106 protein-coding genes, 2 pseudogenes and 1 riboswitch (1 of these 109 running past the window's edge) are annotated in these 115,343 nt (G+C 37.2%); of the genes and pseudogenes, 49 read left to right on the top strand and 59 right to left on the bottom strand.

Annotation, left to right across the window (positions count from 1 at the left end; all coding sequences use genetic code 11):
* Positions 1 to 100 precede the first annotated feature (100 nt).
* From Q0947_RS10190 to Q0947_RS10200, 3 genes are all read right to left on the bottom strand, one after another.
* The gene (locus Q0947_RS10190) at positions 101 to 433 is read right to left on the bottom strand and encodes a hypothetical protein (protein ID WP_299396761.1); all 333 of its coding nucleotides are present in this window, start codon (positions 431 to 433) and stop codon (positions 101 to 103) included.
* 240 nt (positions 434 to 673) lie between these two features.
* Positions 674 to 970, bottom strand: coding sequence for a transcriptional regulator (locus tag Q0947_RS10195; RefSeq protein ID WP_246924551.1), 297 nt, complete (start codon positions 968 to 970; stop codon positions 674 to 676).
* A 3-nt stretch (positions 971 to 973) separates the two neighbouring features.
* Positions 974 to 1,585 (bottom strand): hypothetical protein, encoded by a 612-nt coding sequence (locus tag Q0947_RS10200; protein ID WP_299396765.1) that lies wholly within the window; start codon positions 1,583 to 1,585, stop codon positions 974 to 976.
* A 984-nt stretch (positions 1,586 to 2,569) separates the two neighbouring features.
* Here Q0947_RS10200 and Q0947_RS10205 point away from each other — a divergent pair.
* The gene (locus tag Q0947_RS10205) at positions 2,570 to 3,337 is read left to right on the top strand and encodes a transposase (RefSeq protein WP_299396768.1); all 768 of its coding nucleotides are present in this window, start codon (positions 2,570 to 2,572) and stop codon (positions 3,335 to 3,337) included.
* Here the strand turns inward: Q0947_RS10205 and Q0947_RS10210 are convergent.
* Positions 3,303 to 4,400, bottom strand: coding sequence for an acyltransferase (locus Q0947_RS10210; protein WP_246924558.1), 1,098 nt, complete (start codon positions 4,398 to 4,400; stop codon positions 3,303 to 3,305). The two genes, Q0947_RS10205 and Q0947_RS10210, sit on opposite strands and share 35 nt — an antisense overlap.
* A gap of 210 nt (positions 4,401 to 4,610) precedes the next feature.
* On the opposite strand from Q0947_RS10210, the gene Q0947_RS10215 reads away from it, so the two are divergent.
* The gene (locus Q0947_RS10215; RefSeq protein ID WP_299396772.1) at positions 4,611 to 5,252 is read left to right on the top strand and encodes a hypothetical protein; all 642 of its coding nucleotides are present in this window, start codon (positions 4,611 to 4,613) and stop codon (positions 5,250 to 5,252) included.
* Positions 5,253 to 5,470: 218 nt separating this feature from the next.
* Here Q0947_RS10215 and Q0947_RS10220 read toward each other — a convergent pair.
* The 5 genes and pseudogenes from Q0947_RS10220 to ssb form a co-directional block, all read right to left on the bottom strand.
* A pseudogene (locus tag Q0947_RS10220) lies at positions 5,471 to 6,848 on the bottom strand (type IV secretory system conjugative DNA transfer family protein).
* A 9-nt stretch (positions 6,849 to 6,857) separates the two neighbouring features.
* Positions 6,858 to 7,889: a MobB family relaxase gene (mobB, locus tag Q0947_RS10225; protein ID WP_299396774.1), complete on the bottom strand. Its 1,032-nt coding sequence runs from the start codon at positions 7,887 to 7,889 to the stop codon at positions 6,858 to 6,860.
* Between the two features lie 11 nt (positions 7,890 to 7,900).
* Complete coding sequence (locus tag Q0947_RS10230; RefSeq protein ID WP_246924569.1) at positions 7,901 to 8,302, bottom strand: BfmA/BtgA family mobilization protein; 402 nt, start codon at positions 8,300 to 8,302, stop codon at positions 7,901 to 7,903.
* A gap of 713 nt (positions 8,303 to 9,015) precedes the next feature.
* The gene (locus Q0947_RS10235) at positions 9,016 to 9,465 is read right to left on the bottom strand and encodes a RadC family protein (RefSeq protein ID WP_246924571.1); all 450 of its coding nucleotides are present in this window, start codon (positions 9,463 to 9,465) and stop codon (positions 9,016 to 9,018) included.
* A gap of 76 nt (positions 9,466 to 9,541) precedes the next feature.
* Positions 9,542 to 9,886: a single-stranded DNA-binding protein gene (ssb, locus tag Q0947_RS10240; RefSeq protein WP_246924615.1), complete on the bottom strand. Its 345-nt coding sequence runs from the start codon at positions 9,884 to 9,886 to the stop codon at positions 9,542 to 9,544.
* A gap of 1,493 nt (positions 9,887 to 11,379) precedes the next feature.
* On the opposite strand from ssb, the gene Q0947_RS10245 reads away from it, so the two are divergent.
* Both Q0947_RS10245 and Q0947_RS10250 read left to right on the top strand, forming a co-directional pair.
* Complete coding sequence (locus Q0947_RS10245) at positions 11,380 to 12,654, top strand: ribonucleotide-diphosphate reductase subunit beta (RefSeq protein WP_246924574.1); 1,275 nt, start codon at positions 11,380 to 11,382, stop codon at positions 12,652 to 12,654.
* Positions 12,655 to 14,445 carry a ribonucleoside-diphosphate reductase subunit alpha gene (locus Q0947_RS10250; protein ID WP_246924576.1) on the top strand — a complete coding sequence of 597 codons (1,791 nt, stop codon included), beginning with the start codon at positions 12,655 to 12,657 and terminating at the stop codon, positions 14,443 to 14,445.
* Positions 14,446 to 14,578: 133 nt separating this feature from the next.
* Here the strand turns inward: Q0947_RS10250 and Q0947_RS10255 are convergent, their stop codons facing one another.
* The 8 genes and pseudogenes from Q0947_RS10255 to thiS all read right to left on the bottom strand — a co-directional run bounded on the left by Q0947_RS10255 (position 14,579) and on the right by thiS (position 21,794).
* Entirely contained in the window at positions 14,579 to 15,646 is a 1,068-nt protein-coding gene (locus tag Q0947_RS10255) for a ThiF family adenylyltransferase (RefSeq protein ID WP_246924617.1), read from the bottom strand.
* Between the two features lies 1 nt (position 15,647).
* Positions 15,648 to 16,769, bottom strand: coding sequence for a 2-iminoacetate synthase ThiH (gene thiH, locus Q0947_RS10260; RefSeq protein ID WP_299396784.1), 1,122 nt, complete (start codon positions 16,767 to 16,769; stop codon positions 15,648 to 15,650).
* Positions 16,762 to 17,535 (bottom strand): thiazole synthase, encoded by a 774-nt coding sequence (locus tag Q0947_RS10265; protein WP_262920777.1) that lies wholly within the window; start codon positions 17,533 to 17,535, stop codon positions 16,762 to 16,764. The genes thiH and Q0947_RS10265 overlap by 8 nt, the downstream gene beginning before the upstream one ends.
* Positions 17,532 to 18,185 (bottom strand): thiamine phosphate synthase, encoded by a 654-nt coding sequence (gene thiE / locus Q0947_RS10270; RefSeq protein WP_299396789.1) that lies wholly within the window; start codon positions 18,183 to 18,185, stop codon positions 17,532 to 17,534. Before thiE ends, Q0947_RS10265 begins: the two co-directional genes overlap by 4 nt.
* Positions 18,182 to 18,949 carry a hydroxymethylpyrimidine/phosphomethylpyrimidine kinase gene (locus Q0947_RS10275; RefSeq protein ID WP_299396792.1) on the bottom strand — a complete coding sequence of 256 codons (768 nt, stop codon included), beginning with the start codon at positions 18,947 to 18,949 and terminating at the stop codon, positions 18,182 to 18,184. Before Q0947_RS10275 ends, thiE begins: the two co-directional genes overlap by 4 nt.
* Entirely contained in the window at positions 18,943 to 19,527 is a 585-nt protein-coding gene (locus Q0947_RS10280; RefSeq protein ID WP_299396794.1) for a thiamine phosphate synthase, read from the bottom strand. The genes Q0947_RS10275 and Q0947_RS10280 overlap by 7 nt, the downstream gene beginning before the upstream one ends.
* Positions 19,528 to 19,687: 160 nt before the next feature.
* Positions 19,688 to 21,546: pseudogene (gene thiC, locus Q0947_RS10285) on the bottom strand (phosphomethylpyrimidine synthase ThiC).
* Between the two features lie 44 nt (positions 21,547 to 21,590).
* Positions 21,591 to 21,794: a sulfur carrier protein ThiS gene (gene thiS / locus Q0947_RS10290; protein WP_299396797.1), complete on the bottom strand. Its 204-nt coding sequence runs from the start codon at positions 21,792 to 21,794 to the stop codon at positions 21,591 to 21,593.
* Positions 21,795 to 21,913: 119 nt separating this feature from the next.
* Positions 21,914 to 22,010: riboswitch (TPP riboswitch) on the bottom strand.
* Between the two features lie 268 nt (positions 22,011 to 22,278).
* Between thiS and Q0947_RS10295 the strand changes: the two genes are divergently transcribed.
* The 6 genes from Q0947_RS10295 (at position 22,279) to Q0947_RS10320 (ending at position 30,552) form a co-directional block, all read left to right on the top strand.
* Positions 22,279 to 22,824, top strand: a complete 546-nt coding sequence (locus Q0947_RS10295; protein ID WP_299396800.1) for a sigma-70 family RNA polymerase sigma factor — start codon at positions 22,279 to 22,281, stop codon at positions 22,822 to 22,824.
* A gap of 276 nt (positions 22,825 to 23,100) precedes the next feature.
* On the top strand, positions 23,101 to 23,241 hold the full coding sequence (locus Q0947_RS10300; protein WP_299396802.1) for a hypothetical protein: 141 nt from the start codon (positions 23,101 to 23,103) through the stop codon (positions 23,239 to 23,241).
* Between the two features lie 33 nt (positions 23,242 to 23,274).
* A complete protein-coding gene (locus tag Q0947_RS10305) occupies positions 23,275 to 26,547 on the top strand; it encodes a SusC/RagA family TonB-linked outer membrane protein (RefSeq protein ID WP_299396805.1) in 3,273 nt (1,090 codons plus the stop codon).
* 10 nt (positions 26,548 to 26,557) lie between these two features.
* Complete coding sequence (locus Q0947_RS10310; protein ID WP_299396808.1) at positions 26,558 to 27,991, top strand: SusD/RagB family nutrient-binding outer membrane lipoprotein; 1,434 nt, start codon at positions 26,558 to 26,560, stop codon at positions 27,989 to 27,991.
* 15 nt (positions 27,992 to 28,006) lie between these two features.
* Entirely contained in the window at positions 28,007 to 29,581 is a 1,575-nt protein-coding gene (locus Q0947_RS10315; protein ID WP_299396810.1) for a calcineurin-like phosphoesterase family protein, read from the top strand.
* Between the two features lie 68 nt (positions 29,582 to 29,649).
* Positions 29,650 to 30,552 carry a glycerophosphodiester phosphodiesterase family protein gene (locus tag Q0947_RS10320; RefSeq protein WP_299396812.1) on the top strand — a complete coding sequence of 301 codons (903 nt, stop codon included), beginning with the start codon at positions 29,650 to 29,652 and terminating at the stop codon, positions 30,550 to 30,552.
* A 562-nt stretch (positions 30,553 to 31,114) separates the two neighbouring features.
* Here the strand turns inward: Q0947_RS10320 and Q0947_RS10325 are convergent.
* The 4 genes from Q0947_RS10325 to Q0947_RS10340 all read right to left on the bottom strand — a co-directional run bounded on the left by Q0947_RS10325 (position 31,115) and on the right by Q0947_RS10340 (position 34,799).
* Positions 31,115 to 32,101: a type II toxin-antitoxin system HipA family toxin gene (locus tag Q0947_RS10325; protein WP_246924581.1), complete on the bottom strand. Its 987-nt coding sequence runs from the start codon at positions 32,099 to 32,101 to the stop codon at positions 31,115 to 31,117.
* Complete coding sequence (locus tag Q0947_RS10330) at positions 32,101 to 32,427, bottom strand: HipA N-terminal domain-containing protein (RefSeq protein ID WP_246924583.1); 327 nt, start codon at positions 32,425 to 32,427, stop codon at positions 32,101 to 32,103. Before Q0947_RS10330 ends, Q0947_RS10325 begins: the two co-directional genes overlap by 1 nt.
* A complete protein-coding gene (locus Q0947_RS10335) occupies positions 32,424 to 32,642 on the bottom strand; it encodes a helix-turn-helix domain-containing protein (RefSeq protein WP_246924586.1) in 219 nt (72 codons plus the stop codon). The genes Q0947_RS10330 and Q0947_RS10335 overlap by 4 nt, the downstream gene beginning before the upstream one ends.
* Positions 32,643 to 33,335: 693 nt before the next feature.
* On the bottom strand, positions 33,336 to 34,799 hold the full coding sequence (locus Q0947_RS10340; protein WP_299396818.1) for an aldehyde dehydrogenase family protein: 1,464 nt from the start codon (positions 34,797 to 34,799) through the stop codon (positions 33,336 to 33,338).
* A gap of 399 nt (positions 34,800 to 35,198) precedes the next feature.
* On the opposite strand from Q0947_RS10340, the gene Q0947_RS10345 reads away from it, so the two are divergent.
* On the top strand, positions 35,199 to 37,856 hold the full coding sequence (locus tag Q0947_RS10345; RefSeq protein ID WP_299396821.1) for an AAA family ATPase: 2,658 nt from the start codon (positions 35,199 to 35,201) through the stop codon (positions 37,854 to 37,856).
* Between the two features lie 260 nt (positions 37,857 to 38,116).
* Here Q0947_RS10345 and Q0947_RS10350 read toward each other — a convergent pair whose 3' ends face one another.
* Together Q0947_RS10350 and Q0947_RS10355 are read right to left on the bottom strand one after the other, a co-directional pair.
* Positions 38,117 to 38,530 carry a lipocalin family protein gene (locus Q0947_RS10350; RefSeq protein WP_299396823.1) on the bottom strand — a complete coding sequence of 138 codons (414 nt, stop codon included), beginning with the start codon at positions 38,528 to 38,530 and terminating at the stop codon, positions 38,117 to 38,119.
* Between the two features lie 170 nt (positions 38,531 to 38,700).
* Positions 38,701 to 39,471, bottom strand: coding sequence for an META domain-containing protein (locus tag Q0947_RS10355; protein ID WP_299396826.1), 771 nt, complete (start codon positions 39,469 to 39,471; stop codon positions 38,701 to 38,703).
* A 1,155-nt stretch (positions 39,472 to 40,626) separates the two neighbouring features.
* Between Q0947_RS10355 and Q0947_RS10360 the strand changes: the two genes are divergently transcribed.
* Entirely contained in the window at positions 40,627 to 41,253 is a 627-nt protein-coding gene (locus tag Q0947_RS10360; RefSeq protein ID WP_299396829.1) for a DUF4403 family protein, read from the top strand.
* Between the two features lie 94 nt (positions 41,254 to 41,347).
* Here Q0947_RS10360 and Q0947_RS10365 read toward each other — a convergent pair whose 3' ends face one another.
* The 11 genes from Q0947_RS10365 to Q0947_RS10415 form a co-directional block, all read right to left on the bottom strand.
* Positions 41,348 to 43,546 carry an alpha-N-acetylglucosaminidase gene (locus tag Q0947_RS10365; RefSeq protein WP_299396831.1) on the bottom strand — a complete coding sequence of 733 codons (2,199 nt, stop codon included), beginning with the start codon at positions 43,544 to 43,546 and terminating at the stop codon, positions 41,348 to 41,350.
* 26 nt (positions 43,547 to 43,572) lie between these two features.
* Positions 43,573 to 45,924, bottom strand: a complete 2,352-nt coding sequence (locus tag Q0947_RS10370) for a glycoside hydrolase family 95 protein (RefSeq protein ID WP_299396834.1) — start codon at positions 45,922 to 45,924, stop codon at positions 43,573 to 43,575.
* Positions 45,925 to 46,384: 460 nt separating this feature from the next.
* Positions 46,385 to 47,533, bottom strand: coding sequence for an alpha-hydroxy acid oxidase (locus tag Q0947_RS10375; RefSeq protein WP_299396836.1), 1,149 nt, complete (start codon positions 47,531 to 47,533; stop codon positions 46,385 to 46,387).
* Between the two features lie 6 nt (positions 47,534 to 47,539).
* Positions 47,540 to 47,881, bottom strand: a complete 342-nt coding sequence (locus tag Q0947_RS10380) for an L-rhamnose mutarotase (protein WP_299396838.1) — start codon at positions 47,879 to 47,881, stop codon at positions 47,540 to 47,542.
* Positions 47,868 to 49,196, bottom strand: a complete 1,329-nt coding sequence (gene fucP / locus Q0947_RS10385) for an L-fucose:H+ symporter permease (protein WP_299396841.1) — start codon at positions 49,194 to 49,196, stop codon at positions 47,868 to 47,870. Before fucP ends, Q0947_RS10380 begins: the two co-directional genes overlap by 14 nt.
* Positions 49,197 to 49,198: 2 nt before the next feature.
* Positions 49,199 to 49,978, bottom strand: coding sequence for an SDR family oxidoreductase (locus tag Q0947_RS10390; protein ID WP_299396843.1), 780 nt, complete (start codon positions 49,976 to 49,978; stop codon positions 49,199 to 49,201).
* Positions 49,979 to 49,982: 4 nt separating this feature from the next.
* Positions 49,983 to 50,813: an amidohydrolase family protein gene (locus Q0947_RS10395; RefSeq protein WP_299396846.1), complete on the bottom strand. Its 831-nt coding sequence runs from the start codon at positions 50,811 to 50,813 to the stop codon at positions 49,983 to 49,985.
* 89 nt (positions 50,814 to 50,902) lie between these two features.
* Entirely contained in the window at positions 50,903 to 51,754 is an 852-nt protein-coding gene (locus Q0947_RS10400; protein WP_133757567.1) for a fumarylacetoacetate hydrolase family protein, read from the bottom strand.
* A gap of 68 nt (positions 51,755 to 51,822) precedes the next feature.
* Positions 51,823 to 52,599 (bottom strand): SDR family oxidoreductase, encoded by a 777-nt coding sequence (locus tag Q0947_RS10405; protein WP_299396850.1) that lies wholly within the window; start codon positions 52,597 to 52,599, stop codon positions 51,823 to 51,825.
* A gap of 2 nt (positions 52,600 to 52,601) precedes the next feature.
* Positions 52,602 to 53,921 (bottom strand): L-fuconate dehydratase, encoded by a 1,320-nt coding sequence (locus tag Q0947_RS10410; RefSeq protein WP_299396853.1) that lies wholly within the window; start codon positions 53,919 to 53,921, stop codon positions 52,602 to 52,604.
* Between the two features lie 148 nt (positions 53,922 to 54,069).
* Positions 54,070 to 54,948 carry an AraC family transcriptional regulator gene (locus Q0947_RS10415; protein WP_299396856.1) on the bottom strand — a complete coding sequence of 293 codons (879 nt, stop codon included), beginning with the start codon at positions 54,946 to 54,948 and terminating at the stop codon, positions 54,070 to 54,072.
* A gap of 172 nt (positions 54,949 to 55,120) precedes the next feature.
* Between Q0947_RS10415 and Q0947_RS10420 the strand changes: the two genes are divergently transcribed.
* From Q0947_RS10420 to Q0947_RS10430, 3 genes are all read left to right on the top strand, one after another.
* Positions 55,121 to 56,689, top strand: a complete 1,569-nt coding sequence (locus tag Q0947_RS10420; RefSeq protein WP_299396859.1) for a serine hydrolase — start codon at positions 55,121 to 55,123, stop codon at positions 56,687 to 56,689.
* Positions 56,690 to 56,813: 124 nt separating this feature from the next.
* Entirely contained in the window at positions 56,814 to 58,145 is a 1,332-nt protein-coding gene (locus tag Q0947_RS10425; protein ID WP_299396862.1) for a D-serine ammonia-lyase, read from the top strand.
* Between the two features lie 262 nt (positions 58,146 to 58,407).
* The gene (locus tag Q0947_RS10430; RefSeq protein WP_299396864.1) at positions 58,408 to 59,289 is read left to right on the top strand and encodes an endonuclease/exonuclease/phosphatase family protein; all 882 of its coding nucleotides are present in this window, start codon (positions 58,408 to 58,410) and stop codon (positions 59,287 to 59,289) included.
* Positions 59,290 to 59,443: 154 nt separating this feature from the next.
* On the opposite strand, the gene Q0947_RS10435 is transcribed toward Q0947_RS10430, so the two are convergent.
* From Q0947_RS10435 to Q0947_RS10465, 7 genes are all read right to left on the bottom strand, one after another.
* Complete coding sequence (locus Q0947_RS10435; protein WP_299396867.1) at positions 59,444 to 59,776, bottom strand: hypothetical protein; 333 nt, start codon at positions 59,774 to 59,776, stop codon at positions 59,444 to 59,446.
* Positions 59,777 to 59,833: 57 nt separating this feature from the next.
* Positions 59,834 to 60,397 (bottom strand): LacI family DNA-binding transcriptional regulator, encoded by a 564-nt coding sequence (locus Q0947_RS10440; RefSeq protein WP_299396869.1) that lies wholly within the window; start codon positions 60,395 to 60,397, stop codon positions 59,834 to 59,836.
* A gap of 18 nt (positions 60,398 to 60,415) precedes the next feature.
* Positions 60,416 to 62,344 (bottom strand): glucosamine-6-phosphate deaminase, encoded by a 1,929-nt coding sequence (gene nagB / locus Q0947_RS10445; protein ID WP_299396872.1) that lies wholly within the window; start codon positions 62,342 to 62,344, stop codon positions 60,416 to 60,418.
* A gap of 10 nt (positions 62,345 to 62,354) precedes the next feature.
* Complete coding sequence (locus Q0947_RS10450; RefSeq protein WP_299396875.1) at positions 62,355 to 63,353, bottom strand: Gfo/Idh/MocA family oxidoreductase; 999 nt, start codon at positions 63,351 to 63,353, stop codon at positions 62,355 to 62,357.
* A 35-nt stretch (positions 63,354 to 63,388) separates the two neighbouring features.
* Positions 63,389 to 64,699 carry a sugar MFS transporter gene (locus Q0947_RS10455; protein WP_299396878.1) on the bottom strand — a complete coding sequence of 437 codons (1,311 nt, stop codon included), beginning with the start codon at positions 64,697 to 64,699 and terminating at the stop codon, positions 63,389 to 63,391.
* A gap of 97 nt (positions 64,700 to 64,796) precedes the next feature.
* Entirely contained in the window at positions 64,797 to 65,861 is a 1,065-nt protein-coding gene (locus Q0947_RS10460; protein ID WP_299396881.1) for an aminoglycoside phosphotransferase family protein, read from the bottom strand.
* Between the two features lies 1 nt (position 65,862).
* A complete protein-coding gene (locus tag Q0947_RS10465; RefSeq protein WP_299396884.1) occupies positions 65,863 to 66,774 on the bottom strand; it encodes a sugar phosphate nucleotidyltransferase in 912 nt (303 codons plus the stop codon).
* A 193-nt stretch (positions 66,775 to 66,967) separates the two neighbouring features.
* Between Q0947_RS10465 and Q0947_RS10470 the strand changes: the two genes are divergently transcribed.
* Complete coding sequence (locus Q0947_RS10470; protein WP_299396887.1) at positions 66,968 to 68,005, top strand: substrate-binding domain-containing protein; 1,038 nt, start codon at positions 66,968 to 66,970, stop codon at positions 68,003 to 68,005.
* On the opposite strand, the gene Q0947_RS10475 is transcribed toward Q0947_RS10470, so the two are convergent.
* Together Q0947_RS10475 and Q0947_RS10480 are read right to left on the bottom strand one after the other, a co-directional pair.
* Positions 68,002 to 68,646, bottom strand: a complete 645-nt coding sequence (locus tag Q0947_RS10475; protein WP_299396890.1) for a sugar-binding protein — start codon at positions 68,644 to 68,646, stop codon at positions 68,002 to 68,004. The genes Q0947_RS10470 and Q0947_RS10475 overlap by 4 nt on opposite strands.
* Before the next feature lie 298 nt (positions 68,647 to 68,944).
* Entirely contained in the window at positions 68,945 to 69,844 is a 900-nt protein-coding gene (locus tag Q0947_RS10480) for a DUF3298 domain-containing protein (protein ID WP_299396892.1), read from the bottom strand.
* Between the two features lie 246 nt (positions 69,845 to 70,090).
* On the opposite strand from Q0947_RS10480, the gene Q0947_RS10485 reads away from it, so the two are divergent.
* The 10 genes from Q0947_RS10485 to Q0947_RS10530 all read left to right on the top strand — a co-directional run bounded on the left by Q0947_RS10485 (position 70,091) and on the right by Q0947_RS10530 (position 79,592).
* Positions 70,091 to 71,335 carry a PAS domain S-box protein gene (locus Q0947_RS10485; RefSeq protein ID WP_299396895.1) on the top strand — a complete coding sequence of 415 codons (1,245 nt, stop codon included), beginning with the start codon at positions 70,091 to 70,093 and terminating at the stop codon, positions 71,333 to 71,335.
* Positions 71,335 to 72,378, top strand: a complete 1,044-nt coding sequence (locus Q0947_RS10490; protein WP_299396897.1) for a response regulator — start codon at positions 71,335 to 71,337, stop codon at positions 72,376 to 72,378. Before Q0947_RS10485 ends, Q0947_RS10490 begins: the two co-directional genes overlap by 1 nt.
* A gap of 82 nt (positions 72,379 to 72,460) precedes the next feature.
* On the top strand, positions 72,461 to 73,300 hold the full coding sequence (locus Q0947_RS10495) for a universal stress protein (protein ID WP_299396900.1): 840 nt from the start codon (positions 72,461 to 72,463) through the stop codon (positions 73,298 to 73,300).
* A gap of 102 nt (positions 73,301 to 73,402) precedes the next feature.
* A complete protein-coding gene (locus Q0947_RS10500; RefSeq protein WP_299396902.1) occupies positions 73,403 to 74,248 on the top strand; it encodes a universal stress protein in 846 nt (281 codons plus the stop codon).
* A 19-nt stretch (positions 74,249 to 74,267) separates the two neighbouring features.
* The gene (locus Q0947_RS10505) at positions 74,268 to 75,131 is read left to right on the top strand and encodes a universal stress protein (RefSeq protein ID WP_299396905.1); all 864 of its coding nucleotides are present in this window, start codon (positions 74,268 to 74,270) and stop codon (positions 75,129 to 75,131) included.
* Positions 75,128 to 75,964, top strand: coding sequence for a universal stress protein (locus tag Q0947_RS10510; protein ID WP_299396908.1), 837 nt, complete (start codon positions 75,128 to 75,130; stop codon positions 75,962 to 75,964). Before Q0947_RS10505 ends, Q0947_RS10510 begins: the two co-directional genes overlap by 4 nt.
* 58 nt (positions 75,965 to 76,022) lie before the next feature.
* Positions 76,023 to 76,877 (top strand): universal stress protein, encoded by an 855-nt coding sequence (locus Q0947_RS10515; RefSeq protein ID WP_299396910.1) that lies wholly within the window; start codon positions 76,023 to 76,025, stop codon positions 76,875 to 76,877.
* A gap of 75 nt (positions 76,878 to 76,952) precedes the next feature.
* Positions 76,953 to 77,789 (top strand): ATP cone domain-containing protein, encoded by an 837-nt coding sequence (locus Q0947_RS10520; protein ID WP_299396912.1) that lies wholly within the window; start codon positions 76,953 to 76,955, stop codon positions 77,787 to 77,789.
* Between the two features lie 4 nt (positions 77,790 to 77,793).
* The gene (locus Q0947_RS10525) at positions 77,794 to 79,167 is read left to right on the top strand and encodes an MBL fold metallo-hydrolase (RefSeq protein WP_299396914.1); all 1,374 of its coding nucleotides are present in this window, start codon (positions 77,794 to 77,796) and stop codon (positions 79,165 to 79,167) included.
* Between the two features lie 11 nt (positions 79,168 to 79,178).
* Positions 79,179 to 79,592, top strand: a complete 414-nt coding sequence (locus Q0947_RS10530; protein ID WP_299396917.1) for a hypothetical protein — start codon at positions 79,179 to 79,181, stop codon at positions 79,590 to 79,592.
* A gap of 59 nt (positions 79,593 to 79,651) precedes the next feature.
* On the opposite strand, the gene Q0947_RS10535 is transcribed toward Q0947_RS10530, so the two are convergent.
* The 6 genes from Q0947_RS10535 to Q0947_RS10560 all read right to left on the bottom strand — a co-directional run bounded on the left by Q0947_RS10535 (position 79,652) and on the right by Q0947_RS10560 (position 83,722).
* The gene (locus tag Q0947_RS10535) at positions 79,652 to 80,485 is read right to left on the bottom strand and encodes a universal stress protein (RefSeq protein WP_299396920.1); all 834 of its coding nucleotides are present in this window, start codon (positions 80,483 to 80,485) and stop codon (positions 79,652 to 79,654) included.
* Positions 80,486 to 80,678: 193 nt separating this feature from the next.
* Entirely contained in the window at positions 80,679 to 81,344 is a 666-nt protein-coding gene (locus Q0947_RS10540) for a hypothetical protein (protein WP_299396923.1), read from the bottom strand.
* Positions 81,345 to 81,633: 289 nt separating this feature from the next.
* Positions 81,634 to 82,032 (bottom strand): rhodanese-like domain-containing protein, encoded by a 399-nt coding sequence (locus Q0947_RS10545; protein WP_299396926.1) that lies wholly within the window; start codon positions 82,030 to 82,032, stop codon positions 81,634 to 81,636.
* Positions 82,033 to 82,074: 42 nt separating this feature from the next.
* Positions 82,075 to 82,386 (bottom strand): rhodanese-like domain-containing protein, encoded by a 312-nt coding sequence (locus Q0947_RS10550; protein ID WP_299396928.1) that lies wholly within the window; start codon positions 82,384 to 82,386, stop codon positions 82,075 to 82,077.
* A 129-nt stretch (positions 82,387 to 82,515) separates the two neighbouring features.
* Positions 82,516 to 83,121, bottom strand: coding sequence for a thioredoxin family protein (locus Q0947_RS10555; RefSeq protein ID WP_299396931.1), 606 nt, complete (start codon positions 83,119 to 83,121; stop codon positions 82,516 to 82,518).
* 73 nt (positions 83,122 to 83,194) lie between these two features.
* Positions 83,195 to 83,722: a TlpA disulfide reductase family protein gene (locus Q0947_RS10560; protein ID WP_299396934.1), complete on the bottom strand. Its 528-nt coding sequence runs from the start codon at positions 83,720 to 83,722 to the stop codon at positions 83,195 to 83,197.
* 113 nt (positions 83,723 to 83,835) lie between these two features.
* Between Q0947_RS10560 and Q0947_RS10565 the strand changes: the two genes are divergently transcribed.
* The 17 genes from Q0947_RS10565 (at position 83,836) to Q0947_RS10645 (ending at position 98,230) form a co-directional block, all read left to right on the top strand.
* Positions 83,836 to 84,291: a MarR family transcriptional regulator gene (locus tag Q0947_RS10565; RefSeq protein ID WP_299396936.1), complete on the top strand. Its 456-nt coding sequence runs from the start codon at positions 83,836 to 83,838 to the stop codon at positions 84,289 to 84,291.
* 16 nt (positions 84,292 to 84,307) lie between these two features.
* The gene (locus tag Q0947_RS10570) at positions 84,308 to 84,940 is read left to right on the top strand and encodes an NAD(P)H-dependent oxidoreductase (protein WP_299396939.1); all 633 of its coding nucleotides are present in this window, start codon (positions 84,308 to 84,310) and stop codon (positions 84,938 to 84,940) included.
* A 32-nt stretch (positions 84,941 to 84,972) separates the two neighbouring features.
* On the top strand, positions 84,973 to 85,527 hold the full coding sequence (locus Q0947_RS10575; RefSeq protein ID WP_299396942.1) for a YceI family protein: 555 nt from the start codon (positions 84,973 to 84,975) through the stop codon (positions 85,525 to 85,527).
* Between the two features lie 273 nt (positions 85,528 to 85,800).
* Positions 85,801 to 87,204, top strand: coding sequence for an anthranilate synthase component I family protein (locus Q0947_RS10580; RefSeq protein ID WP_299396944.1), 1,404 nt, complete (start codon positions 85,801 to 85,803; stop codon positions 87,202 to 87,204).
* 2 nt (positions 87,205 to 87,206) lie between these two features.
* Positions 87,207 to 87,773: an aminodeoxychorismate/anthranilate synthase component II gene (locus tag Q0947_RS10585; protein ID WP_299396947.1), complete on the top strand. Its 567-nt coding sequence runs from the start codon at positions 87,207 to 87,209 to the stop codon at positions 87,771 to 87,773.
* 202 nt (positions 87,774 to 87,975) lie between these two features.
* Complete coding sequence (gene trpD / locus Q0947_RS10590; RefSeq protein WP_299396950.1) at positions 87,976 to 88,971, top strand: anthranilate phosphoribosyltransferase; 996 nt, start codon at positions 87,976 to 87,978, stop codon at positions 88,969 to 88,971.
* 150 nt (positions 88,972 to 89,121) lie between these two features.
* Positions 89,122 to 89,907 carry an indole-3-glycerol phosphate synthase TrpC gene (trpC, locus tag Q0947_RS10595; RefSeq protein ID WP_299396953.1) on the top strand — a complete coding sequence of 262 codons (786 nt, stop codon included), beginning with the start codon at positions 89,122 to 89,124 and terminating at the stop codon, positions 89,905 to 89,907.
* Position 89,908: 1 nt separating this feature from the next.
* Positions 89,909 to 90,574, top strand: coding sequence for a phosphoribosylanthranilate isomerase (locus tag Q0947_RS10600; protein ID WP_299396955.1), 666 nt, complete (start codon positions 89,909 to 89,911; stop codon positions 90,572 to 90,574).
* Positions 90,575 to 90,695: 121 nt separating this feature from the next.
* Entirely contained in the window at positions 90,696 to 91,877 is a 1,182-nt protein-coding gene (trpB, locus tag Q0947_RS10605; RefSeq protein WP_299396957.1) for a tryptophan synthase subunit beta, read from the top strand.
* A gap of 42 nt (positions 91,878 to 91,919) precedes the next feature.
* Entirely contained in the window at positions 91,920 to 92,210 is a 291-nt protein-coding gene (locus Q0947_RS10610) for a GIY-YIG nuclease family protein (RefSeq protein WP_299396960.1), read from the top strand.
* Between the two features lie 67 nt (positions 92,211 to 92,277).
* Positions 92,278 to 93,045 (top strand): tryptophan synthase subunit alpha, encoded by a 768-nt coding sequence (gene trpA / locus Q0947_RS10615; RefSeq protein WP_299396963.1) that lies wholly within the window; start codon positions 92,278 to 92,280, stop codon positions 93,043 to 93,045.
* 238 nt (positions 93,046 to 93,283) lie between these two features.
* Complete coding sequence (locus Q0947_RS10620; protein WP_299396966.1) at positions 93,284 to 93,766, top strand: hypothetical protein; 483 nt, start codon at positions 93,284 to 93,286, stop codon at positions 93,764 to 93,766.
* Between the two features lie 4 nt (positions 93,767 to 93,770).
* On the top strand, positions 93,771 to 94,223 hold the full coding sequence (locus Q0947_RS10625) for a tRNA (cytidine(34)-2'-O)-methyltransferase (protein ID WP_299396969.1): 453 nt from the start codon (positions 93,771 to 93,773) through the stop codon (positions 94,221 to 94,223).
* A gap of 76 nt (positions 94,224 to 94,299) precedes the next feature.
* Positions 94,300 to 95,820, top strand: coding sequence for a carbon-nitrogen hydrolase family protein (locus tag Q0947_RS10630; protein ID WP_299396971.1), 1,521 nt, complete (start codon positions 94,300 to 94,302; stop codon positions 95,818 to 95,820).
* 2 nt (positions 95,821 to 95,822) lie between these two features.
* Positions 95,823 to 96,482 (top strand): hypothetical protein, encoded by a 660-nt coding sequence (locus Q0947_RS10635; RefSeq protein WP_299396973.1) that lies wholly within the window; start codon positions 95,823 to 95,825, stop codon positions 96,480 to 96,482.
* 414 nt (positions 96,483 to 96,896) lie between these two features.
* Positions 96,897 to 97,736, top strand: coding sequence for an alpha/beta hydrolase-fold protein (locus Q0947_RS10640; RefSeq protein ID WP_299396976.1), 840 nt, complete (start codon positions 96,897 to 96,899; stop codon positions 97,734 to 97,736).
* Positions 97,737 to 97,819: 83 nt separating this feature from the next.
* Positions 97,820 to 98,230: a DUF805 domain-containing protein gene (locus Q0947_RS10645; protein WP_299396979.1), complete on the top strand. Its 411-nt coding sequence runs from the start codon at positions 97,820 to 97,822 to the stop codon at positions 98,228 to 98,230.
* Here the strand turns inward: Q0947_RS10645 and Q0947_RS10650 are convergent.
* The 4 genes from Q0947_RS10650 to Q0947_RS10665 form a co-directional block, all read right to left on the bottom strand.
* Entirely contained in the window at positions 98,227 to 98,448 is a 222-nt protein-coding gene (locus Q0947_RS10650) for a VF530 family protein (protein WP_299396981.1), read from the bottom strand. The genes Q0947_RS10645 and Q0947_RS10650 overlap by 4 nt on opposite strands.
* A gap of 269 nt (positions 98,449 to 98,717) precedes the next feature.
* Positions 98,718 to 98,939, bottom strand: a complete 222-nt coding sequence (locus Q0947_RS10655) for a DUF6500 family protein (protein WP_299396984.1) — start codon at positions 98,937 to 98,939, stop codon at positions 98,718 to 98,720.
* Between the two features lie 406 nt (positions 98,940 to 99,345).
* Positions 99,346 to 100,617 carry a DEAD/DEAH box helicase gene (locus Q0947_RS10660; protein ID WP_299396986.1) on the bottom strand — a complete coding sequence of 424 codons (1,272 nt, stop codon included), beginning with the start codon at positions 100,615 to 100,617 and terminating at the stop codon, positions 99,346 to 99,348.
* A 280-nt stretch (positions 100,618 to 100,897) separates the two neighbouring features.
* Complete coding sequence (locus Q0947_RS10665; RefSeq protein ID WP_299396989.1) at positions 100,898 to 101,647, bottom strand: DeoR/GlpR family DNA-binding transcription regulator; 750 nt, start codon at positions 101,645 to 101,647, stop codon at positions 100,898 to 100,900.
* A 208-nt stretch (positions 101,648 to 101,855) separates the two neighbouring features.
* Here Q0947_RS10665 and Q0947_RS10670 point away from each other — a divergent pair, with 208 nt between their 5' ends.
* From Q0947_RS10670 to ggt, 3 genes are all read left to right on the top strand, one after another.
* Positions 101,856 to 104,912, top strand: coding sequence for a SusC/RagA family TonB-linked outer membrane protein (locus tag Q0947_RS10670; protein ID WP_299396992.1), 3,057 nt, complete (start codon positions 101,856 to 101,858; stop codon positions 104,910 to 104,912).
* A gap of 12 nt (positions 104,913 to 104,924) precedes the next feature.
* Positions 104,925 to 106,421 (top strand): SusD/RagB family nutrient-binding outer membrane lipoprotein, encoded by a 1,497-nt coding sequence (locus Q0947_RS10675; protein WP_299396995.1) that lies wholly within the window; start codon positions 104,925 to 104,927, stop codon positions 106,419 to 106,421.
* A gap of 355 nt (positions 106,422 to 106,776) precedes the next feature.
* The gene (ggt, locus tag Q0947_RS10680) at positions 106,777 to 108,468 is read left to right on the top strand and encodes a gamma-glutamyltransferase (RefSeq protein ID WP_299396997.1); all 1,692 of its coding nucleotides are present in this window, start codon (positions 106,777 to 106,779) and stop codon (positions 108,466 to 108,468) included.
* 225 nt (positions 108,469 to 108,693) lie between these two features.
* On the opposite strand, the gene Q0947_RS10685 is transcribed toward ggt, so the two are convergent.
* From Q0947_RS10685 to Q0947_RS10695, 3 genes are all read right to left on the bottom strand, one after another.
* A complete protein-coding gene (locus tag Q0947_RS10685) occupies positions 108,694 to 109,485 on the bottom strand; it encodes a tryptophan-rich sensory protein (RefSeq protein WP_299397000.1) in 792 nt (263 codons plus the stop codon).
* 110 nt (positions 109,486 to 109,595) lie between these two features.
* A complete protein-coding gene (locus Q0947_RS10690; RefSeq protein WP_299397002.1) occupies positions 109,596 to 110,288 on the bottom strand; it encodes a uracil-DNA glycosylase family protein in 693 nt (230 codons plus the stop codon).
* Between the two features lies 1 nt (position 110,289).
* A complete protein-coding gene (locus tag Q0947_RS10695) occupies positions 110,290 to 111,012 on the bottom strand; it encodes a hypothetical protein (RefSeq protein WP_299397005.1) in 723 nt (240 codons plus the stop codon).
* Between the two features lie 99 nt (positions 111,013 to 111,111).
* Between Q0947_RS10695 and Q0947_RS10700 the strand changes: the two genes are divergently transcribed.
* Positions 111,112 to 111,243, top strand: a complete 132-nt coding sequence (locus Q0947_RS10700) for a 30S ribosomal protein THX (RefSeq protein WP_299397007.1) — start codon at positions 111,112 to 111,114, stop codon at positions 111,241 to 111,243.
* Positions 111,244 to 111,333: 90 nt separating this feature from the next.
* Here Q0947_RS10700 and yaaA read toward each other — a convergent pair whose 3' ends face one another.
* The 3 genes from yaaA to Q0947_RS10715 all read right to left on the bottom strand — a co-directional run bounded on the left by yaaA (position 111,334) and on the right by Q0947_RS10715 (position 113,852).
* The gene (gene yaaA, locus Q0947_RS10705; RefSeq protein WP_299397010.1) at positions 111,334 to 112,092 is read right to left on the bottom strand and encodes a peroxide stress protein YaaA; all 759 of its coding nucleotides are present in this window, start codon (positions 112,090 to 112,092) and stop codon (positions 111,334 to 111,336) included.
* A gap of 183 nt (positions 112,093 to 112,275) precedes the next feature.
* Positions 112,276 to 113,328, bottom strand: a complete 1,053-nt coding sequence (locus Q0947_RS10710) for an RluA family pseudouridine synthase (protein ID WP_299397013.1) — start codon at positions 113,326 to 113,328, stop codon at positions 112,276 to 112,278.
* Positions 113,328 to 113,852 (bottom strand): PASTA domain-containing protein, encoded by a 525-nt coding sequence (locus tag Q0947_RS10715; protein WP_366915501.1) that lies wholly within the window; start codon positions 113,850 to 113,852, stop codon positions 113,328 to 113,330. The genes Q0947_RS10710 and Q0947_RS10715 overlap by 1 nt, the downstream gene beginning before the upstream one ends.
* 252 nt (positions 113,853 to 114,104) lie before the next feature.
* On the opposite strand from Q0947_RS10715, the gene Q0947_RS10720 reads away from it, so the two are divergent.
* Both Q0947_RS10720 and coaD read left to right on the top strand, forming a co-directional pair.
* On the top strand, positions 114,105 to 115,091 hold the full coding sequence (locus Q0947_RS10720; RefSeq protein ID WP_299397018.1) for a D-alanine--D-alanine ligase: 987 nt from the start codon (positions 114,105 to 114,107) through the stop codon (positions 115,089 to 115,091).
* A gap of 95 nt (positions 115,092 to 115,186) precedes the next feature.
* Positions 115,187 to 115,343, top strand: the start of a protein-coding gene (coaD, locus tag Q0947_RS10725) for a pantetheine-phosphate adenylyltransferase (protein ID WP_299397021.1). Its footprint extends 305 nt past the window's final position; the window shows 157 of its 462 coding nt (coding positions 1-157); the start codon lies at positions 115,187 to 115,189; its stop codon lies beyond the right edge, outside the window.

Consider the following 115,343-nt stretch of genomic DNA (forward strand, 5'->3'; position numbering starts at 1 on the left):
TAAGGCGGCAAATCAACCGGATTCGTCAACACAGTATTCAGCTCTGGCCTATCGGCGAGCCGAATACTTAGTTATTGTAAGTAGTTATTTAGTTTATAAATTAACTTCCTGAGAAACCTGGAATATTGAAAATACCTACCGCTAGGTCTATCCAAATTAATGCAAACGTCAATAAAATCACAATACAAATTAAAAGTCTTAATTTTTGTGTTTTGACTTTTCGTAGAACGAACTCGCATAAAAATGCTGTGCCGAATAAAAGAAACCCACAGATTACAAAGTCGTTTAATTTCCAATTAAAACCTTTTCCGTCAACACCTGTACCGATAGTTAGTTGTAATACAGCAAATATTAATAAAATAATACCTGCACCAAATAACAAACTCAATAGTCTTTTATATGATTTTTTTTCTAAAGATTGAATTGTTTTCATTTTTTTATGTTATTTATTTGATTGAGTGGACGTTGTTTTAAATATGTTTTTTTTTCCGTTTAACTTTACGTGAAAATAAATTGAGGTTGTTAGACCTATTAATACTAGTGTTATAGGAAGAAGTCCGAGTTCACCTTCAATAGTAATCATATAAGTTATCAAAGTTATTCCAATGAGTGTGATAAGAATAGTAATTGTTCGGTAAAGAACTAGATTTTTACTGGGTAGATTTTCCATATTTTATAGTTGTTTTATTAATTGTTCAATTGCTTGTAAGTGCTTTATAAAAGCTTTCCTACCTAATTCTGTTGCAGAATATGATGTATTAGCTTTTCGTTCCAAGAATTTTTTTTCATAAATGATATAGTTGCTTTTCTCCAGCGATTTTAAATGGCTTGCTAAATTCCCATCAGTTACAGAGAGCAATTCTTTCAAAGTATTGAAATCTACGAAGTCATTCACAACCAGTGCTGACATAACTCCCAATCGAATTCTGTTTTCAAATGCTTTGTCGAAATCGTTAAGAACGTTTTTCACAATCTAATTTTTCTTATGTATAATTAAGCCATAAATAATTTGAATAATCCCAAAGCCAAAAGTCCAAAATAATAAGCTATAACTGATGAACTGGAATGCTAATAGTCCAAGTAAAATCTGAATTATTCCCAAATATCTTATTTCACGGAATGTATATTTACCCCCATTTATAAGTGAAAGGCCATAGAAAATTAAAGTTAAGGAAGGTAAAAAACCTATAAAACCTTTGTCCAGTAGCATTAGGCATAAAATCCCACCTGTTATCAATGGTATTAATAAATTGAATAGAAAGCGTTTCGTCAAACCATTCCAAATTATTTGTTTTTGTATTTTCGACTTCCTCTTCGTAAAGAATATTGCACTACCAACGGAAAGTATAATTGTTCCTATTGCGATGGCTAACAAATAGATTTCTCTTTCATAACTCAGGGATACTGCATGGTAAACTAAATAATCTTGATCATTGAATACGGTTCTAAAGGCTAACCACATTCCCACCAAAGCAATGATACCTGTCGAAACACCTGAAAGTCCACTTAAAGAAATGAACTGAGTAGTTCGAGACATTATCTCTTTTATCTCCTTTAAGTCGTCTAGATATTTATTTTTTTTCATTATTAAAAGTACTTTGAAATACAAAGTAATATATAATAATCAGTACCACAAAATATTTTTTCGAAAAAGTTTAGATTTTTTTATAGGGAACGTCCTCTATAATTACGCACAACGTGTTTGTGTCGAGTAGGAAAAGGGAATTTCAACCTTCCTCTCTCACACCCGCCTGCCGGACGGGCAGGGAACCGTACGTGATAGTCTCCCATCATACGGCTCTTCTAAAGTGATATACAAAAATAGCTCATCCTCTTTCAAGTTGGCAGTATGTCTATCAAATTAGCTCACCCCTTTGCTCCATTTCCATTACAGAAACTTCATCACTACTACGGATGAGTCCGCCCCTATGCCAAGCATCGCTATTCTGCCTCTAGTTTGTGCTATTGTGCATTTCACTTTGCATCTTGGCACAGGTTCCCGAGTTCCGTAAATAAGCCCAAATAATGGTCATGCCTCCTAAATGACGCCTGCCGCCCAGCCAATAAACAGGTGACCGCTGGACTTATAATGTTTGTCATACTTCAAATACTTTTGAAAGAGGGTTGCACTTTCTCGACACTTCATCAGAGGTTCATTTGCATTCATCTCCATTATTCATACCTGGCCAGCTCTTGGCGTAGCCTTTTCCATAACGCTCAATACCTTGGCTCTTTACCAAAGCACCTTATGGTGGTTTACTCCTATTATTCCTTTTTTCAAAATGGTAGTCGTGATATTGCTTCGCTTAGTTGGTGCTCTCCCCTGTAGGACAACACCGGTGGGTCGGTTCCACCATCTTATAAACAGTTGCGTAACGAATTTCAGCCGTTCGTTACTCTCGGCACACGTATGAGTCGTGGCGTGGGACGTCACGGACAATTGCAAACAGATACTTGCCATTGGAAAATCCGCAGGAATTCCCAAGTAGGCGAGGACAAGCCATTGCTTATAGCATCCATGAAAAAGCAGCGCGTCTCGTATCTTTATATTTCACTAAAACAATAAGATATGAAAACAGAACCCACTGCCCAACCAAAGTTATACATTGGCATCGACATTCACAAACGAAGCTGGAAAGTTCACTGTGCCACCGATCTTTTCATGGGCAAGTCTTTTTCCATGCCCCCCGAACCACAGATCCTTTACGATTATGTGCAGAAGAACTTTGTAGATCACGAGGTTTCCACGGCTTATGAAGCGGGATGTTGCGGTTTTTCCGCGCACCGCAGTTTCATTCATTTTGGATGGTTATCCGTCGTGGCCAACCCTGCGGACATACACCGCAGTGGCAAGGAGAAATACTCAAAGACCGACCGTATCGATGCCCAGCTCATCGCCAGGGAACTTAAAGATGGAAGGCTCAACGCCGTGACCGTTCCCGATGTCGAAAGGGAGGAACTGCGAAGTCTCTTTAGAAGCCGCAACGACTTGGTCAAGGATATCCGCCGCAATAAAAGTAGGATAAAGATGCAGCTCCTATATTTTGGCATCACGATTCCCGAAGTGTTCAATACGGACAAATGGAGCCATAGGTTCAGGAACTGGGTGGATGCAGTGACCTTTGCGCATCCCACGGCCAAATCGGCACTTGAAGGGAGGATGCGCACGTTCAGGTTCTTGGACAGGGAAAAAAGAGAGGTGTCCAACGAACTGCGTGCCTATTGCCGAAAACATTATAAAAATGACTATGATCTGTTGCGCAGTGTTCCGGGTATTGGTGGGGTTGTTGCCTGTGGCATTTTTAATCGACTTGTTCTGGCCTCATTTTATTGGTAAAATAGCGTCGTACCGGAAAGTCTAAAAACACAGACACTAAGTAGGCCAAGCCTATGAGTAAAATTACGCCTATAGGAATTACCCAACTTAATTCAGTCATACTTGGTTCTTCTACTACAACATAGCCCGCAAATACCCACATAAATGGATAATGGGTCATGTAAAGTGGATAGGAAATATCTCCGGAAAATTTATTTATTTTAGCATATTTGTGGTTTAAAGTTGCTCCAGCCCCTAAGGCTACAATTAATGGAAAGTAGAAAACAACAATAATAGGATCTACTATCCCATTCCATTGGTCATTATGCGGCGCCAAAAATGCAAGTAAGAGTAAAACACTCAGGCTTAACAGACCTAATTTGTTTTTGATAATCCAATTACATCGCAAGATTACCATTCCCATCAAAAAAGAAAAAGAAATACGCGCCAAACCCTCAAAGAAGGTACCACCACTCCAACCGCCGAGTAAATTGCCTGTGTTCCAACCTAAAACAAAAAGACCAACCGCAGCCACTAACACGAGTATTTTCAATACTGTTTTTGTAGCCTTATATAACAAAATCGCATACAGGAAGTTAGCGACATATTCCCAAAAGAGTGACCAGCTTGGAGCGTTTAAATTAAACAGATTAAAATAACGTTCAGATACTACAGGATAAGGAATTAAAAACATGGAAGTAATAAAAAGTAGGGCCGTTTCTCCAAAACCATAAACAGCATATAAATCGGCATAAGGATCAAACAAAAAAGTTAGCAAACCTAAAATTGAACCTATGACCACCAAAGGCTGCAGCCGAATTAGTCTTATTTTAATGAAGGTTTTTAGCCCCATGCCCGCTATGCGATTATCATAGGCATACGCCACAACAAACCCAGATAAACAAAAGAAGAAATCGACGGCCAAGTAGCCGTGTGAAATAAAATTAGCGCTAAAATCGTGAATGATGATTTCTATAAAGTGAAAAATGACCACCACAATAGCAGCCAAACCTCTTAAGCCATCAAGGATATCAAAATGAGGTTTACTTTTTAATAAGTTGGTTGAAATAGTAGGTTCTTGCATTTGCTTATATTATGATTAAGACCGTCGAAAATACAGCTTTACTTATTTATTTAAAAGGATTACTATTTTGCATTAATTCATTGGTTGCATCAAAGGTATTATTAAACCTATTTTAGAGGCGTCCTTTTGTTCAGAAATATAAAAAATTGACTTCCTCAATCCCTCTCATTTTTCGTAGTTTGCAGGCTTAATTTTTTTCAAAGCCATAAAATGGAAGTCCATAGCGTAAAAGCAGTACATTCTAAGAGTATTCGTTACACATTTTATTTTATCGGTCTGATATGTTTCGGACTTGGAGTAGCTTTTTCTGTCAAGGTTAAGTATTTGGGATTACATCCCTGGGATGTTTTGAATGTAGCGCTATTTGATCATTTTGGTTTAAGTATTGGCACGTGGAGTATTATAGTGGGTTTTGTTCTCATTGGCATCTCGTTGTTGGTCAGTAAGAAATATGTCAATATTGGGACATTTTTAAACGCTTTACTAATAGGCCCCATTATGGATTTATTTCTTTGGTCAGGTATATTACCCGATGCCAGTAATACTTGGACAGACTACCTTTTGCTACTTGTGGGGATTTCGCTGACAGGATTAGGAGGTGGCTTATACGTGTCTGGAGGTGTAGGTGCTGGACCACGAGACGGATTCATGCTTTCCATGTCAGAACGCTTTAGATTATCGGTAGTAAAAGCAAGAATCATGGTTGAACTCATTGTGTTGGCTATTGGATTTCTACTTGGCGGTCCGGTTTTTTGGGTGACTTTTATTTATACCTTACTATTGAGTCCAATTTTTCAATTCTCATTAAAGTTCTTCACGCGTCTGCGTTCAAGATTAGAGGGAAGCTATTAATATTTCTGTTATCGCATATATTATATGTAAAACTAATACTTCCATTAAATTTCTTCAAGATACATAAGGGCTGGAATGGTTCAATATATCTTTTTATTGGTCACTTCACATGCACCCGATAACATGTAGGCTATATTAAATAGGAGGACACTATCTTTTATAAATCAATCGTTTAAAATAACCTTCTAAATTACCTATATGTCCCTCCAGAGTAAAATTTAGACAGTTGTATTAATATTAAATAGAGACCTTACCTCTTTATAAATCCGCTCAAAATTGTCCTGCAAATCTGTTTCAGAAAATTCATCTTCAGGTTTTGGCAATTCTCGCGGAATCCTGTTTAATTTAAACTGAACCCTTTTATCCCTTCCGTCAGCGTAGGTAACATACTCGCCTTATCGCCATACATCATATCGTTCTGGATCTTGTCCTGCATCACATAAATGGTAGCAATGTCATAACTGCGCAACGTTGCAGGAATTCGGTGCATGTTCAATAGCCGAAGGGTGGGAGCCTCTTCCATTAATAGAAAAGATGGTTTGGAATTTCGCACACTCATTTGTTTTGTAATAGTATGGATAATAGTTGCAATTACTGGCGAATAGGAAGTTCAAATTTCGGGTTGTTCACTATGGAAATCACCGTAGGATTATCTGGATTATTTATATCGAGTGGCACGTCATCAGCAGACAATGCCATAAAAATACGTTGGGTGCTAATCCGTTTTAGAGCATTGGCCAAAGTGCTTTTTACACCTGCAGTCTGCCGTTCAGAATCTTTCCCACTGATAAAAGCATCTGCCATAGCTCTAGAAGTCGTATTGGTTTTCAAAAACTGGATAAGGCTTTCCGTATCCAGGTACTGATAGACAGCGATTAAGTGCGGTAGCGTACAAAATTCGGGGTAGGTTGTTTTTAGTTTCCAGATCAGGCCACCAACAAGACCTTCTGCAGCATCGTTAAAAAACTTTGTCGTTCCCGACGTTCCCGACTCCCTTTGCTCCAAAAGGTTTTCGATTAATACCCTTGACACCTCATTTACGCTTTCTTCGTTCTCCAAATAGCGTGGCGCTATAGGATTTACCCTATGGATGATTTTATCAAAGGAAATAACCTTAAACGGGATATCAGAATTCTTAAAAAGTGGATATGCCATTTCGGTCAATTCAAAATCTTTGTAATCGTGAATAATTCCGCAAAAACCTTCTTTTTGGAAGTGTTTCAGAAATCCGTACACGACACTTTCAGTCTTACCACTTCCCGCAGAACCTATTATAGAGGCACCTCGCTTGATGTTGTCCAATTTAAAATTTCCATTGGTGGTGGGAAAATTGACTTCATATTTGGTATTTCTATTTTCTGGGGTGTCCGTTTTATGTAAGAAAACATACATTACTAGATTAATTAAGATGAGAGGACAGAACAAATAGAGTACTATGTCCACTAAAGGCAATTGACCATTTAGAAAATACACAAGACTCGCAATTACTATTAAATTGACGACAAAGGCATTTTTAACTATTCGAAATATGCCATAGAAAATACTACTGGACAAACCAATAATTAAAAATACTATAAAGAGATGGTCTAAAAACATAACTAAATATTAGATTCCGATGGAACTCGATTTTATGGCTACTTCTGCCCCACGTCGTAGCCTATTAAAAATTTTCATTGCCAATTGTGCCTGGGTTACCGGGATTGTTGGCATTATTGGAATACCCGCTTTACCCATTATTTTAAAAGCCAATGCCTTCTCGTTGGTGGGCAGTTTCATCAAGGAAGCAAAATAGATTTTCGGATTCCTTACAAAATCCTTTCGTGCATTATAGGTTTCTGCAAAGTTTCTTTTGTATTCAAATGTTTTATCAAACCGTTTCTCTGCACTCTCAAAAAACTTATCCCTATCAAAGCCTCGTTTCACGTTCTTACCGTGCATTTCAACTTCTGAAGCTTTGTGCTTGCTTCCTGGTGAAAGGCTGATGGAATTATAAGCATCCTTGCGGCTTACTATGATATGTATGTGGCTTTGATTTCCAGCCTTTGGCATTCCCTGAACAATTCGTTGACCATCTTGTTGGTGTGGTGCTTGCTTTTCTAATTTTGAAACTTCTCTTTTCATAGTGTTGATATTCCCTTCCGCTCTGCCATCTTGCACATTTCGGATTTCAGTTTTAAGCTGAAGTATTTTTTTAGCAAAAGGCTGGTTTTCTTTAATCTGTATGTCAGTTCCTTTAAAGGTTCGTTGATGTTCTATTTTTGCATAGTATTTTATGTCATCGACGGTTATAGGTCTTCCATTGATTTCACGATTGAAGGATGCCACATAATCCTTCATTATCTCACGAGTGTACTTTTTCAAATCTTCACTACATTTCTGCAACCTGTTCAATTCGTACTTTGACGGACTGACTGTAATCGAATAGAATTTCGGTTCTGTTTTTTTGAGTTTTGCAGTGTTTCCATCAATATCCTTTACCACTTCTTCAGCGGAAATCCCATCGCCATATTGATTGAAAAAGTGTTCCATGCTTTCCGCTCCCAGCTCTTGGTTTTCTTTCTCCAGATAGCCTACGAAATCTCTTGAACTCTGTGAGTAGTTGGCGCTTAATTTTTGGGCTGTGATGGTAATATACATGATCCGAAAATTTAAAGATGATTGTGACGATCTTGCTTGTTCTGACCTTCTGCCTCCTCCATAGGCCCACCCTCCATAAAGTTTTCTTCCCTTAATTTTTTTTCGAGTATCAAGGGTTTTCTTTGTGGTTCTTCGGTCTGAAAAAGAGATTCCATCATTGCAACTGTCGGCTTTGTTTGGGTCTTTTCAATATCTCTCATTATGGCGATAACGGCATTGATCCGTTTTAAAAGTTTAGATTCGATGGTACGTCCAGTGGGACCAAAGTTTTCCTTTGGGGAAATTTCGTTATACAGGAAAAAATCGAGTATCGCGGACATTGCCTCAGTATGCGATTTGAAGTGAGTGCGTGAGAATGTTTGAAAACGCTTGGCAGTTTCCTTTTTAAATCTAATTCCAATAAATGAGTCCATATTTCGCCAATTTGTCGCAAAAACTTCCCTAAAACTGGCTGTTCAGAGCCCAATTGTCGCAAATTGCTGATTGTCAGAAATTTAATTTAGTTTTAAAGACTTGATTTTCAGTCAATTAAAAACGAAAAGGAATCCGTAACATCGCGCAGCGTGTTACCCTCTTGCTATTCCTTTTCGTTCGCCATAGGCGAACAAAAATTTCATACAATCTGGCTAATTCCGATAGTAATCGTGCACCAATTGCCATGTCAAGGAAATGAATTTCCGATGTTATTTTTTGATGTATAAGATTATCGGCGAAAGTGAAAAATGGATAACCCTACGTAAATTTGAATGCTGAATCTCAGCTAAATAAAGATAGCATTTTTTTCATGAAATGGAATTGTTCAAACAAAAAAAACACCTCCATAAGATTAGAAAGTGCTTAAAAATTAGATTTGACAATTCTGATCTCGTCTAAGTCTATCTGATCTTGCGGAAGTCGAACTGATCTCACCTAAATGGATCTGATCTTGCTTAAGCCTCTAAGAAAAGAAATTTCAAAATTTCACTTCGGGGCTGACCATTTAAAAAAAGTTACAAATGGAATTTAGGTATTTGCGAATACCATCATCGATTTTTTTTGATCCATGGCATTATTTCTAATCCCTTTAAAGCTGGTTTAGGGACACTAATTCGAAGTCCATAAAATTTTGAAAACTGTAAGCTAAAATTTAAAGCATTCCGTTATCTGCAAAACTAAAATAGTCACCATCAGGGGTCAGTATCAAGTGGTCTAAAACATTAATATCCAACAACTCCCCTGCCTTTTTAATTTTCTGGGTCAGCCTTTTATCCGCTTCACTGGGTTTTAGGGTTCCGCTTGGATGGTTGTGCAGTAAAATAACGGCTGTAGTTAGGCTCTTAAGGATAACGGCAAACAGGATGCGGACATCCACCAAAGTTCCCGTGATACCTCCGTTGGAAACTTCATAGATCCCTTTTACCTTATTGGCATTATTGAGCAGCATTATTTTGAAGGTCTCCTGCAATCCAATTTTGTCCATGTTCCAGTTGCTGAAGGCTATCTCTGCAGCACTTTGGGAACAGGTTACTTTGGGGAGCAAATTGGACTTTGTGCTTCCGCTGTAACTTATCGCTATGTCATTAACTTTGCTTTTCATTATCGATGTGTTAAATGGGTTAATAGTTAAAAGAGGGCGCTACTTTGAAAAGGAACGCCCTCTTGAATTTTAGTCATTAATTATCGCTTTTGTTTCCCAGCAATAGAATTTCACTGGCTTCCACTTCTGTTACGTAGCGTTGGTTTCCATCATTGTTGGTATAGGTACGGGTTCTCAATTTTCCCATTATGGCAATTTCCTTTCCCTTACCTACATAGTTTTCGATAATCTCGGCAGTCTTTCCCCAAGCAACGACGGTGTGCCATTCCGTGGCCTGTACTTTTTCCCCATCATTGTTTTTGTAGTGTTCATTGGTGGCGATTGAAAGCCGGGCTACTTTTTTCCCGTTTTCAAGGTTCGTGATCTGTGGTTCCTGGCCCACGTTTCCGATTAATTGTACATGATTTTTTAAAGTATTCATAATTAAAGATTTAAAGGCCTGTCCAACGGCAGGCAGGTTAATAAAAATGCTGTCTGGGCCGATCGAGAACGATTCTCGTTCTACTTTAAGCCAATTTGATGTCATATGTTTTTTTTGAAATGATTTACTTATTATATCCTGAGCGTTACCTTTTTTTGTTTTTTTGTTTTTCTTGTTGCCGCTTCCCTTTTGATGTTTTTGTAAGATTTCATAAGTTTAATTTTAGATTTACTTCCCATAGTGCCCTGGCTGTCCCTATTTTTTTGTTGCTGATACATTTTCAACATTTGGAATTGTAGAGGACTTATAAAAAAGAGCGAGGAACGAGCCTGGTTTATGCAGTCCGGTCAATTTCCGAATGTTGGTATTTTGCAGGCAAAAAAAGGTTTGGGCAGTGAGGGTGCGGGAGTATGTCTAAAGACATTTGTGAAGTACAATAATTTTGGAAATGGCACCAAATGATAAAATTAAATTCCGAACTGGCGGACTCCATTCACAATTTCGGATTGGGAATGAAGCATCCCGTTCCGGCGCAGCGGAACGGGTTAGCGGAATGGAAAGCAGGAATTGCGGATGGTGTCCAAGACTTTTTCAGTGAAGCGCTTTTCCCGAAATGTAGTTTTTCCTGACCGTCCGGCAGGCCGGCGCGTAATACAGGGAAATGTGCTGAACGAATTATAAAGATGGGTTCATGTTGTTTAGCCGGGTTTAAGCGGACTGAACTTCAAAGATGGAGATTGGAATAGAGTCTGGCCGCTTACGGATATTTTTCGGTAAGCGGACAAGTGAAATGGAAGTCGGAAACTTTGGAGTTGGGTCCAAGATTTTAAGGGAAGCTCATTTCTTGGAATGGAGCTTTTGCGAAATGCAGGGGAATGTGCTGAGCATATTATTAAGACGGACTTTTGTCGTTCAGTCGGGTTTAAGCGGATTTGACTTCAAAGTTGCAGCTCGCAATGGCGTATGACTGTTTCAAGATTTTCATCGGTAATGAGCGGGCAAGTAGAATGGAAATTGTAAACTTTGGAGTTGGGACCAAGACTTTTCTAGGAAGCGCTTTGCCTATAATGGGATTTTTCGAGGAGTGCTGGGAATGTGCTGAGAAGTTTTAGAAATAAAACTATCATAAGTACCCCCTCTTCTATTCCCTTTAATATTATACATATTCTTATAAATATAATGACAGGGAAATTCAAGTATTTGGCAATGAAATATCTCAAAATTGTATTGAATGTCATATCCGCATTACACATATAATTGCTGAATTAGATGGTAAAACACTCTGCAGCAGAGAGAATTTCCAATGAATCAATACGGTCTAAATTAATAAAAGTTGATCTTTATTTATGAACTTGAATCTCCTCAACACCTTCCAGATTTATCTCAATTGTTAATAACCATATGACAAAAATTTATAGTCCTAATCAAAAGACATGGATATTATTTACAACTTTACATTTCAAATCAATTCATAATTATTACTCCCTATTCCAATGGAAATCATCAGCGTTTTAAAAAGAGATTTTAGCACAAAACCCTTTCATTTACACAAGATTACAGATGCAATTTTAAAAGCCATGAGTGCTGCAAAACATGGTGTTTTTGAAGATGCAGAACGAATTTCTGAGAACGTCCACAAAGCACTTTTAGAGAGAAAACAATTGGACGGCAATTATATTCCTACCGTAGAAGAAGTTCAGGATTTTGTAGAAACTAAATTAATGGAAAGTGGTTTTTTTGACGTGGCCAAAGGCTACATCCTTTACCGAAACCAGCAAACCCAAAAACGCAAACTGAACATCTTTGAGAAACGTATCAATTTAAAGCCTTACGAATATCCAGCACTATACGAGTATGTTCCTGCAATTCGACATTCCTACTGGATCCATACCGAATTCAATTTTACGAGTGATATACAGGATTTCAAAACCCGTCTTTCAGAAGTTGAGCGCAGCGCCATTAAAAATACCATGCTTGCTATCTCACAAATTGAAGTTGCGGTAAAGGGATTTTGGGGAGATATCTATCACAGAATGCCAAAACCAGAGATTGGTTCTGTGGGTGCAACATTTGCCGAAAGTGAAGTTCGCCATCATGATGCCTATTCGCACTTACTTGAAATATTAGGCCTTAATGAAGAATTTAAGGAACTCAAGAAAAAGCCGGCTATTATGATGCGGGTCCAATATTTAGAAACTGCTCTTAAAAATGCCAAAAGTGAAGACAATAAAGAATATGCAGAATCCATTTTGTTATTTTCCCTTTTTATAGAACACGTTTCGCTATTCTCCCAATTTCTGATTATTATGGCTTTCAATAAGCATAAAAATATGCTTAAAGGCATTTCAAATGTTGTAGAGGCTACATCCAAGGAAGAGCAAATCCACGGTGATTTTGGTATTGATATTATCAAAATCATCAAACAAGAAAACCCAGAATGGTTTGATGAAAGTTACAATGGCATGATCCAAGAAGTATGTCGGGAAGCCTTTGTATCTGAAAGTAGGATTGTAGATTGGATTTTTGAGGAAGGAGAACTTGACTTTTTACCTAAAAATGTGGTCAATGAATTTATTAAAAACCGCTTCAACAATTCTCTTGAAAGTATAGGAATTGAAAAAATATTTGAGATAGACGAAACCCTATTGGCACAAACCGAATGGTTTGACGATGAAATTATTGGCACCAAGCACGGCGACTTCTTCGTGAAACGCTCTATCAATTACAGTAAAAGAACCCAAAGTATAACCAGTGATGACCTATTTTAAATGAACGAACAAAATCCAACTCTCGACACACAGACTTCAAAAACAAATTCAGAAACTGATAACCTTGTAAACGCTCGTAAAGAAGCACTCCATCAAACAGGAGAAAAAAAACAACGAGGCTTTGAATGGCTTAATGAACACAGCCGTAACTTTTTGGCATCAGGCTATCTATCACCAGGCGTAGCTGCAGAAGAGCGCATTCGTGAAATAGCTGACAGAGCCGAACAAATATTGGGAATCCCAGGGTATTCAGACAAGTTTTATGGGTATATGTCTGAAGGTTATTACTCATTGGCATCACCAGTTTGGTCTAATTTTGGAAAGAAAAGAGGTCTTCCCATCAGTTGTTTTGGATCGCATATTGCCGATGATATGGGTAATATTTTATACACCCAGTCTGAAGTGGGTATGATGTCTAAACTCGGGGGTGGAACTTCAGGATATTTTGGAAAGATTCGCCATCGTGGTGCAGAAGTAAAAAACAACGGGCAGGCTTCTGGTGCGGTCCATATCATGCAGCTGTTTGAATCTATGGTTGACGTGGTGAGCCAAGGCTCGGTAAGACGTGGTCGTTTTTCGCCATATTTACCGGTTGAACATCCAGATATTATGGAATTTTTGGAAATTGGAACTGAAGGAAATCCTATTCAGGAATTGACTCACGGCGTTACCGTGACCAACCAATGGATGGAGGAGATGATAGAAGGTGATGAAAAGAAACGCTCTATTTGGGCAAAAGTGCTTCAGCGAAGAGGAGAAATGGGCTACCCTTATATCTTCTTTAAGGACAATGCAAATAATTCAGCAGCTGATGTGTATAAAGACAAAAATCTGCCTATTTACGCCAGTAACCTTTGTACTGAAATCATGTTGCCTTCTAATGACGACTGGTCTTTTGTATGTGTCCTTTCTTCAGTGAATTTATTGCATTATGACAAATGGAAAGATACCGACGCGGTGGAAACTATGGTCTATTTCTTAGATGCTGTTATTACAGAATTTATTGATAAACTTGAAGCATATCGCGATTCTGAAAGCAGAGAAGACAGACAAACCTTTCTGTTTATGGAACGTGCCTATAACTTTGCAAAGGACAATCGTGCTTTAGGACTTGGCGTTTTAGGATGGCACTCGCTTTTACAATCTAAGATGCTACCTTTAAACAGTCAAAAAGCATATGACTTGAACAGTGAGATCTTTAAAGTGATTCAAGAAAAATCATATAAAGCCTCAGAAGAGTTGGCAGAGAAATTTGGAGAACCAGAAGTTCTTAAGGGTTACGGACGCCGTAATGCAACGTTAAATGCAATCGCGCCAACCACGTCATCGGCGTTTATTTTGGGCCAAGTCTCACAAGGCATTGAACCTATATGGTCTAATGTGTATGTAAAGGATATTGCCAAGATAAAAACAACAATCAAAAATTCATATTTAGAGGAATTATTGGAAGAAAAAGGCCAGAACACTGCTGATGTGTGGCGAGACATCCGTAACAACGATGGCTCAGTACAACATCTTGATTTCTTGTCAGAAAATGAAAAAGAGGTGTTTAAAACCTATTCAGAAATTGATCAATTAGATCTCATATACCAAGCGGCCAACCGTCAAAATCATATTGATCAAGGACAGTCGGTTAACATTATTGTGCATCCAGAAATGCCTATTAAAGAGATTAATAAAATTCACGTTACCGCTTGGAAACTCGGACTGAAGTCTCTTTATTATCAACATAGTATGAATGCTGCTCAAAAATTTGCTCAGAAAAAAGACTGTACAAGCTGTGAAGCATAGTTGTTGTTGTGAAATAGGAAAATAATAAGTTACCAAATATATTAAAGAACAGGTCAACATAACTTGCACCTGTTCTTTTTATTGTATGACCTTTTAATTTGCCGCAATTGAACCGATGTCATGTATGGTATAGTTATAAACTTCGACTTTTTAATCCGCCCTGTAAATTTACAAGTGCTAGGTCAAATCTCTTTTCTTTTAGTATTCGAATCGCTAGTTTACTGCGGATTCCAGACTGACAGCATACCAACAACTTCCTATTATCAGGAATTTCATGGCATCTTTCGGATAGTTCATCCAAAGGAATATGAATGCTATCAATAAAATTTGCATCTCGCTCCGTTTGGGTTCTCACATCGAGTAGATTAAAACTTGTCGGGTGTTCTTCATATTCCTGATAACTAATTTCTTTGATATCGTTAGGAATGCCACAAAATGCTTGGTAATCATCTTCCAAAGTTGTGATGTTACTCGATATATTCTTTTCAACAAAAAACAACGTTTGCTTTAAGGACAGCGCATCAAAAGTCAAGAGTTGCCCTGACAATATATTTCCTAGCCCCAAGATTATTTTTAGAACTTCATTGGCCTGTAAACTCCCGATAATTCCAGGTAATACACCTAGCACTCCGATTTCTGAGCAATTTGGAACTTCGTTAATTTTTGGTGGTGTTGGATATAAGCAGCGATAGGTTGGGCCATTTTTAAAGTTAAAAACGGATACTTGCCCCTCAAATTTATGGATAGATCCGAAGACTACTGGTTTGCCCAGCAAAACAGCGGCATCATTAATTAGGTAGCGCGTTGGAAAGTTATCCGTTCCATCAACAATAATATCGTAGTCTGGGAATAATTCAAGAGCATTATCCTTTGTTAATCTTGTTTTATAGGCATAATATTGGATATACGGATTCAACATTTGCAATCGTTCAACTGCAGCTTCTGCTTTGTATTTGCCAATATCTTTATTGGTGTAGAGTATTTGCCGCTGAAGATTGGAGTGTTCAATACTATCATCGTCAACAATGCCAATCGTACCCACGCCTGCTGCTGTCAAATATTGTAAAACAGGACAACTCAATCCGCCGGCACCAATGACCAACACCTTTGCTTGTTTTAATTTTAATTGCCCAGCTTTTCCGACCTCATCAAGACGTAAATGTCTGCTGTACTGCTCTTGTTCTTCTGCGGATAAATTCATTTTAAACTGATTTTGAAAATGTTTCATCCCAATCTTTCCAAATGACTTCATAACCTTGAGATTGTATCATTTGTTTAATATCCTCAGTACTACGTTCATCGGAAATCTCAAACTGTTCTAATGATTCGGGAGCAACAGTGTAACCGCCTGGGTTGGTTTTAGATTCTGCACTTATTGAGGTAATCCCTAATTTGATAATATTGTTTCTAAAGTTGGCGCTTTCGCGAGTGGACATAGACAATTCTACATCCTCATCCAATATGCGATAAGCGCAAATTAATTGCACCAAATCGGCATCTGTCATTTCAACTTTAGGTTGCACATTGCCCTGGTGCGGACGAAGTCTTGGAAATGAAATGGAATATTTTGTCTTCCAATAGGTTTTCTGTAAATATTTTAAATGTAATGCGGTATAAAAACTATCGACTCTCCAGTCTTCCAAACCAAATAACGCTCCGATTCCAATTTTATGAACCCCAGCTTTTCCTAAGCGATCAGGAGTGTCCATCCTATAATCAAAATTTGATTTTTTACCTTTCGGGTGATGTGTTTTGTAAGTGGCTTTATGATAGGTTTCCTGATATACCAATACGCCGTACAAGCCTTCCTCAATAAGTGTTTCATAATCTTCCTGATCTAAAGGTTGCACTTCAATACTAATATTGGAGAAATGTTCTCTAATCAAACTGATCGCATTTTTTAAATAAGAAATACCAACCGTACTATTAGCTTCGCCCGTAACTAAAAGAATATGATCATAACCCAAACCTTTGATGTGGGCTACTTCTTCAAGAATTTCCTTATCTGAAAGCGTTTTCCTCCTTATTTTATTTGTCATACTAAAACCACAGTATGTACAAATATTTTGACATTCGTTTGAAAGATACATAGGGAGATACATTTGAATGGTATTCCCAAAATGCTTTTTTGTGAGCGCTTGACTGCGCTGCGCCATTTGTTCAATAAAGGGTTTAGCAGCCGGAGAGATCAACACTTTAAAATCTTCCAATGTAATCTTATCTTTGGCCAATACCTGCTGAACATCAAGTGACGTCACATTATAGATGTCATTTTCAAGGGTATCCCAATCATATAAATCGAACGTATTTTTAAAACTATGCATTCAAAAAGGATGTTAATGGACTGCTTGCTTCTGCATATTGTTTCTTAGAGGCCAGTTCTGCTTTGTAGGCCATTCTACCAGCTTGAACGGCCAATTTAAAAGCAATCGCCATTTGAATAGGGTTTTGACTGACGGCGATAGCGGTATTTACCAAAACTGCATCTGCACCTAATTCCATAGCGTAGGCTGCGTGCGATGGCGCACCAATACCGGCATCTACGATTACTGGGACATTACTTTGCTCTATAATAATTTCTAAAAAATCGCGAGTCATAATCCCTTTGTTGCTGCCTATTGGAGCCCCTAAAGGCATCACACATTGTGCTCCTACATCTTCCAAACGCTTGCACAAAACCGGATCGGCATGGATATAAGGCATGACAACGAAACCTAATTTTACTAGCTCTTCGGCGGCTTTTAATGTTTCTATAGGATCTGGCAGTAAATATTTGGGATCTGGATGAATTTCTACTTTTATCCAATTAGTTCCCAAGGCTTCCCTGGCCAATTGCGCCGCAAAGACAGCTTCTTTCGCTGTTCTTACGCCAGAGGTATTTGGCAACACATTCATGTGTTTTTCTTTTAGATGCAGCAAGATATCGTCAGACTCATTATCCAGTTCTACTCTTTTTAAGGCCACCGTAACTAATTCGCTTTCTGACGCAACAATAGCCTCTTGCATTGCTTGCGAACTACTGAATTTACCCGTCCCAGTAAATAATCTGGAATTGAAGGTTTTATCGGCTATTTTTAGCACTTCCATCATATTGAAATTTTATTTGTATTCCGCATGTCTTCTTGAAATTTTGAAATTCCTAGAAGCTCTTGAAATAATTTAATTTTAGTGAAATCTTTGGTGATTTCTTCAGAAACCGCAGTACCATATACTCCGGTTTTTATAATTTCAGGAACATCTTTTAAAGTTATTCCTCCAATTGCAATAATGGGAATTTCGATCCTAGTAGATTGTAGTATATATTTATAACCATCCAATCCTAAAATAGGACTTAAATTAGTTTTGGTATTTGTAAATCTAAAAGGTCCCAATCCTATATAATCTACTTTTTTTTCTATTAGCGTCATACAATCGTGGTTGGTATTTGCGGTTCCTCCAATCAGTTGCCAACTATACAAGTGCTTTCTAGCCTCCAAAGGGCACGCATCTGATTTTCCCAAATGCACGCCATCAGCTTTTACCTCTTTCGCTATTTTATAGTGGTCGTTGAGGATGAGTCGGGCGTGATACTGATTGGTGATTTCTCTAACTTCTACTGCTGTTTTTAGGAGCGTTTCAGGCGCTACATTTTTTAGACGCAACTGTACCCAGTCGGCACCTGACCTACATGCATTTGTAATATTATCCAAATGGTCTTTTGGACTATCGCCTTGTGATATGTACTGTAATTTTGATATCATTTTAATACTGTTTTTTGGTGTACACCTAATAGCGTAGGATGAGAGTTCAAAAACTGTTCTGTATATATTTTAGCATTTCTACAAGCATCCTCCAATTCAATTTCTAAAGCAATATTGCTGGCCAAAGCGGAGGAAAAGACGCAACCGCTTCCATGTTTTTCAAAAACCTCAGCTGTATTAGGTGGTATATTAACAACCACAATACTACTGTGATACAGTTCATCCCATCCTTTTTTATCTCTCCTGTGCCCACCTTTCAGATAGACATTTGTCAAATTATTGATGTGGTTAAGTGTTTCTTCAACCGTTAATTCAGGATATAAATTCTGAATTTCATCATAATTAGGCGTTATGATATAACAAAGTTGCCAAATTCTATCCAGCAGACGCTGTTCCTCATTGGAATGAAAATCGAACCCCGCACTTGCCGTAAGAATCGGATCTAATACGACTTTTATTTCAGGGTTTAGAGAATGCAGTTTTTCTAATATAAGCAGTAAAGTTTGCCAAGATTCGATAATTCCTATTTTGACTACATTGATTTCAAATTGCTCAAAGAGGATGTCAATTTGAGCAGTAACAGTATCAGTAGCAACCCAGCTACTAGATTTAAATTTAATATCATTTTGAACGGTGATTGCCGTACAAACTGACAGACTATAAACCCCATGAGCTTCAAATGTTTTGATATCTGAAGTAACCCCCGCACCGCCGCTAGGATCGTGCCCGGCAATGGTTAGTATAAATTTGTGCTTGTTCACCATAGTTTCTTTATGTCTTTAAAAGTTTCCACAGGATGAGCACTGTTCCAAATCCCTCCTAAAACACCCACACCCTTATAACCTAAGGTTTTAAATGATTCGATGTTTCCAGATGTAACCCCGCCCATTCCGATGATGGTTTTATCAATATGATTCACATCAAAACCACGACCTTCATAACCTTCTTTGGATAGCGATGTAAACACGGGACTTAAAAGATGATAATCAAACTCGAAATAGCACTCCTCTATAACCTCAGGTTCATGAAAGGAGGAGCTTATAGTTTTACCATACATTTCCAAGTTTTTAAAATACCGTCCGGGATTGTCTATAGTATCTATCCTCATTTGTTCTTGAAAATGAATGCCCTTTAAATTGAAGGTATTTATTAATTCATGAAAATTGTGCACGACAATTCGGTTATGGTATTTCTTATCTATTTCATTTAAATACGTCACATGCTCGTCATAGTTTTTAAAGGGTTTTCTAAGATGGTACCACTCCAGTCCTTCTTCAAATAATTGATGTAGAATTTCTATTTCGTTAACCGTATCTTTCTCTGGAGCTATTAGAATTATCATAATAGATTATTGTTTTTTTTGTAAAAGTTACTGAAATATGTGTGATATAATGCATCTTCTGAGTTAGCGGTTGAAGTGACATCCTTTTGCTTTTTTTCTGCAAAAGATTTAACGGAAACGCCGACCACACATTGTTTTAAGCGTGGGAACATTCAAATTATTACAAATATACCTCTGAACCTTTATCTTTAAATTCTTGCGATTTTTGATCCATTCCTTTTTGGATGACTTCATTTTCCACAACATTATTATTAGCAGCAAAATTTCGTACTTCATGTGATATTTTCATAGAGCAAAATTTTGGGCCACACATGGAACAGAAGTGGGCTAATTTAGCACCATCTGCCGGTAAGGTTTCATCGTGGTACTCTAGCGCGCGCTCAGGGTCTAGACCTAAATTAAACTGGTCTTCCCATCGAAATTCAAAACGGGCCATACTCAACGCATTATCCCTATGTTGCGCACCTGGATGACCTTTTGCCAAATCAGCAGCATGCGCCGCTATTTTATAGGTTATTACCCCTACCCGTACATCTTCTTTATTGGGTGATCCTAAATGTTCCTTTGGCGTCACGTAGCATAACATGGCACAGCCAAACCAGCCAATCATGGCAGCGCCAATACCTGAAGTGATATGATCGTAACCAGGAGCAATATCGGTAGTCAGTGTTCCTAAAGTGTAGAAAGGCGTTTCGTCACAGACTTCAATTTGCTTCTCCATATTTTCCTTGATCATATGCATGGGCACGTGCCCTGGGCCTGCAATAAAACACTGTACTTCGTGTTTACGGGCCATTTTTGTTAATTCTCCTAAAGTTTCCAATTCGGCAAATTGGGCTTCATCATTGGCATCGGCAATAGAACCAGGCCGTAAGCCATCACCTAATGAGAACGCAACATCGTATTTTTTTAAAATTTCGCAAATATCCTCGAAATGGGTATATAAAAAACTTTCTTTATGATGCGCCAAACACCATTTTGCCATAATAGAACCTCCTCTAGAAACGATTCCTGTGACGCGATTGGCGGTCATGGGCACATAACGCAACAGCACACCAGCATGGATTGTAAAATAATCAACCCCTTGTTCCGCTTGCTCAATCAAGGTGTCGCGAAAAATTTCCCAGGTTAAATCTTCTGCAATGCCATTTACTTTTTCCAAGGCCTGATAAATTGGTACAGTTCCCACAGGCACTGGAGAATTACGGATAATCCACTCTCGGGTTTCATGGATGTTTTGGCCAGTGGACAAATCCATGATATTATCTGCGCCCCATCGACAGGCCCAGACCGCCTTTTCGACTTCTTCTTCAATGGAAGATGTGGTAGCAGAATTACCGATATTGGCGTTTATTTTCACCAAGAAATTTCGTCCCAAAATCATGGGTTCTGATTCTGGATGATTGATATTGGATGGAATAACGGCACGGCCTCTGGCCACTTCATCACGCACAAATTCCGCAGTGATTTTAGCTGGAATCGAGGCCCCAAAGTGTTCTCCTTTGTGTTGCTTTCTAATTTCAGTCATTTCATCAATTCGTTGGTTTTCACGAATGGCGATGTATTCCATTTCTGGCGTAATAATTCCCTTTTTTGCATAATGTAATTGGTTACATTTACTCCCTCTTTTGCGCGCAAAGGTTTTCTCATTAGTGAGAAACGCATATGGTCTAAGCTTGTGTCGTTTAAGCGCTGCTTGGAATAGCTAGAAGAAAATGCCTCTAATTGTTCCACATTATTTCTGTCCAAAATCCATTTCTCACGAATTCTTTCAATACCCTTATGAATATCAATAGCTTTATTTGGATCTGTATAAGGTCCAGAAGTATCATATACAGTTACCGGCTCGTTGGAAGTCATTTTTCCCGTTAAAGAATCTTTTGTATCGCTTAAATATATTTGGCGCATCCCAACTTTGATGTTCGGGTGGATTTTACCTGCGACGTATATTTTTTTAGAATTTGGGAAAGGCTGTCTCGTAATTGTCCCTGGCTTGGGTGCGGTGTCCTTAGTTTTCATAATGCTTTGCTATTAAGTAAGTATGTTAGTATTGAATGAAGTCATTAGCCTCCTTGGGTGGCCTGAATAATTAAAACATTGTCATTTTCATGCAAAGTTTTAGACGCCCAAGAATTTTTTGAAATGATGGTATTATTAACTGCTACAGCTATACCCTCTTGCGGTGATTTTATGTGATGAAGTAATTGAAGAATATTGAAATCGTTTTTGATTTCTATAGATTTATCGTTAACCCGTAATTTGATCATAGTACAGTATATTTTAAATATGCTGTAAAAATTAAAAGGTTTGAGAAAGGATCAATTTGAAATGAAAGTACAGCCTTAGATGGCGTACAATTATAAAAAGCAGGACCACACAATTAGAAGTGTGTTGTGTTACTTTTCCCTTCGCTGGTACTAACCGGATCAGGTTCAAAGGGTTTTTCTCAGTTCTAAAAATTTAGAACACCCCTAAAGTTTACAGGACAAACTTAATGAAATATTTACTTCTACCAAATTATCGTCCTTTTTTTAATCTTGGGATCAAGTAGAAGCTGAATATCGAACAAAATAGCTTTACAGGAAACTAATTCTTAAATCTCCAATTTGGAATTGACCTATCTTTGACATTTCTTTATAAGCGTATCAATTAGATTAATAACCTAAATATTGATCAATTTTAACCTTATCATAATCTTTCAATCCATCACCAACTCTTTATAACATATACATTTGCTGAAAACAACTGGATATGAAAAACAACTACATAAACCTTTCAAATGAGACTCTTCAAAACTCATTAAACAAAGGCGATAAAGATGTTTTTGATGTAATCTATAATCGCTTCTGGAAATCTCTTTATGGTTATGCTTTAAGTTTGTATAATGAGGAAAAAATCTGCGAAGATATCGTTCAAGAAGTTTTAATCAGTCTTTGGGAAAAAAGCGAAACTTTAGAATTAACAAATATAGAAGCTTATCTATTAAGAGCAATTAAGTATAAACTATCTTCACATTTTAGAGGTCTAAAATTTATTTCCAACCAATTAATTACTGACCAAAATATCCCTCAATTAGAATCGTCTGAAAGAAACATGGAGTATAAAGAGTTTGAAAAGAACTTACTTTCAGAAATTGATAAACTTACTCCAAAATGCAAGAACGTTTTTCTTCTGAGTAGATTTGAATTTTTATCGAACAATGAAATCGCTCTAAAACTTAATATCTCTGTGCGTACTGTTGAAAAACATATCAGCGACGCCATAAGAAAATTAAAATCCTCCATACATCTCAATTAAATTCTCCCTAGGTTATGATAATGTTTCTTTTAGGCAAAGTATAGCATTGCAATTTTAAGAAATCATTAACCTCACATTCGTCACTACGTGTTAACCTTCAGAAATGCGACTTGTTATAAAACGAGATCATTTTGAAAGACGAAAGCTTTATTGCCTCAGCAAAAAGACACACAATTATTACTGTCACTTCAAAAGGACCTATTGAATCTTTCTATGAAGCATATCCCCTATGAACTTAAATTGTCAGGAAGAGTGTCAACAAAACTTGGGAATGGAATGAAACTTAAATCTGAAACCGTGTTAGGCCAATTGAAGAATAAAAACCAAAAAACATCACACTATAAGAAAAAATTAAAACCAATACTTATCAACAACCCATTCACTGCTAAAGAGAATAGTACCGCTATTTTAAAGTAGTATTAAACCATTAACTAACGTTAACCGATTGAAATGAACAACAAAATCCTCTTTCTTAAAAGTCAATTATTACAAAAGTCAATTTATATATTATGTTTATTATTTACACTAGGTGCCATAGCTTCACCTTTTAACTCTAACAAAGGTCCTGAATTACTTTATATAACCACATCCACAGGGTTTGCGCAACCAATTAAAAGTCTTGTCGCAAAGGATAAATTAGTTGTCAAAGGTAAAGTCATGGATTCCAACGGTTTTCCTTTGGCAGGAGCAACTGTCGTTGAAAAAGGGACAACCAATGGCACTATAACAGATCTCGACGGTAATTTCCAATTGACGTTGACGGCAGAAAATACCAGTTTAGAAGTTTCTTATATGGGTTTCACAACTAAGACCGTATTAGCGACACCCGGCACTTTAGTTGAAATTACGTTACAAGAAGATATCAATGGTTTAAATGAAGTAGTTGTCACGGCATTAGGGATTAAACGGGAAGAAAAAAGATTAGGATTCTCTCAATCTACCGTTGATAGTGAAAGTTTGGCCCAAACTGCTCCTAATAATTGGTCTTCTGGATTGATAGGGAAAGTGGCTGGTTTGAACATTCTCTCGTCAGGATCTGGACCAATGAACTCGCAACAGATCACCCTTAGAGGTAACAACTCCTTAAACGCGAACGGAAACAATGCCCTTATAGTTGTAGATGGTGTTCCTATAAATAGTGAAATGACCACATCAGGTTCATCCAACGCGTATATTGGAGAAGATTCTCCAATAGATTATGGGAATGGAATTTCAGATCTTAATTTGGATGATATAGAAAACGTAACGGTGTTAAAAGGTCCTGGAGCAACTGCGCTTTACGGAAGTCGTGCTGCCAATGGGGCCTTAATTATCACCACAAAATCTGGCAAAAAATCAAAAGGATTGGGTATCACCTTCAATTCAAGTATCAACTTAGATGTCATTCAACGATGGCCTGATTGGCAGTATAAATATGGACAAGGAACGGGTAAAAGTTTTGATAAAGATGGTAACCCCTATTATTCTTATGGCGCATCAGAAGATGGCAGTAGCACTGGTGGTACTAGTAGTGCTTGGGGCCCAGAATTTAATGGACAGTATTATTACCAATACGACCCTAATTTAGAAGGACAATCTTTAGAGCCTCAATTATGGCAGCCCTATAAAGATAACCGTAAAGACTTCTGGCGTACTGGGATTACAACCACAAATAATATATCCATTCAGGGCGGTAATGAACAAGGTTCTATGCGACTTTCTGTTGGACATTCAAAAAACGAATGGATTATGCCCAATACAGGTTTTGAAAGGGTAACGGCGTCCATTAATGCCAATTATCAAATTTCAGACCATGTAAAAATAGGTTCGGTAGTCAATTACAATAACAGAAGCAGTGATAATTTACCAAGTACAGGATACAATAATGGTTCTATTTCATACTTTATGATTTTTCAGAATCCTAATGTCAATTTAGACTGGTACCGCAATATCTGGAAACAAGGTCAAAATCAAATTCAACAAATCCAACCCTTTAGTTCCTATATAGACAACCCGTATTTAATTGCATACGAGGCAACAAACAGCTTAGCAAGTAATCAAATAGTTGGAAACATTTTTGGTAAAATTCAATTGGCACCCGGGTTAGAATTAATGTTGAGAACTTCATTAAACACCTATTACCAAGAACGGGAACAAAAAAGACCTTATAGCATTAATCGCTACAAACAAGGCTACTATGAAACTCAAGACATTTGGAAACAAGAGGTTAACACTGATTTTTTACTAACTTATGATAATGACCTTGGTGAGCTGTTTTCACTTTCGGCATCAGTAGGCGGAAACTCAATGGACTATAAATACAGGAGAACTGATGCATTTGTTGATGGCTTAGTTGTTCCCAATGTCTATAAACTAGCTAACGGCGTCAATAACCCTTTGGTTCAAACTTATGACAAAAACAAAAAGGGAAACAGTTTATATGGTCTTTTTTCGCTCGGCTTTGATAATAAAATTTTCTTAGATATCACTGGTAGAAATGATTGGTCCAGCACTTTGCCGGCAGAAAACAACTCCTTCTTCTACCCGTCAGCAAATGTGAGTTTTATTATGACTGAAATTTTCAGTCTACCCAAAGCTATTGACTATTTAAAGTACCGTTTCTCTTACGCACAAGTGGGCAACGATACAGATCCCTACAAAACAAGTAAATATTACAGTCAAAATGCATTTCCTAGCTCAGCCTCGGTTTCCACAAATCTATATAATGCCAACTTTAAACCCGAAATCACCACTAGTTATGAGACTGGAATAGAGACACGCCTGTTTGGTAATAAAATTAATTTAGATGCCACGGTATACGAAACCAATACTAAAAACCAAATTATATCTGTGCCCTTAGATATTACTACAGGATATAGTTCTGGAGTACTTAACTCAGGTGAAGTTCGCAATCGTGGCATAGAACTCACATTAGGTGCTAAAATTATTAATAGCGAGAAGTTCGATTGGAAAACCACCCTTACTTGGTCTCGAAATTGGAATTCAGTTATGAAACTTGCTGATGGTATAGACGGTCAACAAGAAATTGGGTCTGGAGGAAATGCAACCTTGTTGGCCAAGGTTGGAGGCACAACAACGGCTATCTATGGTTATGGATTTGTACGTTCTCCTGAAGGTGAGATTGTTTATGATAAAGCTGGACTTCCCGCATACCCTGATGAAATAGAATATATTGGAGATGCAAGTGCAGATTGGAAAGCAGGATTAAACAACAGTTTTAGTTTTGGCAATGTTACTTTTAATGTATTGATCGATGGACAATATGGTGGTATAATTTATTCGCAAACGCACCATAAAAGCGTGCAACAAGGAAAATTGACCTCAACCTATATGGGTCGCGAAGATGGTGTTATCATTGGTGACGGTGTCGTTTTAAATACTGATGGCACTTATACAGCCAATACTAAAGAAGCAATCACTCCAGATTGGTATAACCGTTATTACCGTCGTGCTAATGTAGAGTCGAATTCTTTTGATGCCTCGTTCTTAAAACTTAGAGAATTGAGCTTACAATACAACTTTTCTGCAAAAACATTAAAAAACACTGGTATTTCAGGTTTAAATATTTCTGTATTCGGGAGAAACTTGGCCACTGTTTCAGATTTCCCAATTTACGATCCTGAAACGGCGGCCTTAAATGGTGACACTATTTTACCAGGTATCGAAATGGGACAATTGCCTTCTCCTGCATCATACGGTCTTAACTTAAAAGTAAACTTATAATTCACACAAAATGAAAACATTAAAATATTTAGTTTGTACGCTATTTTGTTTCAACATTATAACATCATGCACAAACAACTTTGCCGAAACTAACGAAGACCCCAATCGCATTAACAAAATCAGTCCTGGAACATTGATCAATCCTATCATATATGGCTTAGCAACCCATAACGTTAACAGAAGCGCCAGTATCACTTTCGATTTAATGCAAGTCTCTGTTCCGTTCCCTAGTGTATCAGGAGGTCTACATCGCTACGACGTTAGTCAAAATATAGGCAATTCATCTTGGTATAATTATTACAAATGGCTTAATAACATTAAAGAAATGCACTTAGCAGCCGTTGAGGTAGAAGACAAAAACTACGAAGCCATCGCTTTAACGCTTAACGCAATGGTCTATGCCAATTTAACAGATTTGTTTGGACCCGTACCAATGACCGAAGCTCTAAATGGTGATGAAGGCAATTTGTATCCCGCTTTTGATACCCAAGAATTTATTTATAAAACCATCTTAGCCGATCTTGAAAAAGCAAATACGCTATACGATACAAGTAAAAAGATGACTTACGCTGATGATATTCTGTTTCAAAATGATGTGAAAAAGTGGCAAAAATTCACAAATTCATTGCACTTGAGATTGTTACTTCGTGTTTCTAACAGAACTGAAATCAACGCCTTTCAGCAAATGACGAACATGATTAATAATCCTGCTGTCTATCCTGTTTTTGAAACTAATGAAGAATCGGCAATTTTACAAGTTACAGGGGTAACACCCAATGTATCCCCCTGGGGAAGACCTCAAGATTTTCGATTGAGTGTAAAAATAGGAGAATTTTTTATTGAGAACCTGAAGACAAATGAAGACCCAAGACTCCCTTTTATTGCCACTACAGCACAAGACAATAACAATGTTAATATAGGTTACAAAGGCATCCCTAGCGGATACGCTGGCCCAGAATCTCAATTTGAATTTAATGCCTCTACATTGAATATTGATCAAGTAGAAAACCCAATGCAAATATTTATCTTAACCTATGCTGAAGTTGAGTTTATCAAAGCCGAATTGGCGCAACGAGGTTATATAGCGGATGCAGAAACGCATTATAACAATGGCGTCACAGCGGCTATAAAACAATTTGATACTGAAGTACCATCAACTTATTTCGATAACCCAGCGGTAAAATATGATGGAACCTTAGCGCAGATCATGCTTCAAAAATACTATGCGCTATACTTTGTTGATTACCAACAATGGTTTGAATACCGCCGTACTGGGCTGCCTGAATTGCCGACTACAGAAGCCATGTTAAACGATAAAGTGATGCCTGCACGCTTCTACTACCCTACCAATGTGCAAATTAATAATGCGGCCAACTATGGTAAAGCGATTGAAATGCTAGGCGGCCCTGATAATATTAACACTACCGTTTGGTGGGATAACTAAAAACATAAAAACACTATGAAAACATCATTTATAATACTATGTGCATCGCTATTAACCATAGGAGCATCTGCGCAAAACAACGTCACTGGTTATGTCTATAATGATCTTAACCAGAACAGCAAAAAAGAACGGAGAGAAAAAGGCATAGATAGCGTTGCCGTCAGCAATGGTGAGCAAGTGGTTTTAACCGATGAAAACGGAAAATATGAACTACCCTTGGGGATAGATAATATCATTTCCATTATAAAACCAGCAGGATATAAGATCACTACAGATGGCAATAATCTTCCGCAGTTCTTCTACAATTATAAACCTCAGGGATCTCCAGAATTAAAATTCAAAGGCGTTTCACCTACAGGAAAACTCCCTAAATCAGTAGATTTTGGATTGGTTAAAACCGTAGAAGCAGACAGCTTCACAGCACTAATTTTTGGCGATCCACAACCCTACACACTTGAAGAAATAGAATTTTTTAAAAAAGGCATTGTTGCAGAAGTTGAAGGAATTAAAGATATTCCCTTCGGAATAAGTTTAGGTGATTTGGTTGGGAACGATCTCAGTTTGTTCAACCCTTATATTGAAGCCATTAAAAAAATCGGAATTCCGTGGTACAATGTTATGGGAAACCATGACCTTAATTTTGATGCTAAAACAGACATGCTAAGCGACGAAACTTACGAGGCGCATTTCGGTCCGGCCAACTATGCCTTTAATTACGGGAAAGTCCACTTTATTGTGCTTGACAATATTTTATATCCAGACCCAAGAGATTCTGAAGGGTATTGGGGCGGATTGCGTGAAGATCAATTGAATTTTATTGCTAATGATTTAAAATATGTTCCAAAAGATCATCTTATCGTTTTGGCTTTTCACATCCCTCTAAGTGAACCTGATGGCGATGCCTTTAGAGATGACGACAGAGCAGATTTATTTCGTTTACTAAAAGAATATCCGCATACCTTATCGCTTTCTGCACACACCCATATTCAAAAACAAAGCTTCTTCACCGAAACCGAAGGCTGGTTAAGAGAAAAACCTCATCATGAATATAATGTAGGCACCACTTCTGGTGATTGGTATTCTGGAAAATTAGACACGTTGGGCATTCCTATTTCAACCATGAGAGATGGCACTCCTAAAGGTTATGCGTTTCTACACTTTGATGGTAACAAATACACTATGGAATACAAAGTAGCTGGGAAGCCTAAAGCGTATCAAATGGAAGTTTTTGCTCCAAAAGTAGTTGCTAAAGATAGACATACACGAGCTGGCATTTATGCCAACTTTTTTATGGGTAACGAAGGAGATTCTGTTATGTACAGCGTTGATAATGGCGACTGGAAACCTATGACCTATGTTCTTGACTATGATCCGGCATACGCTACATTAGTAAATGAATGGGATACCAATACAGAATTAATGCCAGGGCGACGCTCCTCAAACCCCGTTATAAGCACCCATTTATGGCGCGGATCTATCCCTACAAAACTTGATGTTGGCGAGCACCAGATTAAAATTAAAGCCACAGATATGTTTGGAAACGAGCACACCGCAACCAGTTCATACAGATTGGAACATCCTAAAAAATAAAATCGAATCATAAATAGTAAGCGGGTTCAATTCTCAAAAGTTGGACCTGCTTTTTAAATTGTAATCTCATGAAAACACTTTCGGTTCTACTCCTGATTTTTGCATTGAGCTGTAAATCTGATAAAGCTAATAAACCGCCAACAAACATTCCTAATGTTGAAGTACAAGGCCATCGTGGTGAACGTGGCAATTTACCTGAAAATACGATTGAAGGGTTCATTGGTGCACTTCATAAGGGCGTTGATGTTCTTGAACTTGATGTGGTCATCTCTAAAGACCATAAAGTAGTCGTGTCCCATGAACCGTATATGTCGGCCTTGTATATGTCTAAACCTTCAGGTGAAGCCATTTTAAAGACAGAAGAAGAAAATTATAATCTCTATCAAATGGATTACGATAGTATTAAGGCTTTTGATAGTGGCTCAAGAGGAAATGAAAATTTTCCTGACCAACAAAAACTCAAAACATATAAACCGCTATTAAGCGATGTTTTTAGTGCCATTGAAAACGAAATTAACACAAAACATCTATCTACGGTAAAGTATAATATTGAGATAAAGTCAAATGAAGAGGTCTATGGCATTTATCAACCACAACCTGTAGACTTTGTTCAGTTGGTCATGCAGGTCGTTCAAAATAAGCAATTGGAACATCGTATAAATATTCAATCTTTTGATCCTTTCGTATTGAATATAGTACACAAAAACCATCCTACTATTGAAATTGCTTATCTCGTTTCAAAAGCAGGAATTGAAAACAATTTGAAGCTTTTAAACTTTAAACCTCAAATTTATAGTCCAAATTTCAAATTACTTGAAACACAAAAAATTGTAGATTCGATTCAATCTTTACAAATGAAGGTCATTCCGTGGACAGTCAATAACGAAGAAGATATAGAACAAATGTTACTCTTACATGTCGATGGAATTATAACTGATTATCCAGAACGTGTTTTGAAAGCGTTACAATAATTATTATAAAAATTGTTTCATAAGACACGCCGTTTTCATTAGGACAGATAATATCTGAATTTTGATAAGCCAATCTACCTATGAGTTAGTTGTTAACTATTCCATCTAATTGCCGGCGACATTAACCCAATTACTAAAACTAAAAATATTATTTAGAGGCTGTTGCGTCTTTATTATTCAATGGCGGACAGTTTCTCAGTTTTAATAAAGTAATTGTATTGAGGGACGCTCTGGATGGCGCGGAAACCCCCACTGAAAATTGCCTCAATGATCATTACTGCCATTGACAATGGAATGAATGGATTTTAAGATATCAAATGGATAATTCATATACATAATGAGAAGTATCTCATAACATAAACTGTTTAGGCAGTTCTTATTTATTTATTTTAAGTGATTTTCTTATTATTTCTGGAGCGTTTTCCATTTTTGTTTTTGTTGATCACTTTCCCTTATTGATGTCTCTGTAAGATTTCATAAGATTCATTATAGATCTACTTCCCATAGGCCTTGGCTGTCATCCTTTCCAAATAGAGTCTTATTGAAATTACATATAAAATACTCATGGTTTCGATAAATTTTTCATTCTCGTTTGGTAAGCCTGTGTATAATTCCTTTTTGATTTCTCATTAAGAAAAGAAGCTTCAACAAGTGCCAATACCTCATCTTGGTTTGCTATTAAATCATGAAACACCTTGTCTATTTGTTTTTTGGAAACATTTGCATGTTCTCCTAAAACATAAAACTGTTTGTGGATTTTTCCTTGTGCCATATTCCTCGGTAATAAGCCATCTTCCAAAGCAAAATCATTATCATCAATATGTAATCTGCTATTTAATAAATCGTATGCAGGACTTAATCTATAATCGCCCAAAGGGGTTTCTATTAAAGAAAAGTTTTTAAAATGCGCATCACCATTGGAAAACAAATAATTAAAGAGGATCAGCTTAAATAACTTTACTGATTCTACAGCATAAGCAGGACTATATTTTTCAAGCAGTTTGAAAACCGCTAAATAATTGCCACTATATTTAAAATCCTCACCATGGGTTTGAGGTGTCCTGCCTGCCAACGAAGCAAAATCTTCTTGAGACCACTTACTTCCATCTGCCCTAACATCAAAACGTTTGGTAATATAGGCTGGCGCACCATTTTTAAAAAATATAAGCGCATTCTCTGCGGTTTCAATATTAAATATCTGACGCGCTATTTGCATGGTTACATGCTCATTTGCTGGCATTTGGTCTGCATTTTTACCTACATTAGGAATGGGTTTTAGGATATACTGTCCTTGTTCTCCCCCTCGTATTAAACGCAATTTGTTTTTTTCCAGCAACACCGAAAACTTTTCTTGCACTCCAGAAATAGACATCCGTTTTCGGTTTTCCGTAAACAGAGCATCAGATACCTCATTGGTTGCAGGTGAATCGTAGGGTAAAATTGGGCTAACCTTCTTTCCATTAAAAACACGTCTTAAAGCCGTATCGCTATAGCTATTATACCCTACCGCAAGCGTACCAGGGCAATTTATTATAGTTGGCTTGTCCATTACTTATTTATTTTCATAATCTGAACGGCACCAATAGTATCATGTTTTGCCGTGGTCATTAACAATCCAAAACAGTCTTTGGTATCTATCCTATTTTCAAAGCAAACTGTTTGTTTATTTGAACCTTCTGGCAACATATTATAAAAGAATGCAAACAGATGTTCAGAAATATATTCCTGTTGCGTTTTGGGTAGTGTCAAACTAATTGCAGGTTTGTCTGATGCCTGAAACCAGTCATCATAATAACGGAACACAAAACTGCCATCATCCAACTGCTTCAGGCGTCCTGCAACTTCCTTTTTAAATAGAACTTCTGCTTGTCTCATAATTTAGCCGTATTATTTTTAACGGTAAAGCTTAATTCCAGGCCTAAAGCATCGCCCAATTTATTTAAGGTATCTAAAGTAGGATTGCCTTTACCACTTTCAAATTGTTTTAAGGTACGCAAACCGACTCCTGAAAGGTCTGCTAATAGCTCTTGAGTAACATTGAGCATATCTCTGCGGGCCTTAACCGTTTCAATTAATTTTTGTAAGTGCATTATATGGCTCTTTTTATACAAATATATACTTTTTATTTAAACAATACTATAATAAGTGCTTTTTAATGCACTATCTGACATATTAAAATTTTTAAGTATGTAAATAATACAAAAAGTGTATTTTAAAGCACTTTTTTAAACTATAAATATATGCTACTGAAAATTTAATACGCGATTTTCGAATTGCACGTCAAAAATAACTTTGAAGGATTTTGATTCACTTTGCTAACTCAATCTTCTTTCAAACGTTAAACTTTGTTAAATCGAGACCAATTCGGTGACCTCTAATATTCGCACCTTTGAGAAGTCCTGTAAACACTAGAAAGTTGAAATTATGGTCGTTGTCTCCGACTCCACAACATTCAAAAAACCACGCCATTTATGGTGTGGTTTTATTTTTTTGAAATAACCGAGCTTGCTCGAAGTTATGTAGAAAAAATAAAATCCAGCAGCGCTAGCTGCGTGGTTTCTTTAATTGCAACTTTGGAATTATTAGAGAACAGCAAAGCTAACCTCTCCGACTCCACAACACTCAAAAAACCACGTCATTTATGGCGTGGTTTTATTTTTTTGGAATAACCGAGCTTGCTCGAAGTTATGTAGAAAAAATAAAATCCAGCAGCGTTAGCTGCAAAAAACAAAACCCTCATGACGAGGGTTTTTGTGTTTAAAGATCTAGAATTTTCAAAAGTATTAAAACGGTAACGGACGTTCACCCAATTGTACGGTCACCCATTTTAATTGCGTCATATCCTCAATAGAGTATTGTCCATTTTCCTTACCATGACCACTCCCTTTAAAGCCTCCAAACGGCGCATTCGGGTCGTCATCAAATGAGTTGTCGTTAATATGGACAGAACCTGCTTCAATCCTCAGTGAGAAATCAAAAGCTTTTTGCAAATCATTAGTAATGATACCAGAGGACAGTCCGTAGTACGTGTCATTAGCCTGAGCCAAGGCATCTTCATAATCTTTGGCGCGATACACGGACACCAATGGGGCAAATGTTTCATCGTCGAACACCATCATATCAGAAGTAACTTCTGAGAGCACCGAAGGATTCCACATTTGATCTTTCAGATGTCCACCAACATGGAGTTTTGCGCCTTTTTTGACCGCATCCTCAATATGTTTCTCAATGGTTTTTATAGCATCTTTAGAAATCAGTGGTCCCACTGCTGTATCTTCCTTATTTGGATCGCCTACTTTAATGGTTTTAACGTGTTTCACAAAGGCTTCCACAAAGTCATCATAAATTGGGTCTTCCACAATTATTCGCGAGTTTGCCATACACACCTGGCTTTGGTTAAAGAAAATTCCAAAGGCGGCTGAACGTACGGCATAGTCAAGATCAGCATCCTTAAGAATCACCAGTGGGCTTTTTCCACCAAGCTCAGGAACAAATCGTTTCTGATACTTGCCGGCAAGCGCCTGTAATTTATTCCCCACACGAGCCGATCCGGTAAACGTGATCAATTTGGTGCGCGGATCAGAAAATAAGGTGTCTCCCAGATCTTCGTCAGCCGTAGGAATTACACTCAGAACCCCTTTTGGCAATCCGGCTTCATGGAATATTTCCGCAAATAGCAGGGCAATAATTGGTGTGTAAGGCGAAGGTTTAAGAATGAAACTATTTCCAGCCGCAATAGCAGGTGCCAGTTTTTTACTATTTAAAAGCAACGGCGCGTTAAAAGGCCCAATCCCCACAACCACACCTAAAGGCATGCGGTAGGTAAAAGAGATACGGTTAGGCTCTTCGGCCGGCATAGTCTCCCCACGGATTTGACGCGTTTGCCCAGCGGCAATTCTGAAGGTACTTATAATATAATCCACTTCGTACATGGCTTTACCAAAAACGTTTCCACCTTCATCAATTAAAGCTTTCGCGAGTTCAGCACGGCGTCTTTCGGCAATGTCAGCCGCTTTTAAAAGGATGGCCTCACGCTCCTTGGCCGTGGTTATACCCCAAGTTTTTTGCGCTTTCGCTGCACTTTCCAGTGCCGTTTGAATATTGGCCGGACTGGCTAAACGCACTTTGGCCAGAACTTCGTTGTTATAAGGGTTGATGGACTCGATAATTTTTTGATCCTCGGTTTCTAAATATTCCCCGTTAATGTAAGGTGCATAGACTTCTTTGTAATCAAATTTTAGTTTCATATATATAATTTTTGATGTGTTTTTCTCTAACTACACAACATAATCATCTTCTTTGATGATAGAAAATTAGTATTTATAAAATTCCGTTAATTAACAATCCTTTTACTTTTTGACAGGTTGATTAAAGGTGATTGTGACGAAATTAAAGTGCCCGAAAGCGGTTTGAAACTCATAATTACAAACGTTATTCTACCTCATAGACTAAAGTTCGATTTCGTTTAATTCAGTATTAGAATGTAGCTTTTGTGGGACTGCACTACTCTCTTTGTTTAGCGTTAAAATAAAGGTTTTCAGAATTTTAGAAGATATCAAGCAGATATGTAGGAATATATCTTAAATTGGTAGGTTAATGTATATAATGCTGATTATACACTTGATAGCAACAACTAAAAATAACGAATGAAGAAAGAAATTAAAATTATATTAGAGGAAGGAGCATCAAATAAAGCAAAAGGAAACTGTTTCGAAACTCTCATTCGGAATTTGCTGTCTATACACCATTATGAAATCAAACAAAATATACGATTCACAGGAATGGAACTTGATTTAATAGCTGAACATAAGCATAGAGCAAATGAAAAACTTTATGTAGAATGCAAAGCAAAGTATAAAGTTTCTTCCATTGAATTAAGAACTTTTTTTGCTAATGTGTTTCATCATAATGCTAATTTTGGATACTTTTTCAGAACTAACGAATTAGAGTTTGATGCTGGTGGTTTATTAGAAGAGTATAGAAATGATAAGCGATATTCTAATTTAACATTTTTTGAACCAAAAGATATTGTTCAAATGCTTTTGGATGCAAGAATGATTTTTGAACCTTCGGCAGATCTAACATCCTACATAATTTCTAAAAAAATTCTTGCCGTAACTTATTTAGGTGATTTCTTTATTTATCTAATAAATGAATCAAATGCATTACCAACAAAATTTATAGTTGTAAATGCAAATAAAAATGAAGAACAAATTTCAAAAGAAAGTATAAGTATCCTAAAATTAAAGATAACTGAAATTAAAGACCTCGAATTAATAGAAAATTATACTAAATACACAAAAGAAAATCATACGAAAGAGGACCTTAGAATTGAAGCTATTTCTGAAGTCCAAGAAAGTGAAAATTGGTATGACTATTTACCTGCATCATCGGATAAAAATCATTTCGTGGGTAGAGATGAAATACGGACACAAATTTTAAGTTTTTTCAAAGACGTTAAAAACAAAAAAACACCGAAGAGGATTTTTTATTTGAACGGAAAATCTGGTTGGGGTAAAAGTTCATTAGTCCTTGAAATTAAAAATAGATGTCGTAACAAACATTACAAAAAACAATTTTACACTTTGGCAATTGATACAAGAAGTGCGATTTCTGATAATTTTGTGGCGTTATCTTTAAAAAAATTAATTACCCATTCTATCGCAGATAAATTTATTGAAAAAGATATTTTCTTTGATGATGTTTCTTTTACTTCAAATACTGATATGCTGTCCTCTGAATCAATGCAAAAATTTCTTCAGAAACTTAAGGATGAGAATAAGTTTTTAGTCTTAATTTTTGACCAATTTGAGGATGTATTTAGAAAAAAGGACTACTTCAAAACTTTTTATAAATTCCTTACGGATGTTACAGATAAAAATCCAAATATAATTGTAGGATTTTCTTGGAAAACTGATTTTTTTATTCAAAGCGGCGATCCATCCTACCACATTTGGCAACAAGCAAAAGAACAAGCTAGGGAGTTCACCATTAGCGAATTTGGTGAAAAAGAAATTGATGGAATAATCAGGCAACTAGAGGGTTCGGTAGGAGAATTGAGTAAGAGTATTAAAAACAGGATAATCGAAAGCTCTCAAGGCTTACCATGGTTAACAAAAAAATTATGTATTCATATTTTTGACCAAATACAATTAGGTTTAGCAAAAGAGAATCTCGTTGAATCAAATCTTAATATTCTCGATTTATTCCAAAAGGACCAAGAAAGATTGGACACAAACGAATTGAAAGCATTGAGAGTGATTGCTAAAAGAGCATATGAAAGTAACTTCTTTGATGAATCAGAGGTTGGAGATTTGATTAATGGAGAAACTATTTCTTCATTATTACATAAAAGATTAATAATTCGTTCGGGAGCAAACTATAATATCTATTGGGATATTTATAGAGATTACTTAGTGACAGGAGAAATTCCAATTATTGGAGAAAGCTATTTGTTGAGACAGGGAGTAAATCTATGTTTAGAAGTATATTTATTATTCGAAGATTCTAAAAAAGAAACAATCGATTCCTTACTTGTAAAACATTCAAAAGATATTGGTTTAGAAACTCTAAACAATATTTTAATCGAGTTAAGAAATCTTGGTATGATTCAGAAAGAAAATGAATCTTATTATATTACTAAAGGCATCCAAATTTCAAAAGATGGATTCATTGATTACACAACTTTAAAATTTCAAAATTACACACCATATTTGGCATTAAGAAAAGCAAATCTTAATAAGATTTCAAAAAATGACGTGATACCTGTTTTAAAAGCTATTTTTAAACAAGAATATCAAGACAATACTTGGGACGCTTATGCAAAAAACCTTATCAATTGGTTTTTAATTTCAAATCTGGACATTAAATCGAAATTAGTTGTTCCTAGAAAAGGTAGAGGTAAAAACATTCAAAAAATTAGTCAAAAAGAATTAAAAAACTTTCTTCCAAAAAGTTCACTTAAAGACATTCTTCAAACTTTACCATTATTATTGCTAGATAAAAGTTCAATAAGCAGCAGGTTTTATAGAGACTTGTTATTATTAAATGTAATTGATGAAGATAGAAATCTAACAAAATTTGGTGATGGAATAATATTTAAAGATGAATCTGAATGGAAGGCAATTCTACAAAAAAAATGTATGGCTTTACCTAAAATGCAGCGACTTAAGGAAATTATTCACTCAAAGCCAAACATTAAAGCAAAAGAACTCATTAAAATGGAAAATGATGATTTCTTTGAGGGAAGTAAGGAAAGTTCTAAAGTAATATATGCGACAAAAGCACTTTCTTGGCTGAAATAAAAAGCAGTTGCCAAAACAGTGTAGAAACCATAGTTTGTTCCGTCCTAAATTGGAAAATCCTGCGGATTACCCCCTGGTTCGTTCCATTTTTAGCAAGTTAATTGATTGCACACGGAACTATCCTTACACAAACCATTGTAAAACATTCCACTGAATTGAAAAAACTCAAATCTGAATTCCGCTACAAAATTGGAGAATCCCATTTTTCTAGCGGAATTGTAGTCATTGCTTAAATACTACTTGGTTAGCATTTCGGTATATTATTTTTTTGTGTATTCCGACAGATAATTGTCCTTTTTGAGAATCAGCTTGTTTTTAGTTAATGTTTCGATATTGTACGTAAGAGTGTCCATAGACGACGTTCCGTTTCCAATACTCTCGACAATAAATGTAATTTGATCCCCTTTTACCTCCCAGTTTTTATAGAGAAGCGTTTTCATATTGTCTGAGCGCGCCGTACCATTATCAAAAAGGGTAAAATGCAATGCAGCATCAGAGGCATCTATCCAGGACCCAACAAGCAATTCATTTTCAACTATTGACTTCTCATTCTTGGAATTCACCTCGTTATCCATTGTGGTTTTTGTGTCATTTTTACAAGCCCCCAACAAGAGTAGTCCAAGCATTAATAATGTGATTGGGATTATCTTTGATTTAGTAGCTAAATTTTTCATTACTTCGAATTTAATTTTCATTGTCATTTTACTTTTGGTATGAATTGATTTACAGCATTTCAAAAACGTTTATTATCATCTCATCTATGATTGAGTAGTATAAAACATAGAAGGTATTTATTCATTCCTCCAACCTGTTTATTGCCTTCGATTTTTAAGTACTGGTTTTATTAAAAATACACCGCTTGGAAAACTGCTAAGGTTGCATTCTTATCCGTTTTAAGAATCAACGTATCCGTGTTTAAAGAGTAATTATCAGTCAATGTAAAGATTTTTAAAAAATCCTGTTCATTGATATTATCATCTAGGCATGCCTTTATAGTTACCCTAATATTGTCGTCAAATTTAATTTTGTGGTTTTCTTCCAGTTCAAATGCCCCACTAAATTGATTACATCCTGCAAACCCTGAAAATGTGTTATCACTTCTTAACATGAAATATTGTTCTCTTTCTTGGTTAGGAGCCATTTCGACCTTCTTACCATCTAGGGTAACCAGTTTCCAGTACTTATTTACGATTTCACTTTTGCTCATTTCAATAAACTTGGCTAATGACTTATTGTTCTCAGAATTAAGGTTTAGCACGCCATTGTCGATAGTAAAGGTATTGGACGTTTTTAAAAGTTCGAGTATTTGATTTTCTAAATCCATTTCTCTTTGCTCACAAGCCATTCGAGTTACGGCGAATTGACTAAACTTAATCTGATTTTCATTTTCAATTGTGTAGCTACCATTTAAGCGATTACATCCAATGAAACCACTGATTATACCGTTTTCGGATAGATCTATATAAATAGGTTTATTATTACTAATCTTATTGTCATTTAAAACGCTTAACTCCCATTTTTTATTAATGGTTTCTGTTTTTGCATTTTTAATTTCACTTGTTGATCCACAACTTGCTAAAAAAGTCGCAAATATTAAAATAGCTATATGTTTCATAATTGTTATTTATTTATACGTAATGTTTGAATTTTGATTAATTAATTTTGAAAGTGAAAGCCTTGTAATTTTACCGTTAAAGCGATTGATCCATTTGACTACTTTCTACGCCATTGGTAATGGCAAATTTGATACCAACTATGGATCATCACTCGTTTTTTTACAAACCAGTTTAAAAGGACCTTATTATCCATCCATGAAACGCGCTCTGATGATTTAATAATTTTTAGGACCTCTATATTTCAACTTAAATCAAAATTAATGTTACTTTTTATATTAAATTTATAGATTCACAATGCTTTAACACATTCCTGGATATTTTTTATTCATGTTGGGGTGACTTTTTTTATTTAAAACTTAAGCGGTATTTATTTAATAGACGAAACAGCACTAAACTCAGGCTTGTGGCTCGGATCAAACGTTGTGCCTAACGGAAAGTTTCGTGCTACGACATCGCCTATTTTTCATATACTAACGGTTGTAAAACATTCCAACAAACATTACACTGAATTGAAAAAACTCAAATCTGACTTCACGATAAACGAAATTGGAAAATTCCGTTTTTATAGCGGCATTGTAATCGGAATCGGATTCAGCTTAATTTTCAATTCACTTTTTCAAGTCATTTTAAAGATATCCAATGTTGGAGAAGTTTTCACAGACTTAAATTGGGCGAATTACTATAGTTATGAATTTTCAGTTTATTACCTGACTTTAATAAGTGTCGCTTCAATCGGATTTTCATTTTGCTTCACTACCTATATGTGGATGAGCAAGCCTTTCGCGTCCATCAGAAGAAAAACAATAAGATTGCGAATGGCTCCAATTAACGCGATTTGGATTCTGTTTGGAACATTATTTTTTCTATTGCGAATGTTTTGGTTTTTTACTGGAGTCGCTATTACAATTGAAAACGACTTTCCGTATTTAGGTTTTATGATACCAATTTTTATTTATTTATATTGTTGGAGTTTAATTTCAGATATTTATAAAAGTAAAAAACCGTTTCTGATAACTTCCTTGATTTTTTTAATTATCGGAATTATATTGAGCGGCATATAGAAGTAAAACTACCATTTGAGACAAGATAACATCGCAAGAAGGTAATGTACTGTCAAATTTTATCTTAATTTTCTACTTCTCAATTCTTATTATATGAATTCCAATCCGACACCATCTGATCAGGATATTTCATTAACATTGCCAGTTCAAATTGGCTTTGAAGTTCTTGATGCGTTCCTGAAGAAAAAATTTAGGGATACTAACATCAGCACTAAAGACGCTAGAGGTAACACCTCTAACTATTTTAGAATCCTCGATTTGAAGCTTGCCGAAAGTCAAAACAAAGCGTATAATCTTTGTTTAAAAATGCATCTCCAACCGCTCACCCTGTTATTCAACAAGAATACTATTGAAGTGTCGGTACATGCGAATTTACGGATGGATGTAGAGAATCAAAAAATATATGTGGAAGCCTACGATATAGACAGCAGCGGAAAAAATTGGGTCACCAACACCCTTCTAAAATCTGTTTTGAACACCTTTATTTATAAAAAAATCATCAATGCCTTGAGCCTGGATTTAATGCCAATACTCAAAGAAAAGATCGCACTGTTAAATGAACAATTGGCATCGCGACTAAAAACTACAAAAGGCATTTCCATCATGGGAAACGTCGAAAATTTTAGCATCGGTCATTTTGAAATCAAAAAAGATGTGATGTGGGTGCTCGTCCACACGCAAGGTTGGTGCGTGATCAGTATTGACGATATTGAGTTTTGAATTTAGTAAGTATAAAGCTATAGATCACTCTTTCTACAAGAGAACATCTCACGCAACTTAAAACACGATTTTTGCCAGATTTTTAAAAATCCTATTAGTCATAAGATGCTTTTATCTCATCAACATATTTACGATAGAGTTCATTTGCAATGGCCACACTGTTACCGTGTTCTGTGGTGGGAAACAGCTTGTGCTCTTTATTCCAACCTTCTTCAAAAGCATAATAATCGATATCTTGGGAATGTTTGCCGTTCAATTCAGCGGTAAGTTTGGCAATGAACAATTCCCATCGTGGCAGATAGAAATCAGACAGCATCCCGCCCCATTCTCTATGGGCATAATCGTGTAAATTGGAATCTTGAAAACTCCAAGTAGTAATTTGAGTCCGCGCATTGTATTCAAATAAATCTTTTTCGGCAGGATTAGTGGCTCTGGACTTTGCGGCTTCTAACCAAAATCCTAACATGAACTCTTTTCTTGAATTCAATAAGCGGTCTTGATCTTTTAATAAGGTGGTGAATTTTTCGCTGGCCCTATTAAAACCGCCTAAGTCGCCATTTTTATAGTGGCGCACCATCTCCGCATAGACCACCTGTGCGTAATTGGCCAATACTTGTCGGGTTAGGTCCACCACATCATATTGAAAATTGGTACGGTTCGCTAAACCATCAGATTCTTGAATGAACAATTGCCAAGCTTCCAGCAGTTCTGACGGATTATAGTGTAACTCGGTGGTTGCCCAACTGGAAACACCAGTGATATTTAACGACGGACGGGCACAAAAAATGGATTCGTTGGTACCTTGTTGGTATGGCGGACCCATTTTCTTGCCATACACTGTGTTATTTAGGACCTGCCATGCCTTGTTTAAGTTAGGGTTGGCAACACCATACCGTCTGTGTGCATAATCCGCCAACCAGGTATCCATATCAACAGCGGCATCTCTCCATCTAAACTCGTACAACAGCTCATAAACCACAGGATTATTTTCAATCCCTTCGGGCATCACGCCAATGCCTTTTAAACTCTGTGGATGCTGTTCCCGAGCTTTAAAGATTTCACGATTGATAACATCAAGCCTCCCAAACATCCCGACATTTCCGCCGTAATTGGTAATGGTGGACCAGATCCAGTTTTTATCTCCCCAAGCGTTCTTTTGTGACCACTGCGGATTGTTATCGGCATCCAAATCTAGAATTAAGATATCCTCCGCTTTAATTCGGGATAGCAATTCCAACCGCGGATTGGCATGCCAAGCTTGAAATACCCACTTCGCATTAGGATACACGTGTTTGACACTGCCGATTAAGTTTTCTCCCGCAGCAGATAAATCAATGCCATCAGTACTCCCACCTTCATGAAATGGATCTCCGGAGAAATACTCGGTTTCCCCGAACAACTTTTTTTGTTCTTCATAAAAAATATTAGCGATTTCCAAGAACAGCGGATCGGTAGGCAACAAAAATGCGGGTCTTTTAAATCCGCCAGCCCAAAGCCCTTGATCGCGAATATCGGCATCAGGATATTTTTCTTTGAGATTATTCGGTACCATACCATAAAATCCTGGGAGTACAGGCTTCATCCCATACTCGCGCATGCGTTTGAGAATCTTTTTTTGCAAGGCAACTTGCTGGTCGATATACTCTTTTGAAACAGGACCGCCCCACCCTTCTAAATTCGTCATCAGCCACCAACTGGTAAATGCAGGTCCGGGAATAAATTCGAGAATTTCCGTTTCTGAATAATTAAGTCTTTTAAGTACGTTGTACCAAACAGCTTCAGTACCGGTAATAGCGAGCGGCAGATTGATGCCATTTAAGGCCATCCAGTCAATTTCCTGCTCCCAGCGTTCCCAATCCCAAAAAGACATGGTATAATTAAAGGTGCAATAATTGAGATAGTAAGCGTGCTCAAACGCCGATTCCTTGGTTATTGACCCCTCAATTTGTGGTAACGATTCTGGAAGTGCTATTTGGTTTCCGCTCCACGACACACTGCTATTCGTGTGATATTTGAGATACCAATTCAGCCCTGAAGCCATGGCTACGGGCGTGTTTCCTTTAACCAATACTTTGCCGTTTTTAGTACTTAACTCAAATTTATCAAGTACACTATTGTCGAGTTTTTCAAAAGCAAATTGTTTTGAGGTTGCTGCAGGCAGTATTCGCTCCGCTAAATTTTCGACGACGGCGTGGGCAGAACGATGGCCAGCGCAACTCAACAGCATTGTGCTGGTGAGTGCGCCAACTAAGATTGATCGTACCGTTATTGTGAATTGGAGCTTTTTAATCACGAAAACACGCTGTTTTAAGGGTGGGTTTATTGCGCTTTATAAGTATAAATACCGTCAGCATTTAAGCTAAATGTTAACAGCTCATCATTAACCTTAACTTGGACTGGTCGGTTAGGTTGTCCTGCAATTTTGACTTCTTTGACTCGTCCATTTTCCCAACGCATATCTATTTCAAATCCGCCACGAGCCTTTAGTCCCGACACTTCTCCAGAGCTCCAGGCGTCCGGTAAGGCTGGCAAAAGTTCGATGATTCCGGAGTGCGATTGCAACAGCATTTCTACCATTCCTGAAGCGCCACCCATATTTCCATCCAATTGAAATGGCGGATGTGCACATAATAAATTAGAATAAGTACCTCCAGCCGTGGAGGTCCCAATATTGTTATCGGCTACAGGTTTCAGTAAGCTTTTCAACATTTTATGGGTGCGGTTTCCGTCATTAAGACGTGCCCAAAAGTTCATTTTCCATCCACGAGACCAACCTGTTCCACTATCACCACGAGCGTTTAGAGTAACACGTGATGCTTCTGCTAATTCTGGAGTTTTCGCGGTGGAAATCTGATTTCCTGGATGTAAGGCGAATAAATGAGAGACGTGACGGTGATCGCTTTTTGGATCATCAACATCTTCGGTCCACTCCTGCAATTGTCCCCAAGAGCCGATTTTTGGAAGTAAAATAGCATCTCTGGTCAGTTTCGCGGTATTGGTAAAGTCATCATTAATTCCCAACACCTCAGCCGCTTTGAGTGAATTGTTTAAAATGTCCCAGGCAATTTGATGGTCCATAGAAGCACCTTGCGAAATCCCACCGTGTTCTGGCGAATACGACGGCGTGGACACCAATTTCCCATTTTCATCTTTAGTCAAATAATCGATCCAAAAAAGCGCCGATTCCTTCATAATAGGATAGGCCTTCTCTTTCAAATAGGTTTTGTCTTGGGTAAAATCATAATGGTCCCATAAATGTTGCGAAAACCACGCTGCGCCGGTTGGAAAGAATCCCCAGTCCACACCCCATCCTGGTGAGGTGTACCCAAATGCATTGATCATGGTATTGGCCATCCAGCCACGGGTATTAAAAAATTCTTTGGCGGCCAATTTCCCTGGCTCCACCAAACTCTCAATCAAGTCTAAAAACGGTTCATGGCATTCAGAAAGATTGGTCATTTCAGCAGGCCAATAAATCATTTCTAAGTTAATATTACTGTGGTAGTCAGCAGCCCACGGCGGATTGGTGGAGTTGTTCCACTTGCCCTGTAAGTGCATGGACATGGTGTTTGGACGGCTTCCTGCGATCATTAAATAACGGGCATATTGAAAATACAGACTTTCCAAAGCGTTATCATTGGCGCCTTCAGCATAGGCCTGTAAACGTTTATTAGTAGGCATACTTAGCGCGTTGCGCTTTCCCAGATTCAAACTGACACGATCAAACAAATGAGTGTAATCTGCAATATGTTGTTTCTTTAGTTTTTCAAATGTGGTGTTGTTCCATTTCTGAACTACTGCGTTATTCGCTGCTTTATAATCATTGCCCTTATACGTAGGAAACTCTAAAGTATATCCTGTTGCCGACGTGTTTAAGATAACAACATCTTTGGCCTTTTTGATATAAATGACACCATCCTTGAAACTGATTTTACCATCGGACATTTTTAAGGATAACTTCGTTTCAAACGGCATTCCGTTGTCGGCAACTTTACCTTCAAACGTATAGACGCCGTCCTTAAAATTTTGAGACACGAGGACATGCGGGGTTATAAATCGGATTTCATAGTCCGTCTTTTTGGAGCTTTCAAAACGATAGACCATCGTATTGCTTGGGTAATTTCCAAAATAGGTACGGTTATAGGTCGTTTTACCAATAGTATATTCTACCTTTCCTAAGGCGTTGCTAATATCCAAACTGCGCTTGTAGTCAGTAACGTCTCCAGAATGCCCCACTTTTACAAAAATATCACCCATGGTTTGTTGCGCTCCATAATCGCCAAATTCAGCATTATACTGTTTACCGGTATCAATAATTCCTGTAAATTTTGACTGAGCTAATTTATGAGCCTCTGCTTTTTTGCCTTCTTCTAACAAGGCTCTTACCTCAGACAAATGTTTATGGGCACCCTCGCGAATCCCAAAGTTGTACTCAGGATTTGAATCAGGACCCCCAGACCAAAGTGTACCTTCTGAAAATTGAATTTGTTCTTCCTGAATCCCTCCAAAAAACATCGCACCTACATAACCATTCCCTATCGGCAAGGCTTGGGTCATCCACACTGTCGCTGGCTCCTCATACCACAATTCCAAAGGATTACTTTTTTGGGCAACCGTTGTTAGCGTCAGAAAAACGAAGCAGGCACTAAAGGCTAATTTTAAATTTTTCAAAGTCTTTTATTTTTTTTATTTATCTAATCTGAATCATCTGTAAACAGGTAACACAAGAACAATCATTATTCATATTCACGAAAGATTATGAGTTAGTTCAAATCAAGTCTTGGTTCTTGAGTCTTGAATCTTGGCTCCTAGTTCTTGATTCCATATTCCGTATTCGATATTCATTATTCGATATACTCTTTTCTCTAATCTATTTTCTCTTCTCTCTGTTCTATTTTCTCTATTCAATATTCAATCCTACCCATCACCATCCAAAAACCACCTCGTCTTCTGCTTCTATCCGGAAGCAGAATCCACTCATCCTTTAAAAGGAGGAGAATTTAAGTGTGAGCTTTAATTTGAAAATCGCGAATTATGAATTGAGATTATCTCTTCTCTCTATTCTATTTTCTTTGTTCTCTTTTCTCTTTTCTCTTTTCTCTTTTCTATGTTCTCTTCTCTATAATCTGCATTATTTCACCAAAAACCTAGGTAAATCCTCAACCTTCTCACAACACACCTGCTCCATCACCTGCTGAAATTCGCGCTTCATCAATGAAATGGTATGATTGCCGCCTTCTTTTCCTAAAGCGCCAACGCCATACATAAAACTACGGCCCATAAAGGTAAACTCGGCGCCGCTTGCCATGGCTCTGGCGATATCCGGGCCACCACGTAATCCTGAGTCGACCATAATTTTGATTTGGCCTTTAAATTTTTCTGCAAGATGTGTCATCGGTACAATGGTAGATTGCCCAGCATCCAATTGGCGTCCGCCGTGATTGGACACAATCAAGCCATCCACACCTAAATTGATCGCTTTCTGCGCATCTTCTTCACTCACCACACCTTTAATCACCAGTTTTCCTTTCCACTGACCTCTGATTGATGCGATACGATCTTCATTTAAACGCCCAGAAAATGTCATATCCATAAATTCACCCAAGCCTTTTAAGTTTAAGCCTTTAGGCATATAGGCTTCCATGGTTTTGAATGATGGTTGCCCGTGAATCAAGGTTTGAAGCGCCCAATCAGGCTTTGTAAATACTTCAAGAATATTTTTAAGGTTCATGGTTGGCGGCATGGCCAAGCCATTTCTAATATCTCGCGGTCGGTACCCAAAGGTTGGGACATCGGCTAAAATTACTAACACATCAGTTCCGGCATTGGCGGCTCGGTCTAACAAATCGCGTTTCACTTTTTCATCCGCAGGATGATAGAGTTGAAACCAAGAAGTACCTTCCGTCAGTTCCGCAATACGCTCAATGCTTGAGGTCGTCACGGTACTCAGAATAAACGGAATATTATGCGCAAAGGCGGCTTTGGCCAGAATTTCTGGCGCGTTAGGCCACATCAGACCTTGAAGTCCTACAGGTGCAATTCCGAAAGGCGAATCGTAAGTATGACCAAACAATTCCGTTCGGGTATCTGACTTATCAAACTTGGACAAATACTGTGGCATTAATTCCACTTTTTGCAAGTCGGTGCGATTTTTATCTAAGTTGATATCTTCATTGCAGCCACCATCGAGATATTCAAAAGCGAACCTTGGCATTTTCACCATCGCTCGTTTTCGTAAATCGGTGACGGATGGATATTTGGGGTTTATTGTCAATTCCATGATCCGCTACGCTTTTAAATGATAAATCTTTTCCATAAGCAACCATTTTTCGCCTTCTTTGGCAGTAGGAAGTGCTTGTTGATATTTCCACATCAGGCTTTCCCATTCTTGAACTGTCGGATTGTTGGCATCATTTTCATTCTTTTTATCAAACGAAAACGACTCATTCACATCCATAATCATGAACAAACGATTCTCGACCAAATAAATTTCTAGATTGAGAATGCCACTATCCTTAATACTTTCAACAATTTCCGGCCAAACTTTTTCATGGTGTTTTTTGTAGGCTGAAATCAATTCGTCATCATTGATCAAATCGAGTGCAAAACAGTGTCTATACGTTTTCATGCTTCATAGTTTTATATCCAAATAATGCCACGACGGCCAAACAGACTAAAGGCAGGATGAACGAAAAATTAATCTCAGGAATGTAACCCAATATTTTTACATCGCTAAAGCCAGGGCCTCCAATATCTAAAATGCTTCCTTGTAACACTGGCAGCAAGGCGCCGCCTACAATGGCCATCACCAAACCGGCGGATCCAATTTTAGCTTCATCGCCCATGTTGTTGAGCGAAATTCCGTAAATAGTTGGGAACATGATACTCATAAAAAGGGATGTTGCCACCAAGCTGTACAGACCTAAATGTCCGCCAACAAAAACTGTAATCGTCGTAGTGATGACGCCACCAATTCCAAAAATGAACAATAATTTGGCTGGACTAATTTTCTTCATAGATAGGGTTCCGAGCCATCTTCCTGCTAGAAATAATAGCATGGCGCCAACATTATACCAGGTTGCAGTGAGTTGTTCATCAGCTGGTAATGCTGCATTTAAATTGTCCACATATTGAAAAATGAAGGTCCAACACATAATTTGCGCGCCCACATAGAACATTTGTGCGATGACACCGGTAATGTAAGTTTTATTTTTAGCTAAGATTTTAAAGGTTTTGGAAAGGGCTATTTTAGAATGCGCTTCCACCTTAGGGAATTTAACCACCATAATTGCGGCCATAATGATCAAGACCAAAACGCCCAATGCAATGTAGGGTACACTGATGACGCTTAAATCATTTTCTCTGATGGCTGCCATTTCGGAACTGGACAACGCTTGATAAGCTTCTTCCGTAAAATCTACGGATCGAAGGGCATCAATGATAAACACTTGGGCGATAATCATTCCCGTTAAAGAACCAATCGGATTAAAAGCCTGCGCTAAATTAAGGCGCTGTGTGGCTGTTTCTTTTGGACCTAAAGCTAAAATCAACGGATTAGAAGTGGTTTCTAAAAATGCCAATCCGCAAGTCATGACCCAGAGTGAAATTAGAAAGTAATTAAAAGTTTCGAATTTGGCCGCTGGAAAAAACAAGAAGGCGCCAATGGCATACAAGGTCAATCCTACGAGGATTCCAGATTTATAACTGTATTTTCTGATGAACAATGCTGCGGGCAAGGCCATAAAGAAGTAGCCAAAATAAAACGCGAACTGCACCAAAGACGCTTGCGTATTGGAGAGTTCTGGCATTACTTTTTTAAATGCCGACACCATCGGATTGGTCAAGTCATTCGCGATTCCCCACAATGCAAATAAGGAGGTAATCAATATGAATGGCAGGAGAATATTTCTGGATACGATTGGTTGTTTAGTTAGGTTTTTCATCATTATAAAGCGCGGTCTAAATGGGTGTAGCCACCATCAACAAACACCAATTGCCCGGTAGTATGGCTTGATACTTCTGACACTAAAAATGCGACCGTATTGGCAATTTCAGCAGTGGTGGTCATTCGGTTTTCTAAAGGAATATTTTTGGTGATTTCAGCCAAACGCTCTTCAGGATTTGGAAAGGTTTTCAACCAAGTTGCATACTGTGGCGTATCACATTCTGCAACAATTACGGCGTTGACGCGGATTCTATAGGGTAATAATTCTAAGGCCCATTCTCTCGTTAATGCATTTCTTGCACCATTGGCCGCAGCATACCCTGAGGTGCCACCTTGGCCAGTAACAGACGTCTTGGAACCAATATTGACAATCGCGCCTTTAGATTTTTTAAGCTCAGGCAACGCGTATTGCGCCATCGCATAATAATGTGCCACATTGCGCTGGATAGACCTCATAAAGTCATCGTAATTCCCAGATTCGAGTCCGACGCCATCATTAACCCCCGCGTTATTCACCAAGCCGTCAATACGCCCAAATTCTTTAATCACCTTTTCAACTGCGTGTTTGCATTCTTCCTTATTGGTCAGTTCTGCAATAGCATGAAAAACTTTTCCTCCGTTATCTTTTATGGTTTTTACAGCTTCTAAAACATCCGATTCTGTGCGTCCTACAATCACAGGAATTGCGCCTTCTTGGGCTAATAGATTACAAATACCGTTGCCGATACCTTTTGATCCTCCCGTGACAATGATCACTTTATCCTTTAGTTTTAAATCCATAGTTTCAATCTTTTAAATGGTACCACGTTTTTGCGTTGAGGCCCATAATGTGTTGTTGTTCGGTTTCTGTAAATTGGGCAATATATTGTTCTATAAGGCCAACTGTTTCGGCATAAGTTCCTGCCAATACACTTACTGGCCAATCGCTTCCAAAAAGTGTTCTCTTGGTTCCAAAGGCATTAAAAACCACGTCCAAATAAGGGTGGATAATGGTGTTGTTCCAATGCTTCCAATCGGCTTCCGTCGTTAATCCGGACACTTTACAGGCGACGTTTTCAAAACCTGAAAGGGTTTCGATATGACGTTTCCAAGTTTTAATTTTTCCGTCTTTGATGTAGGGTTTTGCACAATGATCGAGTATAAATTTCTGGTTAGGAAATGTGTTGACCAAGGCGATGGCTTCTTCCAGTTGATGTGGAAAAATCAAAATGTCATAGGTGAGATTGTGTTGTTCCAACTTAGAAATCCCCCGTTGAAAATCCTTCCGTAGCATATAACCATCAGGTTCTGCTTGAACGATATGCCGCAGACCTTTTAGGTTTTTATGGGTTGAAAAATGCTCTAAGCGCTCATCGATGGCATCACTGCCCAAATCCAACCAGCCCACAACACCTTTTATAAATGGATGTTTTTCGGCTAAATTCAATAAAAATTCGGTTTCCTTTTCTGAAGTATCCGCTTGTACGGCCACACATCCATCAAACTGATGCTGCTGCAACAAGGGCTGTAAATCTTCAGGTAAAAAGTCACGTTGAAGCACTGCCATGTCATCAGTAATCCACGCATCTCTTTGCGGATTAAAGCACCAAAAATGTTGATGTGCGTCTATTTTCATGAGTTTTTATCTATGGTTTTTTTGGACACATGCTGTGCGCGTTTAGCCATTTCCGTTTCGCTATTAAATTTTGAATAGTCTCGTTGAATTTATTTGTAAGCTACTGCAGTTTGTTCTTGAACCCCTAAACCATCAATCCCTAAACGCATCACGTCTCCAGGTTTTAAATAACGTTGCGGATTGAATCCTAATCCAACACCAAATGGCGTTCCTGTTGAAATCACGTCGCCAGGCAATAAGGTCATAAACTGACTGATGTACGACACCACATGCTGAACATTAAATATAAAATCGGAAGTTGAAGAATCTTGTAAACGCTCACCGTTCACTTCTAACCACAAATTCAAATTATTTGGATCTTTAACTTCATCTTTAGTAGCCATAAATGGTCCTAACGGTGCGAATGTGTCACAACCTTTCCCCTTACACCATTGGCCTTCTTTTTCAATTTGAAAAGCACGTTCAGACACATCGTTATGCAACACATAGCCCGCGATATAATCGTCGGCATCTTCTAACTCAACATACGATGCTTTTTTTCCAATAACGATGGCCAATTCCACTTCCCAATCTGTTTTTTCACTGTTTTTTGGAATGATGACATTATCGTTCGGGCCGACAATTGCGGTGGTAGATTTGAAAAACAACACGGGTTCTGATGGCACTTTCATACCCGCTTCAGCAGCGTGCTGTGCATAATTTAATCCGACACAAACCAATTTGGAAGGTCTGCCAATTGGCGATCCTAAACGTACAGCGTCATCCACTGTTGGGCAATTTTCGGCATTGGTTTTCAACCAGTCCTTTAAACGCTCCAATCCGTTGGTTTCGAAGAACTTTTCGTTAAAATCTTCACCAAAAGCGCTGACATCTATACGTTTATCTTCTAATTGCAATCCTGGTTTTTCTTGACCTTCTGATCCGAATCTTATGAGTTTCATTTTTGAGATATTTTTTATATGTTTTTAATATTTATCGGCACAACTATTCTGCGTGATGTGAATTAGGCTTAGCCATTCAATTTAATAAAACCGCCATCAATAGGAAAATCAGTTCCTGTGATAAACGATGCTTCATCACTACATAAATACAATGCCAAATGGGCTATTTCTTCAGGTTTCCCCATGCGTCCGATAGGTTGGGTCTTTGAAAGTTTCTCGAACATTTCAGCCTGATTATCTGGGTAATTTTTTTCTATAAATCCATCTACAAACGGCGTATGCACACGTGCAGGAGAAATACAGTTACATCTGATGCCGTCAGCCACATAATCTTTTGCTACGGAATAGGTCATGGTCAACACCGCGCCTTTAGTCATGGAATACGCAAAACGGTCAGAAATCCCAACCGAAGAGGCGATGGACGCCATATTGACAATTACCCCTTTGTTCTGCTTTTTAAAATATGGGATGGCCGCTTTCATACCGTTATAAACGCCTTTGATATTCACATTATACAAACGGTCCAAATCATCGGGATTGGTGTTTTCAATATTTCCAACATGCGCTATTCCGGCATTGTTTATTAAAATATCGATGGTATTAGTCTGCGCTAATTCCTTAAAAATGCCCTCGACTTGCTCTTGATTAGAAACATCACATTGATAAAAATTGGCTGACCCCTTCTCCTTTTCAATTTCTGAAACGGTAGTATTGCCATTATCTGTATTAAAATCTAAAATACAAACATGTGCGCCTTGTTTTGCGAATGTGGTCGCAATGGCTTTCCCAATTCCACTACCACCACCGGTGATGATGGCTGTTTTTCCTTTTAAACTAAATATCATAATTATGCGTTTTGTAGTTTTTTAGCCCAAACGTCTCCGTTAGGAAAACTATAGGTTTCTAATGATTCTGGTTTCATGGTGATGCTGTATCCTGGCTGTTGCGGTGGCATGTAAGCGCCATTTTTAATGACCACAGGATCGAAGAAATGTTCGTGTAAATGGTCTACATATTCAATAATCCGGTCTTCCATAGTGCCACTCACACAAATATAATCGATCATGGATAAGTGCTGCACATACTCGCACAACCCAACACCGCCCGCGTGTGGACACACAGGGACTTTATATTTTGCCGCCATTAATAAAATGGCTAATATTTCATTAACCCCACCAACACGACAGCTATCAATTTGACAGATTTGCAAAGCATCCGCCATAATTAATTGTTTAAACATCACCCTATTTTGACAATGTTCTCCCGTCGCCACTTTTATAGGTGCTACAGCTCTGGCAATTTTGGCATGACCCAAAATATCGTCCGGACTTGTAGGCTCTTCAATCCAATACGGATTAAATTTTTTGAGCGATGCCATATTTTCTATCGCTTCATCTACATCCCATTTTTGATTGGCATCCATCATCAATTGCAAATCGTCTCCAATTTCCTCACGAATGATCTGTGCACGGCGCATATCATCCTGCAAATCAGAACCGACTTTGATTTTCATGTGTTTAAACCCCTCCGCTTTCGCTTCTTGGCATAATCTGCGCATTTTATCATCGCTATAGCCCAACCAACCTGCAGACGTTGTGTAAGCCGGGTAGCCGTTTTTCAATAGAATATCAATGCGTTCTTGTTTGGTAGCCGCATTATTTTTAAGCAGTTCCAAAGCTTCCTCAGGAGTGATCGCATCAGTGATATATGTAAAGTCTACACATTTGACGAACTCCTCCGGAGACATGTCGGCAATCAATTTCCAAAGGGGCTTCCCTTCAACTTTAGCGTATAAATCCCACACTGCATTAACCACGGCACCTGTCGCCAAATGGATGACGCCTTTTTCTGGCCCCAACCAACGCAATTGACTGTCGCCCGTAATCATCTTCCAGAAATCGCCCATATTTTGAGTGAACGACTCCAAGGTTTTACCAATAATTAAATGTGAAAGCGACTCAATAGCGGCCACACATAATTCGTTGCCACGACCAATGGTAAAGGTCAATCCGTGACCTTCAAATTCAGGATGGTCCGTTTTTAAAATGACATAGGCCGCGGAATAATCCGGATCCGTGTTCATAGCATCTGAACCGTCCAGTTCATCACTTGTTGGGAAACGTACATCTTTAGTTAAGACTTCGGTAATGGTTATTGTTTGCTTCATCTTTTAATAAATAATGTTTAAGAGGGGAATGAATATGGCGCATCGATAACGACGACTCATTTCATAACCTTACAAATCTATAGTATGAATTGCATCAATTCAACTCATTATTCAACCCTAACTGATACTTTTTTTGCACTTAGTATATTTAAATAGTATCAGCAGTGAAATTACTATGCTTTTTTAAATATGCAGAAGGCGACATATTTTTTATGATTTTAAATTGGCGATTGAAATTCGACAAATTATTAAACCCTGACTCGTAAGCGATAGCAGCCACATTGAGCTCGTTTTCCATAAGAAGTTTGCACGCGTATCCAATCCTGATTTCATTAACATATTTTGAAAATGTTTTACGATGGACGCGCTTAAAGGATCGACTGAACGCTGAAGGATTCATATTGACGAGTTCCGCCACAGTCGCTAGATCCATATCGGTATTAAAGTTCTTAAAAATATAAGCGATGACTTTGTTGGACAGTTTTGGTTCTTCAAGTTTTAAGGAGGCCACATAGCCAGCACTTGCCAAAAGTTTAAAATCCTCATGTAATGCCAACTGATGTAAGATGCCAATAAATTGATGGGTTTTATTAAAATCAGTTTCATCATTTAAGTTGATGATGGCTTGCCGCAGGGCTTTGGGTAGATTTTTAAATAGAATGCCCTGCTCCGCTTTTTTAAATAACTCCACAATCGGTTTCATTTCTGTTAATTGCAGAAACCTTTCCCCTAAAAAATCCTCCTTAAAATGAATAGAAATGGCTTCGGCAATTAACGTTTTGTCGTCTTGAAAATATTTGGGGTCATTCAGCCACATGTGCGGCAGATTCTTCCCAATCAGCACCACATCTTTAGGCTGGAACTTCTTAATGCTATCGCCGATAAATCGGGTGCCTTTACTTTTAAGCACGGTGACCAATTCGAGTTCAGGATGGTAATGCCAAATTTTTAAAAAATTAGCATAACTATTCTTACGCACGGAAATGGTAGCCGTAGTAGTACTCCTATCTATTAAATGTAATTTCATCGCGATGAAAATAACACATTTGGCTCAAAATGGATACTAAAGTGCAAAAAAAGTATTGATTGAAGGGTTTACAATCCAACACATAACATTTATCAAGGATGAAGGCGCTTTAATTTCAATAGAAGAAGTAAAAAAATTAATATCTTTCAAGTTCCATTTTAAAACACTTTTCATGACATCAACAACTTTAAAATCGCTTCTTTTTGGAGCTCTGTTCGTTTCAATTAATTTATCTATAAATGCCCAAGCATTAAGCGGGACACAAATTGACAGTGTAGTCCAAAAAACAATGCAAACGTTTGACGTTCCCGGAATAGCTGTCGCAGTCTTAAAAGATGGCAAAATTTATCATAAAAACACCTATGGCGTACGTTCGGTAAAAACAAAGGCCCCAGTAAATGAGCACACGCTTTTTGGAGTTGCATCCAATACCAAAGCGTTTACAACCTCAGCCTTAGCGCAACTTATTGATCGTGGCGAACTGACTTGGGATACCAAAGTAATAGACGTTATTCCTGAGTTTCAACTTTATGATGCCTACGTGACTCGCGAATTCACAGTGCGCGATCTTGTAACCCACCGTAGCGGCTTAGGTCTTGGTGCGGGCGACTTGATGGTGTTTCCTGCTTCAAATACGACCACTAAAGACGAGATGATTCACAATCTTCGTTATTTAAAACCGGTATCCTCCTTCCGCAGTCAGTTTGATTATGACAACTTATTATATATTGTAGCTGGTGAAATTGTTTCAAGAATTTCAGGACAATCCTTTGATGATTATATCTCCGATCACTTCTTCAAACCGTTAAAAATGGAACGTTCCTTATTGTCGATTCCTGAAATAAAAGCGGATCCAAATAGAATTGACGGTCATGCGCCAGTTAATGGCACTTTAGAATTGACAACTGATACCTTTACGCAAATCTCTACACCTGCAGCCGGTATTTATGCCTCTATCAACGATATGAGTACGTGGGTACAAGCCCAATTGAATGATGGAAAATATGGCGAAAAATTGACCGACAGTCTTTTTAGCACCAAAGCTCATAGAGAAATGTGGACGCCACAAACCTTAATTAGAAGTGGCAAAGGCCCTTATAATACTCATTTTTCCGCCTATGGTTTAGGATGGTTTTTGAGCGATGTGAATGGCTATTTTCAAGTGACCCACACGGGAGGACTGTTAGGAATCGTGAGCCAAGTCACCATGATTCCTGAATTAGATTTAGGAATAATCGTTCTGACCAACCAACAAAGCGGTGCGGCATTTAGCGCGATCACCAATTCTATTAAGGATGGTTATTTCGGTATCAAAAACCAAGACCGCATTAAACAATACAATGAACGCCGATTGGCGGGTGAAAAAGATGAGGAACGTATTGTTTCTGAATTAGAAAAAGATATTGCCGCACAACTTAAAAGTAAAGCTCCAAAACCGAATCTTTCAGATTATGTTGGGACGTATAAGGACAATTGGTTTGGCAATGTTGCCATAACGAACCAAAACGGCACACTTCATTTTAAATCTGAAAAATCGTCAGATTTAACTGGAACGATGACCTTTTACAAAGGAACAACCTACGTAGTGCGTTGGAATGACGCCGCATTAAAAGCGGATGCTTTTGTGAATTTTAATTTAGACACTCAAGGGAAAGCGGTTGGTTTTATGATGAGTCCGATTTCGCCACTGACGGATTTCAGTTATGATTTCCAGGACTTGGAATTTCATAGAGCGGAATAATCCTAATAACCTCTAAACTATTGAATTTGGAATTCATGAGGCTAAATTAATCTTAAGTGTACTTATGCTTATCGAAGGATAAAATTGCCATTTAAAAAGTGTAATAATTTAAATAATTGATCCCATGTATTCCAAAAAAGAAATAGCTGCTTTTATCAAAAGAGCTCCCATCCTTCAGGATATTATAGATGCAAAGGTTGTGACTTGGATAAATCCCGAGTTACAACCTTTTATAAGCGCCCCTAAATTCTCCCTAGGTCTGAAAGACATGGAGGACGCTGAACAGTTATGGATGCGTTTTGCACCGTTTTTTGTAAAAGCTTTTCCAGAGACTATTGAAAGCCACGGCATTTTAGAATCGCCCCTCAGAGAAATTCCGAATATGAAATCTGCTTTGGAAAGCAGTCACGGAAACTTTGAAGGGCGATTGTTTTTAAAATGTGATAACGAACTCCCAATTGCAGGCTCAATTAAAGCTCGTGGTGGTTTTTTTGAAATCATCAAATATGCGGAGACATTAGCGCTCGACGCAGGACTTTTGAAAAAGGATGAGGATTACAGTAAGTTGTTGTCTCCTGAATTCCGCGAGTTTTTTGGTAGGCATAAAATCGGCGTGGCCTCTACGGGAAATCTCGGACTTAGTATTGGCATCATGAGTGCCACCTTAGGGTTTGAAGTCACTGTTTACGTTTCAGCTGATGCCAAACAATGGAAAAAAGAGCTGTTGCGCGAAAAAGGTGTTATTGTTGTTGAATTTGAAGGCGATTTTAGTGAAGCTATTTTAGCTGGACGCCAACAAACATTGACGGACCCGAATGCACATTTTGTTGATGATGAAGATTCCGAAGATTTATTTATCGGCTACACGAGTGGTGCGCTTAGGATTGCCGAGCAATTAAAAGCCCAGAATATTACCGTGGATGCGGATCATCCGTTGTTTGTGTACTCCCCTTGCGGCGTAGGCGGCTCTCCTGGCGGCATCGCATTTGGGTTAAAGCAACTATATGGAGATCATGTCCATTGTTTCTTTATAGAGCCCATACATAGCCCTGGCGTTTTAACCGGTTTGATTACTGGTGAGATGAGCAAGATTAGCGTACAAGATATTGGCTTGGACAATCACACAGAAGCAGATGGACTGGCGGTGGGACGGCCTTCTAATTTCGCCACAAAAATCAGCAAACATTTCATAAGTGGCATTTTGACCGTTGAAGATGATGAGCTATTTAAACTATTAGTACAATTAAAAGATGCGGAAAATATCTTTTTAGAACCTTCAGCCACTGCAGGCTTCATAGGGCCACAACGCATCCAAGCTTCAGAATACGCCAAAACACATCGCCTCAACTTGAAAAATGCCACTCATATTGTGTGGGCTACAGGTGGTTTATTGGTGCCAGAATATCAAAGGGACGCTTTTTATGAAAAAGGGAGCCGACTATTGAAAGGGGAATAATTCATTTCTAAATATAAGCTCATAAATCAGTTATCAATAAAAAACATCACCCCAAGAAACATTGACAAAACTTAAGCTCTTTACAAAAGAAATCCTCCTATTCTTTCCAATTACCATTTGGCTAATTCTCATTCTAACGGAATCATTATTGGTAAGATTTCATGAAGTTTTTGCGTTGTTGGTGGCTTTAATTCCACTACTGACGCTCATTATTTTCATTTTTTATCTTTTGATATTTAGTATCAAACGCTCTAAAAAAAATATGCTCTTATTATCCTTGATTGTTTTGATATCCGCAATAAGATATACGCACCATTGGATATCTTTCAAAGAAGCCCCAACACAGGATGCTATTGAATTAAAGGTAATGACATGGAACCTACAGCGATTAGGTGCACTCTCCGAGGCTCATAATTCGACCACAAATATGACAAAGTTGATATCAGAAATGGAATCACATAAGGTAGATGTTGTGATGCTTCAAGAAATTAGCAAACTACAAACTCAGCAACTTGCAAGTAAATTAAACTTGTCTTCTGACGATTTTCAATGGACCAGTTATTATAATGGTGCCAGAGGCGGCTTAGCAATTGTGCTTTTAAATAGATCGTCTTGGACGTTAATCAACAAAAAAATTACGGATCTTCCTCCGTCATGGAAATCTGTATTTGCGGAAATAAAACACAGTTCAGGTCAAACTGTAAATTTAATGGGCGTTCATATATCACCGCCAAAAGTGACCGACTCACAAGTAGAAAAAGCCGCCAAAAACTTACTGAAAGGTGATGTGCTCACCTTAAAAACCCTCTTGAGAAGATATGTGTATCAGGCCAAAATACAGAATAAACAAATTAACAAGATTAGAGGTTTGGTCAATGGTTTTAAAGACCCAACGATTATTGCGGGCGACTTCAATTCTACAAGTCAACTTCCGGTGCACACTGAGCTTCGAAAATCGCTTACAGACGCATGGCTAGAGGGAGGAAACGGAATGGGTGCAACACGTTACTGGGCTGGTATATTACCATTCCGGATTGACTATATTTATGCGACCAATCAATTTAAGGTAGCCAATACGTATTTGAACGATGCGGATTTTTCAGACCATACACCAGTGCTTTCCGAACTCTTTTTAGAGCGCTAAGCGTTTAAAAGCTTATCAATTCATCTTTACTTAAGAGCATTAGGAACAGATGATTCTTCGCTGTCAATAATTGGTACTTCATCAAAAAACAAAAACCCCATAAACAAGATGTTCACAGGGTTTTCCACTTTGCGGATTAACAAAATGCACTCTATTATTGGCTGAGTTTATGATACTTTTCTATATGATGAAGAAATTCCGAAACCTTCTTTTTCATTTTTAAGCCTATCTTTTGACATTTACTTTCAATAGTGACTTTGGAAAGAAGTGTTCTATCATGATGTTCTTCCTTTTCTACCTGCACTTTTCCGTTTGGAAAATAGATAGTAAATAGGCGATCTTGATCTTGTTGAAAGAAATAAAACTCGTAGGACAACCAATTCACAAATTGATCATACTTCTCAGAACATGAAAACGACAATTGGAAATCCCAATTATGAGCTTCTTCATCCCTAAAATCCTGTTCATGTTCCATTAAAACTTTCATAGCTTCTTCTTCATTAACTTAACCTTGGCTTAATTAAATTGCGTTGATCCTCTGAATTTAACTGATACCAAATGCCGCTTTTCCTGCACTCTCTGCTTCTATTTTTGACATTAGGGAAAGGATTATTTTCTTTCCGAACTGTTTATAATCGTCGGCTTGTAATTCTGTATTTTCAATCTTATTTATGATAGTTGGCAAGAAATGCTCCGCAGCATCCTTTTTAATAGCATCCAATTTATCAGAAGTTCCAATGAGAATAATGCCATCAATCCCTCCATTTCTCAAACTTTTCAAACTATCAAACGCACCATCCTCGCCATCGAGATACTGTTGCACAACCACACGGTAACCCTGATCAAACGCTATATGTTGTATGCTATTTAACATACTGCCATAAATCTTTGAATCAATATGTGGGACAATCACCGCAATCGTATTACTCTTTTGAGATCTCAGTGCAATGGCAGAGTTATTTGGAACAAAGTCACAGCTTTCTGCCAATTCTTTAATAATTCGTCTCGTTTTTAAACTAATATCTTTCTTGTCACGTAACGCCTTAGATACCGTTGACACGGAATATCCGCTCATTTTTGACAAGGTTTTCATCGTTACTTCCATCATAAATCATTTATTAAAAAATTAAAAGTGCCATCTTACAAAGGCTTCCATTGCTGCATAATGTGATAGACCTAAACGATCATAAATCTCTGCAGTTTCCTTATTTCTGTCTTCAGCACGCTGCCAGAACTCTCTAGAATCTGATCCTTGGAACACAACACCATCTTTTTGAGATTGGTGCTTGAAAATTCCATGACGTTTTTCCAATACCTGCTCAGGGCTCATTGGTACAGCCATTTCTATTTCGTCAACATTCCACTCTTGCCATGCACCTCTGTAAAGCCATACACGACAATCTTTCATAAACGGCTTATCCTTTAGTCTTCTTACAGCTTCAAATACCGCATCTAGACATACTTTATGCGTTCCGTGTGGATCGGCTAAATCGCCAGCAGCATAGATTTGATGTGGTTTAATGCTTTCAATTAAATCTACCGTTAATTGAATATCTTCTTCCCCTAATGGTTTTTTATCAATGGTTCCTGTTTCATAGAAAGGCATTTCCATAAAATGGATTTGTTTATCCGTCAAGCCCACAAAATGACTTGTAGCCCTTGCCTCACCTTTTCTGATTAAACCCTTGATGTAACGTGTTTCAGGAATATCAATTTCACTAGGTTTTTTCTCTTTTAGTGCTTTAAGCATTTTTGCGTAAATCTTCGCAGTTGCATCGCTGTTGATTCCAAATTTCTCATTGTAATCAATCACGAAATTTGCAAATCTCAGCGCCTCTTCATCTGCAACGGCAATATTCCCTGAAGTTTGGTAAGCCACATGTACATCATGACCTTGCTCGTGTAACCTCTTAAACGTTCCTCCCATACTGATGATATCATCATCTGGATGCGGACTAAAAATCAATACGCGTTTTTTAGCTGGTTCCGCACGCTCTGGACGCTTAGAATCGTCTGCATTAGGTTTTCCTCCTGGCCATCCCGTAATGGTATGCTGTAGGTCATTAAAAATTTTAATGTTGATATCGTACCCATTACCATAATCGGCCAATAAATCGCTCATCCCATTTTCAATATAATCTGCTTCTGTAAGCATAAGGATTGGTTTATTAAGATGAAGCGCCAATCCGGTTACCGCTTTTCTAATAAGCTTGTCCGTCCAAGTAACTTTTTCAACCAACCAAGGCGTGTTGATACGTGTTAATTTTGAAGCGGCACCTTTATCCAACACAAACGTTGCATTGTTGTGCTCTTGTAAGAAAGACGCAGGAACTTGGTTAGTGACCTGTCCTTCTACTGAAGCTCTAATAATAGCCGATTTAGCTTCACCCCAAGCCATAAGGATGACACGCTTTGCTTCCATTATTTTCTTCACACCTAAAGTAATAGCCGTTTTTGGTGTGTTGACTAATCCAGCAAAATCTTTACTAGCCGCCACTCTTGTAATATGATCTAAAGCGACCAAGCGTGTTTTAGAGTTTTGTAATGATCCAGATTCGTTAAAACCGATATGTCCATTACCACCAATACCTAAAATCTGTAAATCGATGCCACCTAATGCCTCAATTTTCGCTTCATAACGGCTACAGTAATCCGCAATATCTGCCTTAGCTAATGTTCCATCAGGAATATGACAGTTTTCTGGAAGAATATCTATCTGATCAAATAGCAAGGTTTTCATAAATCGTACATAGCTATTCACCGAGTCTGGCTCCATTGGATAATATTCATCCAAATTAAAAGTCACAACATTCTTAAAGCTTAATCCTTCTTCTTTATGCAAACGCACCAATTCCGCATACAAACCTTTTGGTGAAGAGCCTGTAGCCAATCCCAACACGCAAGGTTGCTTTTGAGATTGCTTCACTTTAATTAGTTTCGCTATTTCCTTAGCAATGGCTTTAGAAGCCGCATGGGAATCTTCATACACTTTGGTGTTAATGTTTTCAAACCTTTTTTCGAAACCAGTCGCTTTATCGATTGTGCTTTTTAACATGGCTATTTATTTAATTATTAATGACTTTAATATTGTTTTGTAAAATTTGTTCCATAACCCAACTTGCGTTGGCTGCTGTTTTCCCGGTTGAAGGATGCAAAACATCTCCAACCAAGTGTGATTTTATGTTTTGAACATGATGCAATTGGATATGTTTTGGATGGGCGATGGTTAAGCTTTCCCTTTCATCATCACGCTCTAAAACGATAGGATATTCTCCAAATACTGAAAAGGTAATATTCCCCTTATTTCCATAAACCTTAACGATATCCTCGCGTTTATCCGCTCCAAAATTCCAAGTTCCATATCCCGTAATTCCGGATTCATGGCTCCATTTACCTGTTACAAAATCCTTTGCCGAATACAATCCCAATTTATTTTCTGCCGTTCCTTCTGCTCTATTTATATCGCCCAATAGAAATATAAATAAATCCAATCCGTGGGAGGCCAAATCATCAAAGTAGCCACCTGGAGCGATTGTAGCATCGGTGCGCCAATTATATGCTTTAGACAAATCAAGTTCATTAGCAGGTTTACTAAACTGCCAATGGATGTGACGGATTCCGCCAATTTTCTCTTGATCTATCCATTCTTTTACTTTCAAGAATCTAGGTAATGACCTTCTATAATAAGCGACAAACAGTGGTACATCTTTATCTGAAAATGCCGCATTAATCCGTTCACAGGCCTCGTAACTTGGTGCCATCGGTTTTTCAATACAGCATACTTTACCCGCTTCTGCTACTTTTAAAGCATAGTATTCATGCGTATCTGGAGGTGTCGCAATATAAACGGCATCAATTTCTGGGTGATTTATCAACGCATCGGCATCATCATAAAAATGAGGCACGCCATGTCTTTTTGCATAATCTTCAGCTTTAGAAAGAGTTCTTCCCATCACCGCAAAAAGCTCAAAACCATCAGTCTTTTGATATGCCGGACCGCTCTTTACTTCAGCAACGCTCCCGCAACCAATCATTCCCCATTTATATGTTTTGTGCTCCTTCATTTAAAAATCCTCCCGCGTTTATAAATCCATTTTAATTATTTAGTCCAACTTTTAATTTTATGACCCCAAAGAGCAAAGAATAAAATGATGAAATAACATGGAATCAAAATCCAATAGCTACTTGTTGACGCTGTAGACAATGCCTCAGCTTCCTGGATACCAGTAGCAACCAATTCATGTTTATTTGCATCTACCATGCGTCCGTATAATGGTGGAATGATAGCACCACCAGAAATTGCCATAATCAATAATGCCGAAGCCGTTTTTGTATGTTTTCCTAAACCATCTAAAGTTAAAGGCCAAACTGCTGGCCAAACTAAAGCGTTTGCAATTCCTAAAGCAGCCACAAATAATACTGATGTGAATCCTGAGGTTGATAAAATCAACACACTAAAAATGATTCCTAATATGGCACTCCAAACAAGAGCGTTCTTTTGTGAGATGTATTTTGGAATTAAGAATACCCCTAAAGCGTAAGTGGCTACCATAGCCATAAGCGTATACGTGGTAAAGAATTTAGCTTCCGTAGCAGGAATTCCTAATGATATCCCATAAGCAATGATGGTATCTCCAGCAATAACCTCAGCTCCAACGTACACAAATAAAGCTATAACACCCAACCATAATTGAGGGTACTGAAATATACTTTTTTGAGTAGATCCGCCTGTTGTCACTTCATCTTCTACCGCTGCTTCAACATTAGGCAAGGCCGCTTTTCTGATTAAAAATGCGAAAACAAAGAGGACCACCGCCATTACAATGTATGGTGTGTGGACACTATCGGCCATAGTATCTAAAAGAACCGATTTTTCATCGTCAGAAACGCTTCCTAATTTTTCGTTTACTTCGTCAATACCAGATAATAACAAGGCACCAAAAATCACAGACCCAAGAGCACCTGCAACTTTATTTGCAATTCCCATCATAGCCATACGTTTTGCGCCACTTTCAATTGGGCCCAAAATAGTGATGTACGGATTGGCAGCGGTTTGACAGATGGTCATTCCGATACCTTGAATAAAAATAGCGACTAAAAACAACCAATACGTACGGGCATCAGCCGCAGGGATAAACACCAAAGCACCAACAGCCATAATTGCCAAACCTAAGGAAATACCATTTTTATAGCCTACTTTATTGATAATGTATGAGGCTGGTAATGCCATCACTACGAAAGAAATATAGGACGCCGTAGCCACTAAATAGGATTGGGCCTCAGTAAGTTCGTTAATGGTTTTCATGAAGGGAATTAACGCTCCATTGATCCATGTTACAAAACCAAAAATGGCGAAGAGTCCACCGATGATGACGATTGGGACAAAATTATTTTTCGTTGTTGTACTCATATTGACAAGATTTTGGTTAGTGACTTAGTTAGTTTTGGTTTTTAATTTAGTAAGCGTATTTATATTATAGTCTATTGGTCAATAAATAATTGTAAGATCAAACACCTAATTTTTCACTCAAACTCTGTAACAGTTTGAATTGGTTTTTGGCGCGATCCAAATTGTGTTCTGGGTATTTCGTTTTGAAATAGACATCTCCATTGAGATAATCTGTTAAAAAGCGTAACCCAATTATAAAAATCATTGTCTTCGCTCCCAACGGCAAATATTTCAATTCGGTTGGCGTTAAGGACGAATTCATTTTCTTTAGAAATCCTTCTCTAAATGCATTGTAATAATCCACATTAAATTCTACCAAATCGAGGTTGGTTTCGTCTTCTGCGGCAGTATTACAGATGGTTCTAATAGCATCACCAAAATCATAATGCACAATTCCTGGCATTACCGTATCTGTATCAATCAGACAAAGCCCTTTATCGCGCTTGTTAAATAACACATTGGATATTTTAGTATCATTATGTGTGACACGCACTTTAATATCTCCAGTTTCTTTTAAATTCTGAAGAATATGCATTTCCTCTTTAGCATTTTCCACCAACTCTATATAAGGTTTGGCAGTTTCCAATCGCTCACTTGATGCCAAACGCTTCGCCTCTTCAAATTCCCAATATCTAAAAGACATATCATGGAATTTAGGAATCACTTCGGTCAACTTGGAAGCGTCAAAATCGCTCGTCAAGGTTAAAAATTGACCTAATAATCGGCCTCCTTCGTAAGCTATACTTTCGTTAGAAACAGCCTCATGCGTGACACTTTTATCAATAAAATGCATGAGGTTCCAATAATTTCCTTCATCACCTCTATAATAGGAATCCCCAGTTTTTGTGGTATAAAAACTCAGAATTCGTCTGTTTTGTTTTTTAGGTGATAAGTGACTTAGCTTCTCCTTAATATGTTTACTAATGAGCATTTTATTTTCGATAAGTCCCGGAACATCTTTAAAAACCCCGTGATTGATGCGTTGCAAGACGAAATAAGGCTTCTTTTTGGTTTTTATCAAATAGGTATCATTGATATGACCAGAAGCCAATTCTTTGTAAGTATCAAACTCAGCGTCGTGCTCAAATTGTCCGAAAATAAATTTTAATCTCTCTGTCATCATCTTACCATAGTTTTTCTGGATATACGCCTTGCGCCTTCAGTTTCCCTATGGCAGCCTCTACAATTGCTTTATCTTCTTTATAAGTGACACCAAACCACTGTGCATCCGATTTAAGGACTTCTACACTTGCAATGTCTGATCTTAAAATTTCATTGACGACGTAGGGTATAAAAAATTCAGCTTTTGGATTGTTCTTGTTGACTTTTAAAAATGCATCAAACAACTCGCCGCCAAACTCGAAACATTTTGGTGTAAAACCCCAAAAATTCATAGACACAATTGTATCGCCATCGATAGGAATAAACTTACCGTTTTCATCTTTTCTCTGAAGTTCTCCATCAATTTTCTCAATATGCGTACGTTCAGTAACATCAATCAAATATCCGTTTTCATCAACATCACATTCTCCCCTAGCCACATGTCCATGATCTGACACTGTGTTTTTGAGCAGATACGCCATCATATTAAAATCATAAGAATCCTTATTTTTTTCAGATAAGGACTTTGCCATAACTTCAAATGCTTCTCTCCCATAAAAATCGTCGGCGTTAATAATGGCGAAATTTTCATTTACGGCCTCTTTAGCCATTAAAAGCGCATGACCTGTACCCCAAGGTTTGGTCCTGTTTGGATCAATATATTTTTCTGGAACACTATCAAATTCTTGATACACGTAAGCCACTTCAGCTTTACCTTCCAGTTTCTTATCTATTCTTTCTCTGAATTCTTTTTCAAAACTTTTTCTTATGATAAAGACAAATTTGCCAAACCCAGCTTGAAGGGCATCATATAACGAAAAATCAATGATGGTATCCCCTTGTGGTGTAAAGGCATCCATTTGTTTTAAACCACCGTACCTACTCCCCATTCCTGCAGCCAAAATGACCAATGTCGGTTTGTTTGTTTCTACCATGTATTTAATTTTTTACTCTTGAATTAATTGGTTGAGCATCAACTTTAAAATATTGAAATCCATTTCAATAAAATTGCTGATATTACACAAACCTAAGGTTTGAGTTTTAAATATCAAAGGAATTTTCATAAATTGTGCTCGAACACAGTAATGCGAATATAAACATCTATTGCGTGCTATACAAATGTCAATCATGAAAAAATACACCATTAAAGATATTGCCCAATTGGCAGGCGTATCAAAAGGAACTGTTGATAGGGTCATCCATAACAGGGGCAATGTCGCGAAAGACGTAGAACAGAAGGTGAGAGCGCTGCTTGAGGAGATTAATTATCAGCCCAATTTGCTTGCACGGAATTTAAAAAACAATAAAATATTTAACATTGGTGTGTTGATTCCTGACCCGGAAATAGATGCCTATTGGGCCGTTTGTATAGATGGTATTAATAGTGCGTTAGCGGAGTTTAGTGCTTTTGACGTGCGAATAAATACTTTTTTATACGATCCGACGGATACGGCCGATTTTCTTATTCGAAATGAACACATGTTAGAAACCTCGCCTGATGTCATTTTGATGGTGCCTTTATTTTACAAAGAAGCGACAAGCGTCCTACAACACTACCAATCTTTAAACATACAAGTAGGAACTTTTAACAACCAAATTACTTCGTCTTCCGCAAGTTTTATAGGTCAAGATCTTTATCAGAGTGGTAGAATTGCCGCCAAATTGCTTCACAGTATTAGTAAGAATGGTGATATGGCCATCATTCATATTGATGAGAAATATAAGAATGCGGTGCACATGCAGGAAAAGGAAAAAGGATTTAAAAGTTATTATGCCGATTTAGAAGGATTCGAGTCCTCTATTTTAAAATGCAAGATTAAATATGTTGAAACTGAAGATAAATTACGCGACTTTTTAAATGCTCATCCTAATTTGGAGGGGATCTTTGTCACCAATTCAAAAGCTTATCATGTTGCCCGTTTATTGGAAGCGGAACATAAAACCCACATTAAACTGGTGGGTTATGATTTAATTTCCCAAAATGTCAATTACCTAAATTCTGGTACTATAGATTTCCTAATTCATCAGAATCCGCGACAACAAGCTTATTTAGGCTTAAAATATTTAATTGAGCATTTGGTATTTGACAAGCAAATTCCTGAAAAGTTTCTATTGCCTATTGATATTATCAACTCAGAGAATGTGACGCCTTTTTTAAGACCCTAATAGTTTTCAAGTTGCAGTTTCCCGAAGGATGAGGCCGTATGAAATTCGGGAGTTTCAGTTTGCGGATCTACCCACGTGATCCACGTAGGTTCAAATTCGCCGTTTTTCTGTTGGTTATATTTTGCGCGATAAATGCCTGCTTCTATAGTTGCATCGCCTTGAATCAGCTTAAACTCCTTTAAAGTTTTCATACTGAGCGCCACTTCCACACAGAAATAATCTTCAGTCATATGAGATTTAATATCGATGGCATCTTTCGGCCAATCCCATGTAAAATCGAATTGCCTATTTGGTCGTGCCATAAAATCCTGAACTCTTGCCAGCGGATCAATTTCAAGACAATAATAAGGATCTAGATATTTATCCGACCTTAAAAACAGTTCTACTCTATCAGAATTATCGACACTCTTTTTGGAATTATCAGAACTGTCAATATGCAGGTGACTGTCGCTTACTATATAGGACACAAAGAGTGTTTCGCCATCATGAAGCGCACGGAATTCAATATCGCCGACAGATTCAAAATGCCACGGCGATGAAAAATCGGTTAACACAACAGCGTTCTCCCACAACGGATGATCTACCCTCCCATTGATACTCATATGATTGACATCAACCTTATTGACTTTGTACGTTTTCATAATTTATGGAGTACAAACATGCTACCTGTTGCCTATAAATAAAGCATCGAAAACAATGCCATTAGGACCATATGCAAGTAGTGTTTTAATTGTTATTTAGATTATTATTTTGAGCAATGGGCTCCGAATCGGCCACGTTTCAAAAATATAAAAGTAACAATTAACTCTTGTGTTTTCTCTACATAAATAATTTACACGATAATTAAAGAAATTATTATCCGTACACAATTAAAGCTTTCGACTTTAAATATTGCGACGGTATTCTATTGAAAGCCATGTACCTGTGACGCTTAACAATTTAATTTCTGTCGCTTTTTACATTAAAAACCAGCGGATTGGAATTTGACTTTTTCAAGACTGATAGCAACTCTACAAGTGGCAGTTCTATGGAATAGGAACCGGTATGGGAAGGACACATCACACAATCATCAAAATAGAATTCGACCACATCATCATTAATTACAAAATTGTTCTTACTGGCAAAAAAGTCGGATGATGAGACTTCCCAACAATCATAATACATATTAGAATCTTGAATATTACTTGTGATCTTTCTGTTTAAAATGTTCAATACTTCTTCTTCTGATCCTTGATTAAAAAAATCTTCAAAGTTCATAAAGACACCTCTATTCAAATCAAAGTTAAAAGCATCAAAAGAATAGCTGGGGTGCATTGCGCCTGAATAAAAGTTTTCTTTGTAGAATAGGACACTGACCAGCTGATCATTCACTACATAAATTTTATAATCTATAAACCGTTCTTCCCTAAAATTTGCCGCTGTAACACTATCACATAACATTTTATTTATTTTGATTTCAGATATTGTAGTCTTGATATTGACATAGTAATTGGTGATAAAATTGTTGAAATTTACGTGAGTCCGTTTCAATGATTCGTTCAGTAACGGATACTTAAAGTTGATTTTGTAATCCTTATGTTCTTCAACATATCTTTTATCAATGATCAATTTTTGATAGGCAGATCTTTGATCTTTCTTCTCAATGAGTTCTTTCTGCTTAAATTCGATAGAAAGCGACTTTCCCAAGTCCTTTATATCTTTTTCGTTTGCCTGAACACTGTCTTTTGGAAGTGGTAACGCTTCTTCAGATTTTTCAATATCCTGAAGCTCAACTTTCGGATTGTCGATCTTACAACTTGAAAATAAAAAAATCAGAAGAATTATATATGCGTATTTCATAATGTGGTTTCTAAATGTTTACCTATAAAAATATCGCTAATTATGGGACAATAACATGACATCCCTCATAGAAGCTGATTTAGTAACGTATTTAAAAACCGCACTACCTTATTAAGGGATATCGTTTAAAAAAAAGACTTCGGTGACCATTACCGATCGTTCACAAATGAGTAGATATAATGGGATTCCCACGTAATTATCCTTAAATTTTGTATTTTTATCAATTCTAATTTTTCGCTAAAATTCATGTTCGAACGAGATCAACAAAAAGTATTTAAAACCCTTTTAGGGGCAGTTTCTGAAGGTGTCATCATAGTCGATGAAAACCAAACTATTGTGGAGATCAACACTTCCGCTGAAACAATTTTCGGATACTCAAGAGAAGAACTTGTAGGACAACCCCTTAACACTTTGATTCCTCAACAATATCATGCCAACCACGGTGGGCATTTTAATAAGTTTATGGAAAAGCAGGAACGAAGACAAATGGGAAAAGGCCGTGATATTTATGGCAAAAGAAAAGATGGAACTATTTTTCCTGTAGAAGCTGGACTGAATCCTTTTGAAATTTTTGATAAAACATATGTCATGTCACTTATCATTGACATTAGCGATCGAAAAAAACAGGAAAAGCAAATCTTAGAACTTAATGAAAGGTTAGAGAAAAAAGTTGAAGAACGTACCAAAACGTTGAATCAAATTGTCGAAGAGCTTAAAATTGCAAACACTGAGCTAGATATTGAAAATAAACGCCGGATTAAAGCAGAGGAAAAAACTAAAATGGCTCTTAAAAAAGAAATAGAGCTTAATGAACTAAAGACGAAATTCCTCTCCTTGGTGTCTCATGAATTTAAAACACCTTTAAGTGGTATTTTAACATCTACAGTGTTGTTAGGAAAATATAAGCTGGCAGAGCAACAAGAAAAAAGGGATAAACATCTCAATACCATCATCAATAAAGTTCATTACCTCAACAACATCCTGAATGATTTCCTTTCCGTAGAACGTTTGGAAACCGGAAAAGTAAACTACTCGTTTAAAACGTTTAAATTAAGTAAGGTACTCAATGAGGTTATTTACAATGCGAATATGCTTTTAAAGGACGGGCAGAAAATCAATTACCCTGAAAATATTGATGACCTATCACTACATCAAGATGAAAAAGTTTTAGAGTTATCATTGTCCAACATTGTTCATAATGCCATTAAATACTCTCCAGAACATACTAATATCGATATCAAAATCACCCAAGACCACAATACCACAAGGTTCAAAATAAGTGACCATGGTATTGGTATCCCAGATTCAGAGCAAAAGAATATATTTAACCGTTATTTCAGAGCTGAAAATGTATTAAACATTCAGGGTACAGGCATTGGACTGAATATTGTTAAAAGCCATCTCGAAAATTTAGGAGGCACCATAAAATTTACAAGTATAGAACACGAAGGCAGTGTTTTTGAATTTACATTACCAAATAATGCACACTAATGAAAAGATTATTACTAATAGAAGATGATACCGTTTTAAGAGAAAATACAGCAGAGTTATTAGAACTTTCAGATTTTCAGGTGATGACCGCTCCCAATGGAAAAATTGGGATGCATCTTGCCAAGGAACACCTTCCCGATCTTATAGTTTGTGACATTATGATGCCAGAAATGGACGGTTATGCGGTATTGGAAGCGCTGTCTAATGATGCAAACACGAAGCACATTCCCTTTATTTATTTATCTGCAAAAACTGAACGCCACGATGTAAGAAGAGGAATGAATTTGGGTGCAGACGACTATATTACCAAACCATTTAGTGAAGAGGAACTTATTAGCGCCATTGAAAGTAGGCTCTCTAAAGTTGCTATAATAAGAGAATCCCAAAAAGACACGGTTGACGAAAACCATACCGAATTAAGGACTTTAAATGACCTTAAAAACTTTTTTGATGACAATGGTGAAACCTTAATTGTTGCCGAAGGCGAAAATATTTATGAAGAAGGCCACCATGCCAACACTATTTATTTAATCAACAAAGGCCTTGTAAAATGTCATAAATTAGATGAGCAAGGGAAAGAATTGACGACAGCCTTGCATAAAGAAGATGATTTATTTGGCTACACATCGTTTACAGAAAACACGCCTTACCAAGAAACCGCAACGGCGATCCAAAAATCCGAACTTGTTGGTGTTTCTAAACATATCCTTAAAGGAATTCTCAATACGAACCATCAGGTCACTTTGGAATTGATCGATTTACTGACGGAAGATTTAAAAGGCACCAAAGATCAACTCTTACAGATGGCTTACAGTTCTGTTCATAAAAAAACGGCTACTACCATTCTAAAATTTGCCGAAAAACTGAACAAGAAACCTGACGAGGCTATCAGAATCTCAAGAAACGATTTGGCTAGTGTGGCTGGTATTGCTACGGAAACATTAATTAGAACCATGTCTTCTTTTAAAAAGGAAGGGATTTTAGAAATTGAAGGTAGAAATATCAGAATTTTAGATATTGAAAAACTTAAAACCATAAGTTAGGAGGTCTTCAAAGTCAAACATGACTTTTATCATTTTTTAAGGCGGCAATGCCCTTTACATTTGTTTCACGAAGACTGAACAAATGAAAAATATATTATTGCCAACGGATTTTTCTGAAAACTCATTGAACGCTATTACATATGCGTTGAATTTGTTTAAAGATTCCGCATGTAATTTTTATTTATTGCACGTTGTAAAACCGAGCGATATAGGGTTTAGTGATTCCCCGTACCTTGTATCGAGTTTACAGATTAATGATGTGTACACCCAAACTGCAAAGGCCCGGTTAAGAGATCTCCTCACCCATTTTTCCACTAAAATAACGACCAACAAAAAGCATAAGTTTTATGCTATTACAGATACTAATTTCCTAATTGAGTCCATCAGGCAACAAGTCAGCGAGAAGAACATCAGTTTGATTGTTATGGGAACCAAAGGCGCTACAGGTCTTAAAAAAATTATTGTAGGCAGCAACACTGGAGATGTTATTACTAAAGTCCATTGCAATGCCTTAGTTGTTCCTGAAAACGCTACTTACAAAGAGTTAAAAGAGGTGGCCTTCCCTACTGATTTTTCCATGCTTTACAACATTAACATCTTGCAACCTGTAGTCAATATTATTGAAAAGCATGGAGCCGCTATTCGTATTTTGAATATCAGTAAAAAGGATGCGGTTTTGAATAGTGATCAAATAAAAAACAAAGAACTTCTGGAAGACTATTTTAGTAATCTTGATCATAGTTTTCATTTCCTGACCAACAACAAAGTTGAAGACGCGGTACAGTGTTTTGTAGAAAGCCGGGATATCGATATGATTACCATGGTGGCGAAAAACTTGAACTATTTTCAGCATATTTTATTCCACTCTAAAATTAAAAATATCAGTTACCATACTGATGTCCCGTTTTTGGTCCTACACTAAAATCCAACTCCTTATTTTAGCTTACATACTCATTATCTGATAATTATCATAGGTTTTGACTTAATTGGTGATTAACTTTAACAGACTAATACACAGGAAGCCATGAGAAGTATATTAATTCCAACAGATTTTTCAGACATTTCAATGAATGCCGTCAAATATGCACTCGAATTTTTCAAATATGAAAAGTACGACTTCTACATTATGCATGCCTACCAAGATGACATTCACAAAGAAACACCTACACGAGAAAATATTGCTGATGTTACTAAAAGGATAGCAGAGAAATCTGCTGAGGAATTAGACCACATTTTGAAAGAAATTAATGAGTTTTCCCCCAATCCACGTCATAATTATCATACCATTTCTGCCAATAATATTCTTATTGATGAAGCCGATAAAATTGTGGATGAAAAGAATATTGATCTCATTGTCATGGGAACCCGTGGTATGAGTAATGACAGAAAAATCACTTTTGGAAGCCAGACCTTACAAGTTTTAAAATACGTACAATGTCCTGTTTTGGCTATTCCGGAGAACCAAACCTACACGCAACCTAAACATGTCCTATTTCCAACAAATTACCTAATTCCTTATAAAAGAAGAGAACTGAAATTGTTTTGCGACATGGTAGCTCCTTACCGCTCAGTCATTGATGTGGTTTATATTTCAAAAAGTGAGAAACTCTCCCTCAGACAGGAAGACAATCAGCTTTTCTTAAAAGAAGTCTTGTGCAAAACCGAAATCAACTTCAAAACGCTAGATAGTAAAGATGTCGTAACAGCAATTGAACACTATGTAAAAGATCACCCTATAGACATGCTTGTGATGGTCAATACGAGAGAATCATTTCTAGAATCGATGTTGTACCCTTCTCGTTTTGACAAATTGAGCATGGATTTAAAAGTACCATTCTTAGCAATGCAAAATATAAAAAGAGACGTGTAGAGTTTATAAAACAACTATTATGAAAAACATACTCCTCCCTACTGATTTTTCTGAGAATTCATGGAATGCCATCCGTTACGCCATGAATCTTTTCAAAAATGACGTCTGTACATTTTATCTACTGAACACCTATACACCAGTAATTTATCATGTAGAGTATGTGTTGGGATATCCTGCGCAATTCGGGATTGAAGACACCATTAGAAATACATCACAACAGCAATTAGAGACTTTAAAGCAGCGTATTTATGAAACGTTTGGAAAAAATCCTAATCATGACATACAAGAAATGGCCAGGTTTGACTTCTTGATTTCAGGAATCAAAGATTTTATGGATACGCACACCATACACATGATTGTGATGGGGACCACAGGAGCCACTGGCGCTAAAGAAGTGCTTTTTGGATCTCACACGGTTCAAGTAATCAATAATGTAAAATGTCCGGTTTTGGCAATTCCTGAAGGGTTTGAATATAAAACACCCACTGCCATTTTATTGCCTACGGATTATGGCATCACATTTCAAAAAGATCAATTTTCATCACTATTGGCACTAGCGAAAGCGCAGAATTCTAAAATTGAAATTCTTCATGTTTTGACCTCTGTGTTGTCTGAAGTTCAACTTAAAAACAAAGCGGCACTTCAACAGTTACTATCACAAGAAAACTATGAAATTCATGAGGTTCAAGGTGATCATGTGATGGATGGCATCATCAACTTTCAGGATAAAAACGCAATTGATATGTTGGTGATGATCAACAACAAAAAATCATTTTTCGAAAACATATTATTTAAATCGACGGTTAACCAAATTGGATTCCACCTAACAGTTCCTTTTTTGGTTATGCCTTCACAACTTAAAACACAAACTATAACAACATGAAAAGGTCTATTTTAATACCTACTGATTTTTCAGAAAACGCTTTAAGTGCGTTAAACTATGCTTTAAAATTTTATGCAAATGAAGCGTGCACCTTCTATTTTCTGAATTCCTATTATTACTCAAATGCACAATCAAGAACATTTATTACCAGTCATTTTATTGCCACTTTAAAAGAAGTTTCTCAAAAGGATTTAGTGGAACTGAAAGCTAAAGCTGAAGAAGAAAACAAGAACACACAGCACACTTTTGAAGTTATCATGAGTAGTGATGAATTGGTATTTGCTATTAAAGACAGTATCAAAAAGTATAACATTGACATGGTGGTCATGGGAACCAAAGGCGCTACAGGAATCGATAAATTTTTCTTTGGAAGCAATACTGTAAAAACCATTCAAAATGTAAAAGACTGTCCAATACTTGCTGTACCTGACAATAAATCGTTTGTAGCACCTAAGAACATTGCGTTCCCAACCAATTTTAATCGTCCTTACGATATTAAAATGCTTAAAGACTTACAGGGTTTTGCGACAATGCATGACGCCCATATCAATATTCTCCATATTAATATTGAAAAATCGTTAAGTAGAGCACAAGAGAAAAACTTAGATTTTCTTAAGGACTTTTTTAAAGACAGCAAACACAGTTTCCATTGGATGCCAGCCTACGCTACAAAATCTGAGATCATTAACGATTTTATAAAAGATTTAAACATCGATATTCTGGCTATGTTCAATTACAAACACAGCATTATAGAGAATTTGACCAAAGAACCAATCATCAAAAACATTGGTTACCAACCCATCATTCCATTCTTAATTATTCCCAGTGACTAATTAAGAATATCTATCAATAAAAAACACATTTAGTTTCACCAGATAAAACAAAGAACACATGAAACGAAGAATATTATTACCCACAGACTTTTCAGTTAATGCCACACAAGCCATTAACTATGCCATAGAACTTTACAAGGATGAGGCATGCATTTTTTATCTTCTGAATGTGTTTTTTATTGATTCCAACAATATCGAAAGCCTTATGAACATGGAGCCAGGCAATGGATTCTATGAAGTTTCTAAAGCTGAATCTTTAGAAAATTTGGATAAGGTGATGAACGAATTAATCTTCAGTGAAAAAGGAAATCTGAAGCATAGTTTTCAAACCATATCCATGTGTAATCATCCTTTAGAAGCCATTAAAACCGTTGTTGAGGATAAGGATATTGAGCTAATTGTTATGGGCACGCGAGGTGAAACCAATTCTCGTAGTAAAATTTATGGCAGCAACGCTTTAAACGTGATGGAAAAAATCAGAAATTGTCCGGTAATCGTGGTCCCACAATTAGCGAAAATAGTCCTTCCAAAAGAGATTGTATTTCCGACAAGCTACAAGACACCATTTAAAGGAAGTAGTTTAAAATACCTTACTGATATCGCCAAAAGTTGTCAAGCTTCCATAAAAGTATTGCATATTATGGTAGAGAATGAATTGAGCGCTAAACAATTGTCCAAGAAAGAACAATTGGAAAATTACTTTGATGATGTGAATCATTCCTTCCATTTTTTAAAAAACATCTCCGTACCAGTTGCTATTAATTGTTTTATTGAAAGTAGAGAAAGTGATATGGTTGCTTTTATTAATAAAAAGCATTCCTTTTTTTCAAGCATCATCAACCAACCTTTGGTAAAAGGTATCGCCTATGACTCAAGAGTCCCTATTTTGGTCATGCACGATTTGAGTACTTAAAAATGATATCGTAGCGGCTGAAATCAGAGCAATTTTCCTGTCAACACGATTTAAAATACAATTTCAATAGAAAATATGGATACTAATTTTGACATTATTAAATCGTCTGGTGAAAGGGTAAAGTTTTCAACCAACAATCTACGTGCATCATTAGCGAAATCGGGCGCGGATACAGCCACCGTAACTAAAATAATTGCTAAAGTTCAGGACGAATTATACGATGGCATTTCAACTAAGGAAATTTATAACAGAGCTTTTGCCTTACTCAAAAAAAGTGGGAGCCATTTCGCATCAAAATATAAACTAAAAAAAGCGATTTATGAGTTGGGACCTACCGGTTATCCATTTGAACGTTACATCAGTGCTATTTTAAAATACTCAGGTTACGACACGCAGGTCAGCAAAATTGTGCAAGGCCATTGTGTAACCCATGAAATAGATGTTGTGGCCTTAAAAAACGGCAAGACCACGTTTATAGAATGTAAATTCCATAGTGAAGAAGGACGCAATTGCAACGTAAAAATCCCTTTATATATAGCCTCACGATTTATAGATATTAAAACCCATTGGGAATCCAAACCGCACGACACCACATTAGAGGCAGGCTGGGTGGTTACGAATACGCGTTTTACCGCAGACGCCTTACAATATGGGAACTGTACAGGCTTATATTTATTGAGTTGGGACCATCCAAAGGAGGACGGATTAAGAGATCGAATAGATCGATTGGGATTATATCCAATAACAGCGTCAACCTTATTAACCAATCGCGAAAAACAATTCTTACTGAGTAGAGATGTTGTACTGTGTAGAGATTTGTTAGACGATGTGTTCTTCTTGGACCATCTTGGAATTTCAGAAACGCGCAAATCAAAAATAAAGAACGAGATTAAACTCCTCTGTAAACTCTAAAATTATGGATGCACATGCAAAAGTTACTTTTTTAGGCGCCTCTAGCGTTGTTACAGGTTCAAAATTTTTCATCGAAACCTCCGAGAAAAATATTCTGATAGATTGCGGTATGTTTCAAGGATTAAAAGAGCTGCGTGAACTTAATTGGGTCAATCTCCCTATAGATGTGGCTTCGATAGATGTTGTGCTTCTCACCCACGGGCATTTAGACCATGTTGGGTATTTACCACGGTTAGTGAAACAAGGGTTTCAGGGAAAAATTATCGGAACGGCTCCAACATTGGCTATCGCTGAAATTATTTTACGAGACAGCGCTAAAATTCATGAAGAAGATGCTGGTCGTGCAAACGAAGAGCAATACACCAAACATAACCCTGCTTTGCCTTTTTATACTATTGATGAAGCAGAAAAAACAATTCTTCAATTTCAAGCTGAAAAGGAAGACGAATGGATTACACTTTCTGAGCACATTACATATCGTTTTCAATTTAATGGCCACATCATTGGTGCGACTTTTATTGAACTCGATATCAATTCCAAACGGTTCGTGTTTTCAGGAGATATTGGCAGGCGTAATGATTACTTATTGGAAGATCCAAAACGTCCTGAAAGGGCAGATTATCTATTTATTGAAAGCACTTATGGCAACAAACTCCATCCAAAAGAAGATGTAGAGACTTTATTGAGCGACATCATCTTGGAAACCCTTCAAAAGAAAGGAAATCTTATCATCCCAAGTTTTGCTGTAGAACGTCTTCAAGTACTGATGTTTATCTTGTGGAAATTATATCAAAATAATAAAATCCCTAATATTCCCGTTTTTGTTGATAGCCCAATGGGCAATAATGTGTTGGACGTTTTTAATCGGTTTCCGAAATGGCATAAATTATCAGAATCAGAATTTAATGCCATGTCTAACCACGCAAACATTATAGAATCGTACAAAGAAACCTGGGAAACGATTGATGATAAACGCTCAAAAATAATTATTGCGGGCAGCGGAATGGTGACCGGCGGAAGAGTCCTCACCTATTTACAACAACTCATTGATGAGAAGTCGACCACTGTTTTATTAGTGGGCTATCAAGCTGAAGGCACTCGCGGACGACAGTTATTTGATGGCGCTCATGAGATTAAGTTTGGCGGAAAATACTACCCGGTGAAAGCTTCCATTAAACATCTCGAAAGTCTATCTGCCCATGCGGACCAAAGCGGACTTTTACATTGGATGGGCAACATCACGAATGTTCCAGAAAACGTATTCCTCATCCATGGCGAGCCAGCTGCCGCTGATGCATTACGGGTCAAAATAAAAGATACATTCAATTGGAATGTGAGCATCCCTAAGTTGAATGAAGTAAAAGATTTAATCATTTAAAAAGAGAACCCATGAAAAAACATAAAATCCATAAATACGCATATACTGACAAGAGCACTGAAGAGCTGCAGTTTAACTTGGCATTTTACGATTCGCGATTATCACTATTAGCGGAAGAGTTCGATTTTTTTAAACACGTGCTGAGTTCACATATTTTTGATGCTAAAACACCCAACCTTTTTGAGGAATTGGAGTTATGGAAACAGCAAATTGATGAATTTATGACGGTGGCTACAAAACTGACTCAAGAGGTTCAAAAGCAATACAATGAGGTGCAACTAAAAGTAGAGTGCGATGAAGTTTCTTGTGATGATTATTTCTTAAGAGCATATCATGACACTGAGTTGGAAGTGGTCACTTTTTTAACACAGACAGCGCAGTTCAAATCTGAAATGATGGAATACTTACAAGGTCTCATCAAATAGATTCAATAAGCTCTAAAAAAAGCACTTTCTTATCCAAAATCCACTTTTAACAAGTCTTGCTATGCGTGAAAAATCAACATCGGGAAATGTGTATGCTTGCTAATTTCAGTAGTGGTAGACCCCATAAATAGACGCTCCACAAAAGTCTCATCCTTTTTAATAAGGCCCAGAATGTCTATAGCATTTGTTTGCAAATACGTCGCAACAGCATGCTCCATAGGCGCTTCTTTGATCATATGATATGTAAAAGATGCGTCTTTCATGAATCCCCCTATTTCTCTTCGATCAGCTTCATCAGCGTGAGGATCTTGTACTTTAGGATTACATCTTAAAATGTGCGTTTTCAACTTGTGAGCGGTTATAAATTTAAAGAAATCTACTATAGGCTGGCCTTTTATTTTATCTGATGAATCTAACGCCAATAGGATTTCTTTTGGCTCTTGATAGGTATACGCTTCTGGAACAATCAACGTGGTACACGCAACTCTCCTGATAACATTAAGCGTATTACTTCCAAAAACAACTTCCTTAGCACCAGTTACGCCATTCGTCCCCATAACAATGAGGTCAATATTTTTATGAGTAATGCTCTGTTTGATCGATCCAATTATAGAATCGAAGTCCACCATTATCTGAAAACTGAAATTTTGAGTTTCAAATTCTGATTCCAATTCTGCCACATATTCAATTAGTTTTATGCGATTTTTATTGATTAACGAGTCGTATAAACTTGTTGATGCCTGAGACACGATATCATCTGTAGTATATACCGTTGAATCCTGAACATAAAGCACATGAAAGGTACACTTTTCATTTTTGAAGAATCTCAGTGCATAATCAATTGCATTTTTTGCAGAATCGGAAAAATCGGTTAAAAGCAGAATATTTTTCATTGCGTGAGGTTTGATATAAAATTACGCAAAGCAGCTCTCGCAATTCATGATTTTAATCATCATCACTACATTATATTGGTTTTGTTTATGCTTAGTTGTGTGGTTAAGCGAATAAGTAGCCAAAAAATGTCAAATAGGAAACCCGTGAATCCTTAAAGCCATTGGAATTCACAAGTAGGCAAGAAACACCGAATTAAATATAAATGTTCTTGGAAACAGTTTTTGTTTTCAGTTTTCTGTTCCAATAGATAATATAGATGGTTCCTAATAGTGTCGGTGAAATCCATATTATTAATGTTCCAATATTGAGTCCTGCAACCATAAATGCAGTTAAAGAAGCTATTAAAGCACCAATCATTCGACCTAAATGACTTTTCAACCAAGCATTTTTGATTGTTGTGAAATTTTTAAAAGTTTGAAAATCTCTAATGGTCATAAATATTCCAAATCCGCCAAAAAATAAATATAGAATTGAATTGTCAATCTTTTGAATGATTCCTAAAACCCCAATGAGTATCATAACTATTGAAGCGATTAGCATACTACCTGAAATTGTTTTATCAATCATATCTGCTTTAATTTTAGATTTGTTTTTAAGCGTTAAAGCTCTATTTCCAGCCAAAACCAAATAAATCGTGAATATTCCAATTAAAAAAAGAAACAAATTTTCATGATTTGGCATTCGGGCAACCAATAAAGAAATCAAAGAACTTAGTATCATTGCATACGAAAACACCTTTCCCAATCTTTTGTGGAATACATTTCCCTTTTTGACTATAATGCTCCCAATTCCAGTAATTAGCCCAATTCCACCAAAAAAGGCATGAATGTATATTAGAATTTTAATCGTTTCTTCCATTAGTCTTTAAATCTGGTTGTTTCATCAAATTTCAGATTATTATTTAGTTTTAAAAAATTTAAAATTCCGAAATGTCGAAATTTCAGGATGAGTTGTTATAATTGTTTCCAACAAACAAAACCACTTAATTGTTCTATGAATTCAGTTCATTTTCAGCACTATCAAAAACAAAAAAAACCTTGCATGAATAAAGCTCATACAAGGTTCTATTATTAAATAAGGGCTTGTTAATTACCCTTTACTTTTTTCAGTTTCTTCGCTACTTTACAAGCAATAGAAAAATCATCAATTAATTAGGCATCTCGATATAATAATCTTTAAATCGCCATTGGGTAATGCCGCCTTTAAGATCGTAAATCATCACAAAACCAGCATCTCTCAATTTTTCTGCACACTGTTGGCTACGTCCACCTGAATGGCAATACAAAATAACAGGCTTCGATTTATCCAACTTTTCAATATCCTTCTCGAAGGTTGGGGAATTGAAATCGATGTTTTGGGAATTTTTGATAAACCCGTCAACGCGTTCCTGAGCAGTTCTTACATCCACCAATTGCACATCTTCCAGCTCCATTAAAGTCTGCATTTCTTCAGGTGTCACCAATTTAATTTCACCTTCAATATCATTTTTACAACCCGTCAAAAAGAGCGCTGTAACAACTGTAAATAAAAATAAAAGGCGTTTCATACGGTATGGTTTTGCTTTCCTAATAAAGAAAAAAATCGTGATTTATTGTGTGGATGGTCCGTTCCAATTACTAAAACCACCTATTAAATTATAAGCCTTTTCAATTCCTAACTGGTTCATGATAGAACAAGCTTGGCCACTTCTTGCACCAGACCTGCAATACACATAGTAACTCTTATCTGGGTCCAGTTCCTTTATCGCATCAATAAATTCTTGACTTTGATAGATATCTAAATTAATGGCACCAGGAATATAGCCCTCATTAACCTCAGCCTCAGTCCTTACATCTAAAAGCACTGCATTGTCATCATTTTCCATTTGAGAGGTCCACTCCTCTTGTGATAAATCTGCCATAGTTATAGTTTTTGATAGTTGCAAAATTAACGTTTCTTTAGGATAAAGACAAAAAAATCCGAAGTGTTACACCGCGGATCTATTATTTAACAGATTCTGAAAAACCTATTGTATTGTTTGCCTTATTCTTTAAGATTTAATAGAACAGCCAATGGCTCTTGTTTGAATAGTTTTAATGGGTTGCCCTGCGAGAAGCGATTCAACGGCATTTTCAACATATTTGGTTTGGACCGCAGTGGCATCTTGGTAATTATCATCAATTGCGCCAATATATTTTACCTGATTGCCATTACTGGTTTTTTGAAGCACATACACTTGTGGTGTTTTAGTGGCACCGTATTGCGGATAAATTTTCTGTCCTTCATCTATTAAATATGGAAATGTAAATCCTTTGTTTTGGGCTCTGCGCTGCATGGCTTCGAAATTATCGCCAGGCTGCATATTCGGATTATTAGGCATAATAGCAATTACGGGATATCCTTGAGCAGCATACTTCTTATTTAGAGCAATAATCCGATCTTCGTAAGATATAGCATAAGGACACGTGTTACAGGTGAATATGACGATGAATCCCTTCGCATCTTTATAATCAGCTAATGAAACTTGTGCGCCATCAATATTTTTAAGATTGAAATCGGTTGCAATATCCCCTACTTTATAACCATTCCTCACAGTCGTAAAAGCTGAAAGCATCACTATTGCGGCAATTGTTAGTATTCCTTTTATCATATTCATAGTAATTGACTATTAAATTATTCCAATAACACCGCAACAAACGTTCCATTGTTGTCCAATAGGGAAATGAACCTTAATTAATGAATTTTTGGAGCTCCGTTTCCAATTCTTCATAAGTGAAAGGTTGTTCATAAAAAGCACGCTTGTCCTTGCTAAAAATAAGCGTGGCAGGAATAGCGCCCGACCAATCCGGGTTGATTTCCGGTATCCAAGTATTAGAGTCTGGATCATTTAAGACCACGACTCTAGATTTCAGTTTGTTCTTCTTTATAAATGGCTTTAAATGTGAATCGTATTTTTTGGGAAAATCCAAACTCACCAACAACACTTCTACATTCTTATCTTTATAATTGGTGTTTAAAGCTTCAAAATAGGGCATCTCTTTAATACAAGGTGCACACCATGTGGCCCAAAAGTTCACCACATATACAGTTTCTGAAGAAGTTTTTAAAAATGGTTTTAGCCCCTCAAAATCATAAACCTCTAAGGTTGGCATTACAACTGCTTCCTTCTCACCTTCATCCGTAACCTTCGCATTCCCACTAGTCTCATTCTTGCATGACACCATTAAGATCAACACTAATACATACATTATTCTCATGGTATAAAAATATGCATCCAATTGACGTCAAATTAAATTTTAACAAAAAATTATTTAGAAAACTATTGTGAGTTTTAAAAAACCAACTACCTTTGTATATACAATTGTTGTACATGAAAGAGTTAGAAGACATATTAAAAACAAAATCTGAAATTTCATTAGCTAAGAAAACTGTGATCAACATTTCTTTGACTAGTGTGGATTTCAGAGACAGTATATCTAATGTTCTGAAACCGTTTGATATTTCAATTGAACAGTTTAATGTTCTCCGAATTTTAAGAGGACAGAACGGGAAACCTACCAACCTTCAAGATATTCAAGATAGGATGGTCAGTAAAATGAGTAATACGACACGATTGGTGGATAAACTTATTTTAAAAGGTTTTGTAGAACGCTTTGTGTGTGAACACAATCGTAGAAAAGTAGAAATATTTATTACAAAAGAGGGCTTAAAAGCGTTAGAAACAATTGATCCCTTAGTGCTTTCATCTGAGACAAAGCTCACAGAAGCATTGAGCAAAGATGAATTAATTACCCTGAACACATTATTATCAAAACTAAGAGATTAAACATAAGATAACGATTATGACAAATTATATTAAAAATTTAAATTGGAGATATGCGACTAAAAAATTTGACAGCACCAAAAAAATTGCTGCAGAAGATTTAGATCAATTAAAGGATGCCATTCAACTTTCTGCATCTTCATACGGACTCCAGCCTTATAAAGTTTTAATTATTGAAGATCAAAAAATTAAAGAACAATTGAAAGCAGCATCATGGGGACAATCTCAAATAACAGATGCGTCTCACGTAATTATTTTTGCTAATATGACCGACTTTGATGAGTCTTTAATCAATGATTATATTGAGAATATAGGCATCACCAGAAGTATTGAGCCTAGCAATCTGAAAGGATATGCAGATTTTATGATCAACACCTTAAATCCGTTACCAAAAGACGCTAAAGCATCTTGGACGGCAAAACAAACGTATATAGCCTTGGGCAATCTTTTATCTGCCGCAGCGGAGTTTAAAATTGATGCCTGCCCAATGGAAGGTTTTGATGCTGATCAGTATAATGAGATCTTGGGACTAAACGAGCAAAACCTGAATGCAGCGGTTGTTGCAGCCATAGGATACAGATCTGAGGAAGACGAAACTCAACATAATAAAAAAGTAAGAAAACCTAAAAAAGAATTATTCACAACTATTTAATATTTAAACTTTAAAAACAAAAATCAAACATTATGAAAAGTACAATAATTTTAGCAATGGCAATCGCCGCATTTTCAGTAGCAACAGAGAAAAAAGTAGATGTTGTTAATAGTGAGATCACATGGGTTGGTCGCAAAGTAACTGGTCAACACGATGGTACTATTACACTTAAAGAAGGTGCCTTAAAATTTGATGACAAAAATGAACTTACTGGCGGTACTTTTGTTATAGATATGACAACTTTAACAGTTAAGGATTTAGAAGGTGAATATAAAGCGAAACTTGAAGGTCACTTAAAATCTGACGATTTCTTCGGAGTTGACAATCACAAAACTTCAAAATTTGTAATCACTAAAGTTGAAGGTAAAGCGGGTAAATACAAAGTAACTGGAGATTTAACAATCAAAGGCATTACTTTTCCTAACACATTCAACATGACTGTAAATGAAAATAATACTGCTACTGCTAAATTGAAAGTAGACAGAACTAAATATGACATCAAATACGGATCAACTAGTTTCTTTGACGGTTTAGCTGACAAAGCAATCTATGATGAATTTGATCTAAATGTAAATCTTAAGTTCTAACTAAGAATTGATTAATAGCAACATTTAGTAATGGGATCCCGATTTTTCGGGATCCTTTTTTTTTATTTTATTGCCAAATTATTTGAAAACTAAATTATTCATTTCTATATTTGGCAAAACAATAATTATGTACACAATTTTAAATCATACTTGGTGGTGGAACTTTTCGAAACAACATTCGTGAGGTAACGCTATTGTATATTTAATTTTTAATATAAAAAAGGCTTGTCATTCACGACAAGCCTTTTTCTTTTTTAACAACTTTTGAAAACTATGAAGACCTTTAGTCTATACACACATCACAAAAAAATCCTTGCAGATACCATTACGCCTGTAAGCATCTATCTAAAAATAAGGGATAAATTTCCGAATAGTATTCTTTTGGAAAGTAGTGATTACCACGCCAACGATAATAGTTTTTCATACATCTGCTGCAATCCTATTGCGTCCATTAAAGTTCAGGATGAAGTGATTATCCAAAGTTTTCCTGACAAAACCCAGGTGACGCAACCTATAACTGCAGATACAGATGTAGCTCATGTGATTCATAAGTTCACGAAACGATTCGACATCAATTCTGACGACCAATTCAAGTTTATCAACAACGGTATTTTTGGATACATTGCTTATGATGCGGTTCGTTATTTTGAAGATGTAGAAATCACAAAAAAAGAAGGCCATCAAAATATACCGGATATTTATTATGCCGTATACCAAAATATTATCGCCATCAATCATTTCAAAAATGAGGCTTATGTATTTGCGCATTGCTATGATACCGATAATAATATTGATGAAATTTTACAGCTGATCAAATCGAAAAACTTTGCAGCTTTTAATTTTACCACTGATGGTGCCACGTCTTCTAATTTAACAGATGAAGCATATAAAGACAATGTAGCGCTTGCAAAAAAGCACTGTGCGAGAGGCGATGTTTTTCAATTGGTACTCTCTAAAAAATTCTCACAACAATTTAAAGGCGATGAATTTAACGTGTACCGCGCGTTGAGAAGCATCAACCCATCCCCTTATCTCTTCTATTTTGATTATGGTGATTTTAAGATTTTTGGGAGTTCGCCAGAAGCGCAGTTGGTCATCAATAAAGATAAAGCAGAAATTCACCCGATCGCCGGCACTTTTAAACGCACAGGAAATGATGAAAAAGATGCAGAGCTGGCCAAAAAATTAGCTCTTGATGACAAAGAAAATGCAGAACATGTGATGTTGGTCGATTTAGCACGAAATGATTTGAGTCGCAATGGCAGCCAAGTCACTGTCGAAAAATACAGAGAAGTCCAATTCTTTTCACACGTCATCCACTTAGTGAGTAAAGTGACAGGCCAAAAACATAAAGACACCACTACGATGCAAATGGTAGCAGATACCTTTCCGGCCGGAACTTTAAGTGGCGCCCCAAAACATAAAGCCATGCAGCTTATTGAAAAGTATGAAAAAACGAGTCGCGATTTTTACGGTGGCGCTATAGGATTTATGGATTTTGACGGCAATTTTAACCATGCGATTATGATCAGAACGTTCTTGAGCAAAAATCACCACCTGCATTGGCAAGCTGGTGCAGGGATTGTTTCCAAATCGAACCCTGAAGACGAATTACAGGAAGTATACAACAAATTAGGAGCCTTAACAAAAGCCATCGATATGGCTAAAGAGATATAATTATGAAAAAAGTATTAGTTATAGATAATTACGACAGCTTTACCTACAATCTGGTGCACTATCTAGAAGACTTAGGGTGTGAAGTTACGGTAAAACGCAATAACCAACTGAGCTTGGATGATGTAGAGGCTTTTGAAAAGATCGTACTCTCTCCCGGCCCAGGAATTCCTGATGAAGCTGGTCTATTAAAAGACATTATAAAAACCTATGCCCCAACTAAAAGTATTTTGGGAGTTTGTTTAGGGCAGCAAGCTATTGGTGAAGTTTACGGTGGCACGCTCATCAACTTAGATACTGTTTATCATGGCGTATCCACTAATGTAACAAAATCAGTTACTGACGAATCATTATTTAATGGATTGGAAAACACGTTTGAAGTCGGACGTTACCATTCGTGGGTGGTCGATCCTAATTTACCTGAGGTTTTAGAAGCGACGTCCTTTGATGAAAACGGTCAAGTAATGTCCTTACGTCATAAGGAGTATGACTTGAAAGGTGTACAATTTCATCCTGAATCGGTGTTGACACCGCATGGTAAGCAGATTTTGGAAAATTGGGTTAATCAGTAAATAGTAGGCAGTAAGCAGTAAGCAGTAAGCAGTTGGCAGTTGGCAGTTGGCAGTTGGCAGAAAGTCTGCAGATTACTGAGAACTGAGGACTGAAGACTGAAGACTGAAGACTGAAGACTGAAGACTGAAGACTGAATAGGCAGAAAAGTTTTCTTAAATCAAAGTTTAATAAATAAAACCTCCACTCTTGTGGAGAATAGATATGAAACATATACTCAACAGACTCATCAATCAAGAAAGCATCTCTAGCGATGAAGCCAAACACGTGTTGGTAAACATCTCTAAAGGCGCATATAATCAAAGTCAAATAGCGTCGTTCCTGACAGTATATATGATGCGAAGCGTTACTATTGAAGAACTGCAAGGGTTTAGAGATGCGCTTTTAGAATTATGTTTACATGTTGATCTAACCGATTACAATGGCATCGATTTATGCGGTACCGGCGGCGATGGTAAGGACACGTTTAATATTTCAACTTTAGCTTCTTTTGTGACTGCGGGTGCAGGTGTTAATGTCACCAAACATGGTAATTACGGCGTATCATCTGCTTGCGGATCTTCTAACGTAATGGAATTTTTAGGTATTAAGTTCACCAAGGACATCGATTTCCTAAAGCGGTCTTTAGATGAAACTGGCATATGCATATTGCACGCACCACTTTTTCATCCTGCCATGAAAAATGTAGCGCCTATTCGTAAGGATTTGGGGGTTAAAACCTTTTTCAATATGTTGGGACCAATGGTGAATCCATCGTTTCCTAAACATCAAATGGTAGGCGTTTTTAATTTGGAATTATTGCGCATGTACGGCTATCTTTATCAAAATACAGATATCAATTACACCATTCTTCATGCTTTAGACGGTTATGATGAAATCTCATTGACTGGCCCAGCAAAAGTGATCCGAAATGCTTCAGAAACGATTATTAATCCTCAGTTTTTCCGTGTTGACACCTTAAATCAATCTGAAATATATGGCGGCGATTCGGTAGCATCTGCGGCTAAAATTTTTGTAGACATCCTAAACGGTCAAGGAACCGAGGCTCAAAATAATGTGGTGTGCGCCAACGCCGCCATGGCCATTGCTACTGTGACAAAAGAATCGGTAGAAGACAGTTTCGTTTTAGCCAAAGAATCGTTGTTGGGCGGCAAAGCAAAGGAGAGATTTGAACGATTAGTGAGCATAAGTAAGGATTAGTTGGCAGGGATCAGTGGCAGTAATCAGTCTGCAGTTGGCAGTGGACAGATTGCAGTCTAGACTCTGAAGACTGAAGACTGAAGACTGAGGACTGAAGACTGAAGACTGAAGACTGAAGACTGAAGACTAAAAAAAAAGAATACTGAAAAAATGAACATATTAGACCATATCATCGCTTACAAACGCAAGGAAGTTGATTTAAAAAAATCAATCATCCCTGTGTCTCAATTGGAGCAATCGGTTTTCTTTGAGAAACCGACCATCTCTCTTACAGAACGTTTAAAAGCTAGTCCTTCTGGAATTATTGCCGAGCACAAGCGGCGATCGCCTTCCAAATCTGTCATTAATCAAAATCTGAATGTTTTTGACGTCGCCAAAGGTTATGAAGCTGCTGGTGTTTGTGGGATGTCGGTTTTAACTGATGGTAAATATTTTGGAGGCTCATTAGACGATTTACTCTTAGCTAGAGCAAGTTGTCAGTTGCCATTACTCCGCAAGGAATTTATTATTGATCCGTATCAAATTATTGAAGCCAAAGCTTATGGCGCTGATGTTATTTTACTTATTGCCGCGGTTTTATCTCATCAAGAGATCAAGGAACTGTCAGAACTGGCAAAAAGTTTACATTTAGAAGTGCTTTTAGAAATTCATAACGAGGAAGAATTACACAAATCGGTCATGCCTAGCCTAGACATGATGGGTGTCAACAATCGTAACTTAAAAACATTTGAGGTTAGTTTGGAAACGAGCAAAAATTTGAGCACGCTAATACCTGATGATTTTGTAAAAATATCTGAAAGTGGCATTAGCAGCGTTGAGGCGATCAAAGCCTTGCAACCTTACGGTTACAAAGGGTTTTTAATTGGTGAAAATTTTATGAAAACGGATAATGCGGGCGACAGTGCTACACAATTTATCAAAGATTTAAACAGATAAGATGAAACTAAAAATCTGCGGCATGAAATATCAAGAGAATATCGCTGAAGTGGCCACACTTCAACCGGATTATCTTGGCTTTATATTTTATGAAAAGTCAAGCCGCTATTTTAATGGAACTATCCCAGAACTCCCAGAAAACATCAAAAAAGTAGGCGTTTTTGTCAATGCTTCGGAGAAAGATATTTTAGAAAAGATAGCACAACACGAATTGGATCTCATTCAATTACACGGGGATGAATCGCCAGAATATTGCAAAATACTAAGATCAAGTTTGGTTGATCGCAGACGAGAGAAAAATCACATCAAAATCATCAAAGTGTTTTCCATCAAAGACCAATTTAATTTTGATGTTTTATCACCTTACGAACCCGTTTGTGATTACTTTCTATTTGACTCCAAAGGTCAACTTCCAGGAGGAAATGGCTATACTTTTAATTGGGATGTTTTACAAGCCTATCCATCTACCAAACCATATTTTTTAAGTGGTGGAATCGGCTTGGAAGAAACTGAAAATATCAAAAAATTCATGCAAGGTGAGGCTTCACAATTCTGCCATGCGATTGATGTCAATAGTAAATTTGAAAGTGAGCCAGGATTGAAAGAGTATCAAAAATTAGAAGAATTTAAAAATCAGATCACTTCGATTGATTTGACAGCGCAATAGCGTTATAAAATAATATCGAGAAGCGGCTGTGCTCTTGCTCGAAGTAAATAAAATTTAATCGGTTCGATATACTTATTGAACACTAAATCATGAGGTTCCTACCTGCGTGGGAATATAGATTATGACATACAACATTAACAACAAAGGGTATTACGGAGAATTTGGAGGCGCTTACATTCCTGAGATGCTCTATCCAAATGTGGAAGAATTACGTCAAAACTATCTTAAGGTCATGGCTGAACCAGAATTTCAAGAAGAATTCCATGCCTTGCTCAAAGATTATGTGGGCCGTCCTTCCCCACTCTATTTCGCCAAGCGATTGAGTGCGAAGTACAACACCAAAATTTACTTAAAACGCGAAGATCTTAATCACACAGGTGCGCATAAAATTAACAATACCATTGGTCAGATTTTGATGGCGAAACGCCTCGGGAAAAACCGGATTATTGCAGAAACAGGTGCTGGACAACATGGCGTAGCCACGGCGACTGTTTGCGCGCTGATGGGCTTGGAATGTATTGTATATATGGGAGAAATTGACATCGCGCGTCAGGCTCCAAATGTGGCTCGCATGAAAATGTTGGGTGCTACAGTAGTTCCAGCGCTTTCTGGAAGTCGCACGTTAAAGGACGCTACCAATGAGGCCATTCGCGATTGGATTAACAATCCTGTAGATACCCATTATATTATTGGAAGTGTGGTTGGCCCGCACCCATATCCAGACATGGTGGCACGTTTTCAAGCGATTGTTTCTGAAGAAATACAGTGGCAACTGCAAGAAAAAGAAGGCACTTCCAAACCTGATTATGTGGTGGCCTGTGTGGGTGGCGGCAGTAATGCAGCCGGTGCATTCTATCACTTTTTAGACGATACTGATGTTAAACTTATTGCTGTCGAAGCCGCTGGTAAAGGGGTGCATTCTGGAGAAAGTGCTGCAACCTCCATTTTAGGAAAAGAAGGTATTATCCACGGTAGCAAAACGCTTTTAATGCAAACCCCAGACGGGCAAATCACAGAACCATACAGTATCTCGGCTGGCTTGGATTATCCTGGTGTAGGACCGATGCATGCACATTTGTATAAAAGTGGCCGTGCTGAGTTCGTCGCCATAACTGATGACGATGCCATGACCGCTGGCTTAGAATTATGCAAAATGGAAGGTATTATACCTGCTATTGAAAGCTCACATGCTTTGGCTGTTTTTGAACATAAAAAATTTAAACCTGAAGATATTGTGGTGGTGAGTTTATCGGGACGTGGCGATAAGGATTTGGAGACTTATATACAACACTTTGGATTATAACTTTTTTAATTTCCGCGTAGGCGGAAATCTTTCAAATAAACTATGGATGTTTTTTATGTTTATATTTTAACCAAAAAAAATCATAGCGTTCTATATGTGGGCCGCACAAAACAATTAAAGAAACGCTTGTACCAACATGCACATAACACCCATAAATCTTTTACAGGAAGATACAACGTTAACAAACTCGTGTATTTTGAAACCACTAGATATGTTAATAATGCCATCCAACGAGAACGACAGATTAAGAAATGGAATCGGGAATGGAAAATAAGCTTAATAAATAGCCTAATTCCAGATTGGAAAGATCTTTCAGAATATATAAGCGATTAACGACATTAAAATTGGAACATAAGAAATAAGATTTCCGCATTCGCGGAAATGAAAAATATAAATTCCCATGAACAGAATCAACAAGAAATTACAAGAAGACAATAAGTTACTTTCCATATACTTTACAGCGGGCTACCCAAAACTAAACGATACTGCTAAAATTATCGAAAACTTAGAAAAAAATGGTGTGGACATGATTGAAATTGGCTTGCCCTTTAGCGATCCATTGGCTGACGGTCCAACTATTCAAGCAAGTTCTACAAAAGCTTTAAAAAACGGTATGACTACTGAAGTTTTATTTGATCAACTTAAGGACGTTAGAAAAACCGTAAGCATCCCGTTAATCATCATGGGCTATTTCAATCCAATGTTGCAATATGGAGTGGAAGCTTTCTGTAAAAAATGTGCAGAAGTTGGTATCGACGGACTCATCATTCCAGATCTTCCTGTCGATGTTTACAATGAACATTACAAATCCATTTTTGAAAAGCACGGCATCATCAACGTGTTTTTAATTACCCCTCAAACCTCTGAGGAACGCATACGTTTTATCGATTCCATATCAAAAGGTTTCATTTATATGGTGAGTAGCGCCAGTGTTACAGGCAGCAGTTCAGGTTTTGGAGATGTACAAACTGATTATTTTAAGCGCATACACCAAATGGAGCTCAACAATCCGCAAGTGATTGGGTTTGGAATTTCAGACCATAAATCCTTTTCTCAAGCCACACAATATGCAAAAGGTGCCATCATAGGAAGTGCTTTTGTCAAACACCTCACCACTGAAGGCACCGACACAATTGATCGTTTTATAAATAAAATAGTAAAACCATAACGAGATTGACTGGATAAGGTTCCCTAAAATTTAAGACAACCTTAATACAATTGCAGTCTGATTTTCTTAACTTATCAGGAAATCAAAAAGCAATGAAATCGACCTTTCTAATACATCAAACAACATTAAATAAATCGAAAAATTAATTTTTTGAATTATACTTTCAAGAGACCTATTCTTATCTTTAACGAATAGGTTTCTTTTTGATTAGGGAACTCAAGATTTAATTCACAAACAGATGAAAACACTTACAAAATTATTAGTACTCGCCCTTTTTACCATTAGTGTTTCCTGTAAAGAGGACACTAAAAATCCTAAAAGTCTGGAAACGGAGGAAAAGGAAAAACCAACAATTCCTAAAAATGAGGAGCAATGCTATATGTATGCTAAAAACAAGGATACCATCACATTAGTATTGAAAGAAAACAAGACGCTTGCAACTGGACAATTGTTCTTTAATTTTTACGAAAAAGATGGCAGCCACGGCTCGTTTGAAGGTATTATGAAAGGTGATACGTTATATGCTGATTATGATTTTGAGGCGGAAGGCACGAAATCAAAACGGGAAATTATTTTTCTTAAAAAAGGAAATACGCTTCTTCAAGGCTATGGCGAGTTAGAAGTAGACGCCCAAAACACGACGGTATTTAAAAAAGATGCCAAAATTACATTTGACGAAAAATTTCCATTAACCGCAGTAGCTTGCGACACATTAGATTAATAATATGCCCCTAAACATTGTTTTAATTGAACCTGAAATCCCTAATAACACTGGCAATATTGGCAGATTGGCCCTCGCCTCTGGCGCGCATTTACATTTGGTAAAACCTTTCGGATTTGAAATAACGGATGCACGCCTCAAGCGCGCAGGATTGGATTATTGGCCGCATGTCAATATCACCAATTATGAAAGTGCTGCAGACTTTTTTGAGCAACATCAAGATAAAAAGATCGCCTTTTTGTCTAGTCATGGCAAAAAAGACTATTGGGACATTCCTTTTGAAGATAATTTATTTTTAATTTTCGGAAAGGAATCGGTCGGATTATCCAAAGATATTCTTGAAACACATCAAGAACATTTGTATAAAATCCCTTTGTTTAGTGACCATGTCCGAAGTTTAAATTTAGCAAACGCTGTGGCCATTGTCACTTATGAAGGTATTAAATCATTAAAATAAATAAATTTATAATTGAAGTAGTTCTGAGATCTATCTTCACATAACAATAAAAGACCAACTATCATTGAATTATACCATGAATGACATTGAAAATATAGAATTAAATTACTTAAACCTTGATGATTATCAAGAATTAAAACAAGCGATGATTGAATCTTATACCACTATGCCGGATGCATTTTGGAGAGAGAATCAGATTAAAACACTAATCAACAAATTTCCCGAAGGTCAGGTTGTTATAAAAATTAACAATCAAATTGCAGGGTGTGCTTTGAGCATTATTGTTGATTATGATCAGTTTGAAGATAATCATACCTATAAAGACATCACAGGAAATTATACGTTCAACACACATACCAATGAAGGCGACGTTATTTACGGCATCGACGTATTTATAAAACCAGAATTTAGAGGCTTACGTCTGGGACGACGACTTTATGATTACCGTAAAGAATTGTGCGAACGTTTAAATTTGAGAGGACTCGCTTTCGGAGGACGTATTCCTAATTACCATAAATATTCTGAAACACTTACTCCAAAAGAATATATTGACAAGGTGCGACGTAAGGAAATCCATGATCCGGTATTAAATTTCCAAATTTCTAACGATTTTCATCCTACCCGAATTTTGAAGAATTATCTTGAAGGCGATTCGTCGTCACAAGATTACGCTGTCTTATTGGAATGGGATAATATCTATTACGAGAAAAAATCTAAGAAAGCCACGACCATTAAAAAAGTGGTGCGTTTAGGTCTTGTACAATGGCAAATGCGATTGTATAAAGACATTGACGAAATGATGCAGCAGGCAGAATTTTTCATCGATTCTGTTTCTGGATACCGAAGTGATTTTGCCTTGTTTCCAGAGTTTTTCAATGCGCCATTAATGGCTGATAACAACCATTTATCTACCCCAGAAGCTATTAGAGAATTAGCGAAACATACGCCTGATATGGTGCAGCGTTTTTCGAAATTAGCTATATCGTATAACATCAATATTATTACCGGTAGTATGCCTGAAGTGGTAAACGGACAGCTTTTCAATGTTGGCTATTTATGCCGACGCGATGGTAGTACTGAACGTTTTGAGAAATTACACGTTACGCCAGATGAAGCGAAAGTTTGGGGAATGGTTGGCGGAAACCAATTAAAAGCCTTTGACACCGACTGTGGAAAAATCGGTATCCTCATTTGTTATGATGTCGAGTTCCCAGAATTGAGTCGAATTTTAGCTGATGAAGGGATGGACATCCTTTTTGTTCCGTTCCTAACCGATACTCAAAATGGATTCTCACGTGTGCGCCATTGTGCCCAAGCGCGCGCCATTGAAAATGAATGTTATGTAGCTATTGCAGGGAGTGTTGGTAACTTACCAAATGTTCAGAACATGGACATCCAATACGCCCAATCCATGGTATTTACACCGTGTGATTTTGCGTTCCCTACCAACGGTGTTAAAGCTGAAGCTACGCAAAATGCGGAAATGATATTGATTGCTGACGTTGATATTGACCTTTTAAGAGAGCTCAACCAATTTGGAAGTGTTCGAAACTTAAAAGACAGAAGAAAAGATTTATTTGAACTTAAAAAGAAGTAATTATGACCTATCATATGATTATCAATAGTGTAAAAACTGTTGAAGAATTTAAAGACGCATGGACTAATGCGGACTATATTGAACTTTTGGAGCGTTTCGGCTTTCCCGATGCCAAAGATTCTAAACCTGAAGAACTGAAAGACTTGCTTTTTATGGCCATTTCAGATTTTGAAGGCCCGGAAGCAGCTGCTATTTTATTAGATTATAAACTTTCTGAGCACTTAAATGAAGGTCAAATAGACCAAATGTCGCACGACATGCTTTTGGATAAAATTTCTGAAGAATATAGCGATATCAGCTTACACCATAAACTTTTCAACATCAACCAATTGCTTTTTAAAGCTTATAACGGAACATTCCCTAACGCCAAAGCAACCATCATCGAATTTGAAATTACTCCTAATAAGGACGTGACGAAAGAAGTCGTGTTAAAAGTCTTAGACCATACTTTGGCCAATAATAGTGTGATTAAACGGTTGTATTCAGACCAATTAGCAGGCAAAGAAGCATTTGATGAAGCTGAATCGATTGTGTGGGATTTAAAATCAACCGGCGCCAATTCTTATACGATGACCACTTCCGAATATTGGATCAGTCGCGACGAGTTTAAGGATGCTGAGTTTGATGCTAAGATTGAGATGTTTGTTGAGGAGGAAGATTAATTTTACTACAGCATAGCTGTTGTAAAATAGAATTAAGACCGCTCCGCTGCTAGAACCAAGAATCAAGACTTGTTTCGTGAAGTATTCATGTCTTGGCTTGGATTAAAAATTTGTGAAATTCGTGAAATTCGTGTCAAAAAAGAACTAAGACCGCTGCGCTGCTAGAACCAAGAATCAAGATTTGTTTCGTAGAATAGTCATGTTTTGACTGTAATTATAAAATTTGTGCAATTCGTGTAATTCGTGTCAAAAGAGAATTAAGACCGCTTTGCTGTTAGAATTAAGAATTAAGACTTATTTCGTGAAGTATTCATGTCTTGGCCTGGATTAAAAATTTGTGTAATTCGTGAAATTCGTGTAATTCGTGTCAAAACGCAATCCAATGAAATCCATCTAAAAAATTTAACCTCATAAATGAAACACCTTTTTTATAGTCTTCTTTTAATAACCATCGGATTCTCTTTTGCGGAAGCGCAAACCACTTTAAAAGAAAGTTCGAAATCAGCATTAACTATTGGTGAAGTCGTAACGATCGATTCTAAAATTTTATCGGAATCGAGAACATTGAATATCTATCTCCCAGAAGGCTATAAAGTTTCAGACACTTTAAAATATCCCGTGATTTATGTGTTAGACGGAAGCATGAACGAAGATTTTATTCATATTGTCGGCTTGGTTCAGTTTTTCAATTTACAGATGGACATGCCCAAAACGATTGTGGTTGGGATTGCCAATATCGATCGGAAAAGAGATTTCACCTTTCCTACAATTGATAAAAAATTAAAGAAAGATTTTCCTACCACAGGGGGTTCGAAAAAATTTATAGAGTTTTTACAGCATGAAGTGCAGCCTTATATCAACGCTAATTATTCCACAAATGCTCAAAAAATGCTCATCGGACAATCGCTAGGCGGATTACTCGCCACGGAAATCCTATTCAAAATTCCGACGCTTTTCACGGATTATATTATTGTGAGTCCGAGTTTGTGGTGGGACAACGAATCTTTACTGAAAGACGCAAAAATGTTTCTGGGAGCCCATAAAAAAATGCCGGTGAATGTATATATTTCTGTAGGTGCCGAGGGCGAAATCATGGAACGTGAGGCTAAAACCCTAGCGGAGTTATTAAAAAATTCAGGCAAGCCAAACCTCAAATCCGAGTTCTTATTTTTACCAAATGAAAACCACGCGACAATTTTACATCAAAGTGTAAATGACTCGTTCAAACTGATGTTTCCCTATAAAGAAAAATAACAGTTTGCCGAATTCAGCATCTTTTTAAGGTCATTATTTAGAAATCTTTCTATTTTAGCGTTTACCTCAACAAACGACAACTTATGAATTGGTTTTTAGACGTATTTAAATACAAATATGTAGACTTTAAAGGACGTGCAAGACGCACAGAATATTGGATGTTCATGCTTTTTCACCTTCTGATCATATTTGTGCTGGCATTTCTATCCGTTATTTTGGAAGATGTTGGCATGTCTCAGATTGGCCTGTTTTTGTTGGTCGTATATGTCTTAATGTCCTTTCTTCCGGCACTAGCTTTAACTGTAAGAAGACTACACGACACAGGTAGAAGTGGCTGGTATTACTTGCTTTCCTTTATCCCGTATGTTGGCGGCATTATCATTTTTGTCTTTACCGTTATGGACAGCGAGAACGGGACCAACAATTGGGGACCAAACCCAAAGTTGGCAAATACAGATGAAATAAATGATATTGGAAAACCGCTAGATTTTTAGCGTTTATTCTTCAGCATTTTTAAATACATGTACTCCACTTTGGTGCGTGCCCAAGGTGTACGTCTTAAAAATTTTAAGCTCGATTTGACAGACGGATTATCATTAAAGCACTTAATGTTAATCACCGTGCCCATATATTCCCATCCATAATGCGCCACAAGATCATTAATGATTTGTTCAAGTTTGACGCCATGCAAAGGGTTATTGGGTTGTTCCATCTCTATAATATTTAATAGTCAGATTTAATTGTAGTCGCCAAGTCGTGATATACTATAATGGCGGATTCGTTTTCAAGTTCAATTTCATTTGTCTTACTGATTCACTTGTCTCACTGAGCGCAGTCGAAGTGCTTCAAATAAAACACTCTGATACCGCTGCAGAATCTGAAACTACAGATTTAATTTAGATGCTAAAATAATAAAACTTAATTGGAATTTTGAAACGCGTTATAATTCTTCCAAATACTCAGCAATGCATTACTACACCACTACTTCTCATTTTCAACCAACGCTTTTACCTTCACCGCTTTCTCAAAATGATCCAACTTATGCGTCATGATCCACCAGGTTGCAGCTTCCATTAACAATTCAGGATTATCATTCTTATTCGCGAAAAAAGCATAAAAAGACAAACCGACGTTCGGCCCTTTAGATGCGATTTTTGCATCACAAACCGAAATCATTTTATCTTTTAAGCTTTGTGTGAGCATAATGGGTTGGAGGTTTGGGGTTTGAGGCTTGAAGAGGTTTAGACCAAATTTTCAGTGTTCTAATGCAATTTCATTTGTCACACTGAGCGTAGTCGAAGTGCTATCTTTCTATTAACGGAACGCTGATAAAACTGATAACACTGATTTGAATGTGATTAGAAGGCACTAAATTCTGTATTCAAAAGAAATTTGGAATTTAAATTCAACTTAATTTGTCACACTGAGCGCAGTCGAAGTGTTTTCCTTAAAACAGGAACACTGATAACGCTGATCAATCTGATAGCACGGATTTGATTGTCACATGAAATTTATAAACCAGTATTCAAAAGAAATATGAGATTTAGATTTTCCAATAATGAATAATCTACTTCAACTTCAATTTCAACTTCAGATTCAATTTCACCTTCTAATTCCGTCTCCTACTTCTGTTTCTGTTTGCGCTATTTCCAGAGGATTGTGTATTTCCAGCAGATGATTTTCTGGATTGCGGTCTGTTATTTCTCCCTTGTCCTTGACCTTGTTTAATAGGTTCTGTAGAGGCGTTTGGATCAGGTTCAAAACCTTCCACAATTTCCATAGGAATGCGCTCGCCAATCAATTTTTCGATATCACGAAGAAATGACGTTTCATCTGCACTTACCAATGATATTGCCAATCCGCTAGCTCCTGCCCTTCCTGTTCTTCCAATTCTATGGACATAGTCTTCAGCAATATTAGGAAGTTCAAAGTTGATCACGTGTGGCAATAACGGAATATCCAATCCGCGGGCTGCAATATCAGTCGCTACCAAAACACGAACTGTTCCTTTTTTGAAACCGTCCAAAGCTTTTGTTCTAGCACCTTGACTTTTATTTCCGTGAATGGCCATCGCCGTAATATTACTACTGATCAATTTCTTGGTCAGTTTATTGGCGCCATGTTTGGTACGTGTAAATACCAGAACTTGTTCCCAATTGCCATCAGAAATTAATTTCACCAATAAATCAGGTTTTAACCCTTTAGCAACACGATACACTTGTTGATCAATCGCATCAACTGTTGTGTTTTCCGGAGTCGCTTCTACCAAAACAGGATGGTTTAAGATCTCATTTGCTAAAGCTTTGATGTCCTTAGAAAATGTAGCCGAAAACAATAAGTTTTGACGTTTAGCCGGCATCACTGCCATAATTTTTTTGATATCGCGCAAAAAGCCCATATCCAACATACGATCCGCTTCGTCTAAGACGAGAATTTCTACGTTTGCTAGTGAAATTAAGCGTTGGTTATGTAAATCCAACAATCGGCCTGGCGTTGCTACAAGCACATCCACTCCGTTGCGAAGTGTTGCCACTTGCGGATTTTGGTTCACACCACCAAAAATGACGGTGCTTCTAATATCTAAATACGTACTGTATTGTTTAACGTTTTGATACACCTGAGCCGCTAATTCGCGGGTTGGTGTTAATACCAATGCTCTAACCGGGCGTTGGCGCAAAGGTTGTCCCTGCGATAATAATTGCAATAAAGGCAGTGTAAAACCTGCTGTTTTTCCTGTACCGGTTTGTGCCGATGCCAAAACATCTTTACCTTCTAATATTAATGGAATTGCTTTTTGTTGAATTGGTGACGGCGTAGAATAGCCTTGTTTACTGACTGCTTTAAGTAAAGCATCAGATAATCCTAATGAGTTAAATGACATAAAATGTGTTTACGAAGCAAACACTATTAATTTAGGTCACTCCTTTAATTTGGCGCAAAGGTACGGCTAATTTGCTAAGCATTGGATTTTCCGTACGAAGTTTCTTTTAAAGGAGTGGTTCAGGCCATGATAGGATCAATTAGTAAAAATTATATTTCCCATTTGTAGATATCAAAGAAAGTATAAAAACCAGTCCTTTATGACCAAAATAAATTCTTCAATGGATCGTGCTTTCCATCACCATCATCACTGTCAAAATTTATTTTTTTAGGGAACAACATTACAGAACCAAAATCTCTTCTCCCCCATAACCCTTCAAAAGTTGATGTTCTGGTTCTAAATCTGTAACAATTACATCTATATCAGACAATGCACAAACCGAATAACTATGCCTAATGTTGAGTTTATTGGAAGTTATGAGAGACACTACTTTATCGGACGCATCAATCATAGCCTTTTTAATTAATGCCACTTCATATCCCTCATCAGTAATGCCTTCATTTAAAGTGATACCACTTGCGCCGACAAAACAGATATCTGCGTGTATTTTAGAGAGAATTTGAAACACTTCAATCCCTATAGTCACCATCGATTTTTTCTGGATTTTCCCTCCTATAAAAACCGTTTCAATATGCGGATGATCTGTGAGCTGCAAAGCAATCTCTAAACTATAGGTATAAATGGTAGCTTTTAAATTTTTAGGCAAATTACTCACGAACACTAAATTGGTTGTCCCGCCGCTGACAATGGCAACCATTCCATCCTCTAATAACGGCACTGCCTTAGTCGCAATGCTATTCTTCTGGTCGCGATTAAAAACGGCATTTTCGTTATAATGAAATAATTTCTGGATTGAAGATACAGCGCCACCATGAACTTTAGTCAACATCCCTTTTTCATCTAATTCGTTAAGGTCTCTCCTTATGGTATCCGCAGAAACATCCAACTCCAGTGCCAACTGATCTGTATTAACTTTTCTATGCAGCATTACCATATCAATGATTAATTGCTGCCTATCATTCTTTTTCATATAACGAACGTTTTGTAAGGCTGTAAAGGAAGTAATAACAAAGAAAATCTTAATGATTTAAATCTCCTGAGACATCGCCCGACTATTACCGATTCTATAAATATAATGCATTTTTTTTGCATAATTAGAGTTCAAATAATGCATTTTTCATGCATCTTTTATAATTTTAAATTATATTTGAGTCTAATTTATCCAAAAACAACTTATTATGAAAGGCAAACTATTAGTGCATTTCCTGTTCGTTTTTTGTTTTGCGCATTTTTCATTTGCACAAAGTTCAAAAATAACAGGAACTGTAACATCAGGCGATGACAACTCACCTTTACTAGGCGCAACCGTCATTGTTAAAGGCACATCTGTTGGTACAATTACTGATTTTGATGGAAACTATGCAATTGAGGCTCAACTCAATTCAACCCTCGTTTTTTCTTACGTTGGTTATCAAACCAAGGAAGTTAAGGTTACTTCCACGGCCCCACTGAATGTAACTTTATTAGCTGGAGATCAGTTAGACGAAGTAATTATTACCGCTTTAGGTATTAAAAAAGAAAAGAAAGCATTGGGCTATGCTGTACAGGCAGTCGAGTCTGATGCCCTTATGGAAGGTAACCAGAACAATATGGTTAACGGATTGCAAGGTAAAGTTTCTGGCGTTACGGTGGTGAACTCTGGTGGAGCACCTGGGTCTTCAGCTGTGATTTTAATTCGTGGAGGATCGTCAATTACGGGAAGCAACCAACCATTATTTGTTGTGGACGGTATTCCTATTGATAACTCTACAAGCTCTAGTTTAGAAGTTGCGAGCACCAATAGAGCATCGGATATTAACCCTGCAGATATAGAAAGTGTTTCGGTACTTAAAGGTCCTGCGGCTGCCGCTTTATACGGTATTCAGGCTGCTGGTGGTGCAGTAATTATCACTACAAAAAGAGGGAAAGCTGGCGTTAGCACTGTAACTTATTCTGGTTCTATTTCTTCAGATAAAGTAGTAGGAACTCCTAATGTTCAAACAACTTTTGGTAAAGGAGCTCAAATTAGAACAACAGATGGCATCACTTACGATCCAGAATCGCCATTCTCATTTGGTCAAACTTTAAGTGCTGGTACGCCAATTTTTAATAACATTAAAGATTTCTACGAGTCTGCTACGACCCAAAATCATAATGTTAGCTATTCTTCTGGTACGGAAAAAAGCAATATTTACATGTCCATTGGAGACCTTTCTCAAGATGGTGTTAATCAAGGCACAAGTTATGATAAGACTTCTTTTAAAATAAATGCCAATTCTAATGTGAGCGATAATTTCACAGTTGGGATTTCTGCAAACTATATTACAACTGATGTTTTAAGCAGTAAACAAGGTAATGCTGCAGGAAGTAGCTTTGGAAGTTTATTGGCATATCCTGCTGATGTAAATGCGAAAGACTATTTAAATGCAGACGGCTCTCAGAACGCATTTTATTTAGACCAACAATTTGATAACCCTTATTGGAGCAGTAAGAATAGTCCAAACTCCGATGAGACCAAAAGGTTGATCGGTATTATTAGTTTTAACTATAGCTTCTTAAATGATTTCAATCTATCATACAAAATTGGTACAGATAACTATACCGAATTCAATAAGAAGATTACTGGAGATGGATCGTTAATTGATACCAGAGAAGACGGTTATATCAGTCAATTTGAAAAAGACCACACAAGATTGACTTCTAATATCTTTTTAAACTACCAAAAAGATATCACAGAAGATTTTTCATTTGACGGGATGATTGGAAACTCGGTTGAAGAATTAGATGTGAGAACTACATTTACTTCTGGCAGATCTTTTCAAGCACCTGGCATTTATAGCATCGGTAATATTCTAAAAGAAAATCAAACAGTTTCTGAGTTAATTACCAGAAAGCGTATTGTTGGTGTTTTTGGAGAACTGAAATTCGGTTGGAAGAATGCCTTGTTCTTAAACTTATCTGGACGTAATGACTGGTCTTCAACACTTCCAAAAGACAAAAGATCATTCTTTTATCCGTCAGTAGGTATGTCAGCAGTGGTGAGTGATTTATTCAAAGCATATGGTAATGACATCACTTCTGATAAAGGATTAACTTATTTTAAACTTAGAGCAACATGGGCTCAAGTTGGTAAAGATGCTCCAATTGGCGCTTTAGAAAGTTCTTTAGGCACAAATATTAATGGATTAGCGAGTTCGGCATATACCTGGAATGGTGTGAATGTTGGAAATCCAAACTTAGAACCTGAATTTACAAACAGTTTTGAGATAGGAACGGATATCCGTTTTTTCCAGAACCGCGTTGGATTAGATTTAACCTATTACACAAGCACCTCTGATAATCAAATTTTAAGAGACATTAGAGTACCGCCAACAACAGGTACGTTTTATGCAACCTTAAATGGTGGATCAATTAAAAATAGCGGTGTTGAGGCTATGTTAAGATTACAAATGCTACCTCAAACATCAAAAGTAAATTGGAATTTAGATTTTAATTTTGGAGCAAACAAAAGTGAGGTTAAGGAATTACCTGGATTCTTAAGTGAAGTTTATTTATCTGATTCTTGGACTTTTAGAAACTCAGCAGCGGGTGCAGCAATCTTAGATGGCTCATTATTTGGATTACGTGGAAAGCGTCCTGTAAGAAATGAAAATGGTGAAGTAATCATCAATTCTAACGGTTTACCAACTTTAACTGACCAAACCTACACGGATGTGAATAGAACACCAGATTGGACTTTAGGCATTACAAACTCTATCGGTTATAAGAATCTAAATCTGTCCTTTTTATTAGATATTGTACAAGGTGGAGAAGTTTATAATGCTACGGAATCTGCTTTAGCATATTACGGACTTAGCACAAATACTGTTGCTGATAGAAACCAATCGGTAATTCTACCTGGTGTAGATAGCGCTGGAAATCCAAATACAGTAGCAGTTAATAAAGACCAAAATTATTATCAGAATTACTATTCTCAAAACTCAGAGAATTTCATTGAAGATGGTTCATTCGCAAGATTAAGATACGTCACCTTATCTTACAAATTCCCAGAAGCAGTTTTAGAGAAATTATCTTTATCTGGTTTAGAACTTTATGCTACAGGACGTAATTTATTCACAATTACAGACTACAGCGGTGTAGATCCTGAAGTAAACACATTTGGCGCAGGCATTTCAGGTGCTGGCTCTACAAATATTGATAACCTTGGAACTCCAAACGTTAAAGGATTTGACCTTGGTTTAAGATTTAGATTTTAAAAAATTATAATTATGAGAATTTTAAAATATACAGTTTTAGCATTAGCAGTAATTACTTCGTCATGTAGCGAAGATTACTTTGATGTGAACAGTTCGGAGACAGCTCCAACTACGACCTCACTACCGCCACAGTATAGAATACAAGGCACTATTGAAAACACAACAGGGACCGCACAATACAGAGGTTCTCGAGAAATTATAGGGGTTACGCAATATGCAGCGCATCACACCACAGCTTATGAGTCTAACTCATGGACTAACAATTTCACGACAGGCCGTTACTTTTTATGGCAAAATGCCTATGTGTATGCGTTACCAAATACAGCCGATTTAATTGTTTTAGGAAAAAAGTACGATGCTCCTAATTATAGTGCAGTCGGAAAAATTTTGAGAGCCTACATTTTTGGTATGACAACTGATCAGTATGGTGATATTGTTACAGAAGACACCTATGATGGTGAATCAAACATGAACATTACTCCAAAGTTTGTGACCCAAAAACAAGCCTATCAAACTATTTTCAAATTGTTAGATGAAGCAATTGCTGAATTAAAACAACCTAGTACGATAGGACTAAACGTTGAAGGTGGTGATGTACTTTACAATGGTGACCAAGAAAAATGGATCCGATTTGCATACTCGCTAAAAGCACGTTATTTAAACCATTTAAGTAAAAAATCGTCAGGAGATATGGCTTATAATGCGGACGCTATTCTTGCTGCTGTAGAAGCTGGTATTAATTCCAACGCTTTAAATGCACAGCAAAACTTTGTGGGTGGCGAAGCAGAAAACCAAAGACAGCCTTTTGCTGAAGGCGGTTACGGTTCTTCTAGATTCAGATACTTTTCTACTTTTTTCGTGAATCTGTTAAAGAATCCTTTAAACTTAGCTGTACCAGTTGAAGATCCAAGGTTATCAATTATAGTTCCTGAAGCTGTAAATGGCGGTTATGTAGGTTTAGATGTAGGTCGTGGTTTAGCTGGCGATTCAGGAGATAATTACTCTGTCGGAAACGGCGGTTTTTACACAAGTCCAACCTCTCCAACCTATATGCTTACTTATAGTGAAGTTAAATTTATTGAAGCTGAAGCTAGGTTTAGAAAAAATGATTTACCGGGTGCCTATGCCGCTTTTAAAGCAGGCGTTCAAGCTGACATGGAAAAACTTAATGTTCCAGGCGATAAAATAGCTGCTTACATGCTTTTATTAGATACTGAGATTGGTGCTACCAAAATCAATTTGTCAGCTATTATGACACAAAAGTATATTGCCAATATGCTAAATCCTGAAACATGGGTAGACATGAGAAGAATGGATTACAGTTCTGATATTTACCCTGGACTAAAGCGTCCTGTTAACGTTAACCTTGATATTTTCCCGAATAATGATGAATGGATTCAAGCGATGATGTATGAATACAATGAAGAAGATCGTAATTATGTGAATATGCCTACTAATGATCCTCTTATTCGTTTGAAAACACCTGTATGGTGGAATACTCCTGAATAATTCCACTTTCATTTTGTTAGATAAAAAGCCAACGTTTTTAATGTTGGCTTTTTTTTTATCGCTGTATAATTGCACTAAAAATGGACCGTGGTAGCGATAGTTCTACAGAAATGTTACTTCGGAAAATTATCGAATCATTTAGCTTTTTTGATTTCAAATTGATGGTTGCACATTTATCAAATTTAAGATGACAAAACCATTCATCCATGCTAACTAACCTTATTTACTCGCCATCTACTCGTTGTTTTCTTTTACGACAATCGCACAGAATCTACAGAGGACAACAACAGATATGGAATAATTCACTAAATTAGAAGCTCAATACAACATCTTTTCAGTCATAACAAAGAATACCATGAAACACTACAGAATACAACTAATAATCGCACTCTTCTTTGCGGCATTCCTATTTTCCTATACAAGTTACGCCCAAACCTATGCCAAAAATGGGATGGTCGTTTCTGATAATGCCGTAGCTTCTCAAGTAGGTACCGACATTCTTAAAAGAGGTGGAAATGCAATCGATGCATCTATCGCAACAGCTTTTGCTCTTGCTGTAACCCATCCGCAAGCCGGAAATATTGGCGGCGGTGGTTTTCTGGTGTATATGGACGCCAATGGAAAGTCCACTACCATTGATTTTAGAGAAAAAGCACCATTGCTTGCTACTCCAGACATGTTCTTGGATAGTGAGGGCAACTTAATTAAAGGCAGTAATCACGAAGGATTAAAATCTGTAGGAGTTCCAGGAACAGTTGCTGGCTTATATATGGCACATCAAAAATATGGCAAACTGCCGTGGAAAGACTTGGTTCAACCTTCCGTTGAGCTGGCTGCAAATGGGGTAACACTTTCTTACACATTGGCAGAACATGCAAAAAACTTCAATAAAGGCTCCTACCCTCAATTTTTGAAAGACTATTATAAAAATTCAAAAGGAGAACTTGTAAAACATGGCGAGTTATGGGTTCAGAAGAATTTAGCCGAAACCCTAAAACATATAAGAGATAAAGGTAAAGACGGATTCTACAAAGGCGCCGTTGCTCAAGAAATTGCATCGTTTATGAAAGCGAATGGCGGCATTATCACTCTTGAAGACCTTCAAAAATATGAAGCTGTAGAACGCGAAGCCATTACAGGCACCTATAAAGATTATGGCATTGTATCCATGCCGCCACCAAGTTCAGGCGGTGTAGCCGTTATAGAAATGTTGAACATCATGGAGCAAGCCAATTTAGATTCTATAGCATTTAATTCCACCGCTTATGTGCACTTGGTTGCCGAAGCCATGCGTCGTGCTTTTGCTGATAGAGCAGAACATTTAGGTGATCCTGATTTTAATTTGGAAATGCCTCTCGACCGATTGACATCAAAAGAATTTGCAAAAATGCGATATGAGAATATTGATATGAATAGAGCGTCTGTGAGCGACACATTAAAGTTTGGGCAACTTTATGACGGCAAAAACACCACGCATTTATCGGTGGTTGACAAAGCAGGAAATGCGGTTTCCTTAACGTATACAATTGAACAATCTTACGGTTCTGGATTAGGTTCTCCAAAACTCGGTTTTATATTCAACAATGAAATGGGCGATTTCAATCCGCAGCCTGGTTTAACAAATAGCGGTTGGTTAATTGGCACAGATCCTAACATCATTCAACCAGAAAAAAGAATGTTGAGCAGCATGAGTCCAACAATTGTTACCAAAGACGGAAAACCATATTTGATTATCGGAAGCCCAGGTGGACGCACCATTATCAATACCGTTTTTCAAACCATCTTAAATGTGATTGCTTATGATATGCCTATCAAAAAAGCAATTGAAGCAATGAAAATCCATCATCAATGGTTTCCTGATGAATTAATATTTGAAAACGATTTGATGTCTCCAGACACTAAAAAAGCTCTTGAAAACATGGGCCACGTGGTTAAAGGAAGAGAAAATTTAGGACGATTAATGGGCATCCTAATCCCAACTGATGGCGATGTCTATATAGGTGCCTCCGATTCCTCAAGTCCAGATGGTGGCGCAATAGGCTATTAATTATTCCAGTTTTTCAATACAATTTCAATGGGTGTCGGCAATTGTGCTGACACCCATTTTATTTTATTCTGGTAGATGTTTTTATATTGATTTTTTAGCGGGTGATAACAGTATGACAGAAGAAACGCCAAACGTCAACTCCAAGGATAAGAAGGAATAATTTAAAAATTATAATTCCATCACTTCTATAGCTGTAAAACAGTCGGTAAATACGTTAAGAGCTTATTAAAAGTATTGTTTCAATTTTTCTAAAGGATTACTTTCTCTATTCCGGTAAGCGTGCACCGAACTACTTATCAGCAATATTAATGCTGCCACTCCTGCCACATACGTAATACTCATGACGTCTTCATAATTAGCATAAGCGATGGCTGCAAGTGCCCAAGCACCAACCAATGCAAATTCACGCATATTACGCGTCCATGTTACCACAAGATTGATTATCAAAGCCACAATAATCATAAAAATTGTCCATGCTTCTGCCGACATTCCAAAACCACGCCATTCTACTTTTACTAAATAAGCCGCGACATTAACGATACTTGCTACAGCTACCCATCCGCTATAAACCACGAATGGCCACCATAAAAAAGCAATCACAGAAATTGGAGCATCCCAAAGCTCCATTGCATTATTCATCACAATTTTGAGTAAGGAGAATAGCAGTAGAAAAATGAAAATGCAGGAAAGCCCTGTATACCCATAAATCCATAAAAATACCCATGCGGAATTCGCTATACAAGAGATCACAAACCACCACCCTATTCTCAACACGAAATCATCATCTTTAACCTTAACAAACAAACTTCTGCCTTGGTACACGATAAAAACTATTAAAAGCAAATAAATAAATCCCCAAATTGCAAAGGCATACCCTGCAGGAGTAAATAAGGTGTTGAGACTTTTTGATACTTCCCCTATAGTCGTATTATTGAGTAATCCCGAATTTGAGAGGTAGTTGATAATAATGGTGGACACCAAGGCAATCCCATTGCAAATTTGAAGAACTTTTTTCATAGTAAAATCCCGTCAGGGAGAAGTTGGAGGTTAATGAAGCGTAGCTTCTAACTCTGTTAAATTTACAAAATATAGCGTTCTAAATTAACACTTTCCAATGTCCTATTGACTCAAAAAAACTCGCTGTACTGCAGCACTCTAAAATCGAAGGTATTGAATTTGGGGTTTTTAGCCTTGAGATGCTGGTATAATGGCATCCTGCTTATGGAAATATTGGCAGCTCCTGATCCTGATGTTAAGGAAACGGTTTTGATGATTCTACGAGACACTTCATCTTCGGTTGTGTCAGAAGTATTTGAATTAGGAAGTTCAAATTGATGAATACGTGGCACTTCATTAGAAACCACATCCAATTTCAGCCCGTATGTTTTCAAATGCTTTCGAAAGAAATATTCTGGACCATTTTTACTGTTACCACCAGTAAATAAAAGGGTGTTAATATTCGGAAACTCCTGCAAGTATCCTACAATATTTCGCAGTTTAATGTTTGTCATTCCCAAATCGGAGGCATCAATCTTTTCTCGTTCCGCACTTTCGACAATATCACAAATTCCAATTTTATTAGCGACTAAAAACGCTTTCCGTTGCGCTACGGCTTCTTCTGAATTATCAAACTTTAAGTTGAGATTGTGAATTTTATCAATGAACAACCAAAGCGAATTGAAATAACTCCCATAACAAAAATCGACATCCTTTTCCAACAATTCCCCTACCGAAAACCGCGGTGGCGGCAAAGTACCAACAATCAGTTTTGTGGTATCTTCATTAATAAAAGGCGGATATGGATGTCGATGTAAAAACATTTTAGACTTTAGCTCTCAATTTTTCAACTTCCACAGCAGTGACTTTATAAATACGCTGATTCATTTTCGTCATGTTTTGCATTTCTTCATGAAGCTCGTCCAATAAGGTCTTTGCAGCGTCAGTTTTTTCAACATTCAATAAAAATTTAGCGAATGCCAACCGTTCGTTATAATTAGAATAAGGTTTATCAATTATTTTTAACTGTGCTTCTGCTTCTATTGTACGATCCTTTTCGGCTAAGGCCATTCCGTAATAAAATGGCACATGTGATTTTTCAAACTCTTTATATGGTTCTAAAATTTCACCCAATCTAATCACCTCTTCAAAATCTTTACTGTAATAATATGCTTTCACCAGTTGAGATTTTACATAAAAACCACTCTGAGTCTTATCTTCTAAAGCCTTTTTATAATGCAAAATAGCTTTAGCATAGTCATGTGATGCCAGATAAGCATCCGCAAGGTTTACCCTATTCTCATAGGTATCAGTAAATTCTAGTTTCTTTTCAAGGTCTCTGATTTTTTTAGAAGGATCGATAATTGTGGTCAGATTTTCCTGAATTTTCTCGGTATCGCGTTTCGTTAACACCTGCGTTACTAAATACACGATGCAACCAACTAGCGGTAAAAAGATGATGGCAAAAATCCAATAAAAAGAATTTCTGTTTTTAAAAAGGTGATAAATACAATAGGCTTGAAAAGCTATAATGAAATAATAATACATCTGTTAAATTAAGTTTAAAGTCTAACTAACTCGGTTTGAATTCGTAAAAAAGTAAGTATCTTAAAGCTTACTTTATAAACGCTATTAAATTTACAAAAAATGGGAAAAGGTGATAAAAAATCAAGACGCGGAAAGATTCAACGTGGCAGCTATGGTGTAAGACGACCTCGCATCAAAAAAAGACCATCTACGCTCGAAAAAATCAGTATTGACAAGAAATCTAAACCGTAATGCTTTTTCAATCGCATTTACTTTTTTAGGAACTATTGACTCAAATTAGCATCACATTAAGTGCAGCATTGAGTCAATAGACATGCGATTTTATCTCGTAAAAACCAATTTATTTTCTGCAGAAAGCTTTTCATGAAATCTATAGTTTTCCAAATCAAAACCTTTAAGATCTTCAATTGAATCTACATTGTTATCAATAACAAAACGAGTCATCAGTCCGCGGGCTACTTTCGCAAAAATGCCGATCGTTTTATAGTCGCCGTTTTTCAACTCCTTAAAGTCTACATCAATCACAGGTACTTTTAGAGCTTTTTTATCAACAGCCTTAAAATATTCAATACTTGCTAAGTTAAGGAATACTTCATCATCTTTGAGTTCGCTGTTCAGTGCGTTGGTGATGTCTTGCTTCCAAAACTCATAAAGGTTTTTGTGCTTCCCTACACCAATTTTCGTCCCCATTTCTAAGCGGTAAGGTTGAATTAAATCTAACGGTTTCAAAACACCGTACAACCCAGAAAGAATTCTGACCGTATCCTGAACTTTGTCCATTTTATTTTTTGGGATAGTATACGCATCCAATCCTCTATATACATCGCCATTAAAGGCATAAATAGCTGGCCTGGCATTATCTTTAGTGAATGGTAGCTCCCACGCTTGGTTCCGCTCATAATTGAGTTGGCCCAAATCTTTAGAAATACTCATAAGCTCAGAAAGGGCTTTAACAGATTTCTTTTTGAGAACCTTATTTAACCGTTCTGATTGTTTTAGAAACTCAGGCTGAGTATGGTTTTCTATAGGTAATTTTGTTTCAAAATCTAGTGATTTTGCAGGAGATAATACAAGCTTCATAGTAATGCCCACAAAAGCGGGTATCTAATTAAGGATTTATAACTTTTTTGACTTTCAAAGTTACAACTACTTGGGAGAAAATTCAAGGGAGAAACCTTAATAATAACCTAAAACTCCTCCGCTTAAATGTCTGTTCTGAACTTAAAACCACCATCCTCTATAAAAAAAGAATACGAATTAAGTCTACTCTATTTCCATATCCTTATGTTTCGCGTAATGTTGCCATTTTGCGATACAATCTTGAATATCCTGAGGTACTTCAGAGTCAAAACTCATAAACTTACCAGTGGTAGGATGCTCAAAGCCAAGTGTTTTAGCGTGTAGTGCTTGGCGCGGTAGAATTTTAAAGCAATTATCGACAAATTGCTTATATTTTGTAAAGGTGGTTCCTTTTAAAATTTTATCACCACCGTAACGGGCGTCATTAAATAATGTATGCCCAATATGTTTCATGTGCACACGAATTTGATGCGTACGACCAGTTTCCAACTTACAAGACACTAAAGTGACATAGCCTAAACGTTCCAAAACTTTGTAATGCGTTACGGCAGGTTTTCCTTTATCGGCCTCATCATCAAGATATACGGTATTTTGCAATCTGTTTTTCGGGTGACGGCCAATATTACCTTCAATAGTCCCTTCATCCTCATCAACATTTCCCCAAACAATCGCTATATATTCGCGTTCACTGGTTTTATTAAAGAATTGTTTGGAAAGGTGTGCCATTGCAGCCTCCGTTTTCGCAATCACCAAAAGTCCGCTGGTGTCTTTATCAATACGATGCACCAAACCAGGTCTGTTACTAGAGTTGTTTGGCAGATTCTCAAAATGATAGGTCAACGCATTAATTAAGGTGCCAGAGTAATTTCCGTGACCTGGATGAACTACCATGCCGGCCTCCTTATTCACCACAAGCAAATCATCATCTTCATACACAATATCCAACGGAATATCTTCCGGCGTCAATAAATATTCGTACGGTGGATGCTCAAAAAGGACGCGAATCTTATCAAAAGGCTTAACCTTATAATTTGATTTTACGGGAAGGTCATTCACATAAATGCTACCGTTTTTGGCAGCAGCTTGAATTTTGTTACGCGTTGCGTTTTCAATAAAATTCATTAAATATTTGTCAATACGCAGTGGCGTCTGACCTTTTACGGCTGTAAATGCGTAATGCTCATACAAGTCATCATCATACTGCTCTTCTAATTCCGGGTTGGTATCTTCTATCATTATTCGTCTAAACCTCTATTACCATTACCTAAAACCACATCGATTTTAGATGTCATTGGGAGTAAATCGCCCGCTTTGACCGATTGACCTTGAAATGAAATGGATTGCACCTCATCCTTACCTATATCATCAATATAAGAAATTTTACCCACTTCAAAACCAATGGCTTCTAAGGTAGGCTTCGCTTGGCGGAACGTACGCCCAACAATTTTAGGCACTTCCACTTTGCGATATCCAGATGGATTAAGTGTTAAATATATTTTGCGATCTTCCTTAACCTGACTGCCTGCTGTTGGGTATTGTTCAATAACAGAGAATTTTGGATAACTCGGGTTATAATTGGCTGAATCTTGGATTTCCATTGTTAAATCATGGTCCTTTAATTCAATTTTAGCTGTTTCTATGCTTTTTCCGGCTAAATCAGGAACCGTTACAAAGCTGCCGTGGTTAGTACGAATGTCAAGCCATTTCAACATTAAAAAACTTAATACTACAATAGCCACTACGGCTAGTACTATTTGCATTAAAAAAACTCTACTCGTTAAAAATTTTATAAGGCTCATGAACGTTTGTTATAAGTGGCAAATATATAAAAACACAACCGTTTTTTCTTTTGCTTTTAATGTGATATTTTTGTTTGTGAAGATAAGGCTTCAAATCATGATTATCAAACGTCCTTGTTTGGGTATTATTTTATCATGAAAAAAGCACGGCCATCCTCCTTAAAGTGAATATAAATTTAATTAAAACGTTTCCTGTTGATGCAGGAATATGAGATGAAAAAAAACATTGCCATCATCATGGGAGGATATTCGAGCGAGTTCGAAATCTCCCTTAAAAGCGGACAAGTAGTTTACGAAACCCTTGATTCTACAAAATTTAACGCACACCGTATTCACATTTTTGAAGATAAATGGGTGTATGTGGATAGCGACAATAATGAACATCAGGTTGATAAAAATGATTTTTCTGTGACCGTTAATGGCCAAAAGATCACGTTTGACTGTGTGTTTAATGCAATTCACGGTACTCCTGGAGAAGATGGATTTATGCAAGCATATTTAGATCTTGTCAATATTCCACAAACGAGCTGCAACATGTACCAAGCAGCGCTTACTTTTAATAAACGCGATTGCTTAAGCACTTTAAAACCTTATGGTATTAAAACTGCGGAATCTTATTTCGTGAATTTTGGTGACGACGTCGATGAAGATGCGATCATTTCGAAAGTAGGCTTGCCTTGTTTTGTTAAAGCGAATAAAGCAGGAAGCAGCTTCGGCATCAGTAAGGTTTACAATAAAGAAGATTTCAAGAAAGCGTTCGAAGTGGCGTTTAAAGAGGATGATGAAGTTATTGTTGAATCGTTTTTAGATGGTGTTGAAGTATCTGTGGGTGTTATTACCTATAAAGGTGAAGTGACGGTCCTTCCTATTACCGAGATTGTCAGCAATAATGACTTTTTTGATTATCAAGCGAAATATTTGGGCCAATCCCAAGAAATAACTCCAGCAAGATTGACGCCTGAGGAAGAAGAAAAGGTAAGAACCGTTGCCAAAAAAGTTTACGAAGTTTTAAAAATGAAAGGGTTTAGCCGCAGTGAATTTATTTTTAAGGACGGCGAACCACATTTATTAGAAGTCAATACAGTGCCTGGAATGACCAAAGCAAGTATTCTACCACAGCAAGCTGCCGTTGCCGGAATTAGTCTGTCAGACTTATTTGGTAATGCCATTGAAGAGTGCTTTAAAGGTCAGCCGCATTAATTTTACTTAAAAAACAGTTCTTTAAAAGAATTGTATATTTGATTTACTAACTAAAAATAAGATTTCCTCATTGTAGGAATTGACAACGCTTGCCGATGAAACGTGCACTATTCCCAGGATCTTTTGACCCGCTTACGCTAGGCCATTTCGACATTATTAAACGAGGTCTCAAATTGTTTGATGAAGTGGTGGTTGCAATTGGTATTAATGCCGATAAGAACTATATGTTTTCTTTAGAAGAACGCCAGAAAT

Origin of the sequence: uncultured Gelidibacter sp., assembly GCF_947500795.1 — a bacterium.
Taxonomy (GTDB): Bacteria; Bacteroidota; Bacteroidia; order Flavobacteriales; family Flavobacteriaceae; genus Gelidibacter.

Bases quoted from the DNA above. Each gene is read 5' to 3' on its own strand.
- Q0947_RS10190 (WP_299396761.1), bottom strand. From the start codon at position 433: ATGAAAACAATTCAATCTTTAGAAAAAAAATCATATAAAAGACTATTG.
- Q0947_RS10200 (WP_299396765.1), bottom strand. From the start codon at position 1,585: ATGAAAAAAAATAAATATCTAGACGACTTAAAGGAGATAAAAGAGATA.
- Q0947_RS10205 (WP_299396768.1), top strand. From the start codon at position 2,570: ATGAAAACAGAACCCACTGCCCAACCAAAGTTATACATTGGCATCGAC.
- Q0947_RS10210 (WP_246924558.1), bottom strand. From the start codon at position 4,400: ATGCAAGAACCTACTATTTCAACCAACTTATTAAAAAGTAAACCTCAT.
- Q0947_RS10215 (WP_299396772.1), top strand. From the start codon at position 4,611: ATGGAAGTCCATAGCGTAAAAGCAGTACATTCTAAGAGTATTCGTTAC.
- mobB (WP_299396774.1), bottom strand. From the start codon at position 7,889: ATGTATATTACCATCACAGCCCAAAAATTAAGCGCCAACTACTCACAG.
- Q0947_RS10230 (WP_246924569.1), bottom strand. From the start codon at position 8,302: ATGGACTCATTTATTGGAATTAGATTTAAAAAGGAAACTGCCAAGCGT.
- Q0947_RS10235 (WP_246924571.1), bottom strand. From the start codon at position 9,465: ATGAAAAGCAAAGTTAATGACATAGCGATAAGTTACAGCGGAAGCACA.
- ssb (WP_246924615.1), bottom strand. From the start codon at position 9,886: ATGAATACTTTAAAAAATCATGTACAATTAATCGGAAACGTGGGCCAG.
- Q0947_RS10245 (WP_246924574.1), top strand. From the start codon at position 11,380: ATGGAAATCATCAGCGTTTTAAAAAGAGATTTTAGCACAAAACCCTTT.
- Q0947_RS10250 (WP_246924576.1), top strand. From the start codon at position 12,655: ATGAACGAACAAAATCCAACTCTCGACACACAGACTTCAAAAACAAAT.
- Q0947_RS10255 (WP_246924617.1), bottom strand. From the start codon at position 15,646: ATGAATTTATCCGCAGAAGAACAAGAGCAGTACAGCAGACATTTACGT.
- thiH (WP_299396784.1), bottom strand. From the start codon at position 16,769: ATGCATAGTTTTAAAAATACGTTCGATTTATATGATTGGGATACCCTT.
- Q0947_RS10265 (WP_262920777.1), bottom strand. From the start codon at position 17,535: ATGATGGAAGTGCTAAAAATAGCCGATAAAACCTTCAATTCCAGATTA.
- thiE (WP_299396789.1), bottom strand. From the start codon at position 18,185: ATGATATCAAAATTACAGTACATATCACAAGGCGATAGTCCAAAAGAC.
- Q0947_RS10275 (WP_299396792.1), bottom strand. From the start codon at position 18,949: ATGGTGAACAAGCACAAATTTATACTAACCATTGCCGGGCACGATCCT.
- Q0947_RS10280 (WP_299396794.1), bottom strand. From the start codon at position 19,527: ATGATAATTCTAATAGCTCCAGAGAAAGATACGGTTAACGAAATAGAA.
- thiS (WP_299396797.1), bottom strand. From the start codon at position 21,794: ATGATCAAATTACGGGTTAACGATAAATCTATAGAAATCAAAAACGAT.
- Q0947_RS10295 (WP_299396800.1), top strand. From the start codon at position 22,279: ATGAAAAACAACTACATAAACCTTTCAAATGAGACTCTTCAAAACTCA.
- Q0947_RS10300 (WP_299396802.1), top strand. From the start codon at position 23,101: ATGAAACTTAAATCTGAAACCGTGTTAGGCCAATTGAAGAATAAAAAC.
- Q0947_RS10305 (WP_299396805.1), top strand. From the start codon at position 23,275: ATGAACAACAAAATCCTCTTTCTTAAAAGTCAATTATTACAAAAGTCA.
- Q0947_RS10310 (WP_299396808.1), top strand. From the start codon at position 26,558: ATGAAAACATTAAAATATTTAGTTTGTACGCTATTTTGTTTCAACATT.
- Q0947_RS10315 (WP_299396810.1), top strand. From the start codon at position 28,007: ATGAAAACATCATTTATAATACTATGTGCATCGCTATTAACCATAGGA.
- Q0947_RS10320 (WP_299396812.1), top strand. From the start codon at position 29,650: ATGAAAACACTTTCGGTTCTACTCCTGATTTTTGCATTGAGCTGTAAA.
- Q0947_RS10325 (WP_246924581.1), bottom strand. From the start codon at position 32,101: ATGGACAAGCCAACTATAATAAATTGCCCTGGTACGCTTGCGGTAGGG.
- Q0947_RS10330 (WP_246924583.1), bottom strand. From the start codon at position 32,427: ATGAGACAAGCAGAAGTTCTATTTAAAAAGGAAGTTGCAGGACGCCTG.
- Q0947_RS10335 (WP_246924586.1), bottom strand. From the start codon at position 32,642: ATGCACTTACAAAAATTAATTGAAACGGTTAAGGCCCGCAGAGATATG.
- Q0947_RS10340 (WP_299396818.1), bottom strand. From the start codon at position 34,799: ATGAAACTAAAATTTGATTACAAAGAAGTCTATGCACCTTACATTAAC.
- Q0947_RS10345 (WP_299396821.1), top strand. From the start codon at position 35,199: ATGAAGAAAGAAATTAAAATTATATTAGAGGAAGGAGCATCAAATAAA.
- Q0947_RS10350 (WP_299396823.1), bottom strand. From the start codon at position 38,530: ATGAAAAATTTAGCTACTAAATCAAAGATAATCCCAATCACATTATTA.
- Q0947_RS10355 (WP_299396826.1), bottom strand. From the start codon at position 39,471: ATGAAACATATAGCTATTTTAATATTTGCGACTTTTTTAGCAAGTTGT.
- Q0947_RS10360 (WP_299396829.1), top strand. From the start codon at position 40,627: ATGAATTCCAATCCGACACCATCTGATCAGGATATTTCATTAACATTG.
- Q0947_RS10375 (WP_299396836.1), bottom strand. From the start codon at position 47,533: ATGGAATTGACAATAAACCCCAAATATCCATCCGTCACCGATTTACGA.
- Q0947_RS10380 (WP_299396838.1), bottom strand. From the start codon at position 47,881: ATGAAAACGTATAGACACTGTTTTGCACTCGATTTGATCAATGATGAC.
- fucP (WP_299396841.1), bottom strand. From the start codon at position 49,196: ATGAAAAACCTAACTAAACAACCAATCGTATCCAGAAATATTCTCCTG.
- Q0947_RS10390 (WP_299396843.1), bottom strand. From the start codon at position 49,978: ATGGATTTAAAACTAAAGGATAAAGTGATCATTGTCACGGGAGGATCA.
- Q0947_RS10395 (WP_299396846.1), bottom strand. From the start codon at position 50,813: ATGAAAATAGACGCACATCAACATTTTTGGTGCTTTAATCCGCAAAGA.
- Q0947_RS10400 (WP_133757567.1), bottom strand. From the start codon at position 51,754: ATGAAACTCATAAGATTCGGATCAGAAGGTCAAGAAAAACCAGGATTG.
- Q0947_RS10405 (WP_299396850.1), bottom strand. From the start codon at position 52,599: ATGATATTTAGTTTAAAAGGAAAAACAGCCATCATCACCGGTGGTGGT.
- Q0947_RS10410 (WP_299396853.1), bottom strand. From the start codon at position 53,921: ATGAAGCAAACAATAACCATTACCGAAGTCTTAACTAAAGATGTACGT.
- Q0947_RS10415 (WP_299396856.1), bottom strand. From the start codon at position 54,948: ATGAAATTACATTTAATAGATAGGAGTACTACTACGGCTACCATTTCC.
- Q0947_RS10420 (WP_299396859.1), top strand. From the start codon at position 55,121: ATGACATCAACAACTTTAAAATCGCTTCTTTTTGGAGCTCTGTTCGTT.
- Q0947_RS10425 (WP_299396862.1), top strand. From the start codon at position 56,814: ATGTATTCCAAAAAAGAAATAGCTGCTTTTATCAAAAGAGCTCCCATC.
- Q0947_RS10430 (WP_299396864.1), top strand. From the start codon at position 58,408: ATGCTCTTATTATCCTTGATTGTTTTGATATCCGCAATAAGATATACG.
- Q0947_RS10435 (WP_299396867.1), bottom strand. From the start codon at position 59,776: ATGAAAGTTTTAATGGAACATGAACAGGATTTTAGGGATGAAGAAGCT.
- Q0947_RS10440 (WP_299396869.1), bottom strand. From the start codon at position 60,397: ATGATGGAAGTAACGATGAAAACCTTGTCAAAAATGAGCGGATATTCC.
- nagB (WP_299396872.1), bottom strand. From the start codon at position 62,344: ATGTTAAAAAGCACAATCGATAAAGCGACTGGTTTCGAAAAAAGGTTT.
- Q0947_RS10450 (WP_299396875.1), bottom strand. From the start codon at position 63,353: ATGAAGGAGCACAAAACATATAAATGGGGAATGATTGGTTGCGGGAGC.
- Q0947_RS10455 (WP_299396878.1), bottom strand. From the start codon at position 64,699: ATGAGTACAACAACGAAAAATAATTTTGTCCCAATCGTCATCATCGGT.
- Q0947_RS10460 (WP_299396881.1), bottom strand. From the start codon at position 65,861: ATGATGACAGAGAGATTAAAATTTATTTTCGGACAATTTGAGCACGAC.
- Q0947_RS10465 (WP_299396884.1), bottom strand. From the start codon at position 66,774: ATGGTAGAAACAAACAAACCGACATTGGTCATTTTGGCTGCAGGAATG.
- Q0947_RS10470 (WP_299396887.1), top strand. From the start codon at position 66,968: ATGAAAAAATACACCATTAAAGATATTGCCCAATTGGCAGGCGTATCA.
- Q0947_RS10475 (WP_299396890.1), bottom strand. From the start codon at position 68,646: ATGAAAACGTACAAAGTCAATAAGGTTGATGTCAATCATATGAGTATC.
- Q0947_RS10480 (WP_299396892.1), bottom strand. From the start codon at position 69,844: ATGAAATACGCATATATAATTCTTCTGATTTTTTTATTTTCAAGTTGT.
- Q0947_RS10485 (WP_299396895.1), top strand. From the start codon at position 70,091: ATGTTCGAACGAGATCAACAAAAAGTATTTAAAACCCTTTTAGGGGCA.
- Q0947_RS10490 (WP_299396897.1), top strand. From the start codon at position 71,335: ATGAAAAGATTATTACTAATAGAAGATGATACCGTTTTAAGAGAAAAT.
- Q0947_RS10495 (WP_299396900.1), top strand. From the start codon at position 72,461: ATGAAAAATATATTATTGCCAACGGATTTTTCTGAAAACTCATTGAAC.
- Q0947_RS10500 (WP_299396902.1), top strand. From the start codon at position 73,403: ATGAGAAGTATATTAATTCCAACAGATTTTTCAGACATTTCAATGAAT.
- Q0947_RS10505 (WP_299396905.1), top strand. From the start codon at position 74,268: ATGAAAAACATACTCCTCCCTACTGATTTTTCTGAGAATTCATGGAAT.
- Q0947_RS10510 (WP_299396908.1), top strand. From the start codon at position 75,128: ATGAAAAGGTCTATTTTAATACCTACTGATTTTTCAGAAAACGCTTTA.
- Q0947_RS10515 (WP_299396910.1), top strand. From the start codon at position 76,023: ATGAAACGAAGAATATTATTACCCACAGACTTTTCAGTTAATGCCACA.
- Q0947_RS10520 (WP_299396912.1), top strand. From the start codon at position 76,953: ATGGATACTAATTTTGACATTATTAAATCGTCTGGTGAAAGGGTAAAG.
- Q0947_RS10525 (WP_299396914.1), top strand. From the start codon at position 77,794: ATGGATGCACATGCAAAAGTTACTTTTTTAGGCGCCTCTAGCGTTGTT.
- Q0947_RS10530 (WP_299396917.1), top strand. From the start codon at position 79,179: ATGAAAAAACATAAAATCCATAAATACGCATATACTGACAAGAGCACT.
- Q0947_RS10535 (WP_299396920.1), bottom strand. From the start codon at position 80,485: ATGAAAAATATTCTGCTTTTAACCGATTTTTCCGATTCTGCAAAAAAT.
- Q0947_RS10540 (WP_299396923.1), bottom strand. From the start codon at position 81,344: ATGGAAGAAACGATTAAAATTCTAATATACATTCATGCCTTTTTTGGT.
- Q0947_RS10545 (WP_299396926.1), bottom strand. From the start codon at position 82,032: ATGAAACGCCTTTTATTTTTATTTACAGTTGTTACAGCGCTCTTTTTG.
- Q0947_RS10550 (WP_299396928.1), bottom strand. From the start codon at position 82,386: ATGGCAGATTTATCACAAGAGGAGTGGACCTCTCAAATGGAAAATGAT.
- Q0947_RS10555 (WP_299396931.1), bottom strand. From the start codon at position 83,121: ATGAATATGATAAAAGGAATACTAACAATTGCCGCAATAGTGATGCTT.
- Q0947_RS10560 (WP_299396934.1), bottom strand. From the start codon at position 83,722: ATGAGAATAATGTATGTATTAGTGTTGATCTTAATGGTGTCATGCAAG.
- Q0947_RS10565 (WP_299396936.1), top strand. From the start codon at position 83,836: ATGAAAGAGTTAGAAGACATATTAAAAACAAAATCTGAAATTTCATTA.
- Q0947_RS10570 (WP_299396939.1), top strand. From the start codon at position 84,308: ATGACAAATTATATTAAAAATTTAAATTGGAGATATGCGACTAAAAAA.
- Q0947_RS10575 (WP_299396942.1), top strand. From the start codon at position 84,973: ATGAAAAGTACAATAATTTTAGCAATGGCAATCGCCGCATTTTCAGTA.
- Q0947_RS10580 (WP_299396944.1), top strand. From the start codon at position 85,801: ATGAAGACCTTTAGTCTATACACACATCACAAAAAAATCCTTGCAGAT.
- Q0947_RS10585 (WP_299396947.1), top strand. From the start codon at position 87,207: ATGAAAAAAGTATTAGTTATAGATAATTACGACAGCTTTACCTACAAT.
- trpD (WP_299396950.1), top strand. From the start codon at position 87,976: ATGAAACATATACTCAACAGACTCATCAATCAAGAAAGCATCTCTAGC.
- trpC (WP_299396953.1), top strand. From the start codon at position 89,122: ATGAACATATTAGACCATATCATCGCTTACAAACGCAAGGAAGTTGAT.
- Q0947_RS10600 (WP_299396955.1), top strand. From the start codon at position 89,909: ATGAAACTAAAAATCTGCGGCATGAAATATCAAGAGAATATCGCTGAA.
- trpB (WP_299396957.1), top strand. From the start codon at position 90,696: ATGACATACAACATTAACAACAAAGGGTATTACGGAGAATTTGGAGGC.
- Q0947_RS10610 (WP_299396960.1), top strand. From the start codon at position 91,920: ATGGATGTTTTTTATGTTTATATTTTAACCAAAAAAAATCATAGCGTT.
- trpA (WP_299396963.1), top strand. From the start codon at position 92,278: ATGAACAGAATCAACAAGAAATTACAAGAAGACAATAAGTTACTTTCC.
- Q0947_RS10620 (WP_299396966.1), top strand. From the start codon at position 93,284: ATGAAAACACTTACAAAATTATTAGTACTCGCCCTTTTTACCATTAGT.
- Q0947_RS10625 (WP_299396969.1), top strand. From the start codon at position 93,771: ATGCCCCTAAACATTGTTTTAATTGAACCTGAAATCCCTAATAACACT.
- Q0947_RS10630 (WP_299396971.1), top strand. From the start codon at position 94,300: ATGAATGACATTGAAAATATAGAATTAAATTACTTAAACCTTGATGAT.
- Q0947_RS10635 (WP_299396973.1), top strand. From the start codon at position 95,823: ATGACCTATCATATGATTATCAATAGTGTAAAAACTGTTGAAGAATTT.
- Q0947_RS10640 (WP_299396976.1), top strand. From the start codon at position 96,897: ATGAAACACCTTTTTTATAGTCTTCTTTTAATAACCATCGGATTCTCT.
- Q0947_RS10645 (WP_299396979.1), top strand. From the start codon at position 97,820: ATGAATTGGTTTTTAGACGTATTTAAATACAAATATGTAGACTTTAAA.
- Q0947_RS10650 (WP_299396981.1), bottom strand. From the start codon at position 98,448: ATGGAACAACCCAATAACCCTTTGCATGGCGTCAAACTTGAACAAATC.
- Q0947_RS10655 (WP_299396984.1), bottom strand. From the start codon at position 98,939: ATGCTCACACAAAGCTTAAAAGATAAAATGATTTCGGTTTGTGATGCA.
- Q0947_RS10660 (WP_299396986.1), bottom strand. From the start codon at position 100,617: ATGTCATTTAACTCATTAGGATTATCTGATGCTTTACTTAAAGCAGTC.
- Q0947_RS10665 (WP_299396989.1), bottom strand. From the start codon at position 101,647: ATGAAAAAGAATGATAGGCAGCAATTAATCATTGATATGGTAATGCTG.
- Q0947_RS10670 (WP_299396992.1), top strand. From the start codon at position 101,856: ATGAAAGGCAAACTATTAGTGCATTTCCTGTTCGTTTTTTGTTTTGCG.
- Q0947_RS10675 (WP_299396995.1), top strand. From the start codon at position 104,925: ATGAGAATTTTAAAATATACAGTTTTAGCATTAGCAGTAATTACTTCG.
- ggt (WP_299396997.1), top strand. From the start codon at position 106,777: ATGAAACACTACAGAATACAACTAATAATCGCACTCTTCTTTGCGGCA.
- Q0947_RS10685 (WP_299397000.1), bottom strand. From the start codon at position 109,485: ATGAAAAAAGTTCTTCAAATTTGCAATGGGATTGCCTTGGTGTCCACC.
- Q0947_RS10690 (WP_299397002.1), bottom strand. From the start codon at position 110,288: ATGTTTTTACATCGACATCCATATCCGCCTTTTATTAATGAAGATACC.
- Q0947_RS10695 (WP_299397005.1), bottom strand. From the start codon at position 111,012: ATGTATTATTATTTCATTATAGCTTTTCAAGCCTATTGTATTTATCAC.
- Q0947_RS10700 (WP_299397007.1), top strand. From the start codon at position 111,112: ATGGGAAAAGGTGATAAAAAATCAAGACGCGGAAAGATTCAACGTGGC.
- yaaA (WP_299397010.1), bottom strand. From the start codon at position 112,092: ATGAAGCTTGTATTATCTCCTGCAAAATCACTAGATTTTGAAACAAAA.
- Q0947_RS10710 (WP_299397013.1), bottom strand. From the start codon at position 113,328: ATGATAGAAGATACCAACCCGGAATTAGAAGAGCAGTATGATGATGAC.
- Q0947_RS10715 (WP_366915501.1), bottom strand. From the start codon at position 113,852: ATGCAAATAGTACTAGCCGTAGTGGCTATTGTAGTATTAAGTTTTTTA.
- Q0947_RS10720 (WP_299397018.1), top strand. From the start codon at position 114,105: ATGAAAAAAAACATTGCCATCATCATGGGAGGATATTCGAGCGAGTTC.